Raw genomic sequence first — 115,343 nt, 5'->3', positions numbered from 1 at the left:
AACGGAACACATTGGGTAGCCCCCGAAGTGGATGTGTCCATTCGTCCAGGTTGGTATTATCATCCAAAAGAGGATAATCGAGTAAAAAGCCCCGACTCTCTAATGAAGATTTATGTGGCTTCTGTGGGTCGAAACGCCAATTTACTGCTCAATATTCCAGTAGATACGCGAGGTTTGATACATCCAAATGACTCCGCTTCTATGATGGGTTTTGCAGATTTGAGAAAGAAAAGCTTAATCAATCTATTGAATCCCAGTACATTTAAGATTCAAGTAAGTTCAATGTACAATTCAACTTACTCTGTCAAAAATTTATTGGATGTAAACCCAGCCAGCGCTTGGGCTGCAAACCTTCTTGATACACAGCCAAGCATTCAAATACAATTAGCTAAACCTGTACTCTCAAATACCTTGATGCTTCAAGAACCCATTGCCTTAGGGCAAAGAATCAAATCCTTTACTGTAGAAATAGAATCTGAGAATGGAGAAAAATGGCAAATTAAAGCCAAAACCATAGGAAATAAGCGGATGCTTACCTTCCCAGAAAGAAAGGTAAAGCAAATTCGCATTATTTTAGATGAGTATCGAGCACAACCCTTGATTTCAAATTTGGCTCTTTATCGAATTATTTCAACACGTAACGAATCGCTTTTCCGCTAAATGTATAGCCATTGGCATATTGGGTGCTATAAACTTGATATTTAACATCCATCAAGGCACTAGCGCCCATTTCTGTGGCTTTTTCTACCAATTGACTCAAGATTTCTTGTTTTTTGGTTTGATGATTTCCTCGGTTAAGCATTTTTCCATTGACAGTTTGATTGTTTTCCAAAGGAACTTCTCCTGATATGCTGATACTTTCAATGACTTCGTAGGATTGCTTCGGACTTTCATTGAAATAAAATACATCTATGGCATATTTTACAGGAATCTCAAATCCTAAACCATCATGCCTATCCACACCTCCATCCTTAAAATTGGGAGAATAATAGGTTGAAGGTTTCACGTTTTTAGAACATGAAGCCAACAATAACAAACATCCGAAACTTAGTACTTTAAATGCTTTCTGAGTCATAAATTAATACTCTGTCCCAATATTGGGCACAGTTTTTGATGAATTCTAAATGGATAGGAGCTGTTTGATAATAATCATGTCCAGCTTCATCTACAAAAGTGGTTAATAAACAATAATCGTATGAACGATCTATGACTGGTCGATCAGTATTAGCAGGTTTACCTACATGGAAATCTTTCACTGTTTCAACCTTTCCTAAGGATAATACTCCTGCTTCAAATTGTTGAATTTCTTCTTCGCTAAGGCCTTTTTTTAACCAAAAATTTACGATGTGAACAAACATGTTATTAATTAGATAAGTTTTCTTGTTGAATAATACGGTTCAATTTTACGCCCAATTCTTCGGATGCTTCGGCTAAAGGCATTCTAACCTGTGCTTGAATCATCCCTTTCAATGCTAAAATCTTTTTCACACCCACGGGGTTGCCTTCTTCATATAGATATGGATCAATAGCTAAGAAACTTCCCAATGATTTTCTAGCTTCAGCAAAATCACCAGCTAAAGCAGCATGAATCATTTGGGTGAATTGTTGAGGAAATGCATTGGCAATCACTGACATGACACCTACTCCACCCACAGAAATAATGGGTACAGCTTGAACATCATCTCCTGAAATCAACAGGAAATTGGCAGGTTTATGTGCGGCTATCTCCATACATTGTTCAATGACACAAGAAGCCTCTTTTACGCCAATGATATTAGGATGTTCCGCTAATGTCAAAATCGTTTCTGGAGACAAATTAATACCTGTTCTTCCCGGGATATTATACAAAATAACAGGAACTGGACTAGTATCTGCTACTGCACGGTAATGTTGGATAACCCCACGGGCACTAGGTTTATTATAATAGGGACAAACCGAAAGTATGGCATCAATACCATCAAAGGAGGTTTGCTTGATTTGGGCCATTAAATTTTCAGTATGGTTTCCACCTAAACCATAAACAATGGGTAAGTTTTTAGTATTAGCTTCCTGAACTGTGGCAATGATTTTCTTCTTTTCATCAGCACTTGTAGTTACAGATTCCCCCGTGGTTCCTTGTACCACTAAATAATCGACACCACCACTTGTTACGTACTGAATAAGGTTTCCTAAGGCCTTCCAATCTATCGTTCGATCAGAAAGCATGGGGGTAATTAGGGCTGGTGCTACCCCGTGAAATTTTGGTAATGTATGCATGAGCTAGTGTAGGAGAGCTAAAAACTCATCCTCTGTGATAATTTTTATAGATAATGAATTTGCCTTTTCTAATTTGGCAGGCCCCATATTTTCACCCGCTACTAAATAATCAAGTTTAGATGAAATACTGGATACAACCTTACCTCCATTGGCAATAATTTTGTCTTTTAATTCTTCTCTTTCGAAGTTTTTAAACACGCCCGAAATTACAAAACTTTTTCCGACCAAGGCTTCTCCCTCTAAAACTATTTCTTGAATTTCTTCGGATAACTGAACTCCGGCATGCTTTAAACGTTCAATTTGCTCAATATTATCTGGATCATCCAAATATTCTCTTAAACTATGTGCAATTCTCTCTCCAATTTCGGGTACAGCAATCAAAGCTTCCAAGGTGGCTAATTTTAGGTTTTCCATGGAATGAAATTGTAAGACCAATTTTTCTGCAATCGTGGCCCCCACATGGCGTATTCCTAATCCAAAGAGTACTTGCCTAAATGGTATAGTTTTTGATTTTTCGATGGAAGTTAAAATGTTGGAAATGGATTTGCTTTGAAATCCTTCCAATCCTTCAAAATGACAAGCTTGTAAATCATAAAGATCAGCTAGGTAGTGAATAATCCCTTTTTCCACCAACAAGTCGATGGTCTCTACTCCTAAGTTTTCAATATTAAGCGCCTTTCTCTGAATAAAATGCTCTATTTTTCCCTTAATCTGTGGAGGGCAATGTTTATCATTCAAACAATAGTGGTTGGCTTCCCCCTCCTGGCGGACCAAAATAGTCCCACAGGCTGGGCATTCGTTTGGGAAAAGAAATTTAGGTGAATCTCCTTTTCGTTTAGCCAAATTTACGGAAGTGATTTTGGGAATGATTTCACCTCCTTTTTCAATAAATACCGTGTCATTTTCTCTCAGGTCCAATCGCTCCATTTCATTTGCGTTGTGCACAGAGGCTCGTTTGATGACTGTTCCGGCTAAATAAACAGGTTTTAGATTTGCCACGGGTGTTACATTTCCCGTTCTTCCTACTTGATAACTGATACTTTCAATCTCTGTTTCAGCGATTTCTGATGGATATTTATACGCAATGGCCCATCGAGGTGATTTAGCAGTAAATCCTAGTCGTTCCTGTTGAGCATAATCATTGATTTTAATTACGATACCATCGGTATTTAATGGTAATTCATGTCGTTTATCTTGCCAATCATGGATGTAAGCCAACACATCCTCCATGGCTTGACATTTTTTCCAGGTTGGAGATACAGGGAATTTAGCTAAAGTTAAAGCTTCCAAACTTTCTTCGTGAGTTTGAAATGGGTTCTCATTGCCTACCATGGCATAGATATAGCATGCCATGTTTCTCCGAGCTACTTCAGCTGAATCTTGCATTTTGAAAGTACCTGAAGCCGCGTTTCTAGGATTGGCTAAGGGTGCTTCTCCCCGACTGATTTTTTGTTCATTGATTGCCTCAAAAGACGACAAGGGCATATAACCCTCTCCTCTTAGTTCAAATTCTCTTGGAAAGATGCTGGAATTTAGTCGAAGAGGTAAACCCTTAATCGTTTTTACGTTATTCGTGATGTCATCCCCTCTTGAACCATCGCCTCGGGTTACACCTTTGATCAGTTTACCATTTTCATACCAAAATGATAAGGCAACTCCATCAAATTTGAGTTCACAGATATATTCATAGTTTTCACCATCCAATGCTTTGGCAACTCGTTCATCAAAATCCCTTAAATCTTGTTCATTATACGTATTTCCCAAAGAAAGCATCGGGAAACGGTGGGTGACACTTTTGAATTGCTTCGTGATGGTTCCTCCAACCCGTTGGCTAGGACTATCAGCCATGGCAAAAAGCGGATTTTCGGCTTCTAATTTTTGTAGTTCAGCCAATAATGCATCAAATTCCTGATCAGAAATAAGGCTTTCATGTTGCTGATAGTAAGCTTCATTATATTGATTAATTTGATGGATTAATTCTTCCATCCGCATTTTCACATCCATGTATCAATTTTTAACATTTAAAGTTAATCGGAAAGCACTAAGAAATAAACCTTAGCCAATAATTTTCATACCTTTGCAAGATGGAAAGTTTAATCATTGCCCCTTCTATTCTAGCTGCTAATTTTGCAGAACTTGGTTCAGAAATCGACATGTTGAATGCCTCTCAGGCTGAATGGATTCATGTCGATGTAATGGATGGAATGTTTGTTCCCAATATATCATTTGGTTTTCCCGTATTAGAGGCCGTCAATAAAAGAGCGACCAAAGTATTGGATGTGCATTTGATGATTGAAAAGCCAGAAAGATATTTGGAGGCTTTTGCTAAAGCTGGAGCACAGGTATTGACAGTACATTATGAAACTTGTCCGCATTTGCATCGTACAGTTCAACAAATCAAAGATTTAGGTTGTTTAGCTGGTGTGGCATTAAATCCTTCTACTCCTGTTCATTTGTTGGAAGATATTATTTCAGATCTTGATTTGGTTTTAATCATGTCAGTAAATCCTGGTTTTGGAGGACAAAAATTTATACCCAATGCCATCAAAAAGACAAAGGAATTAGCTGAATTAGCCGCTTCTAAAGGTTTGACAAAGCTTAAAATAGAAATAGATGGTGGCGTATCCATTTCCAATGCAGGGGATTTAATTCATGCAGGTGCAAATGTATTAGTAGCTGGTAATTTCGTATTTTCTTCCCCCAATCCCATTGATACCATAGCCAATTTGGTGAAATTAGGTAACTAACATTCATGAATTTGAAAATCCGTTTAATTTTTGGAATTTTCTGTTGTCTGCTTGTTTTTAACTTGCCTGCACAGCGTGTTCGCTGGGCAAATAAAGTCATTTCTGTTTCAAGTGAGTATTCTGATCCATTATTAGGTTTGGAATTTAGGTCCTTACATATCTTAGGAAAACCAAGTAAATACCCAACATTTAGTAATAGTCCAAGTGCCTGGCAATCCCTAACTCCTGATAACCCAGCTGGAGAATATATAATCGTTTCATTTGATAGTTTATCTTCTGTCAAGCAAGTGGCTATTTTTGAAAACTATGGTGCAGGATCCATTGTGCGGGTAGATGGATTAGATGAAAACAATAAATTAATCTTGTTAAAGGAGTTTAGCCCGGGTTATGCCCTAAAATCAGCTCAAATTACAAGTATCAAATTACCTACAGCCACGGTTCCTTTACGCGCCATTAAAATATCTATGAATTCCGAACGGATCAAAGGATATTCTCAAATTGATGCGATCGGAATTTCGGATTCAGATGTTCCCGTCGAAGAAAGTTTGAAATTGAACAAGGATGCCAATGCCTATTCTTTTAAGGAGAATTTAGGCAAGGAAATCAATTCGCTTTACAATGAAATTTGTCCTGTGATTAGTCCTGACGGTAAAAAACTCTATTTTACTCGATGGAAGCATCCTTCCAATATGGGGAAGAATAAAAATCAAGATATCTGGGTTTCCAATTGGCAAGCGGATACCAAATCGTGGTCAAAAGCAGAATTATTTCCTGAACCTATTAACAATGATGAAAATAATGCGGTTTGTGGAATCTCGCCCAATGGTAAAACCATGCTATTGAACAACGTGTATCGAAATGACGGACAAATGGAAAAAGGTGTTTCTATGTCCTTTTTGTTGCGAACCGGTGATTGGAGTTTTCCCAAAGCATTGAAAATATTGAATTTTAAAAATAAATCAGAATTCTCAGAGTATTCCTTGGCTCCCAATGGTAAAATTTTAGTTATGACTACGGAGATGAAAGATTCTTTTGGGGGCAAGGATATTTATGTGTCTTTTTGGAAAAATGATGATAGCTGGACGGAACCAAGGAACATTGGTCAGGTTGTCAATACGGGAGAATCTGAATCTACTCCCTTTATAGCTCCTGATGGTGTTACAATGTATTTTTCATCCAGTGGCCATGTAGGATATGGAAATAATGACATCTTTTTAACCCGTCGCTTAGACGATACTTGGTTGAATTGGTCTGAGCCAGAAAACTTAGGTCCTATCGTGAATACAGTTCAATGGGATGGATATTTTTCAGTAGCTGCACAAGGAGATTATGCTTATTTTAGTTCAGTGGAGAACTCATTGGGAGCTGAAGATATTTATCGAATTAAAATACCAGAAAAAGCAAAGCCTTTGACATTGATTCAAATGGCCGGTCAGGTTTTGAATCAAGATTCTCAAGAAACTGTGGCGGCTAGAATTTTGGTTAAATCAGTAGCAGGTACTGACTCCCTTTGGATAGATTATGATCCTTATTTGGGCGATTATAGTTTCATGTGGCCAGCCAAAAAGGCTTTTACCATGCAAGTCGTGAAAGATGGCTACATCTGTCGAGTAGAGAAATTTGATTATAGCTCTGAAAGGAACTTTAAAAGCATTTTAAGGAACCTATTGATAATTCCTATTCAGTTGAATAAGCAATTTCAAATTCCTAACATTAACTTTGATCAAAGTAAAGCGGAATTAATCTCAAGTTCTTATGAAGAACTGGATAAAATTGTTAAAATTCTAAAGGATAATACTAGTTTTAAAATACTGTTAGAAGGACATACCGACAACCAAGGAGACTGGAATGAAAACATGAAACTCTCTCTTGAACGGGTTGAAAATGTTAAAGCATATATCGTTTCCAAGGGGATTAGTGCGAATCGAGTGCGGGTTAAAGGCTGGGGAGGAACAAAACCGATGGCGAGTAATATGAGCGAAGAAAGAAGAAAATTAAACCGAAGAGTGGAGTTTACCCTTCAAGGAGATTAATGAGCGATAAACACGCAGTATATTTCACGCAATTAAATGGTATTCGCTTTTTAGCGGTATTTTTGGTTTTATTGGACCATTGGTTGGTACCAACTATCCCCTTTCCACTGGGACATTTAGGAGTAGTCATATTTTTTGTGCTAAGCGGATTTTTGATCACGCGAATATTATTTCAAAGTGCTGATGACGTAGCCGAAAGAGGCCATTCTCCTTGGAAAAAAATCAAAATATTTATCTTGCGTAGATCCTTACGCATTTTCCCTATTTACTTTCTTATTTTATTGATTGGCGGCTATTTACGCATAGAACCTTTTTCCCAAGTTTGGAAATGGTTAGTATTTTATATGCCTGATTTTTACATCATGTTACATCGGCAGTGGATTGGTGTATGGGATCATCTTTGGTCATTGGCAGTAGAAGAACAATACTATTTAGTATTTCCATATTTTATCTTGTTTTTACCTAGAAAGTACTTTGGTCAATTATTCCCTTGGATGATAGCCTTAGGTTTTTGTTCCCGTTTGTTTTTTTATTTATTGGCCAGTCACGATTTTAAAGAATCGGCATGGATGTGGTCTTATGTTAATCCTTTCAGTGCTATCGATAGTTTTGGTTTAGGTGGCTTATTGGCTTATTTCTATCATTATCATCGTGCTACATTCCAGCAAATAAGTAAAATCAAGTATATATTACCACTTACACTTGCTTCTTTTTTTCTTGTTCTTTGGTTTTCCCACTTAGCGGAATACACCTACGATAATGTCTGGTTTATTGTTGTTGAGCGTAGTGTCGCCGCAATTTTCTCCTTTTTTTTAATTGCTGAAGCTGTAGCTGAAAGGCAACATCTTTTTGGTCGGTTTTTGTCCCTTACTTGGGTAGATTACATGGGTAAGATTTCTTACGGTTTATATTTGTATCATAATTTTATTTATAATTATTATCATCAAGAAGGAAATACTTTATGGTGGGCTATTTCTAAATATATACCCCTATTTCAAACAAATTTCCTTAATTTTATAGTATCAAAATTTTTCGTCAACCTGATTTTATTACTATTTGTTGCAAGCATCTCTTGGTTTGTTATAGAGAAACCAATAAATAGTTTCAAGGATAAATTAAAATAATATGAGTTTGGAATTAGTGGTAGTTATACCTGCTTACAATGAGGAGGAATGTATTCAGCAAGTAGTGGCACATTGGATCAATGGAATTTCTACTTATGTGAATCCAGATAAATTCAAATTACTCATCATTAATGATGGTTCGAGAGATCGGACTGGAGCTATATTAGATGAGATATCTGGGATTTATCCTAATTTGATTGCTAAGCATCAATTAAACGGTGGGCATGGTAATGCAGTGGTTAATGGATACAAAATGGCTGTGGAAATGAACCCAACCTATGTTTTTCAAACCGATTCTGATGATCAGTTCGATGTGAAGGATTTTGGTAATTTTTGGGAAAAAAGAAATCAATCCGAATTCATTTTAGGCTTCCGAAAAGTAAGGCACGATGATCCATTTCGTTTGGTGATTACTCGAATTTTAAAATTCTCCTTATTGTTTATTTATGGCACCTATATTGACGATGCCAATATTCCTTTTCGTTTATTCAAAACAAGTTTCTTAAAGAAGTTGTTACATGCTTTACCAGCACATACTCCTTTTGCTCCCAATATATTTTTAGCTGTTTTGGCGAAAAAATCAGGGCAAAATTTATTTAATATTCCAGTTACTCACCGTGAAAGAGAAACAGGAGAAGTGTCTATTCGTCATTTAAAATTGCTTCAAGTTTGTTGGCAAAGTTTCAAAGAATTAGTAGCCTTTAGAGTTCATTTAAACAGTTTAGTTAAAGAAATTATCCAAGGAAAATGAAATATAAATATGTCATCCTAGGTGGAGGACCCACTGGTCTAGGTGCAGCTTATCGATTAAAAGAGTTAGGAATCACTGATTTTATTGTTCTTGAAAAGGAAAACTTTGTAGGAGGTTTAGCAACAAGTTTTGTGGATGATCAAGGTTTTACTTGGGATGTAGGTGGTCACGTTCAATTTTCTCATTATCAGTATTTTGATGATTTAATGAAATTGGCTTTAGGTGAAGAAGGCTGGTATACACATCAAAGAGAGTCTTGGGTTTGGATTAGAGATCGTTTTGTTCCATACCCTTTCCAAAATAATTTAGGCTACTTACCTAAAGAAGAGCAATGGCAATGTTTGCAAGGTCTTATTGAATTATATAAAAAAGGCCCTTCTCCTAAATTAGCTAATTTTAAAGATTGGATTTTAAATACTTGTGGACAAGGAATTGCCGACGTATTTATGTTTCCATATAATTTCAAAGTGTGGGCCTACCCTCCTGAAATGATGAATGCCAATTGGGTGGGTGAACGCGTGGCAGTAAGTGATTTAGGAAGAATTGTGGAGAATATCATATTTGAAAAGGATGATCTTTCTTGGGGACCCAATAATCTATTCCAATTTCCTAAATCAGGGGGTACTGGATCTATTTGGAAAGCGGTAGGTCAATTGATTGGTGAACCATATTTTCGATTAAATTCTACTGTAAAATCAGTTAAATTAAAGCAACACCAAATTACCTTAGAAGACGGTACTCAGATAGAATACGAACAAGTAATGAGTACGATTCCATTGGATATATTCACACAAAAATGTAAGGATTTACCTTTGGAAGTGACTCAAACTGCTCAAGGTCTGAAACACAGTAGCACCCACGTGATTGGTATTGGATTGAAAGGTAAACCAGTAGAACAATTGGCCAAGAAGTGTTGGATGTATTTCCCTGAGGATAATAGTCCGTATTACCGTGTCACTGTATTTTCTAATTACAGTCCTGATAACGTACCTGATCCTGCCAATCAATGGTCATTAATGGCAGAGGTCAGTGAATCAGATATGAAGCCGGTGAATCGTGCCACTTTGGTAGAAGATACAATCAAAGCAATGTTAGAAGATGGTTTGATTGAATCAGAGGAGCAGGTGATTTCCAAATTTTATTTTTCCACGGCCTATGGATACCCTACTCCATCCATTGAACGCGATGGAATTTTAAAACAAGTATTACCTGTGTTAGAAAAAGATGATGTGTATAGTCGCGGAAGATTTGGTGCTTGGAAATATGAAGTGTCTAATCAGGATCACTCCATGATGCAAGGGGTAGAATGGGCCAATCGCATGGTACATCAAGTACCTGAATTGACCCTTCCATTCCCGAACACGGCTAATGCGATGTGGGGTAAATAATTTTACCCTACAATAAAACGATTAAGCTTTTGAAAATCGCAGTTAAGCGAATGGCATCCATGATGCGGGCTTCTGTGGCACCGTGATTAATAACAGATTGTTCATGCGATTTAACACACATTTCACATCCATTGATGGCAGAAACGGTTAAACTCGCTAATTCAAAGAATTCTTTTCCTAATACAGGGTTTATCATGATGGACATTCTGATTCCTGCTGGAGCAGTATTGTAAAAATCTTTGCCTACAAAATGCTTAAAACGATAAAATACGTTATTGGCATTCAGTAAAGAAGTTAAAGCATGAATCTCGTTGATTTCCGCTTCAGTCGCTCCTTTAGATTTGGCTAATTCAGTCAATGAATTAATAGTAATTTCATGCTTTTGGTTGACAGAAACAGCTAGTGCCAATAATAAGGCTTCCTTTTCTGTCAAAGTAGCATACTTTAATGCATTGGAAACGTTGATCTTTAAATCTTTGATATAACGATTATCTGTGGCATCCAATTGATCCAATAATGGGAATTGACTAGTGGCAGGTAAATTAATTTCGGCTAAAAGATTATCTCTAGTTTCACTCATGATCTTGTTGTTAAAAAGCCCCAAATGAATGGGGCTTTAGTTGATATTATAAGGTTGCTTCTCCAGCTTTCCAGTTACATGGGCAAAGCTCATCTGTTTGTAAAGCATCTAAGACACGTAATACCTCATCTACGTTACGTCCTACTGATAAATCATTGGCAGAAACCCAACGAATGATACCATCTTGATCTGCGATGTAAGTAACACGGTAAGCTACTTTTTCATCTTCTGTTAAAATACCCAATTCTTCGGCTAAACTTTTTGAAGTATCAGCTAACATAGGGAACTTTAATCCACGTAAATCATCATGATCTCTTCTCCAAGCCGCGTGAACGAATTCTGAATCAGTAGATGCACCAATTAAAACTGCGTCACGGTCAGAAAAATCACCAGCACGACGATTGAATTCTGCAATCTCCGTTGGACACACAAAAGTGAAATCTTTTGGCCACCAGAACATCACCATCCATTTACCGTCTTTTTTATGATCTTCTGCAGTTATCGTTGCAAACTCTTTATCTTTTTCTAATGACACTACTGCTTTTTTCTCAAATGCTGGAAATTTACTTCCCAATCCTAACATGTGTGTAGACATAATATATATTGTTTCGTTTAAATGTTGCACAAATTTCGACAAGTTAATTCTATCAAGCAAATCTATATTTGCTATATTTGTATAGTTTTAAACTATACAATATGACAATCACTCAGTTAGAATATATTGTGGCATTAGATGATCTAAAAAGTTTTTCAAAAGCAGCAGATTTTTGTTGTGTTACCCAACCCAGTCTCAGTATGCAAATTCAAAAGCTAGAATCTGAGTTAAATATTGTTTTATTTAATCGAAAAGATAAACCATTAAAAGCTACTTTACAGGGAGAGGAGATTATCCGACAAGCTAGAGTAATTTTAAAAGAAACAGCTACTCTAAAGGAGCTATCCAAAGGTTGGAGTAATCAAGTTTCAGGGAATGTGCGTATTGGTGTTATTCCTACTATTGCCCCTTATTTAATGCCACGATTTTTATCCGGATTTCAACTAAAATTCCCTGAATTGCATATCAATATATCGGAAACCACTACTTCGAATATTGTAAAGGAAATCAAAGAAGGTAAATTGGATATTGGAATTTTAGTAACTCCATTGGGAGATCAATTGATTGAAAAGCATTTGTATTACGAAGAACTTTATCTCTATTCTAATCTTCGCTTAGCTAGTGGTAAAATTTGTAAAATGGTGGAGCCAGAGAATTTATGGTTGTTGGAAGAAGGGCATTGTTTGAGTAGTCAAATTAATTCCATTTGTAATTTAAAATCGGGACAAACCTTAAGCTCGAGAATTACTTATCAAACAGGAAGTTTAGAAACCATTGTACGTATTGCAGAAGATGCTGGTGGTCAAACGATTATACCCGAAATGTTATATGATTTTCTTGATTCAAATAAACAGGATCACGTATTTGCATTGCCATTTCCCAAACCTGTACGAGAGGTTTCTTTGGTCTATTCTCCTAGTTATGCTAGAAAAGGAATCATTCAAGCTTTACATGAAGAAATATTATCGGTCATTCCTGAATCTTGGCGTGAATTAAATAAACGGAATATTATTCCGATCTAAGTACTTCTGGATTGATTTTATGTAGTTTGGCCATGAAGATCAAACTAAGTATGAATACTAATGCCAAAACTAAAATGCCAAAACGCATATTGCCAGTCAATTGAATCAATAAACCAAAAATAAAGGTTCCAACTACGGTAGATGCTCGATCACAGACATCAAAAAAACTGAAGTAGGAAGCGGTATCATGTTCATTTTCAGGACATAACTTAGCGTAGGTCGCTCTGGAGTTTGATTGAATCCCACCCATAACAAAGCCTATAGCGGTGGCTAATAAATAGAAATGAAAGGTTTCATGCACGAAATAGGCGGAACAACAAACCAAAATCCAAAAAATGATGATGATACGAATGGCATTCACATTACCAATTTTTTTAGATAAATGAGCACATACATAGGCACCTGGAATAGCTACTAATTGTATCAGTAATATGGTAATGATGAGTGATTCTGAGGGTAAATGTAACTCTTGGCTTCCAAAGAGCGCTCCTAAAAGCATCACTGTTTGAGAACCCATATTGTACAGGAAGAACCCCAATAAAAAGTTCTTGATGGCAGGAATATGAGTGATTTCATGGAACACTTTTTTAATTTCTTTGAATCCACCTAGCCACCATCTGGGATGTTTTTTTTCTTTTTGAATAGATTTGGGCAGAAAATATAAGGGTATTTGGGCAAAAATAAACCACCAAACTCCCACCGTTAAAAAGGATATTCTAGATGCCATTTCCACGGAAATTCCACCATATAAATCGGGCATTAGGATCATGCTTAAATTCTGTAACAATAGGATAACACTACCTATATAACCCAATGAAAACCCCTTGGCACTTAATTGATCATAGCGATCTGGACTGGCAATTTCCGGTAAAAAGGAATTGTAGAATACTAAACTTCCCCCCCAGCCTATAATGGAAAACAAAAATCCCAAAGAACCAATGATGTATTGTCCTTTGGTGAATAAATACAAAAGCATGCAACTAAATGCGCCTAAATAACAAAAGAAACGCATGAAGTTTTTTTTGCTTCCTGTGTAATCTGCTATTCCTGACAAAAAGGGCATGAATATGGCCAGCACCAAGTAGGCAAAAGAAATGATATAGGAATAAACCACCGTGTTTTGCATAGAAAATCCTGCAATTTCAATCAATTCGGGGTGTTTACTGCCCATCATAATGGCAGCCACTGGAAAATAAATGGGAAATATAGCTGATACAATGGTTAATGAATGTACCGAATTAGCCCAATCATAAAAGGCCCAGGCATTCATAGTTTTTTTATTATTCAGCGATTGTTCCATAGTTAAAATAGGCCTAATTGTTCTCCTGTTCCTAAGTCTTTATGATCAGGTGGCAAATTCTTGATTTCAAAGGGAATATCCTCAACATCATCGGAGGAATTTTCAGATGCAGCATCCATGGCATTTTCCTCTTGATTTGAATCAGTTGATTCAAAACCACCATCTAGGTTTTTAATGATGAATTCTGGCTCATCATCTCCATCCACAATTGGACTTTCATCTTCTGGTTGGATAGGTGCTTTTTCTTCCGTATCAATGAATTGTAAATCCGTTAATTTAGGATAATTCAATTTATTGCCAATGGCTTTCCAACCACGAACATCCACTAATTCGGTGATGGGTACTAATTCTATTTGATTCGTCTTCCCATCGGATTTATGCTTAATCTGCACATTGGGAGCATAATTATCACTGGCCGCAATCAATCTGGAAGCTTTATGGTCAGAAATAAACAAAAACTTCTTATCGATGGTCGTCGTTTCCAATTTGAACCGTTTAATAAAATGATTTTTACTTGCGCCATCTAGGTAGGCAGCAGAGATGACACTGTTTGCTTCATATTTTTTCAAATATAAAATCTCATCAGCTGTATATCGATTGGTTAATTCGAAATGAGTTAATTCATAATTACCTGATTTGTACAATACTAAAATACTGTCTTTAGGTTCAAAATTACCTATAAATTGACCATGTTCATCTCGGTTCAAGCGCCCTACTGTGGCATCATACCAAATATCTACTCCACCTAGCGTGGATACCCCAGCAGATTTTTGAACAATTTTTCTAACTGGATATTTGGTCAATACATTCCCTAAAGACTCACGTCCTTTAATCGCTAATTTGGCAAAATCATAATCAAATTGCTTGATTTTGGCGGTACAATTGGCCGTTAAATTGATTTGAATGATTTCAGCTTCACCGTTTTCATTGGCAGAAAAATAGGTAATTTTCGACTTAGCATTATCACTTACTAATTTATATTCTCGGTCACGAGTTACGGAGGTAACTTTAAATCGTTTGATATAAGAAATGCCATTTTTTCCATCAAAATAGACCAAATTATACACTTTTCGGTCATCATTTTTCTTGAATACCGAACAATACAAAATATCCTTACCTACGAATACTTTCTCTTGTACTTTGGTCACGACGCAGGTACCATTTTGTCGAAATACAATGATATCATCAATATCAGAGCAATCCATGACATATTCATCTTTCTTCAACCCATATCCAATGAAACCATCAGTCCTATTGACATACAATTTTTGATTTGCCGCAGCAACGACTGTGGCCGAAATGGTATTAAAGTTTTGAATTTCAGTCTTTCGTTCTCTACCCTTACCGTATTTTTGTAAGAGGTTTTTGAAATAGTTGATCGCATAAGTGATCAAATTAGCCAAATGATGTTCAACCTCTGTCAATTCTTCTTCTAAACGCTTCATGGCTTCATCCGCCTTGAATGCATCGAATTTTGAGATACGTTTGATACGAATTTCTAATAGGCGTAAGATATCCTCTTCAACTATTTCACGGTAAAAATCTTTTTTGAATGGATCCAAACCCTTATCGACCATTGAAATGACCGATTCGAAGGTCTCACATTCCTCAATATCTCGGTAAATTCTATTTTCAATGAATATTTTCTCCAAGGAACTGAATAGAATACGTTCCATGAGTTCCGCTCGCCTGATTTCTAATTCTTGTTTGAGTAAATCTACGGTTTGATTGGTGCTAACTTTTAAAATTTCTGATATCCCCACAAAATGTGGTTTTTCATCAATGATAACACAAGCATTAGGCGATATGGATATCTCACAATCAGTAAAGGCATACAAAGCATCAATGGTCACATCTGGCGAAATGCCTGGAGCCAATTGGATTTGAATTTCAACATCCTTCGCTGTATTGTCAATGACCTTTTTGATCTTAATCTTACCCGTGTCATTGGCCTTTATGATGGAATCAATCAAAGAAGTAGTGGTAGTGGAATAAGGTATGTCCTTGATTACCAAGGTTTTCTTATCTATCTCTTCAATCTTAGCTCGAATTCTAATTTTCCCTCCACGTAAGCCATCATTATAATTAGAAGCATCCAGCATTCCTCCTGTTAAGAAATCAGGCAATAATTCCACTTTTTTATTGTTCAATAAATCGATGGAAGCCTGTAAAATTTCGCAGAAATTATGAGGCATGATTTTGGTCGCTAAACCTACTGCAATACCTTCAACTCCTTGGGCTAATAATAATGGAAATTTAATGGGTAAAGTAATAGGTTCTTTTTTACGTCCGTCGTAAGACAATTGCCATTTCGTGGTTTGGTTATTAAAAACGACATCATTGGCAAATTTGGATAGTCTTACTTCGATATAACGAGCTGCTGCCGCGCTATCTCCCGTGCGCATATCTCCCCAGTTTCCTTGGCAATCAAATAGTAATTCCTTTTGACCTAGATTAACCATAGCATCCGTGATGGAAGCATCTCCGTGAGGGTGATATTGCATGGTTTGACCTACCACATTGGCTACTTTGTTAAAGCGACCATCATCCATTTCCCTCAAAGCATGAAGAATCCTTCTTTGTACAGGTTTTAATCCATCTGCTACGGCTGGAACAGCGCGTTCAAGAATTACGTAAGAGGCATATTCTAAAAACCAATTTTCGTACATTCCTGCCACGGCAATTTGATTTTGCAAGCTGCCATCCAATGATTCATCCATATAATCAAACTATAATGTTAACTCCCCTATTTTTAGGTGGAATAATTGGTATAAAAACAAGGCTGTAGCACCCCAAATAACTTCACCTTCAAATTCAAATTGAGGGGCCCAATAGGTCTCATTTTGAATCGTTAATTGATGCGCTTTTAATTGCGAATTATCTTGGAAATGTGACACAGGTATTTCAAAAATACGATTTATTTCTCGTTTATCTAAAACGTAATTTTGCTTTTCTTCTAAGACAACAAAATATGGCTGAACCCAATAATTGGAGACCATGACCCAAACGGGTTCCAATGCCGTTAAGGCTTCATAAGGAACATCAATCCCGATTTCTTCTTTTACTTCTCGTATAGCAGTAACTTTCAAATCCTGATCAGATAATTCCTGTTTACCTCCAGGAAAAGCCATTTGTCCTGAATGAGCTCCATCATATACATTTCGTTTTATCAATACAATGGTATTCTGATCCACATTTTTATGAATGATGGCAACCACCGCTGCATGTCGAGCATTATCTTTCACCGATTCCATTTGCATGAAACTTTGATGTAGATTAAAAATGGGCTCAAACATTTCTTTCATCTGCTCTTTCTATTTAGACATGGCTTCTGCGCATCGAATTCCATCCAATGCCGCAGACATAATTCCACCAGCATAACCAGCTCCTTCTCCACAAGGATATAATCCTTTAATTTCTGGGTGCTCTAGGCTCTCCTGATCTCTAGGTATTTTTACTGGGGAAGATGTTCTACTTTCTAAACCAATGATTTGACCAATATTGGTTGAAAAATTAGGTATTTTTTTGTTAAAGTCGCTCAATCCTAAGGCTAATGGCTCAGCTATAAAATCGGGTAAAAAATCCCGCATTTCCCCTGGTATTAAGCCTGGTACATAGGATGTTTCATGAGAAGATTTACTTGTCTTTTTTTGGATAAAATCTAAAGTTAATTGTGAAATGGCCTTTTGCGTTCCTCCAGATAATGCATGTGCTTTTTGCTCTAAAGATTCCTGTAAATACATGCCCGCTAATGCTCCTTCGGATTTAAAGGCTGACCAATCATTTTCCAATAAACTAACAACTATGCCTGAATTAGCATAATGAGAATCTCGTCGAGAAGGCGACATACCATTCACCACCACCTGATTTTGGCTAGTAGCAGAGGGAACAATAAAACCACCAGGACACATGCAAAATGAGAAAACGCCTCTTTGCAAACCTTGATACTTTGTTTGACTCACTAAACTAAAACTGGCAGGTGGTAAATAGTCTGGTCGTTGTTTCGATTTATATTGGCATGTATCAATTAAGGCTTGTCGATGTTCAATTCGTACCCCAATAGCAAAACCTTTAGACTCAATCAGTATGTTTTTTTGTCTTAATAGTTCAAAAATATCACGCGCTGAATGACCTGTAGCTAAAAGAAGCTTTTCTGCCCTGAACTCTTGATTTTGAGCGGTAATTACTCCTTTGATTTGCTTGTTTTGAATGATAAAATCGCTAACTCGTTGATGAAAATGCACCTCACCTCCAGCTTGAATGATAGCATCTCTCATGGAGGCAATGATGGCAGGTAATTTATTGGTTCCTATATGTGGATGTGCTTCAAATAATATATTTTGATCTGCACCATGAGCCACAAAAGTCTCTAATACAGATTTTATATCCCCTCTTTTGGTACTTCTAGTATATAATTTTCCATCAGAATAGGTTCCCGCTCCACCTTCCCCAAAACAATAGTTACTATCCGAATCAACGATATTAAATCGATTGATGGCAGCCAAATCTCTTCTTCTTTCCCTAACATCTTTACCTCTTTCTAATACGATAGGTTTAATTCCCAATTGAATGAGTCGAATCGCGGCAAATAATCCAGCTGGACCACTTCCAACAATAATTACCTGCTGGGCATTAGAATTAAGCTGCTTTAGTTTGGATAGTTGTTGTAAAGAAAAATCGTGGTTCTTATCGTAAAAGCCAATACGTAAATTGACCTTTATTTGTCGACTTCTCGCATCAATCGATTTTTTCTCGATTCGATATTGGCAGCTATTTAATAGATTTGTGCCAAATTCAGAAATAAGAAAGGCTCGAAGCAATTCAGGAGAATGAGCGATTTCTGGACTGACTACAAAATCTTTTAGTTCTAACATCGTGTAAATTTGTACAAATTTACAAAAATCCTATCTTTTAATGAACAAGCTTCAGCATCAAGTTAGCCCCTATTTATTACAACATCAGCATAATCCAGTTCATTGGCAACCCTGGGGTTCTGAAGCGCTTCAACAAGCCAAAGATGAGGATAAGTTAATTTTGGTTAGTATTGGATATGCGGCTTGCCATTGGTGCCATGTGATGGAAAAAGAATGTTTTGAAAATCAGGAAGTAGCGGATTTGATGAACAAACATTTTATCAATATTAAAGTAGACCGAGAAGAAAGGCCCGATGTGGACATGATTTACATGGATGCCATTCAACAAATGGGATTATCAGGAGGATGGCCATTGAATGTTTTTTTAATGCCTTCACAAAAACCATTTTATGGGGGAACCTATTTCCCAAAAGCAAAATGGATGAATATCTTAAGTTCAGTACAAAATGCCTTCTTAGAACATCGTGCCGAATTGGAGGCATCTGCAGAAGGATTTGCGAATGCCATTTCTGACCAATCATCCTTATTCCAAATAATCGATTTAGGTACAAATCCAAGTTTCATTCCTGCTAGTCTACAAATCATTGTAGGAAATATGGATCCAGTATTTGGAGGCATGAACAAAGCACCCAAATTCCCATTACCATCATTATTAAAATATTTAGAATCTATTCCCCCTAAATTAGCCCAACAAGCCCATGTGTTCCAGGCCTCTGAGGTGCAATTAAGTCGTATGGCGCAAGGAGGTATTTTTGATCAATTAGCGGGTGGTTTTTCCCGTTATTCAGTTGATTCAGAATGGTTTGCTCCACATTTTGAAAAAATGCTATACGATAATGGGCAATTGTTGGAAGCCTATGCGGCTGCGTACAGTCGGACTAAAAATCCTCTCTATTCGGAAGTTCTCATGCAAACTATTCAATTTTTAAATTCGGAATTAAGAGCTGAAAATGGCCTATATTATGCTTCTTTAGATGCTGATAGTGAAGGGGTTGAAGGTTTGTTTTATACCTGGCCCTATGAGAAAGTAAATGCAATATTACCTTCTTTAGAAAACCCTGATTTTTATAGAACTTATGGTATTTTACCTAATGGAAATTGGGAAGATGCTCGAAATATCCTATTCAAAAAAGAGGCTAAACTCAACTATGCTTTTAAGGATGAATTAAGCTTATTGTTAGCAGAAAGAAATACTCGAATTAGACCAGAAACAGATACCAAGCAGATTTTGGCATGGAATGCTTACCTACTTGCTGGATTAGTAGCTGCTTATCAGTCACTATATTCTGCTGAAATAAAACAAGATGCATTGAATTTAGCAGATGCCATTGAAAGACACTTATTGAAGTTTGATGGGTCTTGCTTACATCAGGCCTCCTATTCGGGAAATCCTATTGAAGGTTTTTTAGACGATTATGCGGCTACTGCCCTAGCGTTTATTCAATTGTATTTCGTATCATTTGACAAAAAATATATGGATATAGCCAATAAGCTTGTTGAAAAAGCTACCGAATTGTTTGAATCCAAAGAAGCAAATTTTGCCTTATATCAGTATGCTCAAAATATGAATAATGAATTAATTGCAGATAAAGTAGAATTCACCGATTCGGTTTGCCCATCTTCAAATTCAATACTTTGTGAAGCTTTACTTTGGTTAGGACTCATTCAATCGCAAGTCAATTGTACATTGCGGGCTCAACAAATGATGGAGACAGTTATGTCGAAGGCCCAATCAAATCCAGCCTATTTTTCCAATTGGTTACGGATTTATTCCCAGTGGTTTGAAAATCCTCAAGCGATGATCAAGTTTGATCTTAAATATGTGATGGATCAGGGATTAATGGATGCTATGCGCGACCTCAATCGGACCTTGATTCCTGTGGAGAACTTGCCTGAGAACAAACATTTTTTAGTTTGCGTCGGAAACCATTGTTTAGCGCCAGTTTGTACTTGGGACGAATTACAAGCTCAGTGGAAAGAGCTTATTTAATTCTTTCTGGGTTTTCTGAAACAAAGGCTCCCCATCCTTTTTTAGTACCTTTTACCGAAGATGAAATGTTATTTTGGTGAAAATGATGGCAAATCGCTATGCCTAAAGCATCCGTTGCATCAAATAATTTAGCATCCAATTTAATGCCTGCGATTACTTCCACCATTTTGGCTACTTGCTCTTTGGATGCATTGCCGTTTCCTGTGACAGACTGCTTGATTTTTTTGGGTTCATACTCCACAATGGGAATGCCTTTGGAAAAAGCCAGTGACATGACCATGCCTTGAACACGTCCCAATTTCAACATGGATTGAATATTTTTACCGAAAAAAGGAGATTCAATGGCTATTTCATCGGGTAAGAATTCTTCAATAATACCCAATACTCGTTCATGTATCTTGAGAAATTTGGCACCTTGAGTGGTGTATTTTGTCAGGTTTAAAACACCGTATTGCAAGACAGTAACTTTAGCTTTGTCTATTTTCAATAGGCCATAACCTAAAATGCGAGTACCGGGGTCAATACCTAAAATTATTTTTTCTGCACCTGAACTCGTAATTTGCATGAATATCGGATCTGAATTCTATGTTCATTCATCGTTTACCTTCATTTGTACCCAGTATTTTTCCCAGTTTGATTTGGGATAAAAAAGCAGATGCAAAGGAAAATCAAGTGTATTTCACTTTCGATGATGGACCTAGTCCTGAAATTACCAATTTTGTTTTAGAAGAGTTAGATAAATTTCAGGCAAAAGCCACTTTTTTTTGCATAGGTAAAAATATGCGCTTATTCCCTGATCTTGCCCAAACAGTTTATTTGGCAGGCCATAGTCTAGGAAATCATACGATGAATCATGTCAATGCTTGGAAAGTAACACATGAAGCATATCTAGCTAATAAAATAGCTTGTGATGAAATTTTTTCCGAATTAAATATTTCTAGTATAGGTTTTAGACCACCTTATGGTCGGGTTAATCGTGCAATAATGAAAAAAGCTACGGATCTTGGACCAATTTACATGTGGACTTTGTTAACGGGTGATTATAATTCAAGTTTGTCTCATGTATCTATTACAACAAATTGCCTGAAAAATATTCAAGCTGGTTCTATCATTGTTTTTCATGATAGTCAAAAAGCCTATCCTCATTTAAAAGTAATTTTACCTGAATTTTTAGCTTATTGTCGCGACAATGGCTTCCAATTATCCGCCTTATGATTGATACTCACGCTCATTTATATGATGAATATTTTACCCAGCAATGGGATGCTGCTTATGTTGAAATGAAACTAGCTGGCATTGAAGAGGTTTGGTTACCTAATTGTGATCAAGTATCCTGGTCTTCCCTATGGAATTTATATCAATCAAATACTTCATTTTGTAAGCCCATGATAGGCTTACATCCTACCTATGTAAAAGAAGATTATGAGCAACAATTGGCTTTTTTAAATAAAGAGTTACAAAGCAAAAAAGTATTGGCTATTGGTGAAATAGGACTCGATTATTATTGGGATGTAAGTTTTAGAGATCAACAAATTACAGCTTTTGAAACTCAATGTCATTGGGCATTAGAACATCATTTGTGGATTGATGTACATTGTAGAAAAGCCTATGGGGATTTGTTAGCCATTCTTAAAAAGAAGGAATTTAAAGACTTAACAGGAATTATTCACTGTTTCTCTGGCGATGCTCGAGAGGCAAATACCTTAGTAGATTTGGGTTATACATTGGGTATTGGAGGTGTTTTAACCTATAAAAATGCCAATCTACATCAGGATATTCAACATGTCCCTTTGAAAAATTTAGTATTAGAAACAGATGCTCCATATTTAAGCCCTGTACCCTATCGAGGTAAACCCAATAGTCCAGCTTATTTGAGTATAATAGCTCAAAAATTAGCGGATTATCGTGAGATTAGTTTAGTTGAATTAATTGAAATTACCAATCAAAATGCTCAAGCTTTGAAAGCTTACTCAAGCTTTGAATAACGCATCAATTTTTTCTTTCCAACTCATCATGGCATGTTGCAATTTTACCACATGCTTGTTTTTTGATTTTTTGAAATGATTCCAATCTCCTTTGAAAATTAATTTCCCTTGGTGTAAAATGCCCACTTGCTGACTTAAACTTAATATATCCACCAAATCATGGCTAATTAGCAGGCAAGGTATCTTCTCTTCCTCCACTACTTGCTTAAATATTTCTGAAAATTCCAATTTCTGTTCGGTATCCAACTGACTAAATGGTTCATCCAATACCAATATTTCAATTGGTTTACTAATAGCTTCTAATAAGGCTAATTTTTGTCGTTCCCCTCCAGAAAGATGCTGTATTTTGGTGTTTTTAACTGATTTCAATCTAAAACGAATCAAATTTCTCCGTATGAATTTTTCTAAGTCTTTGGCAGTCATTTTTTGACCTAACCGACGAAGGTATTCCTCGACTGTATGGTGAGGCATCAGGTGCAGGTTTTGTGGAACATAGCCTACTTCTTTAAAAACCTTAATCAATCGATCCATTTGAGTGTTTAATTCTTTGCCATTAACTAAGATAGAAGCTTCGGGTTGAACTGTTTGTCCAACAACAATATTGGCTAAGGTACTCTTACCGGAGCCACTTTTTCCGATGAGAGCAAATATTTCACCTGCTTTTACTTGGAAATGTATATGGTTTAAAGCAAAATGACTTGTAACTTGGTGGTGATTAATTTGAATCTCTAACATTTAAATGACTTTTTATGCTACTGTGTGGAATTGATGTAGGCACATCATCGATTAAAGTTAGTATTGTTGATGCTGCTAAGCAAACAGTTCTTTTTTCTTGCTCCTTCCCGGAGACGGAAAATGAAATTTCTTCACCTCAACCAGGCTTTGCTGAGCAAGATCCTGCACATTGGTGGTATTGTACCCAACAAGCCATTTTGAAGGGAAATGCTTCAGGGGCTTACAATCCTTTGGACATTCATGCTATCGGTATTTCTTATCAAATGCATGGTTTGGTCGTGATGGATGAAAATTTAAAAGTACTTAGACCGTCCATTATTTGGTGTGATTCTCGTGCAGGAAGTTTAGGAGAAAAAGCTTCTTTAGCACTTGGAGAGGCCTATTGTCAATCGCATTTATTGAATTCACCAGGTAATTTCACTGCGGCTAAATTAGCTTGGGTGAAAGAAAATCAAGCAGATATTTTTGAAAAAATAAGACACGTTGTCTTACCTGGGGACTATATTGGTGCACAATTAACGGGCCATTTAACTTGTACCCCATCTTCATTATCAGAAGGCATTTTTTGGGATTTTAAGCAAAATCAAATTTCAACGGAATTACTGGCATATTTTGGTTTTTCTCGGGATTTATTTCCTACCATTCAACCCGTATTTTCTGATCATGGTCAAATTTTGCCAGAAATGGCTGAAAGCCTAGGCTTCAATGAATATGTAAAAGTTACCTATAAAGCAGGTGATCAGCCCAATAATGCTTTATCTCTAGGGGTTTTAGAACCAGGTGAAATTGCTACTACTGCTGGAACTTCGGGTGTGGTCTATGGTGTGAGTGATGAGTTGAAATTTGACCAAGGCAATCGAGTAAATTCATTTGCCCATGTAAATTACCAAGATTCTTTACGCCGAATAGGAGTTTTGATGTGCATTAATGGAACCGGAATAATGAACCGCTGGTTGAAGCAAAATTTCTTTCCAAACAGTTCATATCAACAAATGAATGAATTAGCCTCTCAAGCTGAAATAGGCTCTAAAGGCTTAATTGTAATGCCTTTTGGGAATGGCGCTGAAAGAATATTCCAAAATCGTGTTATTGGGGCTAGTTTCCAGCAATTGGATTTAAATCGTCATCAATCCGCAGAGATTTGTCGATCCGTTCAGGAAGGTATTGCCTTTTCATTAGTTTATGGAATTGAATTGTTGGATAAAGTGGGAATTACCCCTCAACGACTAAAGGCAGGTTTGGCAAATATGTATTTGAGTCCTGTTTTTAGTCAAAGTATTGTCAACGCAGCTCAAATTGCAGTGGATTTGGTGGAATCTGATGGTGCTATGGGGGCAGCTTTAGGTGCAGGTATTGGTATTGGTTATTTCAATTCTCCGAAAGAGGCGGTTGCTAAACTAAAAATTAAAAGAACGATTGAACCTGATTTGAAATATGCGGATGAAACCGCTCAGGCCTATTCCAATTGGAAAAATTTCTTACCTGCTTAAAAAAGTAAAAGCCTCCTGAATTTCAGGAGGCCTGTACCCAGAGCCGGAGTCGAACCGGCACGGGCTTGCACCCACGGGTGTTTGAGACCAGCGCGTCTACCAATTCCGCCATCTGGGCAATTCTTAATTGCGACACAAAAGTACTTCAAATCCTTCGATTAATCAAGTACCTATTTAATATTTTCTTTATTATTCGTAGCGTAGAGCATCTACAGGGTCTAATTTAGAAGCTTTAAATGCAGGGTAAATTCCTGAAAATAAGCCAACTAAAATACAAACAATGATACCGGTAATCATCCAAACCCAAGGGATAATAAAGCTGGCACTACCTGAACTTATTCCCTGAGCAATTAAATTTCCGATAGGAATCGCTAAAACTATCCCTCCTATTCCCCCGAGTAAACAAATTACAATGGCTTCGATCAGAAATTGTTGTAATATTCTAAATGGAGTTGCTCCTAATGATTTACGAATACCAATTTCTCTGGTCCTTTCTGTTACCGATACCATCATGATATTCATAAGAGCAATAGCGGCACCTAGCAAAGTGATAAATCCAATCACAAATCCTCCGATTCTTAAGGAAGAGGTGATGTTTTCAAAGCTTTTAGCGATAGAATCTGAACGATCGATGGAAAAGGAATCTTCTGAACCAATTGGATCCATTCTTACTCTTCGCATGGCTCCTCTGGCTTCTTCCATAAAATCATCTAAATTTTTCACTTTGGTGGAAGATGTTGTAATATCAAATGTTAAACTTCTTCCAACAGCCATTTTTCTACCCGTTTCTAAAGGTACCATGATCACGCGGTCATCACCTCCACCCATCATACTACCTTTTTTCTCTAGAATGCCTACTACTTTTAATTTTTGACCTGATACTACTATTTCAGAATTAACAGGATTTTCCTTTTCATAAAGTTGATCAATAACATCAACTCCCAATAGACAAACATTAGTAGCATGTTGAAATTCTTGATTGGAGAAATTTCTACCCATACCCACTTTATAGCCCTTTAACTCCATGAAATTATCATCTATACCCACTAAACGCGTATTTGGATTGGTCTTTTTAGAGCCATGCTTGGCAATAGCATTAAAATTAACATTGGTTTTCAAAGACACTTTTCCTTTTGAACTAAATAGTATTTTGTATTTAGTAGCTTGGCGGTAATCAATATTTTTAAATCTTTTTTCGCGCTGTCCATCTCTTCTTATTTGCATGGCCGGACGGTTTCGAATGTCAAATGAATTGGCGCCCAATCCAGAAAAGGAATTATCTACAGAGCTTTGAATGCCGTCTATGGCAGTTAAAATTCCAACTAAAGAAGTAATTCCAAGTGAAATGATTAAGGCTGTTAATATCGTTCTAAGTAAATTTCCTTTGATCGATCTTAATCCTTCAAATACGTTTTCCTTAAGATTCATGTTGTTCTCCTACCGTTTAAATTTTACCTTGCAATTTATTAGATAAATTACGTCTTAAGAAACCAATGAAAGGGCTTATTCTTCCATTAATCATTTTTTGTTCATCATTCAGCTCATTACTAGCAAATAAGCTATTGATTCCTATGGATGAGAGTCAAACAAACCACTTAAAAGCCTATGGCTTTACCTATAAAGTTTTACAAGGTGAAGATGCCAAAGTCTCGTGGCTTCTAAACTATAAAGGTGGTTCTTTTCTTATGGAATATAGCCCAATTTTTTCCAAAGATCTTTTAAGCAAAGGAATTTCATACCAACTAATATCTGATCAATCTGCCTCACAAATTTTGGCCGAGGTTAATTCGGAAAGTTCTAATATGGAACAGGCCACTTTGCAGAAAGTTCCTAAAATTGCTCTTTATTCTCCTAAATCAGCTTCTCCATGGGATGATGCTGTTTCATTAGCCCTCAGTTATGCTGAAATCCCCTTTGAAACGATTTATGATCAAGATGTGCTAGACGGTAATTTGGCCAAATACGATTGGGTACACTTACACCATGAAGATTTTACAGGTCAAATGGGTAAAATGTATACTCAAAAAGATCAAGTTTGGTATCAATTGCAATTACAGGAAGATCAACAAATGGCCAAGAAAAATGGGTTTAGCAAAGTGTCTCAAATGAAAGGTAAAGTGGCAGCCATGATCAAAGATTATATGCTGGGTGGTGGCTATTTATTTGCTATGTGTACCGCTACCGATACTTTTGATATTGCCTTATCCACGCTTAGTATGGATGCTGTGCCCGCATTTTATGATGGTGATGCTACATCTAGTAATATCAGCGCTGATAATCTTAATTTCAATAATACCGTTGCCTTCAAAGATTTTTCCTTAATTCTTAATTATCGAGTTAATGAATTCTCAACCATTGATTCTGCACCTAATTATACACAAAGGCCTATAAGTGAAGAAAATGATTTTTTTGAATTGAATGAATTTTCTGCAAAATCCGATATGATACCATGTATGTTGACTCAAAATCATCAACAAGTGATACATGGTTTTATGGGTCAAACTACCGGATTTGCAAGTTCCACAGTCAAGTCGGAAGTGACTATTTTAGCCGAAAACGAAAGTTTAAAAGAAGTAAAATATCTATATGGGCAAGTTGGAAAGGGATTTTTCGCCTTTTTAGGAGGTCATGATCCAGAAGATTACCAGCATTTCGTGAATGAAGAACACACGGATTTAAGCCTTCATAAAAATTCCCCAGGATACCGATTAATCTTAAACAACATTTTGTTTCCTTCTGCCAAAAAGAAAAAACAAAAGACCTAGTGGAGCTTTCTTAAATAGTAATCCTCTCCGCGCACCAACACTCCTTCTACTCGGTTCGTATCTGTCCCCAGTCGTATATCTCCTGCTTGTGGCTCAAATACATTTTTACTAAAGAAAAGATAATCTGCTTGAGCTGGAATGGCTAGAACTCCTTGATCAAATGGATTTAAAGGAATTAGTTTTCTTGTAAATTTTGATCCCCATAAAGGATATTCAAAGTCATCATTAATAGTTCCTAAAGCCACAACAGCATTTTTAGGTACTAATTTCTCGAAATTTTGATAAGCTGGTGTAATATCTGGACGGTTGATGGTCAAAGCAGCAACTCGGTCAAGTTCTAAAATAGACTTTTTGCCATAAGCATTAAATGGTAATGCACGAATGTTTAGTCCCAATGTAAATAAAGCGGAAAGACTGATAATGAGAACAACAGTGCCCAAAATTATATTAATCAACCACGGATGTTTCCTTTCAAATATATAGCTAGCAATATAGGCCAAAAGCGGAAATAGATAGATGGCCGAGCTAATCATATAGCGACCTTTCCAGGGGTCATAAGCTGCTGTAAATGCCAGTGTAGCAAAGTGAATAGTAAAGGCCAGTAGAAACAAGCCTTGCATCCAATTCGGCCTTCTAATAAACATCAACAAACTGGGTAGAATGATGAATATAAAAATACATCCATAGATAGGACTTCCATTATAATATTCAAAGCGTTTATCAAAAGTAAAGGGAATGATGGTGAATTCAGTGACTCTTTCTAATCCTAATTGTAGGCCTTGGTCAATAGCCTTGAAGGGGGCCTTCATGGCATGATTCAACTTTTCAACTACCATGATATTTCTTAATCCATCCAAATTGAATAAATCAAAACCATACCGAACAACATTTCTGCTTCCTTGAACAAATAAATTGCCTAAGCTTCCGGCTCTCTCTACTGATTGATGTTGTGTGGCAGTAGGTGGCCCGATCGGATGACCATAATGAATGAAATTGGAAATATATCCAGTGGCAGCTACAAACAGAACGATTCCAAGTACATGGGCAATGATTAGATGCTTGAAAACAAAAAATGCTTTTTTCTTGATGACAGGCACAAAACAATATGCATATAATATAAGCAAGGGAATAAATGAGAAAGCAAAAGTAATTTTATGGCTAAGGGCTAAACCGAATGTTAATCCTGCTAAATACAAGTAAATGGTTTTCTCTTGTTTTCTATAAGCCACCAAATAATAAACGATGGAGCAAAGATAAGCTGCTAATACGATATCTGTTTCTGTTGTAATGGATTGCATCAATACATTAGGCAAAAACAAAAAAAGCATACTTAAAAATAAGCGTGTTTTGAATTTAATGCCTAGATTTTTTAAGATTCCATATATTCCAAAAGAGAGTATCCAATAAGAACCTATGTTGGGAAGTTTAAATAAATATTCATTGTATCCACTCATTAAAAAGGGATAAACTTGAAGGGAACAAAAACTTCTAGGATAAGTATCTATATTCCAATTTGTTCCTATAAAATGCGACATAGATCCACGCTGAAGGAAATACAAAATTCGATTTAAATGTCCTGTCATACTATCCCATTCATTAGGAGGACTATTAAATACAAGGGTAATTTGAAGCGCACAAATAGCTAAAAATGACCAAAATAAACAAGCAAATATAAAGCGCTCAATACCTGTTAATTTAACATAGGTTTGGTGTGTGGTTTGAATAGCAGAACCTATCACTTTGAAGGCAGATATATGTTCCATTTCAAAGGCAAATACAGGCCTTTGAAAAAAATAATAGGTAAGCGATGTAATAAAAAATGGCACAATAGCCCATAATAAACGACTATTCCATAGATCAAAGGCCGACAATCCATAGCCTGTAAGAATGATACTACTGGTATATATCGTAAAACCAATGATTAATATTTCTTCTAAGTTTTTATTCGAAATTTTAGACGCTACCTTGTAGTTCATCAAAATAAATGAAATGAATGCGATCCAATACATGTTCTTTTTAATTAAAGGATTGATTCACTAAATCTGAAATCAGTCTTATTTCGTCTTCTTTGATTTCTGCACTTAATGGCAAGCACAAGACTCTTAAAGCAATATCTTCAGAAACTGGACAAGTTTGTTTATCTACAAAACTCAATGTATTCAAAGAAGGATAAAAATACCTTCGTGGATTAATTTGTACGGCATGTAGTTTGGACACAGCCTTTAATAAAGAAGCTTCAGTGGGAAACATCACAGGATAATAACTGTAATTTCGTTCAATAGCAGGATTGAATTGAATTGCTTCGTCTGGTACTTGTAATAGTTGATCATACAATTCACAAGCCCACTTTCTATAGTTTCTGATATCCTCAAAATGACCTAAATTTACCAATCCCATGGCGGCATGGAATTCGGAATTCTTCCCATTGATTCCAGCTGAAAAATAGTCATCATTCTTGTGACCAAAACTACGTAATTCAATGATTTTAGCTGCTAATTTCGGATCGTTGGTCATGACTGCCCCTCCTTCAACACTATGGAATACCTTAGTTGCGTGAAAACTGCATGTACTTAGGGTACCATAGTTAAATATGGATTTCCCTTTATAGGTGACGCCAAAAGCATGGGCACCATCATAAATCAGTGGAATATGGTTTTCTGCAGCTAAAGCTTCTTGCTTTTCTAAATCTCCCGCATTACCATATACGTGTGTGGTTAATATAGCTTTCGTCCGGGAGCTAATTTTAGATTGTATTTGTGCTGATTCCACCGTTAAGCTAATAGGGTCTATATCCGCAAAAATAGGTATTGATCCTTCCCACAGAATGGAATTAGAAGTTGCACAATATGAAAATGGGGTAGTAATGACTTCTCCTTTAACCTGAAGTGCTTTTAAGGCTAATTGAAGGGCAATGGTTCCATTCGTGACAAAAATGACATGTTCTACTTGCAAATAGTCACGAAGTTTCTGTTCTAGTTCTCTAAGTAATGGACCATCATTCGTCAAATGATTACTTTCCCAAATACGTTCTAAATAGCTGACATATTCTTTTAAATCAGGTAAGAACGATTTGGTAACATGTAACATAATTAGATAGAATCAGATAGTTGACGAATAGGAAAAGGAAATACAGGTCTTACATAACCTGGCCATTTACCATACCAAGTGGTATCTTCTCTAAAATCAGCGATTTCAAAGTTAAATACTTCTTCGAAGTTATATAAGACGATGGACTTATCCTTCACAACCATGAAAGAAATATGGTAGGTACCATCATTTAAAAAATATCCTGGTATCTCTAAATGAGCTTGGACTAATCCTACACCGAAATTACCTGGAGGTGTACCTACATTGAAAATACACTCACCTGTACTAGCAAACAAATGTAAACTAACGTTTAATTGCTGATTAGCTTCTGTATTCCAAAATTCAATACTAATATTGATTTTGTTTCTAATATCTAAATAAGTTTGTCCCTCTAATAATTCAGGAATTAATGTGGCACTTTTTAATCGTATTTGTTGCGATCCAGGAGCAGCATCAAAAGTAGCATAGCTTTGCTCCAATCGATTGGTTTGAAGGGCTGCCATGTAATTTGATAACACCTCTCCCGTTTCTCCAAATTGTTTAATCCTACCCTTTTCTAAATGCAAGGTTTTATTACACAAATTGGCAACCGCCGTTAAATTATGACTAACAAATAATATAGTTTTGTCATTGGCAGCAACTTCGCGCATTTTACCCAAAGATTTCTTTTGAAAATCAGCATCACCTACAGCTAATACTTCATCGACAATCAGTATTTCAGGATTTAAATGAGCTGATATAGCAAATCCTAAGCGAACATACATACCAGATGAATATCGCTTAACAGGTGTATCTAGGAAACGAGAGATTTGCTCTCCAGCAAAATCAACTATTTCGTCGAATTGAGATTTAATTTCCTGCTTGGACATACCAAGTATAGCCCCATTTAAAAAGATATTTTCTCTTCCTGTTAATTCTGGGTGAAAACCTGTACCCACTTCTAATAAGCTTGCTACTTTACCTCTGACATGAATTTCTCCACTTGTAGGTTTTGTGATCTTACTTAAGATCTTTAATAAAGTAGATTTACCTGCACCATTACTGCCTACAATACCTAATTTATCACCCTGATTCAAAGCAAAGGAAACATCCTTTACAGCCCAGAAAATTTCCTTTTCTTCCTTCGTCAATAAGTTTTTAATACCATTTTTAAGGCTCACAGCTCCTTTGTTGGCTGAAAGTTCATATTTTTTGGAAACGGAATCAACTTCAATGATGTGCATAAATCTTATAAATAGTCCACGAAGGAATCTTCTCTTTTGTCAAAAATGATAATACCTAAAATAAATACAACAACACTGGCTATAATACTAATACTAACATTCTGTGCGGTGAGTAAATCATATTGGCTGATCAGACAGGCCCTAAACATTTCAACTAAACCGGCCAAAGGATTTAAGATATTGTAGTATAGAAACCAAGATTTTTCAGATAATTGCTTTGATGTATAAACAATGGGCGTAGCAAAAAAACCATATTGAACAATCAAGGGAATAATTTGCTGTACATCGCGGTATTTGACAGAAAATGAAGCAAAAATTAAACCAAAACCCAAAGCGAATAAGCTAGTAATAAATAATGCTAGAGGTAATAAGAAAATATAGGCAGAGATACTTTGATGCAAGCTTAAGGCTAATATGATATAAACTGCCAATCCAACCAAAAAATCAACTAAAGAAACTGCAATGGATGAAAAACAGATAATTAATCGAGGAAAATACACCTTCGAAATTAGATTACTATTGACTAAAATAGAATTACTAATGGCTTGAAGTGAATTAGCAAAATAATTCCAAAATAGAATTCCAGAAAAAATAACCAACTGAATGGGAAAGCCAGAAAAATCTTGAATTTTAGCGACTTGCTTGTAGGCAAACAAAAACACCAACATCGTAGCTATAGGCTTTACAATTGCCCAGCTCAAGCCTAAAATGGTTTGTTTGTATCTAACGGAAATATCTCTTTTAGCTAAAATGAGCAATAATTCCCAATCGCTACCTATCTCCTTGAGTTTCTGTTGTATAAGATTCATGTAAATTAGGCCATTAATTCTTTGTAAACACTACGGATATAAATCAACAAAGAGGTGATTATCATACCTATTATGATGGCAACTAATGTTATTGGACCCCAGAAATAGACTTCAATTTTGGTGGGCAATTCTGAATCAGAAATGATGGTAAATAAGGGAGATTCTTTGATTAAAGAGAACTTTAGATTATCAAAATTTCGAACAGCTTCAAAATACATACTCTGCAGCTGCGAAGAATTCATTTGCAATCTTTCTGCCGTAATTCTAGCACGCTGGTAAATGATCTGTTGATTTTGATCATTGTAATTGGCTAGTTTTCCTTGGGTATAATACAAAGCGGATCTTAATGAATCTACTCGTTTATCCATGATGACCAATAACTCCTTGGATTTTTTGGTCTTGGTTTGAATGTAGAATTCAGTTACCGTTTTTAAATATAATTTAGACCAAGTATAGCTTAATGTATCATTTCTTGTTTCCACTGTCATCGTTAAAAAAGAAGACTTTGGGTTCTCATTACTGATAACTGTGTTCCCTTTTAAATATTCATAAATGGCATTCATGATATTTCTATCTTGCTCATTCGCTTTACTTGGATCCGTGATCTTAAAACGGTAATTGAAAAAATCATCTGGTAAATTACTCCATTCGTGCTTTTTTAAATCAGCCTTTTGCAAAAAGAAATTGGCGAATAAATCTTCTTTATCTCCAAATTTCACTTTGGTTAACATGGCTTTTCTAAATAAAGCTTTCGTTTTTAAAAGTTCTTTGAAATTTTCCCCACTGAATAATGAATTACTGGCGGTAAATCCTCCCAACCCTAAACTACTAGCAATATCAGCCAACCCTCCCCCAGATGATCCTTCAGAATCCATAACAAAGACAATTTGCGCCTTGTAGATCTTATTTTCGCTTCGAATGATTTCTACACCTATTCCAAGGACTAATCCAACAAGCGCTCCAAATACTAGTTTTTTACGATGCTGCTTGAAAAACGGAATCAATAAAAAGCACTTAAATAGTAAGCGCTTAAATGAAAATTGATCAGATCTTAACTCTGCCATGTGATTAGTTTGATGTAGCTTTAATCAAGGTAATAATACCAATTAAACTAGTAAGTGTTCCTGTGAAAATAGATACCACCGATACAATTTGTTGTCCGGTTGCCACCTTTGATTTTTTAGGAACAATGATTTCTGCACCTTGTTCAATCTTAGGATGAAAACGGAAGAATAAGAAAGATTTAGTTCTTTTTACCGATCCATTTGAATAAAGCACATAGGTTCTTTTTCTAGCTGAACTAGAAGTAAAACCTCCAGCCTCTGATATAAAATCATAGAAAGATTTTCCTTCTAAATATTTGACACTGTTTGGATAAAGAACTTCCCCTGATACTTTCACAGTTTGTGGCTCTTTAGGTATATCGATGATATCTCCTTCTAATACATATAAATCATCTTCTCCTCCTGGATTTTTTAAGGCTTTCACCAAATCAATACCAATCGTTTCCTTTGTTTTAGACACAATAGCAGGATCTCTTTGCGTAGTAATACCCGTGAAATTATCTTGAATTTCATTTAACTGCTCGGTCTTTCTATTCTTTTCGAATTCAGTTAATTGAATTTTACGAATCAATTTGGCGCCTTTAGGATAAGCTTGTCTATTTAAACCTCCAGCACGTGTAATAATTTCACTTAATCGTTCATCCTTCTTTTCTAAACCATATACACCGGGATAAATGACTTGTCCTTGAATGGTTATGAATTGTTGTAATTCGTAGTTTGGAGAAGAACGAATGAATACCTCATCATAGGGTTGTAATTCAAAAGTAGATGCTGTTTCATCTAATTGTAATTTCTTGCTGATCGAAAAGCGAATGATTTCAGCTATTTGAGAATTGATCGGTGTATTGTCTGCCAAATTCTTTTTTCTCCTAACAATTTCTACCACCCCTGTCGCTGCCGACTCTCTTAATCCGCCTGCTTGCAAAATTAAATCTTCCACCGTCATTTTTTCCACAAAAGGAAGCGTTAATTTCAATTGACGGTTAATCAATTGATTCGCAGTTTCGTTCGACTTTAGTTCTTCTGAAATTTCACTTTCAATCTGAACCAAGTCCGTGTCTGTATTGGCCTTATCACTAAGATTTTTACGATCATTTTCTTGAGAACTTGTTACCCTTCCAGCATTGTTTTCTGATTTTTTGTTTCCATCAGATGTCAATTCAGAATCACTTTCATTTCTCTTTTCTCTTTTTAAATTAATCTCTCCGTGTATTGTAACTGTATAACCCTCTTTCAAATCTAAAATTGAAAAAATTGAAATATTATCTTCTCTCCTTAAAGCAATGTCTTTGGATTTATTAGTTAAAATATCCTTTAAATTAACGGATAAATTTGTTTTGGATAAATCTGGATTAATACGTTGGATTAATACACGGTCTAAAAATGCATTCTCCTTTAAGCCTCCAGCTCTTTCAATTAATTTCAATAAACTGGAACTTCCTTCTAAAGCAAATTGACCAGGTCTGAAAACCTCACCAATAATCGAAATTTTGTTTTCAAAACGGTCTTGATTGACTGATTCTACTTGAATGACATCACCCGTTTGTGGACTAAACGAGTTCATTAATGCCGAATTTAGGTCAATTAATTTCCTTTCTCGGTTGGTATATCGTGTGATTTTCACTAATTCTCTAAAGGCATCTTCTGTAAAACCACCTGAAAATTCTTGGATTACTTTAGCCAAATTTTCATTTGGCATTATTTCGAATAATGCAGGTCGCTTCACTTTTCCTTTTACTTCAATTCGATTCTTATACACCCCTACTTTAATGATGTCTTGATCGTGAATATTGACATCATTTTTTTGTATTCCTGCTGTTAGGTAATCATATAAATCGATGGTTGCAATGACTTTTTTATTACGAATTAATTGGATTTCACGGTAAGTACCATTTTGATTAGGTCCACCTGCCAAATAGAGCACATTCATTACCCTAGCTAAAGAAGGTACGGAATATGTACCTGGAAATAAAACCTCTCCTTGAACTGAAACATTCACTGTACGAATATTTCCCAATGAAATGGAGGCATATAAATTGGTGCTGCTTGGCCCACTACCTTCTCGACGAAGCCCTACAAAGATTTGGGAAAGCTTTGAGATAATTCGACTTTTTGCTTCTTCAATAGTTAAACCTGCCACATAAACATTACCAATTCGATTGATTTTGACAAAACCGTCTGGACTTACTGTTAAATTATAGTGATCTTCGGAATAGCCATTGATATCAACGATTAACTCATCATCTGGCCCTAATACATACGATTTTGGAGTAGCTATTTTTAAATTCGGTTCAAATGTCCCCGTTTTGTTGTTAAAAATCGAATATCCAAAAATCCGCTTTCTTAAATTAAAAACTGCTGTATCCTCATCGGCTATTTCACCTGCATTTTGCTTGCGATCAGCCATTAAACTATCATAATTTTGCTTTTGTTTGGGAGTGCTTGTAATAGTTCTACGACCAACATTAGCTTGATTTTGAGGCTGAGTTCTGTTTTGATTATTAGAAGGATTGTTGTTCATTCGGTCCAAAAGCTGGCCTTGTACTCCGAATGGAATCGTCTGACTCATCATTTTTGTACTTAACAACAAGAATGCCATTAAGACAAAAGAAAACTTTTTGTTCATAAAGTCTTTTATTTCTAATTTGACTGCAAATTAAAGAAAAAACATGATTTAATGCTAACTTTAAAGCTAATTGCAGATAGGAGCTTAACATATTAGCATATTAATTTTTACAAAAATTATCTAGTGGAAGAAATTAACAGTACCCCCCCGATTTATAATGATGATAGTATCCGTTCCTTAGATTGGAAAGAGCATATCCGATTAAGACCAGGTATGTATATCGGAAAATTAGGAGACGGCTCTTCAGTTGACGATGGGATTTATGTGTTGGTCAAAGAAATCATGGATAATTCCATCGATGAGCACATGATGGGAAATGGTAAAGTTATTGAAGTTAAAATTTCAGATCACAAAGTAGAAGTTCGTGATTTCGGTCGAGGAATTCCTTTAGGAAAAGTCATCGATTGCGTTTCTAAAATTAATACAGGAGGAAAATATGATTCTGGTGCTTTTCAGAAGTCGGTAGGTTTAAATGGTGTCGGTACTAAGGCAACAAACGCCCTTTCCCAATATTTCAAAGTTCAATCGTACCGAGATGGACAAACCAAATGGGCAGAATTTTGTAAAGGCGAATTAACAGCTGAATCAGATGGATTTGAAGTCTCAAATGGCAAAAGTGGTACGCATGTTTGCTTTGAACCCGATAATTCTATTTTTAAAAATTACCATTTCATTCCTCAATACCTCGATTCATTATTTTGGAATTATGCTTATTTAAATGCAGGATTAACCATCAATTTTAATGGTGAGAAATATTTTTCTCAAAATGGTTTATTGGATTTATTATCAAAAAAGACCAATGCTGAAGAGAACAGATACCCGATCATTCATTTAAAAGGAAACGATATTGAATTAGCGATTACTCACAATAATCAATATGGCGAAGAATATTACTCGTTTGTTAATGGTCAAAACACAACACAAGGGGGTACACACTTAGCCTCTTTTAGAGAGGCTCTTGTTCGAACAGTAAGAGAGTTTTATAAAAAGGATTTTGATCCTTCAGATGTACGAGCGAGTATTGTTGGTGCTATTGCCATACGTGTTCAAGAACCCGTATTTGAATCACAAACTAAGACAAAATTAGGTTCGACTACTATATCTCCGGATTCAAGTTCAACATCCATTAGGTCATTTATTGGCGATTTTGTCAAAACAGAATTAGATAATTTTCTTCATAAGAATCCGAGTACTGCTGATGCCATTTTAAAAAGAATTCTACAGTCAGAAAGAGAAAGAAAAGATATCGCAGGAATTAAAAAATTAGCCAATGAAAGAGCTAAAAAGGCGAACCTGCATAATAAGAAGTTAAGGGATTGTCGTGTCCATTTGCCTGATGAAAAATCAGATTCTCGACATGATACGATTCTATTTATTACCGAAGGAGATTCAGCCAGTGGCTCTATTACAAAATCAAGGGATGTACAAACGCAAGCAGTCTTTAGTTTACGAGGTAAACCATTGAATTGCTTTGGTTTAACCAAGAAAATTGTATACGAGAATGAAGAGTTTAACTTGCTTCAACATGCGCTCGATATTGAAGATAGTTTGGATAATCTTCGTTATAATAAAATTGTAATTGCTACCGATGCCGACGTTGACGGCATGCACATTCGTTTACTGATTTTAACTTTCTTCCTTCAGTTTTTCCCTGATTTAGTACGTAATGGTCATTTATATATTTTAGAAACGCCTCTTTTCAGGGTTAGAAACAAGAAAGAGACGATTTATTGCTATTCCGACGAAGAAAGAAGGAATGCTATTGAAAAATTAAGTCCGAAACCTGAAATAACTCGATTCAAAGGTTTGGGAGAAATCTCACCGGAGGAATTCGGTACTTTTATAGGTGAAAATATAAAGTTGGAACCTGTTATTTTAGAAAAGGAATTTACAATTCCTCAGTTGTTGACCTATTACATGGGTAAAAATACTCCAGAGAGACAAAAATTCATTATCGAAAACTTGATCATTGAAAAAGATCTGGAAGAAGTTTTACTTAATTAAAAGTTTAACTCCCACATTTGTTTCAATTCATGCAGTGCCTTTGTTTGCCCTACTCCTTCAGCTCTTATAATTCCGAGTTCGATAATTTGTTTTGCTTTAATGTCATCTTCAATCTCCAAAAGAAAATCGGCAAAGCTATAATACGTTGGTATATAGGATGGAAAGCGTTCAATCAATTGATTGAACAAGTCTAATGAGCCGCTTAGATCCCCTTCTTTTTTTAATTCCAAGGCTAATAAATAGTAATTGAAAGGATTTTCTGGCTCCTCTTTTATTTCGTCTTTTATAAATTCTTTCCGTTCCATTTTTGTAATTTTAAAAACAAATTAGTATGCTTGCATACATTTTTATTTAATCGCCTATGAAAATCTTAGTTTGCATATCGGTTGTACCCGATACGACATCCAAAATTACATTAGATTCATCAAATACCCGTATTAATTCAGAGGGACTAACTTTTATTGTAGGTCCCTACGATGATTATGCTTTATCTAGGGCTATTGAAATTAAAGAACAAACTCAAGCTGAATTAGTCGTATTGCATGTTGGCACAGCTGATTCAGAAGCTTTAATTAGAAAATGCTTAGCCCTCGGTGCAGATAGTGCTGTCAGAATCGATTCAGCTGCGATAGATTCATATCAAGTTGCCCAAGAAATTATTCAATATGCCCAAGAGAAATCCTTTGATTTAATCATGATGGGAAAAGAAGCTATTGATTATAATAGCGGTATTGTTCATGCTTTAGTTGCACACGGTTTAGGGTTTAATCATTTTTCGCCTGTGATGCACTTGGATTTTGATGCTGGTAAATTGACATTAGAAATAGAAACGGATCTAGGTAAGTCGAAAGTCAGCTCTAACCTACCTGCTGTTTTAGGTTGTCAAGAGCCTATCGCAGAATGGAAAATCCCCTCTATGCGTGGAATTATGACAGCTAGAACCAAAGAAATAACCGTTATTGCTCCAACCAAAGCCAATTTTGAAAGTCAAATTTCAGCGCGAGTGGTAGAAACTGAGCGCTTACAAAAGATGATTCCTGTTGAAAATGCCGAATCATTAATTGATATATTGAAAAGTGAAAACCTTATCTAAGATGAAAAATATAGCAGTATTTATAGATAGTAAAAGTGGTCAAATTACAGAAAGCTCCAAGCGCTTATTGGATTTTACGAGCAATTGGGCCATTCAACATGGGGCTATTACACATGTATATGGTTTCGAACCGTTTTCTTCTGAATTATTTAGTGCTTATGCCTCTATAAAACAATATACACACATTAAGGCCCCTGAACTTGTCAATCATAATCAAGTAATAGCTCCTTTATTTGATGAAATTCAATCAAAAGAGATTGGGCAATTCTTTTATGTGAAAACTCTTTTAATGGATACAATGGCTTCAAGCATAGCCAATTCATTACATATTCCCCTTATTTCCAATGTATTGAACGTGGAAAAAGTAGCAGTAGGATTTCAATTGACAAAATCTGTATTTTCGGGAAAGGCGACGATAACTACCGAAATTAAAGGTGAGTCTTTTATGATTGCATTCAGTAAGTCATTTTCGATCGATTTACCAAGCCATGCAGGGAATTCGGTTGTTGGTTTATCTGAAATAACTTTAGGAATTGACCAACAAAATAAATTATTGGAGAATCATCCATTAACGGGCTCCATTCCTTTACCAGATGCAGCCATCGTGCTTGGTGCTGGTCGAGGATTTAAAGATCCTTCTAACTGGTGGATAGTGGAGGATTTAGCCAAAGAACTTGGAGCAGCTACTGCTTGTTCCAAGCCAGTATCCGATTTAAATTGGCGACCTCACCATGAACACGTGGGACAAACTGGTGTAAAAATTGCACCTAAATTATACATTGCATGCGGTATCTCGGGTGCTATTCAGCATTTGGCAGGAGTAAATGGATCCAGAAAAATTGTGGTAATAAACAATGATCCAGAGGCCCCATTTTTTAAGCATGCAGATTATGGTATCGTTGGGGATGTTTTTGATGTGCTTCCTAGATTGTTAAATAAGCTTAAAAGCCATTAATTTTAGGCCATTTTTTGATACATTTGTTTTTTAAAATGTAGCCTTGAACGATTATTTAAAATTAAGTATAGTTTCTGTATCTCCTAGTTCAGTTGGAGCAAGTTCTTTTATACTCTTGCTCCAATCTGAAGATTATCCAAATTTGCGATTTCCCATCGTAATTGGGAATCAAGAAGCTCAAGCTATTTCTGTCTACTTAGAACAAATTCAAACGAGTAGACCTTTAACACACGATTTATTTATTCAAATGATCGAGAAGTCCAATTTGGATTTAAATCGCGTGTTAATTACAGATTTTAAGGAAGGTATTTTTTACGCTAAAATCGAATTTTTTCAGGATGGGGCATTAATCGAAATGGATGCTAGACCAAGTGATTCTATCGCTTTAGCTCTTAGAGCTCAAAAAAGCATTTATATTAAAGAGAGTTTGTTGAAGTCGATTTGTATTCCCGATGAGGAAGAGGATGAAGCGGAAGATGATTTATCCTTTTCAGTGGACATTCCAGTATATCAACCAAGTACTATTACCTTAGCTGAATTAGAAGATTTGCTTCAAAAAGCGCTATTGGAAGAGAATTACGAAGAAGCTGCCAGATTAAGAGATCAAATAGAAGTATTAAATAATCAAAAATGAAATATTCAAAAGCTAAGCCGAGTTCAACAAACCTGTTGTTGATTTTCTCCATTTCTAGTTTGGCCTTTATCATTTGTGTATTTTTTCAGCTATTTGTTGGAATTAAATCCTGGGGTGATGATATTAAATCACAAATGAAAATGTACGTTTATATGGAGGATTCCTTGACAAGTCAACAGCTCGTGGAATCATTTAAACTACTTTCCCAAAAGCCTTACATTCAAATCATTGGAGCAAAAAAGGACATTAGTTTCGTATCCAAGGATAAAATTGCAACAGATTTTTTAAAGTCTAGTCACGAGAATTATCAAGACTTATTAGGCGAAGATAATCCGTTTAAAAACCTATTTGTTTTAAGCATAAGTGATGAACATAAATCAGGAAAATCTTTTGAAAAAATTGCCGAAGAACTTAAGGCATTTCCAGGTGTGTATGAGATTACTTATCCCAATGCATTTTTAGATTCTTTTTTATCAAAAATAAAGCATGTAGGTTGGATCATTTTGATCTTTATTGTGTTGCTAAGCGGATTTATCTACTTACAATTATCCAATTACATTCGTTTAAATATTCATAGTAATCGTGTATTAATTAAAACAATGCAGTTGCTAGGTTCAACGAACGGGTTTATACGTAAACCTTATTTATTAAATTCCCTTGTTTTAGGTTTAGTAGGTGGAGGTCTGGGTTATCTATTATCCAATGGTGTATTTTACTATTTTATTCAAAGTCTTCCTGAAACGAGTTTCTTGTTTTTTGATGTAAGTAATCAATTTAAATTATTCCTATTGGCTGTACTTAGTTCTTCTCTTTTTAGTGTAATCTCAACTTATTTTTCATTGAATCGATATTTAAAGATTCAACACACTAACTTATTTTAATATGGCAAATTCAACAAACTCCAATTTTCCATTGAACAGAAAAGATATCATGATTTTAATTGCAGGATTATGCATCATGATTATTGGTTTTTTTGTGATGACTTTGGATAAAGAACCATTTGGTTTCGGATTTTTGGGAATCACTTTAGGGCCCATTTTGGTGCTTATTGGTATTATTCTTCCCATTTTTTCCTTATTTAAAATAAAGAAATAATGAATCAATTTTTTGAAGCCATTGTGCTGGGAATTGTTGAAGGATTAAGTGAATTTTTACCTATCTCTTCTACGGCCCACATCATTGTAAGCGAAAAATTATTAGGAATTGGATCATCTAAGTACCTTAATTTTTTCACTGTTTTTATTCAATTAGGGGCAATTGCCGCTGTACCATTTTTGTATTTTAAACGATTATTTCAGTCGATAAAAGTGTATAAATACATTATTGCATCCTTTATTCCAGCAGCTATTTTAGGCATATTACTTGATGATCTATTGGAATCATTATTTCAAGGATATTGGTTCATTGCGGCTTCTTGGTTTGTTGGAGGTTTATTATTAATCAAAATTGATGACTGGGTTAAGGATAAGGATCACCAACATGACAATATTGATGATATGTCAGTTCCTCAGTCCATCAAAATTGGATTTTACCAATGCCTTGCCATGATTCCAGGAGTTTCTCGTTCAGGTGCATCCATCATTGGTGGACGCTTAGTTGGATTAAATCACCGAGCTGCGGTAGAATTTTCTTTTTTATTGGGAATTCCCACTATTCTGGGAGCATGTGCTAAAAAACTATTGGATTACAGATATGATTTAGACATCATTTTGAACCCTAATAATAGTTTGGCATTACTTTTAGGGGCTTTTGTAAGCTTTATCATTGCCTTATTAACCATTCGTTGGATGGTTGATTTAGTGAATAAATTTGGCTTTAAATTCTTTGGATATTATCGAATTTTAGCGGGCATCTTTTTAGCATTATACTTGTGGTTGAATTAACACCTATAGAAGATAAGTTCTATTTGATCGATAAACCCAAAACCTGGACTTCTTTTGACGCGGTTCGAAAGATTCGAAATATGGGTAGATTCAAAAAAATTGGTCATGCAGGCACTTTAGATCCCTTGGCAACGGGCTTATTGATTATTTGTGTTGGGAAATACACCAAAAAAATCGAATATTTTCAGTCCTTACCAAAGACTTATACGGGCAGTTTTGTTTTGGGTAAAACAACTCCTTCTATTGATTTAGAAACCGATTTCGACCAAGAGTTTCCCATTGATCATATTACTCCAAGTTTACTTGAAGATGCAAGGCTTTCATTAGTTGGAGATATTGAACAAGTCCCTCCTATTTATTCAGCTATTAAGCAAAATGGACAGCGTTTATATGTCCAAGCTAGAAAAGGTTTAACTGAAAAGGATATTGAAATTAAAATTAGACAAGCTACTGTCTACGAGTTTGATATGGACATATCTTCTTTTCCGGAAATTAAGTTTATAATTTCTTGTTCAAAAGGGACATACATACGCAGTATGGTGAGAGATTTTGGCTTTTTCCTAAACTCTGGAGCGTATTTAAAGGAGTTAGTACGGAGTCAAATTGGTGATTATACGCTTGAAAAAGCACAATCTATTGAGAAATTTAGTGCGGAGCAATATGAAATTCTTTTATAATTTTCCTGAAGTACCATTTATTGATCAATCAGTAATAACTATTGGAATGTTCGATGGAGTACATTTAGGTCATGCTAAAGTATTAACAGAATGTGTTAAAATTGCCCAAAAAAAAGGTATTTCTTCCATTGTCATATCATTTAGTAACCATCCTTCCTCCTATTTTAATCCCAACCTAGAATCAAAAAATAGTCTTTTAAGTCCAGATAAAGAAAAAATCCAATGGATTGAGTCTTTAGGTATAGATTTCTTGTTTATGATTCCTTTTGATCATTACATCGCTCATTTACCAGCTAAGAATTTTATAGAAGACATTCTGTTGGCTAAATTTGGAATAAGTGATTTAGTGTTAGGCTATGACAATCGTTTTGGTTTTCAAAGAAAAGGTTCGGTTGATTTTGTAAATGAACATTATTCCGATCTAATACATGCCTATTCTATTGACGTTGCCAAATTGGAAGAAGAAATTATTAGTTCTTCTGTCATCAAGGAATACCTTGTTCTAGGGAATTTGACAAAAACCACTTCGATGTTAGGAAGGAATTATTCCTTACATGGTAAGGTAGTACACGGAAATCATCAAGGTAGAGAATTAGGTTTTCCAACAGCCAATATTGAATTAGAAAATTCCGATAAATTGATTCCTGGATTAGGCGTTTACCTTAGTTACTTGAAAGTAGATGGAAATACCGTTTGTGGCGTAACTAATATCGGTAATAGACCGACCATAACAAAAGATAAATACATTTCTATTGAAACACATCTGTTTGATTTTCAAGAAGACATTTACGATAAAGAAGTAGAATTGTTTTTGCTTGAGAAAATCCGGGACGAGAAAAAATTCAATTCTCTTCCCGAATTAATCGCTCAAATTTCAGCTGATGTTCAATACGCTAAATCTCAGTTAACAAAGATTCATATAGCTTCCTAAAAAGATTATTTCGTCTTTTCTTTTATCAAGAATCTGCTGAACATTTTCATCTAGTTTGTTCCCTTCGATGTCAATGAAAAACCAGAATTTAAACTCATGCGTATCTTTTTGAGGTCTGGATTCAATTTTCAATAGATTAATTTGAACATCTTCAAAGTCTTTTAAAAGTGATAATAAAGCACCAGGCTTATTATCATGTTTTAATTTAATGGCTAAGCTCGTTTTATCCTTATCTGTTTTCTTTAAATTCTCTACTTTAGAAATGATGAAGAAACGTGTTTGATTTGATTCACTATCTTGAATATTATCAAATAGAATAGGTAAAGAATAAATTTTTGCAGCTATATGTGAACATAAGGCAGCCGCTTTCGTATCTTCAACGGCAAGTTTAGCTGCTTTCGATGTAGAATCCACTTGAACAAAGAAATCCTCAGGTTTATGATTAAAATAGTCTTGCAAAAAGCCTTTACATTGTTGAAATGCAATATCCTTTGAATAAATTTTTTGAATTTGGTGAATGGAATTTTCTTTAGATGCCAAACAAAAATTAACAGGGATTATAATTTCTGAAATGATGAATAAATTTCGTTCATTTAATAAGTCCATTGTCTCCTTAACCATCCCCTCTTGGTTATTTTCAATAGGAACAACACCGTATTTGGCTCTACCTGTTTCTACTGAATCGAAAACAGACCTGATAGAAGGTAAAGAAATATAGTCTGCCACTGCTCCAAACCTACTTTCTGCTGCTTGATGTGTAAAACTGCCTTCTGGACCTAAAAAGGAGATGATTTCAGGTAATTCCAGATTTCTAGAAACGCCAAATATTTCTAGAAAAATGGCTTCAATGGCTGCTTTGCTTAATTTCCCAGTATATTTAGATGCCAAGCGATCGATGATTTCTTTTTCTCTATCAGGATGGTAAATAACGGTGTTATTTTCTCTTTTTAATCGACCAATTTCTTCAACGAACTCCATGCGCTCTACGAGCAGCTTTAATAAAGAATCGTCAATGGTATCAATGCTTTCTCTTAATTGTTGTATGCTTTTCATTCGGGATAATTTTCAATGCAGCCCAAAATTACTAATTTTGATCAGTAGTCGAAGTTTTTCTTCTTATTAGCTCATTTTAATTTTGTTTAATGTCAAAAAAGAAAATATTATTCTTCTCTAGTAACTTACAACGTACAGGTGCAGAGATTGTATTATTTGATATTTTACATCATTTAGATGCAAATAAGTTTGAAATTGGATTGGTACTTTTAGAACGAGATGGTGCCTTAGTCAATCAATTAGCACCCCATATTCAAGTATTTTATCTGGAAACCCATTTTTCAATTTGGGATAAGGTAAAATTCCATGCTGGTCAAAATGTAATATATCAGCGAATACAAACTATTCAAAAGCAGTTTGGCGCTTCAATTTGGTACATTAATACCATTCAAAATGCATTTCTATTACAGTATAAAGTATATTTTAAGATACAAACCTTTTTACATGTTCATGAGTATTTATACAATTTTGAGCAATTAGAAATTAAAGATTCACAACGATTATTTGATCAGGTTGATTATTTAGTAAGTTGTTCTGAATTAGTTTATCGGTTTTTTGCTCCCATTTTTCCTAAAGTTTGTTTTGTATTACAATCGGGTATCAACAAAGCATGGATTGATGATTGTTTATCTGATTTTAAAATAGAAAAAAATAATAAAAAGAAAATCATTTCTTCTGGGACCATTTGTTACCGAAAAGGGGTTGATCTTTTCCTGGAAACAAGTCAATATTTTCAAGATTCAGCATATGAATTTATATGGCTTGGGAAATGGGCAAATAATGGATATGCAGAAGTCATCCGTCGACAGATAAAAAGTGGACTTTATCCAGCTGTGCAATTTTTGGATAATATAAGTCCTGAAGAATATTATCAACAAATAGCAAGTGCAGATGCTTTTATCACATGCTCTAGAGAGGAGAGTATGGGATTGGTTGCCATGGAGGCTATCTATTGCGGAGTTCCGGTCTTAGCGACTAATTCTGGGGGTTCTAGCCTGATAGTTAATGAGTCTAATGGGGTATTAAGTCAAGATTTTAGACCTGTAAGTTTAGCCAAGGAATTAAACTCCTTATTTTTAAAAGAGTTTAATATTTCTTTAATGCGGGAAAGCTTATCCAATTTCGATATTCAATTGGAATGTCAAAAGTTAGAATCCTATCTTTTACAAGAACCTATTCTGTAAAAGGGGGCTGGTTACTGGACAGATTCGTATTTTTCTTTTCTTCTACTAATTGTAGTCGTTTAACTTTATCAATTTTAGTATACTTCACACGATCCACTGTATTAGTGTCTATATTCTTAGACAATACATAGGAAATATAACAATAGATTAAAAATATGATTAGTAATCCAAACAAAACTTCGTGATTCGAATATTCATGTCGAATAGTGGAATATAGTGCCAATACCATCAGATTAAAAGCTATCAAAATTAAGGTTGCCCAAAAGTGACTAAATCCATTATCGATTAAAACATGATGCAAGTGCTTTCGGTCTCCTTTGAATGGAGATACGCCTGTTGAAATTCGAATAACAAACATGCGTAAGGTATCAAACAGAGGAAGTAAGAGAATGATAATAGTTAAGATGGGGGCATCTTTAACAAGCCTAGGGTCATAAATATAGGAACTATTAAATACAATATACTTTACAGCAAAAAAGGCTAATAAGAAACCCAGAATCATGGAACCAGTGTCTCCCATGAATATTTTGTTCTTAGTGGACCAATTAAAGCGTAAAAAACCTACTAAAGATCCAGCTAATGATAGCGCCAAAGTCGCTAATGCAAATAAACCTAAACTATAAAATAAGTATGCAAAAATAGCTGAGGAGACAAAACCAACGGTACCGGCTAAACCATCTATCCCATCCAATAAGTTAATGGCATTAATAATCGCAATGATGATAAACAAGGTAAATGCAATACTGATGATATATGGGATATGGTCAATTCCTAAGAGTCCATAAAAGGTAGAAATGCGTAAATCTCCAAAAGTAATTAACAATAATGCCGCAGCAATTTGAATGAACAATTTCTTTTTTGGAGATAAAATCAAGATATCATCTTTGATACCTAAAAAGAATAAGATGATGAGCGATGCAACAGCTAAATGTATTTCATGTCCTTCATTGGGATTATCCCAAATAAAATAACTAATCAATGTGGCCGCAAATATAGCTACTCCACCTAAGGTAGGAGTTAACTCTTCATGCGAGCTTCTCAACTCTATTTCTGCCATTAAATCTTTCAATTTCGAGATATTAATAATCACAGGAATGGCTGTAACTGTAATCACAATAGATATAATAAAGGAAACAATGATTTGAAACTCTTTATTACTTAATAATTGCAAATATTCATTCATTGTACTTAGTTGATTTCTCTTTGTTTAACTACTTGTGCTGGATTCCCTTGATTAATGGTAAAGGGTGCTAAATCTTTACTTGTAAATGATCCCACAGTTAAAACACTATGAGATTTTAATATCACACCACCACTAACAATGGATTTGGCCCCTATCCAAACTCCATCTTCTACTTTTATTCCTTGGGTCATCAAGTCAAATGAAGATTTTTTATAATCATGATTACCAGTTAAAAGCAAAGCTCCTTGTGAGATGCATACATGATTCCCAATAATTATTTCCGATATATTATCGATCCAAGCCTCTTCACCCAACCATACATAATCGCCCAATGTCAATTTCCAAGGAAATTTAATTTTTACCCAAGGTTTTATTACCACATGTTGACCAACCTTAGCTCCAAAATATCTTAAAATACTTACTTTTAAAACATTTGGATAAGGAATATTAGTCAAGAAAAACACATTTGAAAAAAGAAGCCATATAAAATATTTTACTTTGGCAATAAAGCCAGGCGATCCTTCTCCAGTAAATGTGCTTAAATCTGTTTTCAAATGATCTCTTTTAAAGCTTCTCTAATTTTATTTTTATCAAACCCATGGGAGTATTCAAACTCATAAACCTTGGCATCTACCAGAAAACGATACCAAAACACTTGTAGTATATTCCAGATAAGTCCACGCAATCCATCCAAAATCCCTAATCGAATAAAATAAGAATAATGAAACAAAAGTATAGACCTTACAAAAATAGGGCTTTTGTTGTAAAATGATTTTAAAAAATGAATAAGTCTATCTTTGAAAGGTAGATTATCTTTAATTTCGGCTGCATGTAAATACCGATGTTTTAAAACTTCAATGGATTCTCGGCTTGCATACAAATTGTGCTTTTGTGTCCACCAAGTAAGATTATTTAAATTATGATCAATAATCAAATGTGTTAAATTATGAGTGGAAGGCTGCTTTAGCACTATTTTTTCATCCATCCATTTATCATCGCATTTCCCTTCCCCCCTTTTCCAAATACGTAGTAACCACATAGGATTTGTCATTCCATGTTGAATTAGGCCACCCATGAAATATACTTTTCGTTTTATATAAAAGCCATTTATAGCATCAAAGGCATCGCTATTTAAACAAGCTAGTATTTCTTTAATTAAATCATCGCTTAAAAGTTCATCACAATCTACTCGAATGATGTAATCCGTTTCATATGGAAATACTTCTAATGCTTTATTTATTTGATTAGCATGGTGAATGAATTGATTCTGATGGACTGGTATCCCATACTGCGATGCTATTGCTAAAGTTTTATCAGTAGAAAATGAATCTATGATAAATAGTTGATTACTTAATTTTTGAACATTTTGAATACATCGCTCTAAATGAATTTCTTCATTATAGGTAAGCAACATTACACTGATAGTCTTTTTCAACTGTTAGCCAATTCTAAAATTTATACTATTACGATTTCCTTATAAAGGATGCCACTATCACGCAATTTAAGATATATAATTGAAATATGTCAATTATGATAAACTAGAAATGAGTAGATAAACCTTTCCACTATATTATTACCGTGGGTTTCATTGCCATATTTAAAAAAGGGATTAGTTTTGTCCTTGAAATTCAACTTATGAGAATTCTTATTTTTCACAATTTATTATGGTCGCAATACAAGTCAGTTGTATTTGAAAAAGTAGCTGAAATTTGTGTCGAAAACAATGATGAATTATTAGTTATAGAAACTACGATTACGGAAGCTGGAAGGGAAGATTTAGTCGATTTCGATTTGTCTACTTATCCATATAAATTCCCGGTTAAACTTTTGAGTACAAAACCGTTGCAACACATTTCTCCATGGCAATTGGGTATTGAATGGATCAAAGTAATTCTCCAATTTAAGCCAAATGTTATCAATTTTACAGGCTATGCAGAACCAGCAGCATTGCCGGTTTTATTGCTATGTAAATTGTTAGGAATTAAAACTGTTATGACGATTGAATCGGTAAAAAGTCAATCCGAAAATCAAAATGGTTTGACTCATTTGTTTAAATCCATTGTAAAATCAGCTATTTTCAAAGTAACTGATGGTTATTTTAGTTATGGCTTAAATTCCAATCAGTTTTTGTTTCGTGCAGGAATTGCAAAAAAGAAAATATTCACATTTCTTAATTCATTTGATAAAGTAAAATTTAGACAACAAATTACTGAAAACAGTTCAAATATGTTGGATCAAATAGTTGAACCTTATTTACTTTATGTTGGTAGGTTATCCGAAGAGAAAAATTTATTCGAATTAATTGATTTAATGAAAGAATTGCCATATACCTTAAAGATGGCTGGAAATGGTCCTTTGTTGACAGATATTAATAAGAAAATTCAACAAGAAAAAATCACGAATATACATGTTTTAGGTACTGTAGCTTGGACCGAGTTAGCTAATTTGTATCATCAGGCTACTTGTTTAGTCTTAGTATCTACTGCTGAAACTTGGGGTATGGTAGCCAATGAGGCACAAGAATTAGGTAAGCCTGTTATTTGCACAGAAGCATGTGGTTGTGCGAATGATCTGATAGTGGATGGATATAATGGACTTGTAATCAAACAATTGTCTGATTTAGATGAACGAAATCGAATCAAACAATTTTTGAAGGAATTACCTGAAAAATCTGAATATTACACTGATCATTCAAAAAGAAATTCTCAAATTTTTGGTGTCGAAAAATTAGCTAATGAAATGTATCAAGGTTTTCAACAATTAAATTGAATTAATTCGGTTAATTTAATTTCAACGGCCTGGTATGAGTAGTTTTGTTTAGCATATTCCCTACCCTTTCGACCCATAATTAACCTGAGATTTGAATCGTTTAGTAATTCAATAATAGCATCTTTCATTGATCTATCCATTAACTGTATCACTTTAGCGCAGCCAACATTTTTTAAATCTAATGCAATACCCACATGTTCTGAAATAACCACTGGAATTTCACATAGCATAGCTTCTACAACAGACATCCCAAAATTTTCGGATAGAGAAGGTAATATAAAAATATCGGAATCTGTTAATAATTCGATCCCCTCTTGGGGAGACATCAAGCCAGTAAAAATTACGTGTTTCTCTAGCTGTTTTTCTTGAATAACAGTCCTAAGTTCATCTATGTAGTGATTTTCTTCTATGCCAGCAATGACATATAGGACATTGGGGTAATTTTGAATGACTTCAGGCAAAATATTCAATACAAAATTGATTCCTTTTTTTATCGTAACGCGACCATAATGGGTTAAAATAAGTTGATCCTTTGAAATAGAAAATTTATCCCGAAATGTACCCTTTAGTGGTAGATTATTAAATTTTTCCACATCGACAATATTGGGCACGACAGAAGATTTTAAAGGAATAGATAAGAATTTCTTCACTTTCAAAGCTTCATCTTGGGTGGAAAATAAGATTCGATGAGCGTTCATCAACATTTTTTTAACATATAAGCTAAAAAAGAACCTTTTGAATTTTGAAGATTTTAGATGAAAAGTCTCATCATATAAACTACCATGAGGAATAATCACATAGGGTATATTATTCCATTTACAAGCTAGGTATGCAGCCATGATGGGGAAATTCCATACAGCTTGTAATACCACTAGGTCAAATCGATGAACATGCTTAAATAACCAAAAAAATATTCCTGGTGAGAAGGTGAAATTAGGATATCCATAGCATGGAAAACGCCAAATAGGATATGAAAATTCAGTGCTAGATTTTTCTCCTATTGGTATTAGTTCTAATTGAGTTTTCGTTAGACCTTGAGTCGTAGTTACGACTTCAATTTGACAATTTATATCTTCAAGGGCTTTAGAGAAAGTTAAATTGGTAAATATGGGTCCTCCTATAGAAATAGCAGGATAATAAGCGGGAGAAACTTGTAAAACCCTTTTCTGAGTTGACATAGAAATAAATAAAGATGTAATCTTTTGATCACATTAGACTAATTTTTCAATTTCGTTTTTATCTTCTACCATTTCCACATTCATGAATCGAATGAATATCAAGAATGATACCCAATAGGCAAAATCCATTGGTCTTCCTGAAGTAAACATCCCAACAAAAGTATTTAAATAGAATAGACCAATAAAGTTTTGAAAAATGGTATTTGATTTAAAGCAACGGTACGCAAAATATAAAAAGGTTATATGAAAACCAGCAAATAAAATAAATCCAAAAATTCCAAAATTTACCAATGATTCCAACATGGGTATATCAATGTAACGATAACGATAACCATGCCCGAAAGCAAAATCAATTTTACTAGTATTCCATAATTGCTTGATGTAATTAATGTTATTTACACGCCCCATAGCTGATTCATCCACCTCAGAACTCTTTCCCAAGGTTACCCCTGTGCTCATGGCTCTTATAAAAAGGTTGAAAAATGAGTTATAGTAGGAATCAATTAATTCGATTATTCTAAGTTTGGTAGCGAAGTAATATAAATTACCAATCATTAATGCATAAAAGATATAGGATTGCCTCTTGATGTTTGTAAATACACTTTTCACAGGTACCATGAAAAATAGAATACAAGGTAAGGCCAATAGTAAAGTTAAAATGGTGGCCCTTGTTTGAGTTAAAATAATGACAATCAGACTGAACCATACGTTGATATGCGCTAATAGTCTAGTTAAATATACATGTGGGACTTTGATCGAGTCCCAGCTTCTATTGATGATTAAAAAGGAAATTAAAAAGCCAGCTAAACCATTTCTACTGTAGATATAGGGGTTTCCTGTAAAGTTTTCTGTAGTCTTGCTGGTATACTGCACAGTAGCTCTTGTCCCAAATACGTAATTTGGATTCGTTGCGACTGAATAAATCAAAGCACAACTGGTTAAAAAGGTAATGATTAAGATGAGTACTGGTAAGTATTTTTGAACTTGATTATCTACCCGTAATAAGGAAAAGAAAAAACCAAATATTAAAGCAAAGTTGATCAAGTCCGTATTAAACATGGTCATTTCTTTATTCATCAAAAAGAAATAGATCATGGCAACACTGAAAAATGTACCGCCTAATAATAAAAGAAATGTATTGGGTTTGTGTCCTACTTTAGCATGAAAATGATTGAGCATCAATATCAAACCTGAAACGTAAACAATTCCAGTAAAAACGGAACCACCGCCGAAGCCTAGCTTTTCCTTGAAGAAATAAATTAATGGAGGAGCAATCCAGAATATCAATATTCCTATCGCATTTTTAACCAAGGTGATTTGCTTAATGGTCAACGCTTTGTAGGAAGGCTAGAAATGATTGATACGATATGAAAGTCTAAGACTCTTAGTGATTCCGTTTGGATTCGAACCAAAGACCTACTGCTTAGAAGGCAGTTGCTCTATCCAACTGAGCTACGGAACCTAAAAATAAATAGTCAATTTATTCTTGGTGCAAGCACGGTTAAATAAATTGACTATGTTGTCGGGGTGGCAGGATTCGAACCTACGACCTCTTGGTCCCAAACCAAGCGCGATACCGGGCTACGCTACACCCCGAAAAAAACACTGCGGAGAGAGAGGGATTCGAACCCTCGGTACCGTTGCCAGTACGACAGTTTAGCAAACTGTTCCTTTCGGCCTCTCAGGCATCTCTCCTAGCATTTAAGAGAGCACAAATGTAGTAATTTTTTTTGAATATCGAAATTCAAAAATGAAAATTTATTTAAAAATATCGAAACTAGAAACACTTTTTCCTTCTAAACTAGTTTTGCCCATTAAAAACTGATCAATATTTCTAGCCGCCTCTCTTCCTTCGGAAATTGCCCATACTACCAAGGACTGGCCACGTCTAGCATCTCCTGCTACAAATATTTTCTCTTGAGCAGATTGATAGTTTCCATTAGCCACAATGTTTCCTCTTTCATCAGCTGAAATTCCAGCTTCTGTTAATTCCTCGAATAAATTTCCATGGTCAGTATGCAAAAATCCAGCAGCAATCAACGCTAAATCACATGGAATTTCACGGATATTCTCTACTTTCTGTTCCATCTTACCGTTGGACATATCGTAAGTTATATCTCCAATTTTTAAAGCAATAAGTTCATTCTTATCATTGGTGATAAACTCTTGTAAAGAAATAGACCATAAACGATTCGCACCTTCTTCATGCGATGTAGAGGTACGCAACATATTAGGCCAATTAGGCCAAGGAGTATTTTCTGCGCGATCTACTGGTGGCTTCGGCATGACCTCTATTTGAGTGATGGAAGCAGCCTTATGACGGTTGGAGGTTCCAACACAATCTGAACCTGTATCTCCTCCCCCAATCACGACCACATGCTTAGCTGTAGCTAGAATATTCTTATTCGTATAAACTTCCCCTTTATGATTGACTTCTAAACCAATATTGGCATTACGTTTATTTTGTTGGGACAAAAATTCCATGGCAGGATATATACCTGTTGCATCACTACCTTTTGTGGAAATCAAACGTGGAGTTGTTGAACCTGTTGCGATTAATATAGCATCATATTCAGAAGTCAATTTAGAAACTTTAAAATTCACACCAATATTAACATTGGTTTTAAATTCAATACCTTCTTTTTCCATGACAGCCACGCGGCGATCAACAACTGATTTATCTAATTTGAAATCTGGGATACCATAGCGCAATAATCCACCAATTCGATCGGCTCTTTCAAATACAGTTACCGAATGCCCCACTTTGTTTAGTTGAGCTGCAGCTGCTAATCCAGCTGGACCTGATCCAACAACAGCTATTTTTTTTCCAGTTCTTTTAACCGGAACAAATGGTACTACCCATCCTTCTGAGTATGCTTTTTCGATGATAGACTTTTCAATCAATTCAATGGTAACGGGTGGTTTATTGATACCCAATACGCAAGCTGATTCACATGGAGCTGGACAAATTCTTCCCGTAAATTCTGGGAAATTATTAGTTGAACTCAATATCTCATAGGCATATTTCCAATTTTGCTCATAAACGGCATCATTGAATTCTGGTATAATGTTACCTAAAGGACATCCGCTATGACAGAAAGGTGTACCACAGTCCATGCAACGGCTAGCCTGCTTTTCTGTTTCTTCGGATGAATTTATTAACTCAATTTCTTGATAGTCATTGATACGTTCAGATATATCCCTCTTTGCAGAGGTTTTTCGATCAACTTCTAAAAAACCTGTTGGCTTCCCCATTTTCAATAATTAGTTTAATGCTACTTTAATATTTTGATATACTTTGTCTTTGTCATTTAAAACATCTGTGATGCTCAAATGTCTACTTGCCAATGCATTTCTATAATCGATTGGTAATACTTTTTTGAATAGACTTGTCATAGACTTAAAGTTATCCAACACATATTTACCTTTCACAGATCCTGTTAATTCTATATGTTTCGTTAAATACATCGAAACAATTTGAATATCTTCTTGATTTAAATCAGAAATCTCCACCATTTCACGGTTAACCTTGGCTTCAAAATCATTCTTTTCATCTAAAATATATGCGACACCACCTGACATCCCTGCACCAAAATTCCTTCCGGTGGCACCTATAATAAGTACCAATCCTCCTGTCATGTATTCGCAACCGTGATCACCTATTCCTTCGACCACTACTTTTGCTCCTGAATTCCTTACACAGAATCGCTCACCTGCCATTCCAGCTAAATAGGCCTCACCCGAAGTAGCACCATAGAAAGATACATTACCAACGATTGAATTTTCAGCAGCTATAAATTTGGCAGCCGGTGAAGGGTATGCAATCAAGGTAGCGCCACATAGTCCTTTCCCGATGTAATCATTCGCATCTCCTTCAATTTCAAATTTCAACCCTTTGACAGAAAATGCTCCAAATGATTGTCCGGCAGTTCCTTTGAATTTAATGTGAATTAAACCGTCTGGAAGTGCTTTTTCTCCATATTTCTTGGTGATTTCGTTGGATAAAATAGTGCCAACAGAACGATTCACGTTAATGATCTTAAACTCTCCATTTACCTGCTTTTTAGTATCAATAGCAGCTTGAGCAATTTTCAAAATCTCCCAATCCAATTGTTCGGCTAAACCGTGATCTTGTTCTTCCGACTTAAATACTGCCACACCCTCACCAGGATTCGATGGTTTTAGGATTGGCGATAAATCAATATGTTTAAATTTCCAATGTGATGAAACATCAGCCATGCTTAAATAATCCACTCGACCAATCATTTCTTCAATTTTACGGAAACCTAATTCAGCCATGATTTCACGTAACTCTTGAGCTAAGAAATGGAATAAATTAACCACATGCTCAGGTTTACCTGTATACAAGGCTCTTAATTCAGGATTTTGTGTAGCCACTCCCACTGGACAAGTATTTAAATGACACTTTCGCATCATAATACACCCAGCTGTAACTAATGCAGCTGTTGCCACTCCAAATTCTTCAGCTCCTAATAAGGCGGCAATAGCGATATCGCGACCTGTCTTAATTTGTCCATCTGTTTGAATTGTTACTCGGCCTCTTAACTTATTCTTAACTAAAGTTTGATGCGTTTCTGCTAGTCCAAGTTCCCAAGGTAAACCTGCATGACGAATGGAAGATAAGGGTGAAGCCCCTGTTCCACCATCATAACCTGCAATCAAAATATGATCTGCATGTGCTTTTGCTACACCAGCAGCAATAGTACCTACCCCTGCTTCTGAAACAAGTTTTACAGAAATTCGGGCAGCTCTATTCGCATTTTTCAAATCGAAGATTAATTGAGCTAAATCTTCTATGGAATAAATATCATGATGAGGTGGAGGTGAAATTAAACCTACTCCAGGCGTGGAATGACGCGTTTTACCGATCCAATCATCTACTTTATGTCCTGGTAATTGTCCTCCTTCTCCTGGTTTAGCACCTTGAGCCATTTTAATTTGAAGCTCTACAGCATTTGTTAAATAATTTGCAGTTACTCCAAATCTACCTGATGCAACTTGTTTAATGGCAGAATTCATCGAATCACCATTCTTCATTTTTTCAAAGCGAATTGGATCTTCTCCACCTTCTCCCGTATTTGATTTTCCTCCAATACGGTTCATCGCAATGGCTAAAGTCGTATGTGCTTCATAAGAGATTGAACCAAATGACATGGCACCGGTAGCAAAACGCTTCAAAATACTTTCGACCGACTCTACTTCATCAATGGAAATAGAATTGGCATTTTTGAAACGTAATAAACCACGCAATGTAATTGACTTCTTACTTTGGTCATCAATTAATTTGGAATACTTTTTATAAGTTGCATAATCATTTACCTTAGTCGATTGTTGCAATAAGTGAATCGTCTGAGGATTAAATAAATGTTCTTCACCACGTTGCTTCCATTGATAAATACCTCCTACTTCTAACTTAGGATGGTCTGACTTCAAAAGTCCAAATCCAGATTGATGTTTAATCAAGGCTTCTTTGGCAATCGTATCAAGATCTACTCCATTGATTCGGGAAATAGAACCGCTGAAATAATGATCAACCACATCTTTACCTAAACCCAAAATTTCAAAAATCTGGGCTCCTTGGTATGATTGAAGCGTGGAAATACCCATTTTAGAGAATATCTTCAATAATTCTCCATTAACCGCTTTAATGTAATTGTATTCTAATTTTTCATAGGATAAACTCTGATCAACCCAATGATTATCCTTCATAGCTTTGATGGTTTCAAAAGCCATATATGGGTTAATGGCTGAAGCTCCGTAACCAATTAAAGTAGCAAAATGGTGGGTTTCCCAAACATCTCCTGCTTCAATGATGATACCTACTTTAGCCCGTTTCTTAGTACGAATCAAATGGTTATGAACCGCTCCTAATGCCAAAAGAGAGGGAATAGGTGCGTGAGAGGAATCAATTCCTCTATCAGTTAATAAAATGATCGAATAGCCATCATCCACAGCATCTTCAGCATATTGACAAATACGATTTAAAGCTTTCTTTAAAACTCCTGACTCTTCCGATGAGCGGAATGTCATGTGAATGGATTTGGTTTGAAAATTAGCATGATCAATCCAACGAATCTTTTCTACTTCTTTATTACGAAGTACAGGCTGTTGAATTTCAATTTGTCTACAATGACTTGGCGTCTCATCCAATAAATTAGAAAGACCTCCAATATCTGTTAATAAAGACATGACCATTCGTTCACGAATTGGATCAATTGGTGGATTAGTTACTTGAGCAAACAACTGCTTGAAATAACTTGAGAGGTGTTGTGCCTTATCAGATAATACTGCCAAAGGAGTATCTATACCCATAGATCCCAAAGCTTCTTTACCTGTTTCAGCCATTTGAGCCAAAACAACTCGAATATCTTCTGTAGTAAATCCAAAAATTTGTTGGCGAGAAATTAATTCAACCGGCTTAGGTTGACGATATTCACTTCCTGCCTCAGGTAAATCTTCAACACGAATCTTATTTTCACGCAACCACTGTCCATAGGGCTGTTGCTGACAAATTTTCTCTTTTAATTCTTCATCAGGAATAATTCTACCCTGCTCCATGTCCACCACAAACATTTTACCTGGCTGTAAGCGACCTTTTGAAACAATGGTAGCAGGATCTAAATCCAAAACACCTGCTTCAGATGCCATAATTACATGGTCATCTTCCGTTACCCAATATCTTGAAGGACGTAATCCATTTCGATCAAGGGTAGCACCAATCATTTTACCATCTGTAAATGAAATCGAAGCAGGGCCATCCCAAGGTTCCATCATGGCAGCGTGGTATTCATAGAAATCCTTTTTATAGCTTTCCATCGACTCATTACCATCCCATGCCTCAGGAATTAACATCATCATGACATGTGGTAAGCTACGTCCACTTAAATATAAAATTTCAATAGCATTATCTAGAATAGCAGAATCTGATTGTCCCAAATTACAAACTGGTAAAATCATGTCCAGTTCTTCTTGCGTAAAATACTTACTAGAGAACAATGCCGACTGTGCCTGCATCCAAGATGAATTACCTTTTACCGTATTAATCTCACCGTTATGAGCGATATAACGGAATGGTTGTGCTAATCTCCACTCTGGAAACGTATTCGTAGAAAAACGAGAGTGTACAATAGCCAATGCCGAAGTAAAGTTTTCTTGGAACAAATCCTGGAAATAACCAGGTACTTGCATCGTTGTCAACATACCTTTATAAATAATGGTACGACAAGACAAGGAGGCAAAATAAAACTTACCATTTAACTGAATGATGGTTTCATTCAACAAGCGAGTTACATATTGACGGAAAACATATAATTTTCTTTCAAAATCAATTTCGCTTAAGCAAGATTCTGGTCTTTCAATGAATAATTGTTGAATTGAAGGCTCTTCATTTCCTGAATCAGCGCCTAAAATTTCAGAATTATCTACTGGCACATGCCTATAACCTAGAATACGAAGACTTAATTTCTTAGCTTTTCTTTCAATAATTTCTTTACACTCCTTAATTAAAGTTTCATCCTTTGGGAAGAAAACCATTCCCACACCATATTGACCTAAAGACGGTAGCGCAAATCCCAATTTGGCGGTTTCTTCAAAAAAGAATTCATGAGGTAATTGAACCAATACTCCAGCTCCATCACCTGAGTTTGGATCACAACCACAGGCACCACGGTGATCCATACGAATCAACATCTTTATTGAATCTTGTACAATTCGATGCGATTTAATGCCTTTCATACTGGCTACAAAACCAATACCACAAGCATCATGCTCAAATTCTTTCCGATACAATCCCTCTTCATTCATGACTTCCATAAGAAACTATTAATATTCTAATAATAAACAAAAAATTCTTAACAAAATTAAATACTAGTAATGGTTGACAATTTGATATTTATATAAGCAATATCAAATTTAATCAAAAATATATTTGGCAATTCATTGAATAAACAAAATATAATACGGTTATTAAAATATCACTAAACAAGTACAAAATATCTTGTTAGAATACAATTAATTAGTAATCTTCGCCGTATTCTGCTGATTCTCCACCGAATTCATTCTCCTCTTCTTCACCCCCATCGCCAAAATCATTTTCTAAATCATTTAGATAGATCGCATCAACACCCTCCCTAACGGTATTCATAATAGTTAAGTTTTCTATTTTGGCTTGATCTAATCGATCCACAACTGATTCTTCTTTACTAACTACCACAAATAAACCGGATTCATTGGAACAGATTTTAGTCCCTTTACGAATGGCAGATACACCATATCCATCCAATTCAGTGACTTTGGAGATATTTAAAATCATGTTGGTGTATTCATTCTTAAAAAGCAATCGAACGACATTTTCTAATTCTTCACAATTGCTTTGAACTAAGTTTTCGCCTTTCCAATCAATTAAAGCATAACTTTCGTTTTGATCAAGTTGAAATAAAGCATTAGTTGACATTTTCTAAGTATTGGTTTACGTGATTAAATATACGTTGTTCTAAATTGTCTTGAGGTTCTTTCTTGAAACTTTGACCCGTAATCTCTTCGTATAATAATATATAACGATTTGAAATTTCGGCTACAAATTCATCAGTAATAGTAGGAACGACCTGACCTTCTTTACCTTGAAATCCATTAGCGATAAGCCATTCTCTCACAAACTCTTTGGATAATTGTTTTTGAGGCAATCCTTTATCTAATAGTTCTTGGTAAGTATTGGCATAGAAATAACGCGATGAATCAGGGGTATGAATTTCGTCCATCAACATAACTTGTCCATCTAATAAGCCAAATTCATATTTAGTATCTACTAAGATGAGGCCTTTTTCTTTAGCCATTTGAGTACCTCTTTCAAACAATGCCAAAGCTTTCTGGCATAACTGATTCATGATATTGGGAGTTACAATACCTAATTCAAGAATTTTAACCACTGAAATGTCCTCATCATGTCCTTCACTGGCTTTGGTCGTAGGTGTTATGATTGGCTTAGGTAAGCGGTCATTTTCTTTCAAACCATCTGGTAAAGGAACGCCACAAACTTCTCTTTTTCCTGATTTATATTCGCGCCATAGGTGACCGGCTACATACCCTCTTACAACCATTTCAATGGGAATAGGCGTACATTTATATCCATATGCCGCATTCTGATCTGGAGTATCAATCAACCAATTGGGTATGATATCGCGGGTTTTATTTAAAAAATATGTAGCAATTTGATTTAAAACTTGACCTTTAAAGGGAATGGTTCTTGGAAGAATCACATCAAAAGCAGAAATACGATCAGAAGTGACCATTAATAGTCGATCATTTCCAATGCTATATACATCCCTTACCTTACCTCGATAAAAGGCTGTTTGATTCTTGAAGTTGAAATGTCCTTGAACCTTATTTTCCATAATTAGTATATTAAAATTCTTTCTTTCTTTTTCATCAAATCCAATAAACCCAATGCTTCTTTGGTATTTATTGGATTCATTTTTTGTTGCTCTTGTAGCAATTGATTTTGCTTAGCCATTTTCAAAATAGGGATTAATTTCCTCCATTTATAGGCATAAATTTCATATTGTTTTATTAGTGTATCTGAAACGGGGTTCTCTTTAATTCCCTTTTCAATCAAAGAAATAGCTTGGTCTATATTCCCCTGCTTCTCTAACATAGCTGCCTGAATGAGCAATTCATTGGAATCTGTACTTGAAAAATGACTACTATTTTCCACCAATTGATTCAAACGAATGTTTAATAAGGCCTGCGTTTTCTCTAATTCTTTGTTGATGAAAATATCTTTACCCTTCGCTTTCTTTATCCAATACAATGCTTCGGCATTACGCTTTTGCTTAATTAGGTAGTTAACCTGCTGAATATCTTTATTATATACACTGGCCCTATTCGAAAATAGGCCTTGGTAAATCAACAAGAAAATGTACAAGTAAGATGTAAACAACCTATATCTTAATTATATGCAGAATAAAGAGTAAATCTGATGTGATTAATATCAATAACAAAATTAATAAATATACCTTCATATCGACTAATTCAGTCCAATTATTCGAGCTAAGAAAAGTAAAATAGGAAGTTTCTTGATTGCTTAGGGTGAATTCTTGATAACTATTTCCCTTTTTTACCATTTTGACAATGGGGCTAAATGATTGAATCCTTTCATTTTCAAAGGATCTCCTACTATTTGTTGAATGCTTTAAATTCAAAACTTCAGGATTCTCCATCAAACTTAAAAAGGACTGAATGGGAGTATTGGGAATAATTGTTTCCTTCATACTTTTTTTAGGGTGTGCTATTTCCAGGGAAACATAAACAGGTTGTGTTCGTTTTACATCTTCAGCAATGATTGTTTGAGCTTCTTGCCAACGTTCCTTCGTATAGGTATCTTGTAGCGGTAGTCGATACGTAACTTGAACAGGATCTGTTAATTTTTTAGAATTAGTAGCAGGGTCTAAATAGGAGATGAAAAGCCAGAAAAAAAGTAAAAATATGCCTAGTCGAGCTAAAATTTTAAATATAAAAATGCCTGAAATTCGGAATATTCCCTTGGAGCTACGCCAATATCGCCATAGTATAAGCAGATAAATGCTTGAAAATAAACTCAATAGAATAATAAGAAGCTGCGTGAAATTCATTGAGTGTGCTTAAAAACAAATCAAAAGTAAATTACTATTTTTACAATTCTTATTTTTTTTCAATGGATATATTAAAAAGTAGCAGGTTAGAGCATTTGAAGTATGAAATTCGGGGACCTGTTTATGATAAAGCATTGGCTCTTCAGAACCAAGGCTATAAAATCACTTCGTTAAATATCGGCAATCCTGCTGCATTTGGTTTTGAGACTCCAGATGAAATCGTTCATGATATCATCGTTAATATTCGGAATGCCCAAGGCTACACGGATTCCCGAGGTTTATTTGCTGCCAGAAAGGCTGTCATGCAGTATTATCAAAATAAGGGGGTAAAAAATATTGTAATTGAAGATATCTATATTGGAAATGGTGTCAGTGAGTTAATATCTCTCGTAATGATGGCTCTTTTGAACCCTGAAGATGAAGTATTGATTCCATCTCCTGATTATCCTTTATGGACAACAGTAGTGGGTCTTGCCGGAGGTAATTCCGTACATTATGTATGTGATGAGTCAAGCGATTGGCAACCAGATTTAGAAGATATGGAAGCCAAAATCACAGACAAATGCCGTGCAATTGTCATGATAAACCCCAATAATCCTACTGGAGCCGTATATTCTAAAGAAACAGTGGGAAAATTAGTCCAATTGGCTGCCAAACATAAGTTGATCTTATTTTCAGATGAAATATATGATAAGATTCTATTTGATCAACATGAGCATTTTTCTGCCGCTGGATTATGTGATGATATCTTGATTGTTACCATGGGCGGTTTATCTAAAAACTACCGTGCTGCTGGTTTCAGAGGTGGTTGGATGATTTTGACTGGAGCCAAACATAAAGCCAAATCATATATTGAAGGCTTGAATTTTTTGTTTAGTACACGTTTATGTGCCAATGTTATCACCCAATTTGGTATTCAAACAGCATTAGGAGGATATCAATCCATCAATGATTTAGTAGCGCCTGGTGGTAGGTTATACAAACAAATGAATTTAGCTTATGAAAAGTTAAATGCTATTGATGGAGTGAGTTGTGTCAAACCCAAAGGAGCATTATACCTATTTCCAAAAATCGACTTAGGGAAATTCACTTTTGAAGATGATGAACACTTTGTCATGTCCTTATTAGAGGAACAGAAAATTCTTGTTGTGGCTGGTCGTGGGTTCAATTTCAAACAAAGAGATCACTTTAGAATTGTTTTTTTACCGCATGTAGAGCAATTATCTTTGGCTTTAGATAAAATTGCTTTGCATTTTGATAATTATAGACGATGATATTTAACCAATTTTCTCGCAAGCAAAAGTTATTCATTTTCCTCTTTGGAATCTTTTTGACGAATGCCATTATAGCAGAGATCATTGGAGTAAAAATTGTGAGTATAGAAAAATCCTTAGGCTTCTCCCCTTTGGGATTAATTACTCCTTGGGGAGAAATATGGGATTTTAATCAAACCGCGGGTGCGCTAAATTGGCCTATTGTATTCATCACCTCCGATATTATCAATGATTATTTTGGAAAAAAAGGAGTTCGCTTTATTTCCTATACCACGGCTATTTTCATTGCCTATTCTTTTTTGATTATCTATTTGGCCACCTTACTTGTTCCTGCTGATTTCTGGCTACAAGTAAATAATACAGGTAGTTTTGATATCAATAATGCCTTTTCGCGAATTTTCAGACAAGGTCTAGGAATCATTACGGGTTCATTAACCGCTTTCCTAGTAAGTCAAATGTTGGATGCTATGGTTTTTGAGAAAATAAAATCAAAGACCGGCCAAAAACATATTTGGTTAAGAGCAACAGGTTCTACGTTGATTTCTCAATTAATTGATAGTGTTTTAGTCATTGGTATTGCCTTTTATTTCTTTGGTAATTGGAGTTTGGGTCAATGGATGAATGTTTCTTTCAACAATTACTTGTACAAGTTTATTATCGCTATTCTATTTACTCCTTTGCTTTACTTAGCTCATTACTTAATTGAGCTTTACTTAAGCCCTGAGAAAGATTAATTTCTTCTCACATGGTCTAATATAATTCCTGTTGAAATAGCTACATTCAATGATTCCGCTGCCCCAAATCTAGGAATGGTGATTCTTTGTTGTATCATAGCATTTACATTAGGCCTAATCCCGTGAGATTCACTCCCCATGACAATGAACACCTTGGTTGGAAAAGTAAATTGATGTAGATTTTCACCTGATAAATCAGCTCCAAGAACAGTATGTTCAGGATTAGCTCGAAAGAACGCCGTCAAGTCGGTATAAAAACAATCGACACGTTTAAATGATCCCATCGTGGCAGATATCACTTTGGGATTATAGAATTCTGTACAGTCATTGGAAAGCATGATTTGCTTAATACCGTACCAATCACATATGCGAATAATGGTTCCTAAATTCCCTGGATCTCTGACACCATCCAATACCAGCACTACATCATCTAAATGATTAAAAGAATTGGAAATTTTACAATGAACAACAGCTAAACCATATTGATTCATAGTCAATGTACTGAGTTTCGTAATATCTTCCTTAGAAACAAAATAGGTTGGAATGGATATGCCAGAAAATAGTTCTTGAAAATCCGCGTTAATGACTAAAAACTCAACTTCAAAATCTGAATCAATTACTTCTTGAATACCCTTCTCCCCTTCTACCAAAAATAGTTCGTTCTCTGATCGTCCTTTTTTAGAATGTAGAGAATTAATTAACTTTATTTGTTTATTCGTTAGCATCATTTGAAATCTAGAAATATACTTGTTGGTTTAGTAATAGCTCAGGCTTTGTTTTTTTCCTGCACGGGATATCGTCAATTTAAATTTACTGAGTATAAAGTAAACCGTATCGATATTCAAGGGAATAAATTGATATCGAAGGAAGACCTAAGAACAAATATACCTGGTTTAAAGGAATCCTATGCTAGAATATTTTCCCCAAGGGTTTACGGTTTTTTTGAAGCAAAAAGAAAGGTAAAAGATTCTTTAGGTAAATCACCGGCATTCATTCAATTGTTTAGTACACCCAACCCTAGCTTAAATAAGCCTTATTTAGATGTAACCAAAGAGGCGATCTTCAAGTATTATCGAAACAATGGATTTTTGAAAAATAAGGTATCCCTTCAGATTGATACGATTAATACATCAAGTAAACTTGTTAATATTAGCTTCAACATTGAAGAAAACTCAGTAAGCACGTTTTCTAAAAAGGATTCATTTCTTGTTGACAATCCATTACTTGGGAAAAAAATTGAGACCTATTATTCCAAAGAGAGTATCATTTCCAACAACGACAGATTGAATTTAGATTTGTTGAAAAAGGAAAAGGACAACATTAGTCATTACTTGAAAAATCAAGGCTATTTCTATTTTTCAAATGATGCTATTGGGTTAAAGCTTAATGATCTGCAAGATTCCAGTTTATTGCGAGTAGGTATAATCTACAAAATACCCGATTTTAAAGAAACTAATTCCAACCGCTTGTATGATCGTTTATTTCGATTTGGACGAGCTAGCTTTGTCAATAATCAATATACGGACTCCAGTAATATTGGTGTACTAAATACCAATGCTCTTTCCAAATTAGTCACCTTTAAAGAAGGTGATTTATATTCTGTTGATCAGTTAAATCAAAGTTTACAAAATATTTATGCCTCTGATCAATTTAAATCCGTTTCCATTAAATTTGACACATCCTCTACCCGAGTATTTCCAAAAGTAGAATTAGTCCCCAATGAAAAATTTAATTTCTCTTCGGAATTAGGAGGAAGTGTTTTTAGAGGTATCCCTGGGCCATTTTTGACTAATTCGTTTAAAGTTCGTCGTGTTTTTTCAAGTTTAGATTATTTGGATTTTTCTGCAAGAATTGGTTTTGAGGCCCAAGCGGGATTTATTAATACGGATCAGGCTAGAAAAAACTTGGAAGTCAATTTAAGTACGACACTCAATTTTCCTAAACTTTTTTTGCCAGCCAATATCAAACAGCAGTTAGGTGCATTATATGCCTCACAAACACAAATTGGATTTGGTTATGACTACATCAATCGACCTGAATATTTACGGACAAATTTTAAGATATTTCAACGATATCAATGGAGGAAATCTCCCTTAAAAACATTTCAATTTTCTTTGGTTGATTTAAATATTTTAAACACCAATTACCCTGAGACATCCACCGCAACAGCATTTAAAAGCTATTTAGAAGAATTACGTTTACAAGGCAATAACCTATACCGAAGTTTTAACCCAAGTTTTGTTTCGAGCATTCATTTTACCTATGCTTATCGAAGTTTTTTGCCCAGTAATGAATTACAAGCTGGTGAAACATTTCAAATAGGCTTAGAGTCTGGGGGGAGTACTTTAAACCTAATTGGATCTAAGAAAATTGCTTTTATTGAAAATATGTTAGGTAGTAATCAAAATATTCAGTTTTATCGCTTCCTGCGATTCAATTTTGATTATAGAAAATTCAAAATGTTGGGTCTAAAAAGGAAATCCCAGTTAGCTTTTAAATTCATTGGAGGCTTAGCTTACGCATATGGTGAAGAAAATGATTTTCAGTTGCCCTATGAGAAGAATTTCTTCATAGGTGGGCCAAGTAGCTTACGAGCATGGAAACCACGTCGTTTAGGTCCTGGAGCATACAATTCCATTAGTAATTTGATCGAACAACCCGGAAGCATTTTATTAGAGTCTTCTGTAGAATATCGTTTTCGAATGTTTCAATTATTTGGAACTATGCATGGAGCCTTTTTCATTGATGCAGGAAATATCTGGACTTTCGCGAATTCCAAAGGTGAAAAGGATGGTTATTTTACCTTTGATAATTTCTACAATCAAATAGCTGTCGGTACGGGATTTGGTTTACGATGGGACTTTTCTTTTTTCTTGTTGCGTTTAGATTTAGCAACCAAAGTCATAAATCCATCCAAACCGATGAATGAAAAATGGGTTCTCTCCAAAACTTCATTTAGTGATGGGGAAAACCCAATTGAATTTAATATAGGAATTGGTTATCCTTTTTAATTTATTTTCTAGCGATAGCTTTCAATGATTTCTCAACAATAGCTGCGGCATTTAAACCGTATTTTTCCATCAAGTCGGCAGGCTTTCCTGATTCACCGAATGAATCGTTTACACCTACAAATTCTTGAATAGTCGGACGATTTTGTGATAAAAACTGAGCCACAGAATCCCCTAAACCTCCATTTAATTGATGTTCTTCGGCGGTAACAACACACCTCGTCTTAGATATAGAAGCTAAAATTGCAGCTGTATCTAATGGTTTAATGGTGTGAATATTTAATACATCTGCTTTGATTCCTTTCTCTTCTAGAATTTCAGCAGCTTGAATTGCTTCCCATACCAAATGTCCTGTGGCTAAAATGGTTACATCCGATCCTTCAATAAGATGAATGGCTTTACCAATTTCAAATTTTTGATTTTCTGGGGTAAATACTGGAACTACTGGACGACCGAATCGTAAATAAACAGGACCTTCATAGTCAGCAATGGCAATAGTAGCTGCTTTGGTTTGGTTGTAATCACAAGGATTAATTACTACCATGCCGGGAAGCATTTTCATTAAACCGATATCCTCCAAAATTTGGTGAGTTGCACCATCTTCTCCTAAGGTTAATCCAGCATGTGAACAGCAAATTTTCACATTTTTGCCAGAATAAGCTACCGACTGACGTATTTGGTCATATACACGACCTGTACCAAAATTAGCAAAAGTAGTTGCAAAAGGAATATAACCCCCAATGGCTAATCCAGCAGAAATACCGATCATGTTGGCTTCAGCAATACCTGTCTGGAAAAATCGCTCAGGACTGTTTTTAATAAAAGCTTCTAATTTTAAGGAGCCAATTAAATCAGCACATAAGGCCACAACCTTAGGATTGTTTTGACTCAAATATTCCATTCCTGCACCAAAGCCTGAACGAGTATCTTTTTTTGTTTCGTAAGTAAACTTCATTGTAAATTATTAATAGTCGCCTAAAGTTTCGTTTAATTGTGCTAATGCATCAGCTAATTGCTGGTCGTTAGGTGCCACGCCGTGCCACTTATGACTTCCCATCATGAAATCTACTCCTGCTCCCATTTCAGATTTCATGATGATCATGATAGGCGAACCTTTGCCCAATAATGATTTAGCATGGCCTAAAGTAGTCACAACCTCTTCCATGTTATTTCCATCCATGCGCAATACGTTCCATCCAAAAGCCTTGTACTTAGCTTCTAAATCACGATTACTCATTACCTTCTCCGTAGGACCATCGATTTGTTGACCATTTTCATCAATAAAGGCTATTAAATTATCCACTTGATGATGCGGAGCATACATTGCTGCCTCCCAAACCTGACCTTCATTTTGTTCTCCATCTCCCATTAAACAATAAACGGTAGAAGGGTCATTCGATAATTTCTTTGCTTGAGCGGTACCAATCGACACGCTCAAACCCTGTCCTAATGAACCTGAAGCGATACGAATACCTTCTAAATGCTCATGGGGTGTCGGGTGACCTTGTAAGCGAGAATTCAATTGTCTAAAAGTAGCCAATTCCTGAACTGGAAAATAACCTCTTCGAGCTAATATGCTATACAAAAGCGGAGAAATATGTCCATTTGATAAATAGAAAACATCCTCATTGGCTCCAGACATATTGAAAATGACCTTACCCTCAGCATCTTGGGCTAATTTCATGGAATTAAAATACAATCCCACTAATAAGTCAGTACAACCTAAAGATCCTCCAGGGTGTCCTGATTGACAAGCATGAACCTGACGAAGAATATCTCTTCGTACCTGGCTAGCTACATTTTTTAATTCTTGTGTTTGCATAAAAATAAATTAGTGGATCTGAGAACTATGATTTTTAGTATCCACTTTAGCTATAATATCTGTTATAATTCCGTTTTCGTCAATTAAAAATGTCGTACGAGCGGTTCCCATGTAAGATTTTCCGTACATGGATTTCTCTACCCAAACACCATATTTATGGACTAATTCATGTTCAGTATCCGCTAAAAGAGAAAAATTTAATTGATACTTTTTCTTGAACTTGGTATGAGCAGCATTTGAATCTACACTAACACCTACTACACGGTATCCTTTTGCAGTCAAATAATCTAAATTTTCATTCAGGTTACAAGCTTGTGCAGTACAACCAGGCGTATCATCTTTCGGATAAAAGTACAATACTACTTTTGTTCCTTTTAGCGAGGCTAAATCAACCAAATTACCATCTGAATCTGACATGCTAAAAGCAGGAGCTGATTCACCAATTTGTAAACTCATATTAAGAGATGTTTAAATCAAACAATTTTTCTTCATACAGAAAACCACTCAATTTGTCGCCAATTTTGACCGGTCCTACCCCAGCGGGTGTTCCTGTGAAAATATAATCACCTGTTTTCAAGGTAAAATATTGTGAAATATCGGCGATCAACTCACTGATATTCCAAATCATCAGATTACTCTCACCTGATTGTACCTTTTTTCCGTTAATTTCAAGATAAAAAGGTATGGATTGTTCTAATTCACCTTCTTTTAATGGCCGTATGTTTGATACAAATGCTGAACCATTGAAAGCTTTCGATTTTTCCCAAGGTAGCCCTTTCTCTTTCAGCTTAGCTTGTAAATCACGAGCGGTGAAGTCAATACCTAAACCTATTCCATCAATGTATTTATGGGCAAATTTAGATTCAATATGCTTACCCACTTTTGAAATACGGAATACTAATTCGATTTCATGGTGGACATCTTGAGAAAAACTCGGATAGTAAAAATCCGAGTTTTGATCTAACAATGCCGTGTCTGGCTTTAAAAAAATTACTGGATCCTTAGGTTTCTCATTAGACAACTCCTTGATATGATCTACATAATTTCTTCCTACACAGATAATTTTCATGAGATATTATTTCAATACTTCTGAAACCAATTTAGCTGCATCTTTTAACAAGACAGCAGAGAATACTTTTAAACCAGAATTATTAATAATGGCTGCTCCTTCTTCTGCATTGGTACCCTGTAAACGTACAATAATTGGCACCTTAATCTCACCAATGTTTTTGTAAGCTTCTACAACTCCATTAGCAACTCGGTCACAACGAACAATACCACCAAAGATGTTGATCAAAATAGCCTTTACGTTTGGATCTTGTAAAATGATACGGAAACCAGCTTCTACTGTTTTGGCATTTGCTCCACCCCCTACGTCAAGGAAGTTAGCGGGTTCACCACCTGATAATTTAATAATATCCATGGTTGCCATCGCTAAACCAGCTCCATTAACCATACAACCCACATTACCATCTAATTTAACGTAGTTCAAATCATTTTCTGATGCTTCTACTTCTAAAGGATCTTCTTCGGAAATATCACGTAAAACAGCTAAGTCTTTGTGACGGTATAAAGCGTTATCATCTAAATTTACTTTAGCATCAACTGCTAAAATTTTATCATCTGAAGTCTTTAATACCGGGTTGATTTCAAACATGGAAGAATCCGTTTCCACATAAGCTTTATATAAAGATTGAATAAACTTGACCATCTCTTTCAAAGCTTGACCACTTAGGCCTAACATGAAAGCAATTTTACGTGCTTGGAAATCTTGCAATCCAACACGTGGATCAATCCACTCTTTAATAATCTTTTCAGGGCTATGCTCGGCTACTTCTTCAATATCCATTCCACCTTCCGTAGATGCCATGATGACATTGCAAGCACGACCGCGATCTAATAATATCGATAAATAGTATTCTTTCGGTTCTGAATCGCCAGGATAATAAACATCCTCACTAATTAAAACTTTATTTACTTTTTTACCTTCTGGACCAGTCTGATGCGTAATTAATTGCATTCCCAATATTTGAGAAACGCGCTCATTTAGCTCATCCATGTTCTTGGCAAGTTTTACACCTCCCCCTTTTCCACGTCCACCTGCATGAATCTGAGCTTTCACCACGAACCAACCTGTGCCAGTTTGTGCCTTTAAAGCTTCAGCTGCCGAAGTAGCGTCTTCTAACTTGTCAACAACAATACCCTCCTGAATCCTTACCCCGTAACTTTTTAAAATTTCTTTTGCTTGGTATTCGTGAATATTCATTTATCAAAATTTTTATTTCGTGAAATTACTATTTATTTGCCAAACTTTTAAAATCTTATTGTATCAATCGTATTTTCTAAAAAAAAGACAAAAAAATGTTAGAATTAAAAAATATTTCCAAATCCTATGGGACTCAATTAATTCTGGACAACATATCATTTAGTATTAAAAACAATGAGTTGATCTCCATTTTGGGACCTTCTGGTTCAGGAAAAAGTACCCTATTGCAAATCATCGGTTTATTAACAAACTACAATTCGGGTGAAATCTACTTGGATGGAATCGCTTATTCTAGTTTGAATGAACAAGAACAGAGTTTTTTTAGAAATAGTAAAATGGGTTTCGTATTCCAATTTCATCATCTTTTGGGTGAATTTACTTGTGAAGAGAATATCAAATTTCCTCTGTATATACGTGGTGCTAAGCTAAATTTAGATGATGATGCGTTTTTTGATAAAATAGTAAACAAACTTGGCATAAAAGATATCCTCAAAAAATACCCGGGTCAAATTTCTGGCGGCGAACAACAGCGGGTGGCTGTAGCACGCGCTCTGATTAATCGTCCAAGTATTCTTTTGGCTGATGAACCTACAGGCAATTTAGATAAAAATAATGCTGAAAATTTATATAACTTATTCTTGGAACTTAAGCAAGATTGGAATCAAAGAATCATTATGGTTACCCACAATGAAGCACTTACTCATCAATCTGATCAAGTAATTATTTTAAATTCTGGTAAGATTCAATAGTCATTGTCTGACAAAATGTCATAAATTTGTGCATTAATTCAATTTTTAATTCATGCAAGATTTAAAAGTACTCTCACCAGAGGAGATAAAAGGATTGGATGAACCAAGAATTTCACCCAGCCAAAATCAAACAGATTATTCGAAAAAGATTTATTTAGAGAGCTATGGCTGTCAAATGAATTTTGCTGATTCGGAAGTGGTGACTTCCATTTTAATGGAACAAGGTTATTCTACCACATCCAATATTCAAGAAGCTGATACCATTTTATTAAATACTTGTGCTATTCGTGAAAACGCTGAACAAAAAATTCGCCACCGTTTGCAGAGTTTCAAGCCCCTTAAAGCTAAAAATCCTCACATTACGATAGGTATTTTAGGTTGTATGGCTGAGCGCTTAAAGAATCAATTATTAGAAGAGGAAAAAATAGTGGATTTGGTAGCTGGACCAGATGCTTATCGTGATTTACCCCGTTTATTGGAAGAAGTTGAAGATGGAAACAAGGCTGTTAATGTCTTTCTGTCACGCGAGGAAACCTATGGCAATATTGAACCGGTGCGTATGCATACTAATGGTGTTACAGCACTTGTCAGTATCATGCGTGGCTGTAATAATATGTGTTCTTTTTGTGTGGTACCTTATACTCGAGGAAGAGAAAGATCCAGAGATCTTGATTCGATTTTAAAAGAATGTACCTATCTATTTGAATCTGGATATCGTGAAGTAACTCTATTGGGTCAAAATGTAGACTCCTATCATTGGCAAAATCCAGAAACGAAACAATCGGTCAATTTTGCTCAATTATTAGAAAGTGTAGCTCAATTGAATGCAGAACTTCGTGTCAGGTTCTCAACATCACATCCCAAGGATATTACCAACGAAGTACTGCATACCATGGCAGCCTATGGTAATATTTGTAAGAATATACATTTACCTGCTCAAAGTGGTAATGACCGTATTTTGGATTTAATGAATCGGACTTATACCCGTGAATGGTATTTGGAGCGAATTCAATCGATTCGAAATATATTAGGCGAATCATGTGGTATATCTCATGATTTAATTGCTGGATTTTGTTCAGAAACGGAAGAGGAACATCAGGATTCATTGAGTCTATTAGAAGAGGTTAAGTATGATTTTGGTTACATGTTTTCCTATTCAGAAAGACCAGGTACACCTGCGGAAAAGAAATTAAGCGATGATATTCCGGAAGAAGTTAAGAAAAGAAGACTTCAAGAAATCATCGATTTACAAAGAATTCATTCTGCCTACCGAAATCAACTTATGATAGGTAGCGTTCAATGCGTATTGGTAGAAGGAGATTCTAAGAAATCTTCTGCCCATCATTTTGGGAGAACAGATAACAATAAGGTGGTCGTTTTTCCTAAAAAAGAGGAAATGAAAGGGGAATTTGTGGATGTGAAAATTACTCATTGTACTTCAGGAACTTTATTAGGTGAATTAATCAATTAATATGGAATCAAGTCATCTAAATGCCATCAAAGCTCGCTTTGGAATTATAGGAAACTCTTCTGCCTTATTGCGTGCCATTTCAGTTGCGGAGCAAGTTGCCCCAACGGATATGACTGTGCTAATTACAGGAGAAAGTGGATCTGGGAAAGAATCTTTTTCTAAAATTATTCACTCTTTATCCAAAAGAAAACATGGTCAATTCATTGCTGTGAACTGTGGTGCTATTCCTGAGGGAACCATTGATTCCGAACTATTCGGTCATGAAAAAGGCTCATTTACAGGGGCAATAGAAGCACGTAAGGGGTATTTTGAAGTTACAGACGGCGGTACAATCTTTTTAGATGAAATAGCTGAAATGCCACTAGGAACTCAAGCCAGGCTTTTACGTGTATTAGAGAATGGGGAGTTCTATCGAGTAGGCTCTTCCAAAGTACAAAGGACGAATACACGTGTCGTTGCAGCAACTAATGTTAATCTCCAAGATGCCATATCCTCTGGAAAATTTAGAGAAGATTTGTACTACCGACTTTGTACGGTACCTATATATGTGCCACCTCTGAGAGAACGTGGTGATGATATTGAACTGCTTTTCAGAAAATTCACTACTGATTTTTCTGAATTACATCGGGTAAAACCCATTATGTTGACCCGTGAGGCTAAAGACTTGTTACAGAAACAACGATTTCCGGGAAATATTCGACAATTAAAAAATTTAGCCGAGCAAATTTCTGTGTTGGAAGTAGGAGATCGCATTGTTGATGACGTCAAGCTTCAATACTATTTGGAATTCAATGAACCTAAGATTAATTCATCTGTCATTAAGGGTGACTTTTTCACAAGTCCTGAGGGACTAAATGAGAGAGAAATTTTGTATAAAATCTTGTTTGATTTAAAGCGAGATGTGACAGAGTTAAAGAAAATATTATTGAAAGTCATTGAGTCAGGGAATACCAATGCCTATGATATTATTTCAAACAACATGTCGATTTTCGAAGACATTAAGCCTGAATTCTCTGATTTACAGAAGAATTTAACACTTCCCTCTACCCCTAGTGCCGTGGAAGTTAGTCCTAATCCTATTGAAATTCATCCGATTTCTAATTCCAATATGGAAGAAGATGTCAATTTTGAAGATGTGAGTGCTCAAGTGCAGGATGTCACTTTGTCACTTGAAAAACAAGAAAAAGAAATTATCATCCGAGCATTAAAGAAGAACAGAAATAAGCGTAAATACGCTGCGAAAGATTTAGGAATATCAGAAAGAACTTTATATCGAAAAATTAAACAATATGATTTGGAAGATATTGCCTAGGCTGGCTGTACTTATTGGTATATTGACACTTTTCAGTGGATGTTATAGTTTCAAAGGAGCTAGTTTATCACCTGAGCTAAAAACGATTCAAATCAGCAACATCCGTATGGAAACAGCTGGCGGACCTGCTAATCTAAGTTTGGATGTAAATGAGCGATTAAAAGAATATTTTCAAAGAAATACTTCTTTGAAATTGACTACCCAAGCACCTGATTTACTGCTAGAAGGGACGATTGTTGGTTATGAACTAAGCCCACAAGCTCCTACTTCAGATGATAAGGCAGGTCTGAATCGATTGACTTTGCGAATTCAATTTAGATTAACAAATCGACTCGATGAGAATAAGAATTTCGATCAAGAATTTTCTTTTTATCAAGATTTTCCTCAAAATCAAACATTGAATCAAGTAGAGAAAACATTGATTCCTAAATTAGTTGATCAAATAATCTTAGATTTATTTAATAAAATTGCTGGAGATTGGTAGTTCATGGAAAATAAGGCACAAGATTTATGGTTTCTTTTACATAAAATAGATCGAAGTAATTTGAGTCTTCAACATTCCTTTGATGGAGATAAAGAAGTATATCCTTATTTTTATTTGTTGTTTTGGAATGAGAAGTTCAATCCCAATCTCCAAAAGAGGATTGCTTTAATGTCCTCTTCAAGAAAACATTATTTTGAATCAATTTGTGACATAGAAAACGTTTCCATGCCATTTATAGATACTGAGAGTATAAAAACAGCGATTCCAGATGTCAAAGAGCAATTGCAAGTGATTGACGATTTTTTACAAAACTTACCTAGTATTGCTCGTCCTAAAAAACATGTTGTAGAAGAAGACTTAGATGTTATAGACTTAGCCGAACTAAGAAATGCAAGTCCCATTTCTGAAACTTTCGCTAAAATACTTGAGAGACAAGAGAAATATGAAAGAGCAATCGAGATGTATGAAAAATTAAGTTTGATTAAACCTGAAAAAAGCATTTACTTTGCAACTCGAATTTCCGAATTGAAACATAAATTAATTTAAATAAACGATGTTCACCGTATTAATTTCCCTTATAGTTCTTTTTTCTGCTCTTTTAATCATCTTGATTTTGGTACAAAATCCTAAAGGTGGTGGTATTAGTGGAGAGTTTTCTTCAGCAGGTGCTACTCAAATGTTTGGAGTACAAAAAACAGGTGACTTAGTAGAACAACTAACTTGGGGTTTTTCCATTTGTATTTTGGTATTAGTCTTATTAACTAATTTCACACTTTCTTCTGGAACAACAGATGCTGCACAATCTGTGAATGTAGAGAGAGCCGCAGGTAAAACATTGCCCGCAGCCCCTGCTCCTAGCCCAGCTGCACCAGCTAAATAGTCAAACTGACAAGAGTTGTCAAATTACTGACAATTTTGCAGCATAATTTTTTTGGCACACATCATGCTGATAAATGGAAAGTCCTTAGTTGATAAGGACTTTTTATATGTTAATAACTTAAAATCTATATTATTATGTCAAAATTAAGTATCAAGCCCTTAGCAGATCGGGTTGTTGTTGAGCCTGCTCAAGCTGAAGAAAAAACTGCTTTTGGTATCATTATTCCTGATACTGCCAAAGAGAAACCTCAAAAAGGCACCATTGTTGCCGTAGGAAATGGCAAAAAAGATGAGCCTATCACTGTTAATGTAGGTGACTCGGTATTGTATGGTAAATATTCTGGAACAGAGATTACGATCGACGGTAAGGATTATTTAATCATGCGTGAGTCTGACATTTTTGCAGTTTTATAGTTTTCATACTTTAAAATATTTCAACCAGTAAAATTTATTTAACAAAATGGCAAAAGAACTATATTTTGACACCGAGGCGAGAGAAAAAATGAAAAGAGGGGTTGATACCCTTGCGAACGCCGTAAAAGTAACATTAGGACCTAAGGGACGTAATGTAATCATTGATAAAAAATTTGGATCTCCTTCTATTACAAAAGACGGTGTTTCTGTAGCAAAAGAAATTGAATTAGAGGATCCTGTGGAAAATATGGGTGCTCAATTAGTGAAAGAAGTAGCTTCCAAAACAGCTGATCAAGCTGGTGATGGTACTACTACTGCTACTGTATTGGCTCAATCTATTTACACGATCGGTTCTAAGAACGTGGCCGCAGGTGCTAATCCAATGGATTTGAAACGTGGTATCGAGAAAGCTGTTGAAGCTATTGTAGGTAACTTGAGAACTCAATCTCGTCCTATTACTACCTCTACTGAAATTGCACAAGTTGCTACTATCTCAGCTAACAATGATGTGGAAATCGGTAAAATGATTTCTTCAGCCATGGAAAAAGTGGGTCGTGAAGGTGTAATCACGGTTGAAGAAGCTCGTGGAACTGAGACAGAAGTTAAAACGGTAGAAGGTATGCAATTTGATCGTGGATATTTATCTGCGTATTTTGTGACTAATACAGACAAAATGGAAGTGGAATTAGAAAAACCATTCATTTTGATTTCTGAGAAGAAGGTTTCTTCTATGAAAGAATTACTTCCTGTATTAGAAGCTGTAGCTCAAACTGGCCGTCCATTGTTGATTATCTCTGAAGATGTTGATGGTGAGGCTTTAGCTACTTTAGTAGTGAACAAAATCCGTGGTGCTCTGAAAGTAGCTGCTGTTAAAGCTCCTGGTTTCGGTGATCGTAGAAAAGCGATGTTAGAAGACATTGCTATCTTAACAGGTGGTACAGTTATCGCAGAAGAAAGAGGATTCAAATTAGAAAATGCTACTTTGGAATACCTTGGACAAGCTGAGAAAGTGATCATTGATAAAGACAACACAACTATTGTTAATGGAAATGGTTCTAAAGGCGATATCGAGAATCGTGTTAACCAAATCAAAGCGCAAATTGAAAACACGACTTCTGATTATGATCGTGAGAAATTACAAGAGCGTTTAGCGAAACTTTCAGGTGGTGTGGCTATCCTTTATATTGGAGCTGCTACTGAAATAGAAATGAAAGAAAAGAAAGACCGTGTGGATGATGCTTTACATGCTACTAGAGCGGCTGTTGAAGAAGGAATCGTTGCAGGTGGTGGTGTTGCTTTAATTCGCGCAATCAGTGCTTTAGATACCTTGACAGGCGAGAACGAAGACCAAAATACAGGTATCAACATCATCCGTCAGGCTGTTGAATCTCCTTTACGTACAATCGTTTCTAATGCAGGTGGCGAAGGATCCGTAGTTATCAATGCCGTTAAAGCAGGAAAAGATGATTTCGGATACAATGCACGTGAAGACAAATACGAGAATATGATTGCCGCGGGTATAATTGACCCAACTAAAGTAACTCGTTTGGCTTTAGAAAATGCTGCTTCCATTGCAGGATTATTATTAACTACAGAATGTGTCATAGCTGACAAACCAGCTTCTGAACCTGCTCATGGTCATGGACAAGGCGGTGGCGGAATGGGCGGCATGATGTAATTAAATTAGATTTTTAAGTGAAAACTCCCCATCTTTGGGGAGTTTTTTTTTACAATACTCTCAATGAAAAGAATTGCCATTGATATGGATGATGTCTTAGCTGATACGTCCATTAAAATAATCAATCAAATAAACCATCGCTTAAATAAATCGTATCAACATGCTGATTTAGTGCAAAGTGATGCGTTGAAATTAGCCTTTTACGAAGATTATCAAGCCAACAATCAATTTTTGTGGGAACCTGGTTTTTTCCTGGACATTGATGTAAAAGAAGATGCCATTGATGTGGTTAAAAAATTGCAAGAAAAATACGAAGTTTTCATTGTATCTGCCGCTACAGAATTTCCAGAATCGATGAAAGAAAAGTTGATTTGGTTAGAGCAGCATTTCCCCTTTATAGGATGGAAACACACCGTATTTTGTGGTCATAAATATATGATTCAAGCAGACTACCTGATTGATGATCATGAGAAAAATCTTGCCTCATTTACGGGTAAACCCATTCTTTATTCTGCACTACATAACCTTCATATACACGACTACGAACGTGTTAGTACTTGGAAAGAAGTAGGTCATTTATTTTTATAGTTATTGATTTCTATGCTTCAAGCTAGACTTGCTATTAGTGTATTATTCTTGATATGTGGATTGAATTTTGCTTCTTGGGCAACTAGAATTCCTGATTTCAAAGATTTTTTATCATTATCAGATGCTGAATTAGGTAGTATACTGATGGGACTACCTATTGGTTCCATGGTCTCCCTCCCCTTAGCTGGATGGTTAATTGCTCGCTATAATTCGAAAATCATCTGTCTGCTGTCCGTCGTTTTATACATTGTCATATTGCCGGCATTAACGTATATTTCTAGTTCCTTATTTCTATTTATTGGTTTGTTTTCATTTGGAATGGCGGGAGACTTATTAAATATTTCCATGAATACCCAAGTGGTCACTTTAGAAAAATTGACTAAAAAGAAAATCATGTCTTCATTTCATGCCATATTTTCTATTGGTTTGATGATAGGTTCATTGCTTGGCGGTTATTTAGTGAAAAAGAACATTACATTAGAACATCACTTTTATCTCATAGCTATATGTAATTTGGTTTCAATTATAGGTGTTTATAAGGCCCTATTAGCTGATACAAAAAATGCAGAGCAAGAAAATGAAGTTGTCCAAGCCAAGTTTAAAATAAATAACTATTTACTGATTCTTTCATTTATTGCTTTTTGCGGAATGCTTTGTGAAGGTGCTATGGCAGATTGGATTAGTCTATATTTTAAATTGTTACCTGATTTAAATGGATATCCATTTACCATTGGTTTTTCATCATTTGCATTTTCCATGGTTATCGGACGTTTCTTAGGAGATTGGGCAGCCAAACATATTTCCATTAGAAATATTCTGATGTTCAATGGAATTTTAATTGCTTTAGGTATGAGCATTACAGTACTTTTTACGAATGTCAATGTGTTAATTTTGGGATGCTTTATTACTGGTTTAGGCATTTCAACCATCGTCCCAATGATCTATTCACAAGCTGGAAATACCCGTGATACTTCACCTGCCATGGCTATTGCTGCAGTTTCTACCATCGCATATATTGGATTTATGTTAGGTCCCGTGGTGATTGGATTTCTTTCTGAATACTTGGGATTACAACGAGCCTTAGTACTGCTTATCATTCTAGGAGTTTTAGCAAGTGGTATTAGCAAGTTTGCATTAAGTAAAGAATAATTAAAATCAATTGAATTTTTCGGATATTTAATTATCTTTATTCAATATACAATTTCAATTACTATTGGTATGAATAAACATGTCATTTTTTGGTCTATAACCGTTGGTCTAGGTGGAATGTTATTTGGTTTAGATGTCGCTGTTATTTCAGGTGCGGAATTAGCGATTCAAAAATTATGGCATTTAGATAGTTGGACTCATGGTTTAGCCGTTGCTACCGCATTGTATGGTACCGTTGTCGGTGCAGCTTTGGGTGGTATTCCCGCTGATAAATTTGGAAGAAAACAAACTTTGCTTTGGATAGGCATTAGTTTTTTTGTTTCATCTATAGGAGCGGCTTTGGCCACTGATGTCAATTTATTTATGATATTTCGATTCCTAGGCGGATTAGGAATTGGTGCATCTTCGGTCGTGGCTCCTATTTATATTTCCGAAATAGCCCCACCACAGCATCGTGGTAAACTGGTTATTTCCTTTCAATTGAATGTAGTTTTGGGAATTTTATTAGCTTATATTTCTAATTATTTGCTGCAAGGTGGCGAAGATGATTGGCGCTATATGTTAGGTATGGTGGCCATTCCGAGCTTATTATTTTCATTCTTAATTTTATTTACCCCAGAAACGCCACAGTTTTTATTGTTGAAAAGAAATGATCAAGCAGGAGCCTTAAAAGTCTTGACCTTGGCTGATCCAGATCCTGAAGGCACTTTAAAGCGAATCTTAGACAATGCGAAAGCGCAAATCAAAAAAGAACGTCTATTTTCAAAAAAGTTCTTCACTCCCTTACTCCTCGCCTTCTTATTTGCCTTTTTTAATCAGATGTCTGGAATCAACGCCATTATTTATTATGCTCCTCGGATATATGAGCTAACGGGTTTAGGTAAAGAAAGTGCATTGTTATCCACGGCAGGAATTGGAGTGGCCAACTTATTATTCACCTTATTGGGTTGGTATTTTATTGATAAAATTGGTAGAAGAATACTGATGTACATAGGTTCCGTGGGATATATAATTTCCTTAGGACTCATCGCATTCTCTTTTTATCAAGAATCATATGCTTTTGTACCTATTTATATATTTTTATTTATTGCTTCTCATGCTATAGGCCAAGGATCTGTCATTTGGGTATTTATATCAGAAATTTTTCCAAATTCTGTTAGGGCTTCTGGGATGGCTTGGGGATCATTAACTCATTGGCTATTAGCCGCATTAGTAGCTAATTTTTTTCCAATATTGACTGAAAACTTTGGTGGGACAATCATTTTTAGCCTATTTGGTGTGATGATGGTTGGCCAATTCTTTTACGTCATGTTTCTAATGCCAGAAACAAAAGGGGCCTCATTAGAGGATATCGAAAAACAGATCATTATTCACTAAATTAAATGTGCATCGGAAATTATATATCCAGATGCACATTTAACCAGCCTTTGTCAAATTTGACACTGTATTTACTGTAAAATTGAATAGCTGATTCATTCCAATCAAGTACTTGCCACATCATACCTGTACAATGTGTACGTTTAGCTTCTTTGACAGCTTCATCTAACAGCAGTTTACCCAAACCTAGGGAACGATATTCTTCTTTGATGAATAGATCTTCCAAATAAAATCGTTTTCCTTTCCAGGTGGAAAAACGAAAATACCAGAGTGAAAAACCGGCCAAATTTCCTTGATAATAAATGAGGTTAGCTGAAAAAATGGGGTTTTCTCCAAACCCATGTTGAATGAAATCTTCCAAACTCGAACTTACTTCATTGGGTGCCTTTTCAAATAAAGCTAATTCTTTTACTAAGCCAAAAATGGATGGAACATCCTCTATTCCCGCTTTTCTAATTTCTATTTGCTCCATGATTAGTAACTTCTCTTAATCGATATAAAACTTCCCGCATGTCTTCAGGAAAATCCTGTTCAAAATAAATACGTTCGTTGGCTTTAGGATGATCAAAACCTAAGGAAAAAGCATGTAATGCCTGCCTTGGACATAATTTCATGATATTGGCCGCAAAGGTTTTAAAATTGGCAATAGAACTCATATAACGAATTTTATCTCCACCATATGCCGCATCAGATAATAGTGGGTGTCCAATAGATGCCGCATGAGCTCTAATTTGATGCGTCCTTCCCGTTTCTAAATTGAATCGAACCAAAGAACAAAAAACAAAAGATTCCATCACTTCATAATGCGTAATGGCTAATTTCCCATGCTCAGCTTCTTCTGGAAACATCATCATGACTTTCCTGTCGCGAGGGCTACGATCTATTTTCCCACGAAGTGTGGCTTTACTTACTTTGGGTACCCCCCAACAAATCGCATAGTAAGTTCGATCAATGGTATGATCAAAAAACTGCCTAGCTAGGTGATTTAATGAAAATTCTGATTTAGCGACGACTAATATACCTGAAGTATCTTTATCTATTCGATGAACTAAACCTGGACGAATATCTCCCTTTCCTGGCAAATGCTGACAATGGTAGAGTAAGGCATTTACTAAAGTACCTTCCCAATTACCATGAGCAGGATGCACCACCATACCCGATGGTTTATTCACCAATATAAGCTCTTGGTCTTCGTAAATAATATCCAAAGGGATATTTTCAGCAACTATATCTTTGTCGCGTGGAGGATGAGAAAAAGATACTACAATCTCGTCTGAGGGTTTAACCTTATAATTCGACTTAATAGTAAGACCATTTACTTTAACTGAACCAGCCTCTATTCCTGATTGAATTTTTGAACGAGTGGCATTCGAAATTTTTAGAAGTAGGTATTTATCTATTCTAAGTAATTGTTGACCTTTGTCCACCGTGAAATTGAAATGTTCGAACAAATCATCTTCACTCTCAATGGAATCTATTTCATTATCTATGGACATATCTGCTTTTGAAAAAAACTATTTACAAATACCCTCACCGGTCGTTGAATTGTTTGATCCTCTTTGGAATGAACAAGACATACGATTATTTTTCAAGCGAGATGATTTGATTCATCCCACGGTTTCTGGCAATAAGTGGCGCAAATTAAAGGAATATATCCGTATCGCCCAAGATAATCCCAAAAAGGGAATTATAAGTTTTGGCGGTGCTTATTCCAATCATTTATATGCCTTGGCTTTTGTGGGTCAAATGTTACAAATTCCTTGTATAGGAATCGTAAGAGGAGAAGAATTATCATCTAAGAGTAACCCATATTTGAGTCAAATTGAAGCCATGGGTATGGAATTATACTTTGTCGACCGAGATTATTACCGCAAAAAAGAAGTACCCAATCAACTTAAGTCAGAAGATTATTGGATAATACCAGAAGGAGGTTATTCTTCACTTGGAATAGATGGTATGAAAGCCTTGGTAGACGAAATACAGCATGTCATTCAACCCGATTTTCTAATAAGTGCGGTTGGAACAGGAACTACCATATTAGGCTTAGCGAAATATTCCAAGGTCAATACAATGGGTATACTTTGTTTGAACAATGAAATGGAAATTAAAGAACATGTCCATGAGTTCCAATTTGAGCTTCCTAAGCTCCAACTAGTAAAGGATTACTTATTGGGAAAGTATGCATCTAGACCGCCTGAACTTGTGGCCTTTTGTGACTTATTTGAAAAACATCATCATATTGCGATTGAACCTACCTATACAGGTAAAATGATGTACGGAGTCTATGATTTACTCAAAAAAAAGTACTTCCCAGCAGGAAGTACTTTGGTATGTATACACACAGGAGGAATTAAATAGTTTAACCTACGGATCCTTCAAGTGATATTGCCAATAATTTCTGAGCTTCAACAGCAAACTCCATCGGGAGCTGATTTAATACCTCTTTGGCATAACCGTTGACAATTAACGCAATCGCGGTTTCAGTAGATAAACCTCTTTGGTTACAATAAAAGATTTGATCTTCACCTATTTTAGATGTCGTAGCTTCATGTTCTACCGATGCAGTATTATTCTTAACTTCTAAGTAAGGAAACGTATGAGCACCACAACGATCACCTAAAAGCAGTGAATCGCATTGAGAATAATTCTTAGCAGATTCTGCTCTTTTGGCTACTTGTACTAATCCACGATAAGAATTTTGTGAAACACCCGCAGAAATACCTTTGGATACAATTCTAGATTTTGAATGTTTTCCTAAATGAATCATCTTAGTACCCGTATCCGCTTGTTGATGATTATTGGTTACCGCCACTGAATAAAACTCACCAATAGAATAATCCCCTTTTAAAATAACAGAAGGATATTTCCAAGTAACAGCAGAACCCGTTTCTACTTGAGTCCAGGACAATTTGGAATGCGCTCCATCACAAATACCGCGCTTGGTTACAAAATTATAAATACCACCTTTGCCCTCTTTATCACCTGGATACCAGTTTTGGACCGTTGAATATTTCACTTCTGCACCAGCGTGAACAAAAATTTCTACCACCGCCGCATGCAATTGATTTTCATCACGCATGGGTGCCGTACAACCTTCTAAATAACTTACATAGGAGTCTTCATCAGCTATAATTAACGTACGCTCAAACTGACCTGTTCCTGAGGCATTAATACGGAAATAAGTAGAAAGTTCCATTGGGCAACGAACTCCCTTGGGAATATAACAGAATGAACCATCTGAAAATACAGCTGCATTTAAGGCAGCAAAATAATTGTCTTTAACAGGTACTACGCTACCTAAGTATTTTTTAATTAATTCAGGATGTTCTCTTACAGCTTCCGAAATAGAACAAAAAATAATGCCCTTTTCGGCTAAGGTTTCTTTAAAAGTAGTGGCTACTGAAACTGAATCAATGACAGCATCAACGGCTACATTGGATAATCGTTTTTGTTCATCTAATGAAATTCCTAACTTTTCAAAAGTTCTACGAAGTTCAGGATCGATTTCATCCAAGGAATTCAATTGCTTTTTAGGCTTTGGAGCCGAATAATATTTTAACGATTGGTAGTCTGTAGGTTTATATGATACATTAGCCCAAGTGGGCTCTTGCAAAGTTTTCCAATAGCGAAATGCAGCTAATCGCCATTCAAACATCCATTCGGGTTCATTCTTTTTGTCTGATATAAAACGAATGGTGGACTCATCCAAACCGATTGGAGCCTCATCCGTATCAAAATGAGATTCAAAACCGTATTTATAATCGGAAGTAGTAACTTCCTGTAATATATCATCTACCTTTTCTGCCATAACCTTTGTTTCTAAAGAAACACAAAATTACAAAGCAAAATTTAGTTTTGTAAGCATTTAATTAGAACTATTCTAAATAAACTAAAATAAAGGTGTATTTCTAATTAAACTTTCTTCCAAAGAGATAAAAGTTTCCGTACGTTGAATACCCGTTACCCTTTGAATTTTATCATGAAGAACTTCACGTAAGTGTTGGGTATCTCGACAGATAATTTTGGCAAAAATGGAATAAATACCTGTTGTATAATGAATGTTGACCACTTCAGGTATCTTTTCTAATTGTTTAGCCACATCTTCATATAGCGAGCTTTTATCTAGGTAAATTCCTAGAAAAGCGGTGATGTCCCACCCTATTTTGGAATAATCAATTAAAAGCTGAGCTCCTTTCACAATGCCCAATGCTTCCATTTTTTTCATCCTTACATGTACAGTTCCACCGGAAACATCTAAACGTTGACCGATTTCCGTGTAAGGTAGATTGGAATCGCTCACTAAAATTTCTAAAATTTTATAGTCTAGTGGGTCTAGATCAAATTTTTTATCCATAATATTTTCAACAAATTGATAATATTTTTAAAAATTACTCAAAAAAATCAGATTTTCTTTAAATTATTTTGAAAATTTAAAAATGATTTATAATTTTGAGACATAATAATTACAAAGGTAAATATTATTTCATTGTAGGGTGATGAAATTGGCAGACGTGCCCTCCTGTCTCGGGGGTGGTGAGTTCGGGATAAACGTAGCGTAATGGGTTGACCACTAAATCAGTTCTGCGATATGGCTAACCGCATCTTGGAGGTTCGAATCCTTCTCCTACAGCATTTTTATTATTTGGTTTTTAGTTTGTTGATGAAGTGTAATGTTAAAAGCAATTCTATTTTAGGATTGCTTTTTTATTTGATAATTAGTCTATAAATTCGGTAGATAATTCACTTTAAACACCTATCATCATGTCATTAAGATTAGGAGATATAGCGCCCGATTTCAGCGCTGAAACAACCCAAGGACCTATTAATTTTCACGAATGGATTGGAAATTCATGGGTATTATTTTTTAGTCACCCCGCAGACTTTACTCCCGTTTGTACAACTGAACTAGGAAAAACAGCTTTATTAAATGGAGAGTTTAGCAAAAGAGGCGTTAAAGCCATTGCTATTTCGGTCGATAGTTTGGAGTCTCACAATAAATGGGTACCCGATATAGAAGAAGTAAACAACGTACAAGTAAATTTCCCCATTATCGCTGATCCCGAGAAAAAAGTGGCCTTATTGTATGATATGATTCATCCCAATGCCTCAGAAAAAGCGACAGTTCGTTCCGTATTTATTATTGGACCTGATAAAAAAATCAAGCTTACACTAACTTATCCAGCATCAACCGGACGTAATTTCACTGAAATTTTACGTGTTATCGATTCTTTGCAGTTAACGGCAAACTATCAAGTAGCTACTCCTGCTGATTGGGTAAATGGAGAAGATGTCATTATCACACCTGCGGTTTCCAATGAAGATGCTATGACCAAGTTTCCTAAAGGATTTACAACGGTGAAGCCATATTTGAGAAAAACACCTCAACCAAATCTATAAGATTTTGTAAATTTGGTTATTCCAGCCAAAAAATTGAAGAAAAAAAGAATTCAGCTTATTGTTAGTTTCCTTGCAGTTCTTAGCTTTTGCTGGATTCTTTTTTCTTATATAAGCTCACTAACTGATGCTGAAGGGCATCAGTTTTCTTACAGTGATGCCATTCAAATTGAAGTACCACAAAAGCACGCGATTCACGGTATTGATGTATCCCATCATAATGGTATTGTCCCCTGGAATCACCTGAGTGAATTAGAAATTTTTGATACGGTTTCTTTAAAATTTGTATTTATTAAGGCAACCGAAGGTCGAAGCTTGCAAGATCCCAATTTTCAAGTTAATTGGCGTAAAGCCAAACAAAAAGGATTAATAGCTGGAGCCTATCATTTTTATATCCCAACTAGAGACCCCATTGAACAAGCTAAAAATTTTTGTAAAATGGTGAAACTTCAAGAGGGGGACCTCCCTCCTGTTTGTGATATTGAAGTCACGAACAGGGTTAGTCACAAAAAAATCAGAAAAGATATCAAGGCTTTTTTAGATTATTTAACTGAGTACTATCATATCAAACCTATCCTATATACCAACACACGGATGTACGCTGATTTATTTAATAATGAGGAGTTTACTGATTTTCCTTTGTGGTTAGCTAGCTACGAAACCAATACCATTGTAAATGCTGATAATCTGCGTTTTTGGCAGTATAGCAAGCAAGGCAAGCTTCAAGGAAATTCCAAATCTTGGGATTATAATGTATTTTTGGGTGATCATTCAGAATTTGCTTCCATGCTAATCAAATAAATATTATGCTATCCACGATTAATTTTACCCAAACCACTGCCTACCAAAAGCTATTATCTGACAAAAAGCGTTTAGAATCTAGTTCTATTACAGCCTTATTTCAAGCTGATAGCGAAAGACAAAAAATGTTTAGTATTTTCTTTCAAGATATATTTATTGATTATTCTAAAAATATCCTAGATGCAGAAACATTCACACATTTAATTGATTTAGCCAAAGAGTGCCAATTAGAATCGGCCATTCAAGCTCAACTACAAGGTGAGGCAATTAACCAAACAGAAGGCAGAGCCGTTTTACATACGGCTTTAAGAAAACCTAAGGGACAATCCCAAATGTTACATGGTGTTGATATCAATGCAGATATACATCAAGTGAGAGCTCACATGAAAGAATTTACGGAACAAGTGATTTCCGGGGCTTGGAAAGGATATACTAATAAAAGCATTACTGATATTGTCAACATTGGAATTGGTGGTTCAGACCTAGGTCCCGTGATGGTGACCGAAGCTTTGAAACCTTACAAGACGCATTTGAATATACATTTTGTGAGTAATGTGGACGGTACTCATATTGCTGAAACATTGAAAAAAGTAAATCCGGAAACTACTTTATTTTTAATAGCTTCTAAAACATTTACGACACAAGAAACCATGGCCAACGCCTTTACAGCTCGCGATTGGTTCTTACAAACGGCCCAAGAAGAGTCGGCGGTTTCAAAACATTTTGTCGCTTTATCTACGAATAAAACTCAAGTAGAAAAATTTGGTATCGATTCGGCCAACATGTTTGCATTTTGGGATTGGGTTGGAGGAAGATATTCTCTTTGGTCTGCCATTGGATTGTCTATTTGTTTATCCATTGGATATGATAACTTTGAATCCCTTCTATCAGGAGCACATGAAATGGACTTGCACTTAAGCAATAGTCCTTTAGAAGCTAATGCACCCGTAATTTTAGCACTTTTAGGAATCTGGTATGTGAATTTTTGGGATGCTCCTACACATGCTATATTACCTTATGACCAGTATATGCACCGATTTGCGGCCTATTTCCAACAAGGAGATATGGAATCCAATGGTAAAACAGTGGATAGAACAGGAAAGCGAGTTAATTATGCGACAGGGCCTGTTATTTGGGGAGAACCAGGGACCAACGGTCAACATGCCTTTTATCAATTGATTCACCAGGGCACGCAAATGATTCCTGCTGATTTTATTGCACCTGCTAAAACGCATAATCCAATTGGTAATCACCACGCACTTTTGATGTCGAATTTCTTTGCTCAAACGGAAGCATTGATGAATGGGAAATCTTTAGAAGTGGTAAAATCAGAATTAAATAAAGCTGGACTAGATGAATCAGCTAAAGACAAGCTTGCTCCATTTAAAGTTTTTGAAGGTAATAAACCCACCAATTCCATCTTAGCGAAAGAAATTAACCCTGCTACATTAGGAGCATTAATTGCCATGTATGAACACAAAATCTTTGTTCAAGGAGTAATTTGGAATATTTTCAGTTATGATCAATGGGGAGTAGAACTAGGTAAGCAATTGGCTAATTCCATTTTACCTGAATTAGAAAATGAAGATCATGTTCAAAGTCACGATAGTTCCACCAATGGATTGATCAATCAATTTAAGGCTTGGAGATAAAAACGGAAGTACATCAAAATTAAATGGCTAGTCTTTCAACTAGCCATTTTTTATTTTATTTTCTCCATTAACTCATGCAGACTGAGTAATTCCTGCTCGCCACTCTCCATATTTTTAAGATTCATTTTATTTTGAGCCATTTCTTGCGCTCCAAGAACGGCTACAAAAGGAATCCGTTTTTTGTCGGCAAACTCAAAAGGTTTCTTGATTTTGGCTACTTCCGGGTAAATTTCAGAAGGAATTCCTTGTTTACGCAATTCATTCACATATTGAAAAGCCTGCGTTTGTCCAGCCTCATCAAAATAGGCAAACAAAATTTTAGATCCGCTAAATGGAATTTCAGGGAAAAGATTCAAGGCATCCATGACATCAATCATACGTTCGATTCCAAAGGACAAACCTACTCCTGACATATTAGGTAATCCAAAATCGGTAGTTAAGTTATCATACCTTCCTCCTCCTGCAATAGAACCAAAAGGAATATCAATAGCTTTTCCTTCAAATATTAAACCGGTATAATAACTTAATCCTCGGGCAAGTCTATAATCGAAAATGATGTTCGTATTTACAAATCCATTTTGTTGAATGAATCGTAACACATCTTCTATTTCCTTTAGACCCGCTAAACCTTGAGAATTGCCATTAAAAAATGAAGTCAACTTATCTATTTTAGCTAGGTTATTACCCTCAAATAAAATCAATTCAGATAAAACAGCACAATGATCCTCTGTAAATTCTTTTTCTATTAATTCTTTGGCCACGGAATCCCAACCAATTTTATCTAATTTATCGATGGCTACAGCGAAATCGACAAAATGTTCATTCATACCTAAAACATCCACAACGCCTGCTAAAACCTTTCTTGAATTAATAACTAGGTTAGCTTTCAAGTTTAAGGAATTGAAAATAGCTTGGAATAAAGTGATCAGATCGGCTTCATTCAAGAGAGAATTGGATCCTATGATATCAGCGTCACATTGATAAAATTCTCGATAACGACCTTTCTGAGGCCGATCTGCTCTCCAAACGGGTTGGATTTGATAACGCCTAAAAGGAAATGCCAAATCATTGCGATTCATGGACACAAAGCGAGCAAAAGGAACTGTTAGATCGTAGCGTAAACCTTTTTCACTTACTTTATATGTAAACTTTTTACTACCTTCTTGAAGGTCTTGTTCTGTTAATTTGGAAAGATAATCTCCTGAATTAAGAATTTTGAACAATAATTGATCTCCCTCATCTCCATATTTTCCTGTCAAAGTAGATAAATTTTCTATAGCTGGCGTTTCAATGGCTTGAAAACCAAATTGCTCAAAATGCTTTCGAATGATGTTGAAAACATAATTTCTCTTGGCCATTTCTTTGGGGCCAAAATCTCTTGTACCTCTTGCGTTACTGGGCTTTTGCATAATTTCAAAAAACAAATTTAATTAATCGGGGCTTATTATTTGATTAATAAACGATATTTCGTATTTTTGCACACCAAATTTATCAAGACATGGCCGTAACTAGACTAAAACGTAAAGACAGAAGAAATCACGCAGTAGCGAATAATAAAGTATCTGCTATCAGAATTTTAAAGCAGAGACCAATTATCAAATTGGTGGATGTAGAAGAAATCAAAGCAAGTTTCGCTAAATAAGCATTATTTCAGTAAAGAGAAACCGGTATTCACCGGTTTTTTTTTATCCAAAAATTGCTGTAATTTGATTTTCTAAATCCATTATACATGAAAAAAATTACTTTCATTTGCACCGCTATCTTAGCAGCTGGTGTATTTAGCTTACAAGCACAAGACCACCGATTCGTTGAAGAGAATCCAACAAAACCTGACAAAACTGAATTTTGGGATCCTGAGATCCGCGTCGTAAGTTCAGATAAAACCCCATCCGATGCCATTATTTTATTTGATGGTAAAAGTTTAGACAATTGGGAAACTGTCAAAGATGGCAGTCCAGCTAAATGGAAAGTAGAAGATGGTGCTATGACCGTTGTAAAGGGAGCTGGCAATATTTCTACCAAACAAAAATTTACTAATTATCAATTACATATTGAATGGCGTTCCCCGATGGAGCCTGAGACATTAAAGAGTCAAGGTAAAGGGAACAGCGGCATTTTTATGCAAGGAATGTATGAGGTACAAGTGTTAAACTCATACCAAAATAGAAGTTATCGCAATGGTCAGGCAGGAAGTATTTATAAACAATCTGCTCCATTAGTGAATGCTACTTCACCAATGGGAGAATGGAATACGTATGATATCATTTATACGGCACCGAAATTTACCATTAATGGTGGTATTGATACTCCAGCTTATGTAACGGTGATTCACAACGGAATTGTCGTTCAAAACCACACTAAAATACAAGGAACAACAGAATACATTGGACAGCCTAAAAACCCTGTTCATGGTCCTGGACCTATTAGCTTGCAAGATCATGGTAATCCAGTTAGTTTTCGTAACATTTGGATTCGTGAAATGTAATATTTAATTCATTAATTTTGGGGAAGGTTTTTTCTTAGAAAACACCTTCCCTTTTTTTATCCTATGAAATACCTTATTAGTTGGATTTTACGCAATATCCCTAGAAAATATATTCAATTGGTGGCGCATCAATTGTTGAAAGTTTACCGTATTTTTTTACATGGAAATAAAGTCCACTGCCCTATTTGTCAAGAAAATTTTTCTAAGTTTTTACCATATGGCCGATTACATCCAAGAGAAAATGCCTTATGTCCTTCTTGTTTAAGCTTAGAAAGACATCGTTTGATGTATCTATTCTTACAGAAGGAAACTAGCTTTTTCCAAAGTAAGCCTAGGCTACTACATATTGCTCCAGAATATTGTTTCATAGATCGTTTTGAGAAGCTATTAGGGGATCATTATATAACGGCAGATATTGAATCCCCATTGGCTAAAGTAAAAATGGATTTACATGATATTCCGTTTGAGGACAATAGTTTTGATGTGGTGTTTTGTAATCACGTATTAGAACACGTTCGGGATGATGTTCGTTGTATGCAAGAGATTCGTCGAGTTTTAAAACCTGATGGATTTGCTTTATGCCAAAGTCCACAAAGATTGGATTTAGCTACCACTTACGAGGATGCCAGTATAACAGACCCGAAAGAAAGGGAAATTCATTTTTTACAAGATGATCATTTACGTATTTATGGCCGTGATTATGGAACTCAATTAAAAAACTCCGGTTTTCAAGTGAGTCAAATTAATATGATTGAAAAAATTGGTTTAGAGGAAAGTAAAAAAATGTCTTTACCCTTAGGTGAAATTATATATTTATGCCACAAATAAAAGCATGAGATACGAAGCACTTCCAGCACAGCTGTACATCAACAACCGTCGAAAATTAGTCCAACAATTAGCACCCAAATCCATCGTGTTAATTTGCTCCAATGATATCATGCCAACCAATGCTGATGGTAGCATGGGATTTAAGCAAAACTCAGATTTACTTTATTTATCTGGCTTAGATCAGGAAGAAACAATACTTCTTTTGTATCCAGATGCGCCAGAAGAGCATCTAAAAGAAATTGCTTTTGTCAGAGAAACATCAGAATTGATTTCTATTTGGGAAGGCCACAAATTTTCCAAAGAAGAAGCTCAAGGCATTTCTGGGATTAAAAACATCCAATGGAAACAGCAATTTGAAGCCATTTTACAAACTTTAATATATACGGCTGAAAACATCTATTTGGTAGACAATGAACATATTCGAAATAGCTCAACAGTAGAGACACATAATGCAAGATTTACAAAATCGTTGCAAGACAAATATCCTACGCATAATTACAAGCGCTTGGCTCCTATTACGAACATCCTTCGTATGAAAAAGGAACAGGACGAAATTCTGGCCATGCAGAAGGCCATTGATATTACTGAGTCTGCTTTTAGAAGAGTATTGAAATTTACAAAACCGGGAGTAACAGAGTACGAAATTGAAGCTGAATTTATACACGAATTTATTCGACTAAAAGGAGATGGTTTCGCCTATACTCCTATTATTGCTTCAGGGGCTAATGCCTGTATTTTGCACTACATTGAGAATAAAGAGGTTTGTCAGGATGGTGATGTTATTTTGTTGGACGTAGGTGCAGCATATGGTAATTATAATGCCGATATGACCAGAACGATACCGGTGAATGGTAAGTTTAGCCCAAGACAAAAGCAGGTTTATTTGGCAGTACATGACGTTTTGAATTTTGCAAGTCAATTAATGCGTCCGTCCATTTATTGGGTAGATTATCAAAAAGAAGTGGAGCGGTATATGGAGGGGAAACTGATCGACTTAGGTCTATTTTCTCGTACTGATGTGGAAAAGCAAGATAAAAATGCCCCTTTATTTAAAAAATATTTCATGCACGGAGTGGCTCATCATTTAGGATTAGATGTACATGATGTTTGGGACAAATATAAACCTTTTGAAGCAGGGATGGTTTTGACATGTGAACCAGGTATTTATATACGTGAAGAAGGTTTAGGTATACGATTAGAGAACAACTTATTAATCACGGAAAACGGGACAGATAATTTGATGAAACATATACCCATTGAATGGGAAGAGATCGAATCCATCATGCAATCGAAGTAGTAATATAACTAATGAAATTTATTCGATTTGAAACGCTAATAAATAGTGTTGCATGTGGTTTGCCACCTTCCTCTTAGCTATATTTGTAAGATGGAAATATGCTTTCCTTAAATTGATTTTAAAAATGGATGATCCTTGTAAAGGCGAATTCCTATTGCCCTGAATAAGAATTTAACATATCAATTCCGTTTCTAGGTAAAACATATATTAACATAAATGAAGAACCTTCGTAATTTTTGCATCATCGCCCATATTGATCACGGAAAAAGTACCTTGGCCGATCGATTAATTGAATTCACGAATACGGTCCAAAAGCGAGATATGATGAATCAGCTATTGGATGATATGGATTTGGAAAGAGAGCGTGGAATTACCATTAAATCTCATGCGATTCAGATGCAATATCCTAAGGATGGTGAGATTTATACATTTAATTTAATAGATACTCCCGGACACGTCGATTTCTCTTATGAAGTTTCACGTTCTATTGCAGCTTGTGAAGGAGCATTATTAATTGTAGATGCTTCCCAAGGTATAGAAGCTCAGACCATTTCCAATTTATACTTGGCTATTAATCATGATTTGGAAATCATTCCAGTTTTGAATAAAATCGACTTACCTGGTGCTATGCCAGATGAAGTTTCGGATCAAATCATTGATTTAATTGGTTGCAAAAAAGAAGATATCATTCACGCATCTGGAAAAGAAGGTATAGGAATTCAAGATATATTAGATGCTGTAGTTGCGCGTATACCTGCACCTAAAGGTAATCCTGAAGAGCCACTACAGGCGCTAATTTTTGATTCAACCTTTAACTCTTACCGAGGAATTGAAGTTATATTTCGTGTTTATAATGGGGAGATTCGTAAAGGAGATCGCGTTAAATTCATGAATACAGGAAAGGAGTATTTTGCTGATGAAATTGGTACACTAGGTTTGGAACAGGAACCTAAATCCATTATCAAAACAGGAGATGTCGGTTACCTCATTTCGGGTATCAAAGAAGCAAAAGAAGTTAAAGTGGGTGATACCATAACCCATGTTGCTAACGCATGTAAATCTGCCATACAAGGATTTGAAGAAGTGAAACCCATGGTATTTGCGGGTATTTATCCTGTTGAAACTTCTGAATTTGAGGATTTGAGAGATGCCATGGAGAAGTTACAATTAAATGATGCCTCATTAGTTTGGGAACCTGAAACTTCCATGGCTTTGGGTTTTGGGTTTCGTTGTGGTTTCTTAGGTATGTTGCACATGGAGATTGTTCAAGAACGCTTAGAGCGGGAATTCGACATGACGGTGATTACCACGGTACCTTCAGTAAAGTTTAAGGTACTAACTACCGCCGATGAGGAATTATGGGTGTCGGCACCGAGTGATTTGCCAGAACCCAATTTGATTAACATCATTGAAGAACCTTACATTAAAGCTCAGATTATCACCAAATCAGAATATACAGGAGTCATCATGAGTCTTTGTATGGATAAACGAGGTATCTTAACAAATCAGATTTATTTAACCACAGACCGAGTAGAACTGACTTTCGATATGCCTTTATCGGAGGTAGTATTCGACTTTTTTGATCGTTTAAAAACCATTTCCAGAGGTTATGCCTCTTTGGATTATGAATATAAAGGATATGAGCCTGGTTATTTGGTAAAATTAGATATCATGTTGAACGGGGAAAAAGTAGACGCTTTGTCAGCTATCGTACACCGAGATAAGGCATATGATTGGGGAAAGCGTTTATGTGAGAAATTGCGTGAATTGCTACCTAGACAACAATTTGAAATAGCTATTCAAGCAGCGATTGGTCAAAAAATCATCGCTCGTGAAACGGTTAAAGCATTAAGAAAAGACGTTTTAGCCAAGTGTTATGGTGGTGATATTTCTCGAAAAAGAAAGTTATTAGAAAAGCAGAAGAAAGGTAAAAAGCGCATGCGTCAAGTGGGTAACGTAGAAATCCCACAAGAGGCATTCATGGCAGTTTTAAAATTAGATTAATCAAATATTTTTACATAATAGTTTTCGAAACAGGCTTCTAAAGCTTAATTTTGAATTTTTAAAAATAAGATAATGGCTGAAGTAATTAGAATGCCCAAGATGAGCGATACCATGGTTGAAGGTGTAATCGCTAATTGGCTAAAGAAAGAGGGTGATGTAATCAAGTCTGGTGATATCATAGCTGAGGTGGAAACCGACAAAGCAACGATGGAGTTAGAGAATTACGAGGATGGAACATTATTGTATATTGGAGTTAAAGTTGGCGAAGCAGTTCCTGTTGATGGAATTATCGCCATTGTTGGAACTCCAGGAGAAGATTATTCTAGTTTATTAGCTGATGCACCGGCAGCGGCAGTAGCTGCTGTGGAAGCAAGTCCAGCACCGGCAGTTGCTACAACTCCTGCTGCACCAACAGTAGATTTAAGTTCCATTCCTGCTAAGGCCGTAAGAATGCCTAAGATGAGTGATACCATGGTTGAAGGTGTCATAGCCAAATGGTTGAAGCAAGTAGGTGATGTAGTTAAATCAGGTGATATCATTGCCGAGGTTGAAACTGATAAAGCTACCATGGAATTAGAAAACTATGAAGATGGTACTATATTATACATTGGGGCCAAAGAAGGTGAAGGTGTTATCGTAGATGGCATCATCATGGTTGTGGGTGAACCAGGAACAGATTTTCAACCTTTATTACAACAAGTTGCTGCTCCAGTTGCTTCAGTACCTGCTGCACCAGTAGCAGTAGCTACATCAGCTCCAGTGAAAGAAGCACCCAAAGTGGCTGAATCAAAAGCTGCATCTTCTGGAATTCAAGCGGATGCTAAAGGAGGAATTATCAAAGCTTCTCCCCTAGCTAAAGCTTTAGCGAAAGAAAAGAATATTAATTTAAACTGGTTACAAGGAACAGGTGATGGTGGTAGAATTACTAAATCTGACGTGGAAAACTATCAACCGAATGCTGGAGGATCCACGGGCAACTTCATTTCTGGAGAAGAGAGTTTCGAAGATATTCCAAACAGTCAAATGCGTAAGACAATCGCACGTCGTTTGTCTGAGTCTAAATTCAGTGCACCTGAGTTTTATTTAACCATGGAAATCAACATGGATAAAGCGATGGAAGCACGTGTCAGCATGAATGAAGTATTGCCCGTCAAAATTTCATTTAATGACATGGTGATTAAAGCGGTAGCATTGTCCCTAGTAAAACATCCTAAAGTTAATTCGTATTGGATGGAAGATCGAATTCGTGTTAATAAACATGTACACATCGGTATGGCAGTAGCTGTAGAAGATGGCTTATTAGTCCCTGTTATTCGTTTTGCTAGTGAGAAATCAATTGCACAGATTTCTGCTGAAGCGAAAGAATTAGGTGGGAAAGCAAAAAACAAACAATTACAACCAAAGGACTGGGAGGGTAATACATTTACCGTCAGCAATTTGGGTATGTTTGGAATCGATCAATTCACTTCCATCATCAATTCACCCGAATCATGTATTTTGGCAGTGGGTGGTATTAAAGAGACTGTTGGAGTAAAGAATGGTCAATTCTATGCAACTAATATCATGAAGTTAACCTTGACTTGCGACCATCGCGTGGTAGATGGTGCAACAGGTGCTGCGTTTTTACTAACATTAAAACAGTATCTAGAGGATCCCATTAAGATGTTTATCTAAACAAAAATAATGGCAAGCCTCGAAAATTTCGGGGCTTGTCTATTTTAGGAAAATTACGAATATGAGCAATATCAACATTAGAATCGCAGTACAGAAATCTGGAAGATTAAGTGACGATTCATTGAAATTATTTAAAGAATGTGGAATTAAGTTTGAATCAGGCGGATCTAAATTACGTTCGATATCAAGCAATTTTCCGATTGAATTTTTGTTCTTGCGAGACGATGATATTCCAGGATATGTAGAGGATGGCGTTGCGGATTTGGGAGTTATTGGTCTCAATGTATTAGAAGAAAATCGCAAAGAGGTAGAAATTGTAAAGGAATTAGGGTTTTCCAAGTGTAGACTTTCATTGGCTATTCCTAGAAATGAAGTTTATACTGATTTAAGTTATTTTGAAGGGAAAAATATAGCTACTTCCTACCCTAACTTGACCAATAATTTTCTGAAATCCAAAGGGGTTTCTGCACATACACATGAGATTTCTGGTTCTGTAGAAATAGCTCCAAGTATTGGACTTGCTGAAGGAATTTGTGATATCGTATCTACCGGAGGAACGCTTCTTAGTAATGGCTTAAAAGAAGTAGCAGAAGTTTTTAAAAGTCAGGCCGTATTGATTTCCAACAAATCATTAACAGCAGAAAAGAAAAATATCTTAGATAAACTCACATTCCGCATAGATTCAGTTCAAAGAGGTCAAAATGCAAAGTATGTGGTTTTAAATGCAGAAGAAAAAAATTTAGAGAAAATTATCGCCTTATTACCAGGCATGAAATCGCCTTCGCGTGTACCATTAGCTGAAAAAGGATGGTATTCCTTGCATTCTGTTATTTCTGAAAATGATTTCTGGGAAATCATTGAGTCTTTGCGCGAAGCAGGTGCTCAAGGAATTTTAGTGTTACCTATTGAGAAAATGATTCTTTAAGTATGATTCCTTTTATTAAATATCCTTCTGTAGACACCTTTGCGCAAATTTGTCAAAGACCCAGCTTAGATGCCCAATCTTTGGATGAAATCATTGAAGGGATATTCACGCAAGTTGAAACCCGACAAGATCAGGCTTTACGTGATTTAACGTTGAAGTTTGAAAAAAGAGAGATACAGGAAATTCTTTATACTGAACAAGAAATTAACGAACTTGCTAATCAGGTTCCTGAATCGCTAAAAAAGGCTATTCAACAAGCTTATGCCAATATTCATACTTTTCATGAATCTCAGCAGTTTGTATCTCAAAAAATAGAAACAAGTCCTGGTGTAATTTGTTGGCAGAAGGCAAGTCCGATCGAAAAGGTGGGTATTTATATTCCAGGAGGTACAGCTCCATTATTTTCTACTATTTTAATGTTGGCCATTCCTGCACAAATAGCAGGTTGTAAGGAGATTGTTTTATGTACTCCAGCAGCGCATCCAGCTATTTTCTATACAGCTCAATTGTGTGGCGTTACAAAAATGGCTAAGGTCGGTGGAGCGCAAGCTGTAGCAGCGATGGCTTTAGGAACAGAATCTATTCCAAAAGTTTATAAGATTTTTGGGCCTGGTAATCAATATGTGACTGCAGCCAAGATGTTTGCGAACCACAAAGGAATAGCGATCGACATGCCCGCTGGACCTTCTGAGGTGGCTGTATATGCAGATTCACATGCTAATCCAGCCTATGTAGCGGCAGATTTATTGTCACAAGCTGAGCATGGAATTGATTCTCAAGTATTTTTAGTGGCTTTGGAAGAATCCTTCATTGAAAAGACTCAGGTGGAACTAGGAAAACAAGTTGAACTTTTGGATAGGAAGGATTTAGCTTTACAAGCTCTAATAAATTCAAAAGCAATTTTGGTGAAAGATCGAGGAGAAGCAATTCAACTTTTGAATGAATATGCCGCTGAGCACTTGATATTAGCCTGTGATCAACCTGAAGAATTTGCTGATCACATTGTGAATGCTGGATCAATCTTTTTAGGTAATTTCACCCCAGAAGCTGCAGGAGATTACGCATCCGGAACAAACCATACTTTACCTACCAATGGATTTGCGAAAGCTTATTCTGGAGTAAATTTGGCTAGTTTTCAGAAAAAAATTACACTTCAACGTATCAGTCAAGCTGGCTTAGAAGTATTGGGTCAAAGTATCATGGACATGGCAGAGGCAGAGTCATTACAAGCCCATGCCAATGCTGTGGCGATTCGATTAAATACACGTTTATGAATTATCAATCCATCATATTACCACATATTTGGAATTTGAAACCTTACTCGTCGGCTAGAGATGAATTTAAAGGCAAGGAAGGTGTATTTTTGGATGCCAATGAAAATCCATTAGGTTCTCCCCTATCAGAAAATTGGAATCGTTATCCTGATCCCATGCAATGGGAAATCAAGGAAGAGTTGTCGGCTATTAAACAGATTCCTGTCAATCAAATATTTATAGGAAATGGATCTGATGAAGCTATTGACTTGATCATCCGAATGACCTGCGAAGGACCTGCGAATTCGATTATTTTATGCCCTCCTACTTATGGAATGTATGAAGTAAGTGCATCGATTAATCATGTTACGATCATTGATGTCCCTTTAACCCAGGAATATCAATTAAACGTGGACCACGTTTTATCTTCTGTACAAGAAAACACGCGTATCATATTTATTTGTTCACCGAATAACCCGACAGGAAATAAAATTAATCGAAACGACATTTATCAAATTATTGAGAAATTTCAGCAAGGTTTTGTTATTATAGACGAAGCCTATATTGATTTCTCTGATGAGCCTAGTTTCATTACAGAATTGAATAAATTTCCAAACGTAATTGTTATGCAAACGCTATCCAAGGCATATGGATTGGCATCTTTGCGCTTAGGAATGGCATTTGCTCATCCACAAATTATTCAAATTTTAAATAAAATTAAACCTCCATATAACATAGGTGGAGCGACACAGGCATTGGTTTTAGAGGCATTAAAGAATAGAGATTTTTTATTTAATTCGATTCAACAAATAAATCATGCAAAAAATACGTTAATTTCAGAGTTGGAAGCTATGCCTCAAGTGATTCGTATATTTCCCTCTCAAGCTAATTTTATCTTGGTGAAAATGGAAAAGGCGCAAGAATTATTTGATTATTTAATATCGCAACAAGTCATTACTAGAAATCGTTCTAATGTGGCTTTATGTGAAAATTCCATTCGAATTACCATTGGTTTACCAGAGGAAAATCAAGTATTAGTTCAAAAAATACAAGAATTTTATTTTTAACTATATGTTTAAAAAGAGCCTATTCATTCTGTTATTTACTTGTCTTTCCTCTGTAGCTTTTGGTCAAATTCAAGAATGGGCCTCAGGTTTCAGGATTGGTGAACCAGGCGGATTTATGGCACGTAAATATTTGAGTAATGGCATCAATGCGGTCGAAGTAAATATAGGAGCATATGGTGGCTTGTGGGGAACCGATAGAAATTATAAAGATGGCACGTTCAAGAATATTGGTTTTACGATGAATGCTTTGTATTTGTGGCATCATCCCACGTTAATTAATTCTGATATTCATACTTATTACGGATTTGGTCCTCAGTATACATCAAGGGATTTATATGCCAAAGGAAGTACGACACCAACAAGCAATGGGGGATTTGGTGCAGCGGCCGTTGGAGGAATTGAGTTTTATCCGGTTGATGCCCCTAATTTATCCTTTTTTGGTGAAGTAGGTTTTTACAATGAGATTGCACCTAACCCTTTCTTTTTTCACGTCCAAGGTGGAATTGGGGTTCGGGTAAATTTCTAATTGATATTGCAATTTCACTGAAAAATCATGACATTTGCAATCCATAAATGGGGATGTAGCTCAGTTGGCTAGAGCGCTTGCATGGCATGCAAGAGGTCGTCGGTTCGAGCCCGATCTTCTCCACCATTGAAATGTAGCATGAAGAATTTAGAATGAAAATTCGGTTCTTGGTGCTACATTTTTTTTCAGTGGGTGATTTATCATGGAAATTTGTTAGGAGATTTGTCTGTCGAGGAGATTTGTCAAATTTTAAAAATTTGACAAATCTAAGTGGAAATGAACACATATAAGCTCGTTTAAAATCACAAATACTGATAATTTACAGACGATCTTTAAACGACTCATATCCAAAACTTTTGAACAGCACGAAGTTCTGATTTGTATCTAATTTACCAATACTAGGCAAATTAACTCCGTTGAAAGTCGTTGTTTTAACCATCGTATAATGAATCATATCTTCCAAAATGATCTCATCCCCTATTTGTAAAGGTTCATCAAAAGAATAGTCTCCATAATAATCTCCAGCTAGACAAGTCATGCCTCCAAAGCGATATGTCGGTTTTCCTGCCACAGGTTCTGAATCCGCGAAACGAATTCTCGGTTTATAAGGCATTTCTAAGGTATCAGGCATGTGTGCGGCAAAAGATACATCCAAAATGGCTACATCAATTCCTGCCGAATGAACAATATCTAGCACGGTAGATTTTAAAAATCCTGTATGCCAACCCACTGCTGACCCCGGTTCTAAAATAATGGATAAATTAGGGTATTTAGCTTTAAAACGAGTTAGAACTGATATCAAGTGATCTACTTGATAATCTGCCCGAGTTATCAAATGCCCACCTCCAAGATTTAACCATTTAATTTTTGGCAATAAATCACCAAATTTCACATCAATGACAGCCAACGTTCTTTCCAAAACAAAAGAATCATTTTCACATAAAGTATGAGAATGTAACCCTTCTATTCCTTCAGGTAATGTTTCTCCGATATCAGACCGACGAATTCCCAATCTTGAACCAGGCACGCAAGGATTATACATGTCAGTTTCTACTTCAGCATATTCAGGATTAATACGAATACCACAAGAAATACCCTGCTGAGCCGCTCTCTGATAAAACTGCTGATATTGATTCAGCGAGTTAAAAGAAAGGTGGCTTGTATAAGAAGCTAACTCCTCAAATTCGTTTTCTAAATAAGCTGGTGAATAGACGTGACATTTAACCTGCATCTCTTCATAAGCCAAACGCGCTTCATGCAAAGAACTAGCCGTAGCTCCAGCTAAATACTGTCGAACCAATGGGAATTCATGATAAAATGAAAAACCTTTCAAGGCACAAATAATCTCAATACCTGCTTCTTGTTGGACCCGTTGAAGTATTCTAAGATTATTCAATAATAGATTTTCTTCCAAGACAAAACAAGGCGAAGGTATAGCAAGATAAACCTCTGTAGGTCTAATATTCATGTGGAAGGGTTATATTGTGCAATTCGTGCCAAGGTAAGCCGTGAATATTTAACTTCTCCATAAATGGATCCGGATTAAATTCTTCTACATTATACACTCCTGCTTTCATCCAATCTCCTTGAATCATTAAACTTGCTCCTATCATGGCAGGGACACCTGTAGTATAACTAACTCCTTGCGCCTGAACCTCTTTATAGCATTCGGCATGGTGACAGTTGTTATACACATAATACGTGGCTTCTTGACCATCTTTGATACCTTTAATCTGACAACCAATGGAAGTCTGACCAGAATAGTTCTCTCCCAATGTGCCAGGTTCTGGAAGTACAGCTTTTAAAAATTCCAAGGGTACGATATCCATACCATTGAATTTAATTGGCTGAATAGAAGTCATACCCACATTTTGCAATACCTCTAAATGTGTTAAATATGCCTGACCAAAAGTCATCCAGAAACGAGCGCGTTTCAATGTTGGAAAGTTTTTAGTCAAAGACTCTAATTCCTCATGAAATAATAAATAGGATTCTTTAGGTCCAATATTGGGATACTCAATAGGCTTATGAATGGACATCGCTTCAATCTCCACCCATTGACCATTTTCCCAATATTTACCCTTTTGAGTAATCTCACGAATATTAATTTCTGGATTAAAATTAGTCGCAAATGCCTTGCCATGATCACCAGCATTACAATCAATGATATCCAAGTAATGCATCTCATCGAAATAATGCTTATTGGCATAAGCAGTATAAACACCTGTTACACCAGGATCAAATCCACAACCCAATAAAGCCATTAATCCAGCTTCTTTAAATCTTTCTTGATAAGCCCATTGCCATGAATATTCAAATTTAGCTTCTTCTTTAGGCTCATAATTGGCTGTATCCAAATAATGAACACCCGTAGCCAAACAAGCATCCATAATTGTTAAATCTTGATATGGTAAAGCCACATTAATCACCATGAAAGGCTTTTCATCTGTGAATAATTTTACTAATTCGGGAACAGAGTCGGCATCTACTTGACGCGTTTTAATCTCAATAGGAAGTCCAATATTTTGTGCCTCTCTCGCGATAGCATCACATTTGGATAATGTTCTAGAAGCTAACACCACCTCTGAAAAAACCTGGGGATTCATAGCGCATTTCTTAGCCACCACATTACCAACACCACCGGCACCGATTATAATTACCTTTTTCGACATAGTTTTATTTAAAAAGAATGCAAAAATACATCAAGAGAAGCTTTTATCCTTCAAGCTTTCATTAATTTTTAAAAGGACGTATCAATTTCACAAAACTTCCTAACCAATATTTGGTATATAAATTATCTTCACGAACACCTTTTGAAGTACTTGAATGAAGAAAATAGACTTCATTGGCGGATTTAATCCGTGAAATAATACCTGAATGATTGATCAATTTAGTTTGACTCGTGGCAAAAAATATCCAATCACCAACTTGAACTTCCTGAATTGAAATAGGTAAACCAAATTGTGCTTGATCCTTTGAAAGTCTTGGAATTTGAAATTGTTGATCTGCATACATTCTAAATAACAATCCAGAGCAATCCATCCCCTTTCGATCAATTCCTCCAGTTCGGTAAGGCACACCTTGGTATGACAATCCTGATTGAATCAGTTGATCTACCTCACGTAGTGTATAATTAGCCTCTATTTGAGGTTTCGATAAACCGAGAAATCGAATTGTCTTTTTCCAAACTGAACAGGAAGAAACAAGAACAAACAATACCCATAATAGAGCAATTCTCCTATACATATTCCACTGCTTTCTCCATCGTATAAATAATTGCTCCTTTTACCTCTGGGTAGCCCATTTGTCTAAGTGCTTCGCAATATGAATGAACTTGGCTTTGATGTTTATCTTCCTTTTTACCTGTTTTATAATCAACAACAATCAAGGTTTGATTTTGCTTAATAACACGATCGGGACGAATCATATTTCCGTCAGGCAATAAAATATCCTCTTCAGAAATAAATAATTCACCAGGTTTAAAAAACAGTTTAACTTCATCCATTTCAAGCAGTTCCAATATTTCAGGCAATACATCGTCTTGATTTATGTCCTCATAAGATTTCAAATTCTCTAATTGCTTATGAATAACTTCACCACGTTCCCGTTTTTCTTTAGCAAGCGTATAAAGATCTGTTTGTGCGGATTTTACTCGTAATAAGGGTTTTGTGGACGTAGCAGCGTTTAATTCCAAAGAGATGTGAATTTCTGAATCTAAAGATCTTACTTTTTGAATAAATGAATTTGATTTACGAATCAAATAATACTTAGAAATATCCTTGAATTCTAAATCCATGAAGGAAGGCAGCTCGTCTGGTTCAGCCTTACATGTTTGTAAATACTCAAGCAATAATTTGCCAATGGATTGTTCAAAAGTTGATTTTGTCTTAAAATGTGACTCAGGATTAGGTTCCGAAAACAAGATATGTAAATGTTGTTTCGCTCGTGTACTTGCCACATACAGCATATTCAATGCATCTAAAAATATAGCATCTTTTTCTTGTTGTTTTTGGCTTGCTAGTTGATCAAATTGATCTAAGTCATTGGCATTTGCCCTAGCATAAAAATAAGGCAAAGCCCCCTTTTCTTCTAACACAAATTCTTCCTCCTGCATATCCAATTTAAACCAAATTTTATCCCGATCACTGGTTTGATGCGTCCAAGAAGCAAAAGGCAAAATGACCACTGGGTATTCCAAACCTTTTGATTTATGAATACTGGTAATGGTAATTGCATCCATATTTTCAGGACAAGAAATACTGAAACTATGCTTGTTAAGATCAAAATAGGCTAAAAAATCCGAAATTGAACTAGCATTTTTTAACGTGAAATCTTGAATAATATCAAGCAATTTCAATACATATTCTGAACCTTCTGTTCGACTAAATAAATCGAATAACGCAATGGTATGATAAACGGAATCCAACAAGCTTTCATCATCCCAAAGAGAATCCATTTGAATGCTATAAAACTCCTGAACATATTGATTCAATACCAATGACTGATTTGAGTTAAATTTACTCTCTTTTTGTAAGAAATTTAAAGCATCCAAAGGAATCGCTTGACCATGAATATCAGCCAAAGCATATGCGGCTTCAAATAACAGTATGGGCTTTTTAGGATCGACTTTCATTTTTAAAAGTGCCAAAATGAAAGCAACTAAAGAAGAATAATAGACTAAAAGTGAATCAGCAGAAATAATAGGATAACCAGCTTCTTTCAATTGTAAAGCCAAAAATTTAGCATCCTTATTTTTCCTAGTCAGTAAAGCAATATCACCCAAACGAAAACCTGCTGTCACATTATATTCAATCAACTGAATGACATTTTGTAACATCCACTTGGCTTCTAAATCTTTGTTTTCTGTTGTCGCTACAGGTTTTTGGAATATCAATATATCCACTTGGCCAGATAATGCACTCGAAGGTACTTGGGGAATTTGGGTCATCCGATGCCCATATACGGGTTCTAAAAGCGCACAAAATCCTTGATAAGTTGGTTGATTGGAAATCCAAGAGAAAAAAGCATTATTAAATTCGACTATTTCAGGTGCACTTCGGTAATTACTTTCTAATTGATGTAATTGAATCTGATTCATTAAATAGTCAAGTCGAACTTGATCAAATTCCGATTGATTGAATTTGTCACCTAACAACTGCTGATTTTGTGCTGTCAGGGAGGCTATCAAGCCCACTTCACCACCTCTAAACTTGTAGATGGATTGTTTGGCATCCCCTACCAATAAATTACGTTTACCTAATGAAACTGTATTTTCAAGTAAAGGCATGAAATTTTTCCACTGCAATATAGATGTGTCTTGGAATTCATCTATAAGGATATGAAAATAACGATCGCCTAATTTCTCATAAATAAAAGGCACGGGATCTTGAGAAATAATTTCATTGATTCTCCTAGCAAATTCAGCTATTGAAATACTCGCTTGCTCATGTTGAAAAACTTGATATTCCTCATTAATAGATGAAATCAGGGCTATTTTTTTTAAATCTTTTACGATCAGTTTAAACAATAAATACTTAGATATTTCTTCCTCATACAGTTGAATGAATTCAGTGGCCAAATCAGTTAATTGATTCGATATACCATCTATTTGAAATTTCGTAATTGGATCTACTTTTGAAGCATGCCATTTGTTCTGCTCGATCGCATTTCTAATACTAGAATACTTATCTATTTTAAGGCTTTGTCCATTGGCAAATTTCCTAAATGCATTAATAGGCCCCTTTACTCCATTGGCAAAATACGATTCTTCAATGTGTAAGGAATCAGCGAGATCGACAATTTGTTGGGATATTTCGACGATCTGGTTCTCAATTGAATGAATTTTAGTATTTATTTGATGCTCTATTTGTAAAAAATCAGACATGGAAAATACTTCCATTTCTTTTTTAATACCGAAATAATTTTCGTCAAACGAAATCTTCAAGAAATCAATTAAACTTTGTCGAATACGATTCCAATTTCTACCATCTATGACTTCCTGTCGAGCGAAGGAAAGAATTAAATCAGTTAAAACGGGATCTCCTGATTGATTCACCTTGTCTAAAAGCTGGTCCATCAAATCATTCATCAAAGAATTTATATCCAAGATAACCTCAAATTGACTTGGTAAATGGAGTTCTTCTACAAAAGAACTGCTCAACCTTTGAACAAATGCATCAATGGTCATAACAGAAAAAAGACCATAATCTTGAAGAATTTGTTGTAAGGTAATGTAGGCACGCGTAGCCAATTCGTCTAAGGTCAATTCAATACCCTCCTTCGCTAGATCCTCTTGAATTCGATGTAATAATTGATTTGAATCTGAAATCTCTTTTTCTGCTACACCCGCAAAATCTGGATACGCCGATATACCTGATAATGCTTTGATGATTCTTGTTCGCATTTCTTCGGCAGCTTTAATGGTAAAGGTTACTGCTAAAATACGGCGAAAATAACCCCTTGGCTCCACTTGATGTAAGGACAACTTGATGTACTCCAGTGTTAATGTATAGGTTTTACCAGACCCAGCAGAAGCAGAAAAAAGTTGTAAAGGGGAGGCTAACATGAAAAAACTATTTAGAATGCAAGATAAAATAAAAATAGGATTAATTCGGTGTGCCTTTTATTGCTATCTTTGTTTCCCGTAACCAAACAAACAAATTCCCAATGTCAGGTAAAGGGACCACAAAGAAATCAAAGTACATTTTCGTTACGGGTGGAGTAACTTCTTCATTAGGTAAAGGCATCATAGCATCCTCCTTAGCCAAGCTTTTACAGGCTAGAGGATTAAGCTGTACCATTCAAAAATTTGATCCATATATTAATATTGATCCAGGAACATTAAATCCCTACGAACATGGGGAATGTTATGTTACCAATGATGGTGCCGAAACCGATTTAGATTTAGGCCATTACGAACGATTCTTAAATACGCCCACAAGTCAGGCTAATAACATTACTACAGGTAGAATTTACCATAATGTAATTACCAAGGAAAGAAGAGGCGATTATTTAGGCAAGACCGTTCAGGTAGTTCCCCACATTACTGACGAAATCAAAAGAAATATTTTGCTTTTAGGCGAAACAGGTAAATTTGATATCGTTATTACTGAAATTGGTGGATGTGTTGGCGATATAGAATCCTTACCATTTATTGAGGCTGCTCGACAATTGAAGTGGGATTTAGGTGAGAAAAATACCTTATTCATCCATTTAACTCTTATACCCTATTTGAGTTCAGCCGGTGAATTAAAAACTAAACCTACCCAGCACTCGGTAAAAACGTTATCAGAATCAGGTATTCAACCTGATATTTTGGTTTGTCGCACCGAACATCCATTACCACAAGAAATGAAGCGCAAGATTGGCTTATTCTGTAACGTAACAGAACAAGATGTCATTGAAGCAATGGATGCTGGAACTATTTATGATGTTCCTTTATTAATGAAAGAAGAGCGTTTAGATAGTCGAGTTTTATATAAATTAGATATTTACAACGACAAGGATTCTAACTTAGTTAATTGGAAAAGCTTTTTGTCTAAGCTTAAAAATCCCAAATTCGAAATTTCCATTGGTCTAATAGGCAAGTACGTTGAGTTAAAAGATTCGTACAAATCCATCGCTGAATCCTTTATTCATGCGGGAGTGGCCAATGAAATTAAAGTCAATGTGAAATGGATTTCATCTGAAACGATGGATGATGAAAATACCCAAGAAACCTTAACGGGTCTTGATGGAATTTTAGTAGCTCCAGGATTTGGAGAAAGAGGAATTCAAGGAAAAATCAATGCAGTGAAATTTGCTCGTGAAAACAAGATACCATTCCTTGGTATTTGTTTAGGAATGCAATGTGCGGTCATTGAGTTTGCTCGAAATGTGATCGGTTTAGAAGATGCTCACTCTTTTGAAATGAACCCAGAAACACCTTATCCTGTGATTGATATTATGGAAGATCAAAAGAAAATTTCTGAGAAAGGTGGGACCATGCGTTTAGGATCATATCCATGTAAAATTGAAAAAGGAACTCTGGCGTATAAAATTTATGGGAAATCATCCATTCAAGAACGTCATAGACACCGCTACGAGTTTAACAATACATATTTAGATCAGTATCATCAAGCAGGTATGGTTACCTCAGGAGTTAATCCCGACAGCAATTTGGTGGAGATTGTGGAATTACCCAATCATCCATTTTTTGTAGGAGTACAATTTCACCCAGAATATAAATCTACTGTGGAAGCCCCTTCTCCCCTGTTTGTTCATTTTGTTAAAGCAGCCTACCAACATGCTGTGCCATTTATTAAAAATTCAAAATAGTATTTAGACATATCTTATGGATAGGAATTCAGTTACCGGTATTGTATTGATATTAGCCATGTTATTGGGTTATCAATACTTCTTTGCTCCCAAAGAACCGATTAAGAGTGAAACCAGTGTAAAAGCAGCCTCAAGCACTAAAAAAATTGATACGTTAGTTTCAAAAGCTAGCCCGGCACAAGTAATAAAAGATACAGCCATTGCTAGCATCAAAGAAGAGACCTTTGTATTAGAAAATAAGGATATTCAGGTTCAATTAAGCAATTACGGAGGAAAAATAGTTTCCGTGACACTGAAGAATTATGAATCGTATAAGAATTACAATCAAGGACTTAAAGCTGGTTTGAAATTATTTGATGCTAAAAAGGACCAATTCGACGTAGAGCTTCCTATTTCTGGTAAAAAAGTAAAATTGAACGATTTAACGTATCAAGCTAAAGCGTCTGCGCAACGTGTAGAATTTGTAAGCACCTTGCCTACTGGAAAAGTAATCAAACAAACCTATAGCCTTGCTAAAGAAGGATTTGAGCTTAATTATGGCATTGATGCCAAATCATTAGGAGCAGATTTGGGTGCTGAATACCAAATCCATTGGAAAGAAAACATCCATCAAACAGAGAAAGATATCGCTGAAGAAAGAAAAGCAACGATCAATTATTTGTTACATGAAGATGAAGAGTTTGATTATTTGTCTGAAAACCCCTCAGCGAACGAGTCAGATAATATTACATCTAAATTGGATTGGATCACTTTTAAAAAGAAGTATTTCATAACAGGTTTGGTTCCTCAAGGATTTCAATTTCAAAAAGCAGCATTAAGTAGTACTCCAAATTTGAATGATTCATTGAATATCAAAACGTTGGACGCCAATATGGTAGCTTCTTCCCAAGATTTACTTCAAGGAAAATCAAATTTTAAATTTTACTTTGGACCTAATGATTATTCCATCATCAAGCATGTGGCTCCGTCATTTGGAAAGAATGTTAAGTTAAGTTACGACTTCTTATTACCTATTACGCGATATATATTCGTTCCCTTGTTCGATTTCTTAGAAAGCATTGTTTCTAATTACGGATTACTAATTATTTTATTGGTTCTAATCATCAAAACAGCCTTATTGCCATTGACTTATAAGTCGTATGTATCTATGGCTAAAACGAGGATATTGGCCCCAGAAATTGCAGCTATAAAAGAGAAAATCGGAGATGATGCAGCAAAAGTTCAGCAAGAAACCATGAAATTGTATGGTGAAGTGGGTGTCAATCCACTGAGTGGTTGTATCCCTGTATTAGCCACCATGCCTGTTTTAATGGCGGTATTTATGTTATTTCCTAACTTAATCAACCTTAGACAGGAATCCTTTTGGTGGGCCAATGATTTATCTACTTTTGACTCTGTCTTTGATTTACCCTTTGCTATTCCATTTTATGGATCTCATGTCAGTATGTTTTGTTTACTAATGACTTTGTCCCAATTGGCATACGGTTATTATAACAACCAAATTACACCTGATCAACCAGGACAGCCGATTAATATGAAAATGATGGCCTATGTAACGCCAGTCATCTTTATGTTTGTGATGAACTCATTCCCAGCAGGATTAAGTTTCTATTATTTCGTATCCAACTTAGTGACCATCGGACAGCAATTAGCCATTCGTAAATTTGTGGATGAGGATAAAATCAAGCGTCTGTTGGATGAAAATCGCAAGAAAATAGCAGCGGGTGGTGGTGCCAAAAAGTCTCGTTTCTCTCAATACCTTCAAACTCAAATGAAAGCGGTTGAAGAACAACAAAAAGAACAAAAGAACTCCAATACTAAGAAGAAGAAATAGTTATGGGATCATTAAGTGCTTCCTATTTTGAACGCGCACAAGAAGTTATACCAGGAGGAGTTAATTCGCCTGTTCGAGCATTTAAATCAGTAGGTGGTTCGCCCCTATTTATTCAATCTGCAAAGGGTGCATACCTGAAAGATGTAGATGGTAAAGAATACATAGACCTAATTGGATCTTGGGGACCTATGCTTTTTGGACAAGCGCATCCGACTATTGAAAACGCGGTTCGTGAGGCTTTGTCTAACGGCTTTTCATTTGGAGCTCCGTCTTATAATGAGGTTTTAATCGCAGAGAAAATCGTTTCCATGATTCCATCCATCGAGAAGGTTCGATTGGTTAATTCAGGAACCGAAGCCACCATGGCAGCTATTCGATTGGCAAGAGCTTATACAAAAAGAGACAAAATAATCAAATTTGAAGGATGCTATCATGGTCATGGTGATTCCTTTTTAATTGCAGCGGGCTCTGGTGTGGCCACCCTAGGAACTCCCGATAGTCCTGGTGTAACCGTTTCCACAGCAAAAGATACTCTAACTGCTGTATATAATGATTTAGATAAATTAGAAAATTTATTTAAAGCAAATCCCCATAGTGTATCAGCTGTCATTTTAGAACCCGTAGTTGGTAATATGGGATTAGTTATCCCCGAACCCGGTTTCCTTGAAGGAATTCAACAATTGTGTAAGAAGCACGGTAGTTTATTGATATTTGATGAGGTGATGACTGGTTTTAGACTTTCTTCTTCTGGATATCAAGGACTAACCCAAGTTCAACCCGATTTAACCACATTAGGCAAAATCATCGGTGGAGGTTTGCCAGTGGGTGCCTATGGCGGTAAAGCCGAAATCATGAACATGATAGCACCATCTGGACCTGTGTATCAAGCAGGTACACTTTCTGGAAACCCACTCGCTACTACAGCTGGTTTAGCCATGTTGAATTTAATTACGGATAATCCAGAGGTATACCAAGGTCTAAATCAAAAAGGAGAGTATTTGGCAACAGGTATACGTCAGCAATTATTGGAGTTACAGATTGACGGCTTTGTGAATCAGATAGGTTCTATGTTCACTTTATTTTTCACTAATATTGCCGTGAAAAATTTCAGTGACGCCAAAACTTCGGATACGGCAAAATTTGGCATATACTTTAGAGAAATGTTGAATCAAGGTGTGTATTTACCTCCTTCTCAATTTGAATCTTGGTTTTTATCAGCTGCGCTAGATCAATCACATCTAGACCATATTTTAAAAGCAAGTAGAATAGCTTTAGAAAAAACACTAGAGGCTTAATATTTGCTTGAAGAGCTCATCGCTTTATGAAAGAAGAATCCACTTTCTTCAGTGTTATTATTCCAGTCTACAATCGTCCTCAAGAATTGGACGAGCTTTTAAACTGTTTGACTCTTCAGCGCTATCAGCATTTTGAAGTAATCATTATTGAGGATGGTTCCCAAATATCTTCACATGAAATTGTAAGAAAATATAGCAATCCACTTGATATTCAGTATTTCTACAAAGAAAACGGAGGACAAGGATTTGCGAGAAACTATGCCTTTGAACGAGCAAAAGGAGATTTTTTTGTCATTTTGGATTCCGATGCTTTGGTAGAATCTACCTATTTAGAAGAAGTAGAAAAGGGAATTCGCGAGAAAAATATCGATTTATTTGGCGGACCTGATAAAGATCATCCTAGCTTCTCGCCTATCCAAAAAGCTATCAGTTTTAGTATGACAAGCCTATTTACTACCGGGGGTATTCGGGGCAAGGAAAAGAATGTAGGTGGACAATTTCACCCTAGGAGCTTTAATATGGGCATTTCTAGAAAAGTATGGGAAGCTACAAAAGGATTCAAAATTACTCGTATGGGTGAAGATATCGAATTTAGTATTCGTTGTTTGTCCTTAGGTTTCCATTCGGCTTTACTTCCTAAAGCATTCATTTATCATAAAAGACGTACCGACTTTACTCAATTTTATAAGCAATTGCACTTCTTCGGTCGGGCTAGAATCAATATTTCAAGATTCTTTCCTAAAGAATTAAAATGGGTACATTTTTTCCCTGCTTGTTACTTGATCGGAATGATTCTTGTTGGAATAAGCCTTATTCTATTTCCTGAATTGGGTAAATACTTGGCTGGATTTGTTGTATTGTATTGGTTGGGAATAATTATAGATGCAATTGTTCAAACAAAAAGCCTTAAAATAGCAATCCTTGGCCTTATCGCAGCTAACATTCAGTTAATCGCTTATGGCCAAGGATTTCTAGAAGAGGCATGGAAGAAAATTACCAATAAGCCTTCTTAAGCAAATAATTCTGAACGTAATCTTTCACTCCTTCTTCCAATGTATGGAAAGGTTGTGTAAAACCAATTTGACGTAACTTCGACATATTGGCTTCAGTAAAGTATTGGTACTTATCACGAATATCAATGGGCGTATCGATGTAATTAATGACTGCTTCTTTGCCCATCGCTGCAAAAGTCGATTTACCTAAATCGTTAAACGAACGAGCAATGCCAGTTCCTAAATTGTAGATACCTGAGTTCTTGCGGTGTTCCATGAAGAATATACATACATCGATTAAATCTTTGACATAGATAAAATCCCTCATTTGCTCACCATCACCATAATCTGAACGGTGCGATCGGAATAAGTTAAGACTCCCCCTTTCATTGATTTGCCGGAAGGCATGCCAAATAACAGAGGCCATGCGACCTTTATGGTATTCATTTGGACCATACACATTAAAAAATTTCAATCCAGCCCAGAAAAACGGCTTTTTCTCTTGTTGCAATGCCCAAATATCAAAGTCGTTTTTTGAATCTCCATAGGGATTTAATGGCTTTAATCCTGGAATTTTACTTTCATCATCATCGTATCCCAATTCCCCCAAACCATAAGTTGCAGCAGATGAGGCATACACCAATGGAATTTGATATTCGACACAACGATTCCAAATTTCCTTAGAATAATTCACATTCAAATCATCAAAGATCGATTTATCAAACTCCGTTGTATCCGTACGAGCACCAATGTGAAAGATGAACTCTACTTCTCTGAAATTGGAATCTAACCAAGTGAAAAATTGGGTTCTCTCCACCTTTTCCTTAATTTTTTTACCAACCAAATTTTTGTTTTTTTCCTCGAAAGAAAAATCATCTACTGCGATAATGTAGTTAAAATTCAATTCGTTTAATTTTTGAATTAAACAACTACCAATGAATCCAGCAGCTCCTGTAACAATGATCATAATTAAATAGATTATATAGATTTAGCCTTCAAATTTACGTAGAATCCCAATAGCATTCCATACCTTTGCAGAATTAATGGTGATTCTGCTATTGTTTTCCCAGGTCACCCTCACTTTAAACAACTGAAAACAATGGTTTACGTCATCCGCAAGGAACATTTTAATGCCGCACACCGGCTATATAATCCCAATTG

At 35.7% G+C, this 115,343-nt stretch carries 104 protein-coding genes and 5 tRNA genes (2 of these 109 cut by a window edge); 57 read left to right on the top strand and 52 right to left on the bottom strand.

Annotation, left to right across the window (positions count from 1 at the left end; genetic code table 11):
• A protein-coding gene (locus U0R11_RS05190) for an alpha-L-fucosidase (RefSeq protein WP_406750295.1) crosses the window boundary here: on the top strand, window positions 1-660 show its end. It extends 795 nt beyond the left edge of the window; only the last 660 of its 1,455 coding nucleotides appear in the window; its start codon lies beyond the left edge, outside the window; it ends in the stop codon at window positions 658-660.
• Here the strand turns inward: U0R11_RS05190 and U0R11_RS05185 are convergent.
• From U0R11_RS05185 to ligA, 4 genes are read right to left on the bottom strand one after another with little or no spacing between them, the layout of a single operon-like run.
• Entirely contained in the window at window positions 626-1,075 is a 450-nt protein-coding gene (locus U0R11_RS05185) for a hypothetical protein (protein WP_166374035.1), read from the bottom strand. The two genes, U0R11_RS05190 and U0R11_RS05185, sit on opposite strands and share 35 nt — an antisense overlap.
• Complete coding sequence (locus U0R11_RS05180) at window positions 1,056-1,358, bottom strand: Dabb family protein (RefSeq protein ID WP_406750293.1); 303 nt, start codon at window positions 1,356-1,358, stop codon at window positions 1,056-1,058. Before U0R11_RS05180 ends, U0R11_RS05185 begins: the two co-directional genes overlap by 20 nt.
• Window positions 1,359-1,362: 4 nt before the next feature.
• Window positions 1,363-2,256, bottom strand: coding sequence for a 4-hydroxy-tetrahydrodipicolinate synthase (gene dapA / locus U0R11_RS05175; protein WP_406750292.1), 894 nt, complete (start codon window positions 2,254-2,256; stop codon window positions 1,363-1,365).
• A 3-nt stretch (window positions 2,257-2,259) separates the two neighbouring features.
• Entirely contained in the window at window positions 2,260-4,260 is a 2,001-nt protein-coding gene (ligA, locus tag U0R11_RS05170; protein WP_406750290.1) for an NAD-dependent DNA ligase LigA, read from the bottom strand.
• Between the two features lie 80 nt (window positions 4,261-4,340).
• Here ligA and rpe point away from each other — a divergent pair, with 80 nt between their 5' ends.
• Genes rpe through U0R11_RS05145 form a run of 5 tightly spaced genes read left to right on the top strand, consistent with a single transcriptional unit; the run spans window position 4,341 to window position 10,299 of the window.
• Window positions 4,341-5,003, top strand: a complete 663-nt coding sequence (rpe, locus tag U0R11_RS05165) for a ribulose-phosphate 3-epimerase (protein ID WP_406750288.1) — start codon at window positions 4,341-4,343, stop codon at window positions 5,001-5,003.
• A gap of 5 nt (window positions 5,004-5,008) precedes the next feature.
• Window positions 5,009-7,036, top strand: a complete 2,028-nt coding sequence (locus tag U0R11_RS05160) for an OmpA family protein (RefSeq protein ID WP_406750286.1) — start codon at window positions 5,009-5,011, stop codon at window positions 7,034-7,036.
• Window positions 7,036-8,160, top strand: coding sequence for an acyltransferase family protein (locus tag U0R11_RS05155; RefSeq protein ID WP_406750284.1), 1,125 nt, complete (start codon window positions 7,036-7,038; stop codon window positions 8,158-8,160). The genes U0R11_RS05160 and U0R11_RS05155 overlap by 1 nt, the downstream gene beginning before the upstream one ends.
• A 1-nt stretch (window position 8,161) precedes the next feature.
• The gene (locus tag U0R11_RS05150; protein WP_406750282.1) at window positions 8,162-8,911 is read left to right on the top strand and encodes a glycosyltransferase family 2 protein; all 750 of its coding nucleotides are present in this window, start codon (window positions 8,162-8,164) and stop codon (window positions 8,909-8,911) included.
• The gene (locus U0R11_RS05145) at window positions 8,908-10,299 is read left to right on the top strand and encodes a protoporphyrinogen/coproporphyrinogen oxidase (protein WP_406750280.1); all 1,392 of its coding nucleotides are present in this window, start codon (window positions 8,908-8,910) and stop codon (window positions 10,297-10,299) included. The genes U0R11_RS05150 and U0R11_RS05145 overlap by 4 nt, the downstream gene beginning before the upstream one ends.
• Before the next feature lie 7 nt (window positions 10,300-10,306).
• Here U0R11_RS05145 and U0R11_RS05140 read toward each other — a convergent pair whose 3' ends face one another.
• Together U0R11_RS05140 and U0R11_RS05135 are read right to left on the bottom strand one after the other, a co-directional pair.
• Window positions 10,307-10,879 (bottom strand): carboxymuconolactone decarboxylase family protein, encoded by a 573-nt coding sequence (locus U0R11_RS05140; protein ID WP_406750279.1) that lies wholly within the window; start codon window positions 10,877-10,879, stop codon window positions 10,307-10,309.
• Between the two features lie 46 nt (window positions 10,880-10,925).
• Window positions 10,926-11,474 (bottom strand): peroxiredoxin, encoded by a 549-nt coding sequence (locus U0R11_RS05135; protein WP_166374045.1) that lies wholly within the window; start codon window positions 11,472-11,474, stop codon window positions 10,926-10,928.
• A 101-nt stretch (window positions 11,475-11,575) separates the two neighbouring features.
• On the opposite strand from U0R11_RS05135, the gene U0R11_RS05130 reads away from it, so the two are divergent.
• Window positions 11,576-12,496, top strand: a complete 921-nt coding sequence (locus U0R11_RS05130; RefSeq protein ID WP_406750278.1) for a LysR substrate-binding domain-containing protein — start codon at window positions 11,576-11,578, stop codon at window positions 12,494-12,496.
• On the opposite strand, the gene U0R11_RS05125 is transcribed toward U0R11_RS05130, so the two are convergent.
• From U0R11_RS05125 to U0R11_RS05110, 4 genes are read right to left on the bottom strand one after another with little or no spacing between them, the layout of a single operon-like run.
• Window positions 12,483-13,796, bottom strand: a complete 1,314-nt coding sequence (locus tag U0R11_RS05125; RefSeq protein WP_406750276.1) for an MFS transporter — start codon at window positions 13,794-13,796, stop codon at window positions 12,483-12,485. The two genes, U0R11_RS05130 and U0R11_RS05125, sit on opposite strands and share 14 nt — an antisense overlap.
• 2 nt (window positions 13,797-13,798) lie before the next feature.
• Window positions 13,799-16,516 (bottom strand): DNA gyrase/topoisomerase IV subunit A, encoded by a 2,718-nt coding sequence (locus U0R11_RS05120; RefSeq protein ID WP_406750274.1) that lies wholly within the window; start codon window positions 16,514-16,516, stop codon window positions 13,799-13,801.
• Window positions 16,517-16,525: 9 nt separating this feature from the next.
• Complete coding sequence (locus U0R11_RS05115; protein ID WP_406750272.1) at window positions 16,526-17,101, bottom strand: NUDIX hydrolase; 576 nt, start codon at window positions 17,099-17,101, stop codon at window positions 16,526-16,528.
• Window positions 17,102-17,110: 9 nt separating this feature from the next.
• Window positions 17,111-18,670 (bottom strand): NAD(P)/FAD-dependent oxidoreductase, encoded by a 1,560-nt coding sequence (locus tag U0R11_RS05110; protein ID WP_406750271.1) that lies wholly within the window; start codon window positions 18,668-18,670, stop codon window positions 17,111-17,113.
• 40 nt (window positions 18,671-18,710) lie between these two features.
• On the opposite strand from U0R11_RS05110, the gene U0R11_RS05105 reads away from it, so the two are divergent.
• Entirely contained in the window at window positions 18,711-20,660 is a 1,950-nt protein-coding gene (locus U0R11_RS05105) for a thioredoxin domain-containing protein (protein WP_406750269.1), read from the top strand.
• Here U0R11_RS05105 and ruvC read toward each other — a convergent pair.
• Window positions 20,653-21,225 carry a crossover junction endodeoxyribonuclease RuvC gene (ruvC, locus tag U0R11_RS05100; RefSeq protein WP_406750267.1) on the bottom strand — a complete coding sequence of 191 codons (573 nt, stop codon included), beginning with the start codon at window positions 21,223-21,225 and terminating at the stop codon, window positions 20,653-20,655. The two genes, U0R11_RS05105 and ruvC, sit on opposite strands and share 8 nt — an antisense overlap.
• Before the next feature lie 20 nt (window positions 21,226-21,245).
• Here ruvC and U0R11_RS05095 point away from each other — a divergent pair, with 20 nt between their 5' ends.
• A complete protein-coding gene (locus U0R11_RS05095; RefSeq protein WP_406750265.1) occupies window positions 21,246-21,875 on the top strand; it encodes a polysaccharide deacetylase family protein in 630 nt (209 codons plus the stop codon).
• Window positions 21,872-22,645 (top strand): TatD family hydrolase, encoded by a 774-nt coding sequence (locus U0R11_RS05090; protein ID WP_406750264.1) that lies wholly within the window; start codon window positions 21,872-21,874, stop codon window positions 22,643-22,645. Before U0R11_RS05095 ends, U0R11_RS05090 begins: the two co-directional genes overlap by 4 nt.
• On the opposite strand, the gene U0R11_RS05085 is transcribed toward U0R11_RS05090, so the two are convergent.
• Window positions 22,631-23,380, bottom strand: a complete 750-nt coding sequence (locus tag U0R11_RS05085; protein ID WP_406750262.1) for an ATP-binding cassette domain-containing protein — start codon at window positions 23,378-23,380, stop codon at window positions 22,631-22,633. The two genes, U0R11_RS05090 and U0R11_RS05085, sit on opposite strands and share 15 nt — an antisense overlap.
• 14 nt (window positions 23,381-23,394) lie before the next feature.
• Between U0R11_RS05085 and U0R11_RS05080 the strand changes: the two genes are divergently transcribed.
• Window positions 23,395-24,870, top strand: coding sequence for a xylulokinase (locus U0R11_RS05080; protein ID WP_406750260.1), 1,476 nt, complete (start codon window positions 23,395-23,397; stop codon window positions 24,868-24,870).
• Between the two features lie 34 nt (window positions 24,871-24,904).
• Here U0R11_RS05080 and U0R11_RS05075 read toward each other — a convergent pair.
• Window positions 24,905-24,988: transfer RNA gene (locus tag U0R11_RS05075), tRNA-Leu, on the bottom strand.
• A 71-nt stretch (window positions 24,989-25,059) separates the two neighbouring features.
• Window positions 25,060-26,298 carry an ABC transporter permease gene (locus tag U0R11_RS05070; protein ID WP_406750258.1) on the bottom strand — a complete coding sequence of 413 codons (1,239 nt, stop codon included), beginning with the start codon at window positions 26,296-26,298 and terminating at the stop codon, window positions 25,060-25,062.
• Window positions 26,299-26,363: 65 nt separating this feature from the next.
• Between U0R11_RS05070 and U0R11_RS05065 the strand changes: the two genes are divergently transcribed.
• Window positions 26,364-27,635, top strand: a complete 1,272-nt coding sequence (locus U0R11_RS05065; RefSeq protein WP_406750256.1) for an asparagine synthetase B — start codon at window positions 26,364-26,366, stop codon at window positions 27,633-27,635.
• On the opposite strand, the gene U0R11_RS05060 is transcribed toward U0R11_RS05065, so the two are convergent.
• From U0R11_RS05060 to U0R11_RS05035, 6 genes are read right to left on the bottom strand one after another with little or no spacing between them, the layout of a single operon-like run.
• Window positions 27,632-29,644 (bottom strand): glycosyltransferase family 39 protein, encoded by a 2,013-nt coding sequence (locus U0R11_RS05060; protein ID WP_406750254.1) that lies wholly within the window; start codon window positions 29,642-29,644, stop codon window positions 27,632-27,634. The genes U0R11_RS05065 and U0R11_RS05060 overlap by 4 nt on opposite strands.
• Window positions 29,645-29,651: 7 nt before the next feature.
• Entirely contained in the window at window positions 29,652-30,722 is a 1,071-nt protein-coding gene (locus tag U0R11_RS05055; protein WP_406750252.1) for a DegT/DnrJ/EryC1/StrS family aminotransferase, read from the bottom strand.
• Window positions 30,723-30,724: 2 nt separating this feature from the next.
• Window positions 30,725-31,945, bottom strand: coding sequence for an ABC transporter ATP-binding protein (locus tag U0R11_RS05050; protein ID WP_406750250.1), 1,221 nt, complete (start codon window positions 31,943-31,945; stop codon window positions 30,725-30,727).
• A 5-nt stretch (window positions 31,946-31,950) separates the two neighbouring features.
• Complete coding sequence (locus tag U0R11_RS05045; protein ID WP_406750249.1) at window positions 31,951-32,754, bottom strand: ABC transporter permease; 804 nt, start codon at window positions 32,752-32,754, stop codon at window positions 31,951-31,953.
• Window positions 32,755-32,759: 5 nt separating this feature from the next.
• Window positions 32,760-33,818 carry a hypothetical protein gene (locus tag U0R11_RS05040; RefSeq protein WP_406750247.1) on the bottom strand — a complete coding sequence of 353 codons (1,059 nt, stop codon included), beginning with the start codon at window positions 33,816-33,818 and terminating at the stop codon, window positions 32,760-32,762.
• Between the two features lie 4 nt (window positions 33,819-33,822).
• The gene (locus U0R11_RS05035) at window positions 33,823-36,444 is read right to left on the bottom strand and encodes an SLBB domain-containing protein (protein WP_406750245.1); all 2,622 of its coding nucleotides are present in this window, start codon (window positions 36,442-36,444) and stop codon (window positions 33,823-33,825) included.
• Window positions 36,445-36,567: 123 nt separating this feature from the next.
• Here U0R11_RS05035 and U0R11_RS05030 point away from each other — a divergent pair, with 123 nt between their 5' ends.
• Window positions 36,568-38,448, top strand: coding sequence for a DNA topoisomerase IV subunit B (locus U0R11_RS05030; RefSeq protein WP_406750243.1), 1,881 nt, complete (start codon window positions 36,568-36,570; stop codon window positions 38,446-38,448).
• Here U0R11_RS05030 and U0R11_RS05025 read toward each other — a convergent pair.
• Window positions 38,445-38,753: a tetratricopeptide repeat protein gene (locus U0R11_RS05025; protein WP_406750241.1), complete on the bottom strand. Its 309-nt coding sequence runs from the start codon at window positions 38,751-38,753 to the stop codon at window positions 38,445-38,447. The genes U0R11_RS05030 and U0R11_RS05025 overlap by 4 nt on opposite strands.
• 56 nt (window positions 38,754-38,809) lie before the next feature.
• Here U0R11_RS05025 and U0R11_RS05020 point away from each other — a divergent pair, with 56 nt between their 5' ends.
• Genes U0R11_RS05020 through U0R11_RS04985 form a run of 8 tightly spaced genes read left to right on the top strand, consistent with a single transcriptional unit; the run spans window position 38,810 to window position 44,621 of the window.
• Window positions 38,810-39,541 carry an electron transfer flavoprotein subunit beta/FixA family protein gene (locus U0R11_RS05020; RefSeq protein WP_406750239.1) on the top strand — a complete coding sequence of 244 codons (732 nt, stop codon included), beginning with the start codon at window positions 38,810-38,812 and terminating at the stop codon, window positions 39,539-39,541.
• Between the two features lies 1 nt (window position 39,542).
• Window positions 39,543-40,496, top strand: coding sequence for an electron transfer flavoprotein subunit alpha/FixB family protein (locus tag U0R11_RS05015; protein ID WP_406750237.1), 954 nt, complete (start codon window positions 39,543-39,545; stop codon window positions 40,494-40,496).
• Between the two features lie 43 nt (window positions 40,497-40,539).
• A complete protein-coding gene (locus U0R11_RS05010; protein WP_406750236.1) occupies window positions 40,540-41,130 on the top strand; it encodes a bifunctional nuclease family protein in 591 nt (196 codons plus the stop codon).
• A complete protein-coding gene (locus U0R11_RS05005) occupies window positions 41,127-42,011 on the top strand; it encodes a cell division protein FtsX (protein WP_406750234.1) in 885 nt (294 codons plus the stop codon). The genes U0R11_RS05010 and U0R11_RS05005 overlap by 4 nt, the downstream gene beginning before the upstream one ends.
• A gap of 1 nt (window position 42,012) precedes the next feature.
• Complete coding sequence (locus tag U0R11_RS05000; RefSeq protein ID WP_406750232.1) at window positions 42,013-42,225, top strand: DUF3098 domain-containing protein; 213 nt, start codon at window positions 42,013-42,015, stop codon at window positions 42,223-42,225.
• Window positions 42,225-43,013, top strand: coding sequence for an undecaprenyl-diphosphate phosphatase (locus U0R11_RS04995; RefSeq protein WP_406750230.1), 789 nt, complete (start codon window positions 42,225-42,227; stop codon window positions 43,011-43,013). Before U0R11_RS05000 ends, U0R11_RS04995 begins: the two co-directional genes overlap by 1 nt.
• Window positions 43,001-43,690 carry a tRNA pseudouridine(55) synthase TruB gene (gene truB, locus U0R11_RS04990; RefSeq protein ID WP_406750228.1) on the top strand — a complete coding sequence of 230 codons (690 nt, stop codon included), beginning with the start codon at window positions 43,001-43,003 and terminating at the stop codon, window positions 43,688-43,690. Before U0R11_RS04995 ends, truB begins: the two co-directional genes overlap by 13 nt.
• Complete coding sequence (locus U0R11_RS04985; protein ID WP_406750226.1) at window positions 43,674-44,621, top strand: bifunctional riboflavin kinase/FAD synthetase; 948 nt, start codon at window positions 43,674-43,676, stop codon at window positions 44,619-44,621. The genes truB and U0R11_RS04985 overlap by 17 nt, the downstream gene beginning before the upstream one ends.
• Here the strand turns inward: U0R11_RS04985 and pheA are convergent.
• Window positions 44,595-45,674 carry a prephenate dehydratase gene (gene pheA / locus U0R11_RS04980; protein WP_406750225.1) on the bottom strand — a complete coding sequence of 360 codons (1,080 nt, stop codon included), beginning with the start codon at window positions 45,672-45,674 and terminating at the stop codon, window positions 44,595-44,597. The two genes, U0R11_RS04985 and pheA, sit on opposite strands and share 27 nt — an antisense overlap.
• An 89-nt stretch (window positions 45,675-45,763) precedes the next feature.
• Here pheA and U0R11_RS04975 point away from each other — a divergent pair, with 89 nt between their 5' ends.
• Entirely contained in the window at window positions 45,764-46,858 is a 1,095-nt protein-coding gene (locus tag U0R11_RS04975; protein ID WP_406750223.1) for a glycosyltransferase family 4 protein, read from the top strand.
• Here U0R11_RS04975 and U0R11_RS04970 read toward each other — a convergent pair.
• The 3 genes from U0R11_RS04970 to U0R11_RS04960 are packed head-to-tail and all read right to left on the bottom strand — an operon-like array spanning window position 46,848 to window position 49,476.
• On the bottom strand, window positions 46,848-48,041 hold the full coding sequence (locus U0R11_RS04970; protein ID WP_406750221.1) for an MraY family glycosyltransferase: 1,194 nt from the start codon (window positions 48,039-48,041) through the stop codon (window positions 46,848-46,850). The two genes, U0R11_RS04975 and U0R11_RS04970, sit on opposite strands and share 11 nt — an antisense overlap.
• Before the next feature lie 5 nt (window positions 48,042-48,046).
• Entirely contained in the window at window positions 48,047-48,595 is a 549-nt protein-coding gene (locus U0R11_RS04965) for a WcaF family extracellular polysaccharide biosynthesis acetyltransferase (RefSeq protein WP_406750219.1), read from the bottom strand.
• The gene (locus tag U0R11_RS04960) at window positions 48,592-49,476 is read right to left on the bottom strand and encodes a glycosyltransferase family 2 protein (protein ID WP_406750217.1); all 885 of its coding nucleotides are present in this window, start codon (window positions 49,474-49,476) and stop codon (window positions 48,592-48,594) included. Before U0R11_RS04960 ends, U0R11_RS04965 begins: the two co-directional genes overlap by 4 nt.
• A gap of 200 nt (window positions 49,477-49,676) precedes the next feature.
• Here U0R11_RS04960 and U0R11_RS04955 point away from each other — a divergent pair, with 200 nt between their 5' ends.
• Window positions 49,677-50,810, top strand: coding sequence for a glycosyltransferase (locus U0R11_RS04955; protein WP_406750215.1), 1,134 nt, complete (start codon window positions 49,677-49,679; stop codon window positions 50,808-50,810).
• On the opposite strand, the gene U0R11_RS04950 is transcribed toward U0R11_RS04955, so the two are convergent.
• From U0R11_RS04950 to U0R11_RS04900, 11 genes are all read right to left on the bottom strand, one after another.
• Complete coding sequence (locus tag U0R11_RS04950) at window positions 50,795-51,988, bottom strand: glycosyltransferase (RefSeq protein ID WP_406750213.1); 1,194 nt, start codon at window positions 51,986-51,988, stop codon at window positions 50,795-50,797. The genes U0R11_RS04955 and U0R11_RS04950 overlap by 16 nt on opposite strands.
• 33 nt (window positions 51,989-52,021) lie before the next feature.
• On the bottom strand, window positions 52,022-53,320 hold the full coding sequence (locus tag U0R11_RS04945) for a hypothetical protein (RefSeq protein ID WP_406750211.1): 1,299 nt from the start codon (window positions 53,318-53,320) through the stop codon (window positions 52,022-52,024).
• Window positions 53,321-53,376: 56 nt separating this feature from the next.
• Window positions 53,377-53,450 (bottom strand) — tRNA-Arg (locus U0R11_RS04940).
• Between the two features lie 60 nt (window positions 53,451-53,510).
• A tRNA-Pro gene (locus U0R11_RS04935) sits at window positions 53,511-53,584 on the bottom strand.
• 12 nt (window positions 53,585-53,596) lie between these two features.
• Window positions 53,597-53,683, bottom strand: a tRNA-Ser gene (locus U0R11_RS04930).
• Window positions 53,684-53,746: 63 nt separating this feature from the next.
• Window positions 53,747-55,243 carry a glutamate synthase subunit beta gene (locus U0R11_RS04925; RefSeq protein WP_406750209.1) on the bottom strand — a complete coding sequence of 499 codons (1,497 nt, stop codon included), beginning with the start codon at window positions 55,241-55,243 and terminating at the stop codon, window positions 53,747-53,749.
• A 9-nt stretch (window positions 55,244-55,252) separates the two neighbouring features.
• Window positions 55,253-59,812, bottom strand: a complete 4,560-nt coding sequence (gltB, locus tag U0R11_RS04920; protein WP_406750208.1) for a glutamate synthase large subunit — start codon at window positions 59,810-59,812, stop codon at window positions 55,253-55,255.
• A 211-nt stretch (window positions 59,813-60,023) separates the two neighbouring features.
• Window positions 60,024-60,461: an STAS domain-containing protein gene (locus U0R11_RS04915; protein ID WP_406750207.1), complete on the bottom strand. Its 438-nt coding sequence runs from the start codon at window positions 60,459-60,461 to the stop codon at window positions 60,024-60,026.
• The gene (locus U0R11_RS04910) at window positions 60,451-61,398 is read right to left on the bottom strand and encodes a phosphoribosylaminoimidazolesuccinocarboxamide synthase (protein WP_406750205.1); all 948 of its coding nucleotides are present in this window, start codon (window positions 61,396-61,398) and stop codon (window positions 60,451-60,453) included. Before U0R11_RS04910 ends, U0R11_RS04915 begins: the two co-directional genes overlap by 11 nt.
• 2 nt (window positions 61,399-61,400) lie before the next feature.
• Entirely contained in the window at window positions 61,401-61,943 is a 543-nt protein-coding gene (locus tag U0R11_RS04905) for a hypothetical protein (RefSeq protein ID WP_406750203.1), read from the bottom strand.
• A 1-nt stretch (window position 61,944) separates the two neighbouring features.
• Window positions 61,945-62,634, bottom strand: a complete 690-nt coding sequence (locus tag U0R11_RS04900; RefSeq protein ID WP_406750201.1) for a hypothetical protein — start codon at window positions 62,632-62,634, stop codon at window positions 61,945-61,947.
• 62 nt (window positions 62,635-62,696) lie between these two features.
• Between U0R11_RS04900 and U0R11_RS04895 the strand changes: the two genes are divergently transcribed.
• Both U0R11_RS04895 and U0R11_RS04890 read left to right on the top strand, forming a co-directional pair.
• Window positions 62,697-63,908, top strand: a complete 1,212-nt coding sequence (locus tag U0R11_RS04895; protein ID WP_406750199.1) for a pyridoxal phosphate-dependent aminotransferase — start codon at window positions 62,697-62,699, stop codon at window positions 63,906-63,908.
• Window positions 63,905-64,642 carry a queuosine precursor transporter gene (locus U0R11_RS04890; RefSeq protein ID WP_406750197.1) on the top strand — a complete coding sequence of 246 codons (738 nt, stop codon included), beginning with the start codon at window positions 63,905-63,907 and terminating at the stop codon, window positions 64,640-64,642. The genes U0R11_RS04895 and U0R11_RS04890 overlap by 4 nt, the downstream gene beginning before the upstream one ends.
• Here the strand turns inward: U0R11_RS04890 and U0R11_RS04885 are convergent.
• Window positions 64,639-65,367, bottom strand: a complete 729-nt coding sequence (locus U0R11_RS04885) for a TrmH family RNA methyltransferase (RefSeq protein WP_406750195.1) — start codon at window positions 65,365-65,367, stop codon at window positions 64,639-64,641. The two genes, U0R11_RS04890 and U0R11_RS04885, sit on opposite strands and share 4 nt — an antisense overlap.
• A 3-nt stretch (window positions 65,368-65,370) precedes the next feature.
• On the opposite strand from U0R11_RS04885, the gene tamL reads away from it, so the two are divergent.
• The gene (tamL, locus tag U0R11_RS04880) at window positions 65,371-67,653 is read left to right on the top strand and encodes a translocation and assembly module lipoprotein TamL (RefSeq protein ID WP_406750194.1); all 2,283 of its coding nucleotides are present in this window, start codon (window positions 65,371-65,373) and stop codon (window positions 67,651-67,653) included.
• 1 nt (window position 67,654) lies between these two features.
• Here tamL and U0R11_RS04875 read toward each other — a convergent pair whose 3' ends face one another.
• Genes U0R11_RS04875 through sucC form a run of 5 tightly spaced genes read right to left on the bottom strand, consistent with a single transcriptional unit; the run spans window position 67,655 to window position 71,738 of the window.
• Window positions 67,655-68,605: a transketolase family protein gene (locus tag U0R11_RS04875; RefSeq protein WP_406750192.1), complete on the bottom strand. Its 951-nt coding sequence runs from the start codon at window positions 68,603-68,605 to the stop codon at window positions 67,655-67,657.
• A 9-nt stretch (window positions 68,606-68,614) separates the two neighbouring features.
• On the bottom strand, window positions 68,615-69,472 hold the full coding sequence (locus U0R11_RS04870; RefSeq protein WP_406750190.1) for a transketolase: 858 nt from the start codon (window positions 69,470-69,472) through the stop codon (window positions 68,615-68,617).
• 9 nt (window positions 69,473-69,481) lie between these two features.
• Window positions 69,482-69,928 carry a thioredoxin-dependent thiol peroxidase gene (gene bcp / locus U0R11_RS04865; protein WP_406750189.1) on the bottom strand — a complete coding sequence of 149 codons (447 nt, stop codon included), beginning with the start codon at window positions 69,926-69,928 and terminating at the stop codon, window positions 69,482-69,484.
• A 1-nt stretch (window position 69,929) separates the two neighbouring features.
• Window positions 69,930-70,541 (bottom strand): fumarylacetoacetate hydrolase family protein, encoded by a 612-nt coding sequence (locus tag U0R11_RS04860; protein WP_406750187.1) that lies wholly within the window; start codon window positions 70,539-70,541, stop codon window positions 69,930-69,932.
• 6 nt (window positions 70,542-70,547) lie between these two features.
• Window positions 70,548-71,738, bottom strand: coding sequence for an ADP-forming succinate--CoA ligase subunit beta (gene sucC, locus U0R11_RS04855; RefSeq protein ID WP_406750185.1), 1,191 nt, complete (start codon window positions 71,736-71,738; stop codon window positions 70,548-70,550).
• Between the two features lie 95 nt (window positions 71,739-71,833).
• On the opposite strand from sucC, the gene U0R11_RS04850 reads away from it, so the two are divergent.
• From U0R11_RS04850 to U0R11_RS04800, 11 genes are all read left to right on the top strand, one after another.
• Entirely contained in the window at window positions 71,834-72,487 is a 654-nt protein-coding gene (locus tag U0R11_RS04850; protein WP_406750183.1) for an ABC transporter ATP-binding protein, read from the top strand.
• A 52-nt stretch (window positions 72,488-72,539) separates the two neighbouring features.
• Entirely contained in the window at window positions 72,540-73,958 is a 1,419-nt protein-coding gene (miaB, locus tag U0R11_RS04845) for a tRNA (N6-isopentenyl adenosine(37)-C2)-methylthiotransferase MiaB (RefSeq protein ID WP_406750181.1), read from the top strand.
• A gap of 1 nt (window position 73,959) precedes the next feature.
• Window positions 73,960-75,270, top strand: coding sequence for a sigma-54 interaction domain-containing protein (locus U0R11_RS04840; protein WP_406750179.1), 1,311 nt, complete (start codon window positions 73,960-73,962; stop codon window positions 75,268-75,270).
• Window positions 75,248-75,754 carry an LptE family protein gene (locus U0R11_RS04835; protein ID WP_406750177.1) on the top strand — a complete coding sequence of 169 codons (507 nt, stop codon included), beginning with the start codon at window positions 75,248-75,250 and terminating at the stop codon, window positions 75,752-75,754. Before U0R11_RS04840 ends, U0R11_RS04835 begins: the two co-directional genes overlap by 23 nt.
• A gap of 3 nt (window positions 75,755-75,757) precedes the next feature.
• On the top strand, window positions 75,758-76,300 hold the full coding sequence (locus U0R11_RS04830; protein ID WP_406750175.1) for a hypothetical protein: 543 nt from the start codon (window positions 75,758-75,760) through the stop codon (window positions 76,298-76,300).
• Between the two features lie 7 nt (window positions 76,301-76,307).
• The gene (gene secG / locus U0R11_RS04825) at window positions 76,308-76,634 is read left to right on the top strand and encodes a preprotein translocase subunit SecG (protein WP_406750173.1); all 327 of its coding nucleotides are present in this window, start codon (window positions 76,308-76,310) and stop codon (window positions 76,632-76,634) included.
• 134 nt (window positions 76,635-76,768) lie between these two features.
• Window positions 76,769-77,047 carry a co-chaperone GroES gene (locus U0R11_RS04820; RefSeq protein WP_109322939.1) on the top strand — a complete coding sequence of 93 codons (279 nt, stop codon included), beginning with the start codon at window positions 76,769-76,771 and terminating at the stop codon, window positions 77,045-77,047.
• A 46-nt stretch (window positions 77,048-77,093) separates the two neighbouring features.
• Complete coding sequence (gene groL, locus U0R11_RS04815) at window positions 77,094-78,725, top strand: chaperonin GroEL (RefSeq protein WP_406750170.1); 1,632 nt, start codon at window positions 77,094-77,096, stop codon at window positions 78,723-78,725.
• 63 nt (window positions 78,726-78,788) lie between these two features.
• Window positions 78,789-79,313, top strand: a complete 525-nt coding sequence (locus U0R11_RS04810) for a 5' nucleotidase, NT5C type (RefSeq protein ID WP_406750168.1) — start codon at window positions 78,789-78,791, stop codon at window positions 79,311-79,313.
• A gap of 12 nt (window positions 79,314-79,325) precedes the next feature.
• Window positions 79,326-80,462: an MFS transporter gene (locus U0R11_RS04805; protein WP_406750167.1), complete on the top strand. Its 1,137-nt coding sequence runs from the start codon at window positions 79,326-79,328 to the stop codon at window positions 80,460-80,462.
• A gap of 63 nt (window positions 80,463-80,525) precedes the next feature.
• A complete protein-coding gene (locus U0R11_RS04800; RefSeq protein WP_406750580.1) occupies window positions 80,526-81,839 on the top strand; it encodes a sugar porter family MFS transporter in 1,314 nt (437 codons plus the stop codon).
• 19 nt (window positions 81,840-81,858) lie between these two features.
• Here the strand turns inward: U0R11_RS04800 and U0R11_RS04795 are convergent, their stop codons facing one another.
• Window positions 81,859-82,311, bottom strand: a complete 453-nt coding sequence (locus U0R11_RS04795; RefSeq protein WP_406750165.1) for a GNAT family N-acetyltransferase — start codon at window positions 82,309-82,311, stop codon at window positions 81,859-81,861.
• Window positions 82,292-83,335: an RluA family pseudouridine synthase gene (locus U0R11_RS04790; RefSeq protein WP_406750163.1), complete on the bottom strand. Its 1,044-nt coding sequence runs from the start codon at window positions 83,333-83,335 to the stop codon at window positions 82,292-82,294. Before U0R11_RS04790 ends, U0R11_RS04795 begins: the two co-directional genes overlap by 20 nt.
• On the opposite strand from U0R11_RS04790, the gene U0R11_RS04785 reads away from it, so the two are divergent.
• On the top strand, window positions 83,328-84,197 hold the full coding sequence (locus tag U0R11_RS04785; protein WP_406750162.1) for a 1-aminocyclopropane-1-carboxylate deaminase/D-cysteine desulfhydrase: 870 nt from the start codon (window positions 83,328-83,330) through the stop codon (window positions 84,195-84,197). The two genes, U0R11_RS04790 and U0R11_RS04785, sit on opposite strands and share 8 nt — an antisense overlap.
• 1 nt (window position 84,198) lies before the next feature.
• On the opposite strand, the gene sufB is transcribed toward U0R11_RS04785, so the two are convergent.
• Together sufB and U0R11_RS04775 are read right to left on the bottom strand one after the other, a co-directional pair.
• On the bottom strand, window positions 84,199-85,647 hold the full coding sequence (gene sufB / locus U0R11_RS04780; RefSeq protein WP_406750161.1) for a Fe-S cluster assembly protein SufB: 1,449 nt from the start codon (window positions 85,645-85,647) through the stop codon (window positions 84,199-84,201).
• Between the two features lie 81 nt (window positions 85,648-85,728).
• Window positions 85,729-86,193, bottom strand: coding sequence for an Lrp/AsnC ligand binding domain-containing protein (locus tag U0R11_RS04775; protein ID WP_109322930.1), 465 nt, complete (start codon window positions 86,191-86,193; stop codon window positions 85,729-85,731).
• A gap of 407 nt (window positions 86,194-86,600) precedes the next feature.
• Here U0R11_RS04775 and U0R11_RS04770 point away from each other — a divergent pair, with 407 nt between their 5' ends.
• Genes U0R11_RS04770 through pgi form a run of 3 tightly spaced genes read left to right on the top strand, consistent with a single transcriptional unit; the run spans window position 86,601 to window position 89,686 of the window.
• Entirely contained in the window at window positions 86,601-87,236 is a 636-nt protein-coding gene (locus tag U0R11_RS04770; protein WP_406750159.1) for a peroxiredoxin, read from the top strand.
• Between the two features lie 33 nt (window positions 87,237-87,269).
• Window positions 87,270-88,034, top strand: a complete 765-nt coding sequence (locus U0R11_RS04765; protein ID WP_406750157.1) for a glycoside hydrolase family 25 protein — start codon at window positions 87,270-87,272, stop codon at window positions 88,032-88,034.
• Window positions 88,035-88,039: 5 nt separating this feature from the next.
• The gene (gene pgi / locus U0R11_RS04760) at window positions 88,040-89,686 is read left to right on the top strand and encodes a glucose-6-phosphate isomerase (RefSeq protein ID WP_406750156.1); all 1,647 of its coding nucleotides are present in this window, start codon (window positions 88,040-88,042) and stop codon (window positions 89,684-89,686) included.
• A 50-nt stretch (window positions 89,687-89,736) separates the two neighbouring features.
• Here the strand turns inward: pgi and hisS are convergent, their stop codons facing one another.
• A complete protein-coding gene (gene hisS, locus U0R11_RS04755; RefSeq protein WP_406750154.1) occupies window positions 89,737-91,095 on the bottom strand; it encodes a histidine--tRNA ligase in 1,359 nt (452 codons plus the stop codon).
• A gap of 89 nt (window positions 91,096-91,184) precedes the next feature.
• Here hisS and U0R11_RS04750 point away from each other — a divergent pair, with 89 nt between their 5' ends.
• From U0R11_RS04750 to U0R11_RS04700, 11 genes are all read left to right on the top strand, one after another.
• Window positions 91,185-91,328 carry a hypothetical protein gene (locus tag U0R11_RS04750; RefSeq protein WP_166228046.1) on the top strand — a complete coding sequence of 48 codons (144 nt, stop codon included), beginning with the start codon at window positions 91,185-91,187 and terminating at the stop codon, window positions 91,326-91,328.
• 87 nt (window positions 91,329-91,415) lie between these two features.
• On the top strand, window positions 91,416-92,171 hold the full coding sequence (locus U0R11_RS04745) for a 3-keto-disaccharide hydrolase (RefSeq protein ID WP_406750151.1): 756 nt from the start codon (window positions 91,416-91,418) through the stop codon (window positions 92,169-92,171).
• A gap of 63 nt (window positions 92,172-92,234) precedes the next feature.
• Complete coding sequence (locus U0R11_RS04740) at window positions 92,235-92,999, top strand: class I SAM-dependent methyltransferase (protein ID WP_406750150.1); 765 nt, start codon at window positions 92,235-92,237, stop codon at window positions 92,997-92,999.
• Window positions 93,000-93,003: 4 nt separating this feature from the next.
• The gene (locus tag U0R11_RS04735; RefSeq protein ID WP_406750148.1) at window positions 93,004-94,296 is read left to right on the top strand and encodes an aminopeptidase P family protein; all 1,293 of its coding nucleotides are present in this window, start codon (window positions 93,004-93,006) and stop codon (window positions 94,294-94,296) included.
• A 216-nt stretch (window positions 94,297-94,512) separates the two neighbouring features.
• Window positions 94,513-96,300 (top strand): translation elongation factor 4, encoded by a 1,788-nt coding sequence (gene lepA, locus U0R11_RS04730; RefSeq protein WP_406750146.1) that lies wholly within the window; start codon window positions 94,513-94,515, stop codon window positions 96,298-96,300.
• Window positions 96,301-96,372: 72 nt separating this feature from the next.
• Window positions 96,373-97,974 (top strand): 2-oxo acid dehydrogenase subunit E2, encoded by a 1,602-nt coding sequence (locus U0R11_RS04725; RefSeq protein WP_406750144.1) that lies wholly within the window; start codon window positions 96,373-96,375, stop codon window positions 97,972-97,974.
• Between the two features lie 61 nt (window positions 97,975-98,035).
• Window positions 98,036-98,899, top strand: a complete 864-nt coding sequence (gene hisG, locus U0R11_RS04720) for an ATP phosphoribosyltransferase (protein ID WP_406750142.1) — start codon at window positions 98,036-98,038, stop codon at window positions 98,897-98,899.
• A 5-nt stretch (window positions 98,900-98,904) separates the two neighbouring features.
• Entirely contained in the window at window positions 98,905-100,173 is a 1,269-nt protein-coding gene (gene hisD / locus U0R11_RS04715; RefSeq protein WP_406750578.1) for a histidinol dehydrogenase, read from the top strand.
• The gene (hisC, locus tag U0R11_RS04710) at window positions 100,170-101,219 is read left to right on the top strand and encodes a histidinol-phosphate transaminase (RefSeq protein WP_406750140.1); all 1,050 of its coding nucleotides are present in this window, start codon (window positions 100,170-100,172) and stop codon (window positions 101,217-101,219) included. The genes hisD and hisC overlap by 4 nt, the downstream gene beginning before the upstream one ends.
• A 4-nt stretch (window positions 101,220-101,223) precedes the next feature.
• Window positions 101,224-101,745, top strand: coding sequence for a hypothetical protein (locus U0R11_RS04705; protein WP_269003074.1), 522 nt, complete (start codon window positions 101,224-101,226; stop codon window positions 101,743-101,745).
• A 49-nt stretch (window positions 101,746-101,794) separates the two neighbouring features.
• A tRNA-Ala gene (locus U0R11_RS04700) sits at window positions 101,795-101,871 on the top strand.
• A gap of 193 nt (window positions 101,872-102,064) precedes the next feature.
• On the opposite strand, the gene nspC is transcribed toward U0R11_RS04700, so the two are convergent.
• From nspC to U0R11_RS04680, 4 genes are all read right to left on the bottom strand, one after another.
• On the bottom strand, window positions 102,065-103,213 hold the full coding sequence (gene nspC / locus U0R11_RS04695; protein ID WP_406750138.1) for a carboxynorspermidine decarboxylase: 1,149 nt from the start codon (window positions 103,211-103,213) through the stop codon (window positions 102,065-102,067).
• Window positions 103,203-104,417: a saccharopine dehydrogenase family protein gene (locus U0R11_RS04690; protein ID WP_406750136.1), complete on the bottom strand. Its 1,215-nt coding sequence runs from the start codon at window positions 104,415-104,417 to the stop codon at window positions 103,203-103,205. The genes nspC and U0R11_RS04690 overlap by 11 nt, the downstream gene beginning before the upstream one ends.
• Window positions 104,418-104,478: 61 nt before the next feature.
• Window positions 104,479-104,991 carry a C40 family peptidase gene (locus U0R11_RS04685; RefSeq protein WP_406750134.1) on the bottom strand — a complete coding sequence of 171 codons (513 nt, stop codon included), beginning with the start codon at window positions 104,989-104,991 and terminating at the stop codon, window positions 104,479-104,481.
• A complete protein-coding gene (locus U0R11_RS04680; protein WP_406750132.1) occupies window positions 104,984-108,310 on the bottom strand; it encodes a UvrD-helicase domain-containing protein in 3,327 nt (1,108 codons plus the stop codon). Before U0R11_RS04680 ends, U0R11_RS04685 begins: the two co-directional genes overlap by 8 nt.
• Before the next feature lie 101 nt (window positions 108,311-108,411).
• Here U0R11_RS04680 and U0R11_RS04675 point away from each other — a divergent pair, with 101 nt between their 5' ends.
• From U0R11_RS04675 to U0R11_RS04660, 4 genes are read left to right on the top strand one after another with little or no spacing between them, the layout of a single operon-like run.
• Window positions 108,412-110,061 carry a CTP synthase gene (locus tag U0R11_RS04675; RefSeq protein ID WP_406750130.1) on the top strand — a complete coding sequence of 550 codons (1,650 nt, stop codon included), beginning with the start codon at window positions 108,412-108,414 and terminating at the stop codon, window positions 110,059-110,061.
• A gap of 16 nt (window positions 110,062-110,077) precedes the next feature.
• Window positions 110,078-111,895, top strand: a complete 1,818-nt coding sequence (yidC, locus tag U0R11_RS04670; protein WP_406750129.1) for a membrane protein insertase YidC — start codon at window positions 110,078-110,080, stop codon at window positions 111,893-111,895.
• A 2-nt stretch (window positions 111,896-111,897) separates the two neighbouring features.
• Window positions 111,898-113,190, top strand: coding sequence for a glutamate-1-semialdehyde 2,1-aminomutase (gene hemL / locus U0R11_RS04665; RefSeq protein WP_406750127.1), 1,293 nt, complete (start codon window positions 111,898-111,900; stop codon window positions 113,188-113,190).
• Between the two features lie 26 nt (window positions 113,191-113,216).
• On the top strand, window positions 113,217-114,203 hold the full coding sequence (locus U0R11_RS04660; RefSeq protein ID WP_406750125.1) for a glycosyltransferase: 987 nt from the start codon (window positions 113,217-113,219) through the stop codon (window positions 114,201-114,203).
• On the opposite strand, the gene rfaD is transcribed toward U0R11_RS04660, so the two are convergent.
• Window positions 114,184-115,149, bottom strand: coding sequence for an ADP-glyceromanno-heptose 6-epimerase (gene rfaD, locus U0R11_RS04655; protein WP_406750123.1), 966 nt, complete (start codon window positions 115,147-115,149; stop codon window positions 114,184-114,186). The two genes, U0R11_RS04660 and rfaD, sit on opposite strands and share 20 nt — an antisense overlap.
• Window positions 115,150-115,281: 132 nt before the next feature.
• On the opposite strand from rfaD, the gene U0R11_RS04650 reads away from it, so the two are divergent.
• On the top strand, window positions 115,282-115,343 hold the 5' end (the start) of the coding sequence (locus U0R11_RS04650; RefSeq protein ID WP_166374127.1) for a 6-pyruvoyl trahydropterin synthase family protein. It continues 361 nt past the right edge of the window; the window shows 62 of its 423 coding nt (coding positions 1-62); the start codon lies at window positions 115,282-115,284; its stop codon lies beyond the right edge, outside the window.

Origin of the sequence: Aquirufa salirivi, assembly GCF_045310485.1 — a bacterium.
Classification (GTDB): Bacteria; Bacteroidota; Bacteroidia; order Cytophagales; family Spirosomataceae; genus Aquirufa; species Aquirufa salirivi.
The sequence above is the reverse complement of the archived record's forward strand: the minus strand, read 5'-3'. Positions and strand labels throughout refer to the sequence as shown.

What these genes read in the sequence shown, in the direction of transcription:
- U0R11_RS05185 (WP_166374035.1), bottom strand. Translation starts at nt 1,075, where the DNA reads ATGACTCAGAAAGCATTTAAAGTACTAAGTTTCGGATGTTTGTTATTG.
- U0R11_RS05180 (WP_406750293.1), bottom strand. Translation starts at nt 1,358, where the DNA reads ATGTTTGTTCACATCGTAAATTTTTGGTTAAAAAAAGGCCTTAGCGAA.
- dapA (WP_406750292.1), bottom strand. Translation starts at nt 2,256, where the DNA reads ATGCATACATTACCAAAATTTCACGGGGTAGCACCAGCCCTAATTACC.
- ligA (WP_406750290.1), bottom strand. Translation starts at nt 4,260, where the DNA reads ATGGATGTGAAAATGCGGATGGAAGAATTAATCCATCAAATTAATCAA.
- rpe (WP_406750288.1), top strand. Translation starts at nt 4,341, where the DNA reads ATGGAAAGTTTAATCATTGCCCCTTCTATTCTAGCTGCTAATTTTGCA.
- U0R11_RS05160 (WP_406750286.1), top strand. Translation starts at nt 5,009, where the DNA reads ATGAATTTGAAAATCCGTTTAATTTTTGGAATTTTCTGTTGTCTGCTT.
- U0R11_RS05155 (WP_406750284.1), top strand. Translation starts at nt 7,036, where the DNA reads ATGAGCGATAAACACGCAGTATATTTCACGCAATTAAATGGTATTCGC.
- U0R11_RS05150 (WP_406750282.1), top strand. Translation starts at nt 8,162, where the DNA reads ATGAGTTTGGAATTAGTGGTAGTTATACCTGCTTACAATGAGGAGGAA.
- U0R11_RS05145 (WP_406750280.1), top strand. Translation starts at nt 8,908, where the DNA reads ATGAAATATAAATATGTCATCCTAGGTGGAGGACCCACTGGTCTAGGT.
- U0R11_RS05140 (WP_406750279.1), bottom strand. Translation starts at nt 10,879, where the DNA reads ATGAGTGAAACTAGAGATAATCTTTTAGCCGAAATTAATTTACCTGCC.
- U0R11_RS05135 (WP_166374045.1), bottom strand. Translation starts at nt 11,474, where the DNA reads ATGTCTACACACATGTTAGGATTGGGAAGTAAATTTCCAGCATTTGAG.
- U0R11_RS05130 (WP_406750278.1), top strand. Translation starts at nt 11,576, where the DNA reads ATGACAATCACTCAGTTAGAATATATTGTGGCATTAGATGATCTAAAA.
- U0R11_RS05125 (WP_406750276.1), bottom strand. Translation starts at nt 13,796, where the DNA reads ATGGAACAATCGCTGAATAATAAAAAAACTATGAATGCCTGGGCCTTT.
- U0R11_RS05120 (WP_406750274.1), bottom strand. Translation starts at nt 16,516, where the DNA reads ATGGATGAATCATTGGATGGCAGCTTGCAAAATCAAATTGCCGTGGCA.
- U0R11_RS05115 (WP_406750272.1), bottom strand. Translation starts at nt 17,101, where the DNA reads ATGAAAGAAATGTTTGAGCCCATTTTTAATCTACATCAAAGTTTCATG.
- U0R11_RS05110 (WP_406750271.1), bottom strand. Translation starts at nt 18,670, where the DNA reads ATGTTAGAACTAAAAGATTTTGTAGTCAGTCCAGAAATCGCTCATTCT.
- U0R11_RS05105 (WP_406750269.1), top strand. Translation starts at nt 18,711, where the DNA reads ATGAACAAGCTTCAGCATCAAGTTAGCCCCTATTTATTACAACATCAG.
- ruvC (WP_406750267.1), bottom strand. Translation starts at nt 21,225, where the DNA reads ATGCAAATTACGAGTTCAGGTGCAGAAAAAATAATTTTAGGTATTGAC.
- U0R11_RS05095 (WP_406750265.1), top strand. Translation starts at nt 21,246, where the DNA reads ATGTTCATTCATCGTTTACCTTCATTTGTACCCAGTATTTTTCCCAGT.
- U0R11_RS05090 (WP_406750264.1), top strand. Translation starts at nt 21,872, where the DNA reads ATGATTGATACTCACGCTCATTTATATGATGAATATTTTACCCAGCAA.
- U0R11_RS05085 (WP_406750262.1), bottom strand. Translation starts at nt 23,380, where the DNA reads ATGTTAGAGATTCAAATTAATCACCACCAAGTTACAAGTCATTTTGCT.
- U0R11_RS05080 (WP_406750260.1), top strand. Translation starts at nt 23,395, where the DNA reads ATGCTACTGTGTGGAATTGATGTAGGCACATCATCGATTAAAGTTAGT.
- U0R11_RS05070 (WP_406750258.1), bottom strand. Translation starts at nt 26,298, where the DNA reads ATGAATCTTAAGGAAAACGTATTTGAAGGATTAAGATCGATCAAAGGA.
- U0R11_RS05065 (WP_406750256.1), top strand. Translation starts at nt 26,364, where the DNA reads ATGAAAGGGCTTATTCTTCCATTAATCATTTTTTGTTCATCATTCAGC.
- U0R11_RS05060 (WP_406750254.1), bottom strand. Translation starts at nt 29,644, where the DNA reads ATGTATTGGATCGCATTCATTTCATTTATTTTGATGAACTACAAGGTA.
- U0R11_RS05055 (WP_406750252.1), bottom strand. Translation starts at nt 30,722, where the DNA reads ATGTTACATGTTACCAAATCGTTCTTACCTGATTTAAAAGAATATGTC.
- U0R11_RS05050 (WP_406750250.1), bottom strand. Translation starts at nt 31,945, where the DNA reads ATGCACATCATTGAAGTTGATTCCGTTTCCAAAAAATATGAACTTTCA.
- U0R11_RS05045 (WP_406750249.1), bottom strand. Translation starts at nt 32,754, where the DNA reads ATGAATCTTATACAACAGAAACTCAAGGAGATAGGTAGCGATTGGGAA.
- U0R11_RS05040 (WP_406750247.1), bottom strand. Translation starts at nt 33,818, where the DNA reads ATGGCAGAGTTAAGATCTGATCAATTTTCATTTAAGCGCTTACTATTT.
- U0R11_RS05035 (WP_406750245.1), bottom strand. Translation starts at nt 36,444, where the DNA reads ATGAACAAAAAGTTTTCTTTTGTCTTAATGGCATTCTTGTTGTTAAGT.
- U0R11_RS05025 (WP_406750241.1), bottom strand. Translation starts at nt 38,753, where the DNA reads ATGGAACGGAAAGAATTTATAAAAGACGAAATAAAAGAGGAGCCAGAA.
- U0R11_RS05020 (WP_406750239.1), top strand. Translation starts at nt 38,810, where the DNA reads ATGAAAATCTTAGTTTGCATATCGGTTGTACCCGATACGACATCCAAA.
- U0R11_RS05015 (WP_406750237.1), top strand. Translation starts at nt 39,543, where the DNA reads ATGAAAAATATAGCAGTATTTATAGATAGTAAAAGTGGTCAAATTACA.
- U0R11_RS05005 (WP_406750234.1), top strand. Translation starts at nt 41,127, where the DNA reads ATGAAATATTCAAAAGCTAAGCCGAGTTCAACAAACCTGTTGTTGATT.
- U0R11_RS05000 (WP_406750232.1), top strand. Translation starts at nt 42,013, where the DNA reads ATGGCAAATTCAACAAACTCCAATTTTCCATTGAACAGAAAAGATATC.
- U0R11_RS04995 (WP_406750230.1), top strand. Translation starts at nt 42,225, where the DNA reads ATGAATCAATTTTTTGAAGCCATTGTGCTGGGAATTGTTGAAGGATTA.
- U0R11_RS04985 (WP_406750226.1), top strand. Translation starts at nt 43,674, where the DNA reads ATGAAATTCTTTTATAATTTTCCTGAAGTACCATTTATTGATCAATCA.
- pheA (WP_406750225.1), bottom strand. Translation starts at nt 45,674, where the DNA reads ATGAAAAGCATACAACAATTAAGAGAAAGCATTGATACCATTGACGAT.
- U0R11_RS04975 (WP_406750223.1), top strand. Translation starts at nt 45,764, where the DNA reads ATGTCAAAAAAGAAAATATTATTCTTCTCTAGTAACTTACAACGTACA.
- U0R11_RS04970 (WP_406750221.1), bottom strand. Translation starts at nt 48,041, where the DNA reads ATGAATGAATATTTGCAATTATTAAGTAATAAAGAGTTTCAAATCATT.
- U0R11_RS04955 (WP_406750215.1), top strand. Translation starts at nt 49,677, where the DNA reads ATGAGAATTCTTATTTTTCACAATTTATTATGGTCGCAATACAAGTCA.
- U0R11_RS04950 (WP_406750213.1), bottom strand. Translation starts at nt 51,988, where the DNA reads ATGTCAACTCAGAAAAGGGTTTTACAAGTTTCTCCCGCTTATTATCCT.
- U0R11_RS04925 (WP_406750209.1), bottom strand. Translation starts at nt 55,243, where the DNA reads ATGGGGAAGCCAACAGGTTTTTTAGAAGTTGATCGAAAAACCTCTGCA.
- gltB (WP_406750208.1), bottom strand. Translation starts at nt 59,812, where the DNA reads ATGAATGAAGAGGGATTGTATCGGAAAGAATTTGAGCATGATGCTTGT.
- U0R11_RS04915 (WP_406750207.1), bottom strand. Translation starts at nt 60,461, where the DNA reads ATGTCAACTAATGCTTTATTTCAACTTGATCAAAACGAAAGTTATGCT.
- U0R11_RS04910 (WP_406750205.1), bottom strand. Translation starts at nt 61,398, where the DNA reads ATGGAAAATAAGGTTCAAGGACATTTCAACTTCAAGAATCAAACAGCC.
- U0R11_RS04900 (WP_406750201.1), bottom strand. Translation starts at nt 62,634, where the DNA reads ATGAATTTCACGCAGCTTCTTATTATTCTATTGAGTTTATTTTCAAGC.
- U0R11_RS04895 (WP_406750199.1), top strand. Translation starts at nt 62,697, where the DNA reads ATGGATATATTAAAAAGTAGCAGGTTAGAGCATTTGAAGTATGAAATT.
- U0R11_RS04890 (WP_406750197.1), top strand. Translation starts at nt 63,905, where the DNA reads ATGATATTTAACCAATTTTCTCGCAAGCAAAAGTTATTCATTTTCCTC.
- U0R11_RS04885 (WP_406750195.1), bottom strand. Translation starts at nt 65,367, where the DNA reads ATGCTAACGAATAAACAAATAAAGTTAATTAATTCTCTACATTCTAAA.
- U0R11_RS04875 (WP_406750192.1), bottom strand. Translation starts at nt 68,605, where the DNA reads ATGAAGTTTACTTACGAAACAAAAAAAGATACTCGTTCAGGCTTTGGT.
- U0R11_RS04870 (WP_406750190.1), bottom strand. Translation starts at nt 69,472, where the DNA reads ATGCAAACACAAGAATTAAAAAATGTAGCTAGCCAGGTACGAAGAGAT.
- bcp (WP_406750189.1), bottom strand. Translation starts at nt 69,928, where the DNA reads ATGAGTTTACAAATTGGTGAATCAGCTCCTGCTTTTAGCATGTCAGAT.
- U0R11_RS04860 (WP_406750187.1), bottom strand. Translation starts at nt 70,541, where the DNA reads ATGAAAATTATCTGTGTAGGAAGAAATTATGTAGATCATATCAAGGAG.
- sucC (WP_406750185.1), bottom strand. Translation starts at nt 71,738, where the DNA reads ATGAATATTCACGAATACCAAGCAAAAGAAATTTTAAAAAGTTACGGG.
- U0R11_RS04850 (WP_406750183.1), top strand. Translation starts at nt 71,834, where the DNA reads ATGTTAGAATTAAAAAATATTTCCAAATCCTATGGGACTCAATTAATT.
- miaB (WP_406750181.1), top strand. Translation starts at nt 72,540, where the DNA reads ATGCAAGATTTAAAAGTACTCTCACCAGAGGAGATAAAAGGATTGGAT.
- U0R11_RS04840 (WP_406750179.1), top strand. Translation starts at nt 73,960, where the DNA reads ATGGAATCAAGTCATCTAAATGCCATCAAAGCTCGCTTTGGAATTATA.
- U0R11_RS04835 (WP_406750177.1), top strand. Translation starts at nt 75,248, where the DNA reads ATGATTTGGAAGATATTGCCTAGGCTGGCTGTACTTATTGGTATATTG.
- U0R11_RS04830 (WP_406750175.1), top strand. Translation starts at nt 75,758, where the DNA reads ATGGAAAATAAGGCACAAGATTTATGGTTTCTTTTACATAAAATAGAT.
- secG (WP_406750173.1), top strand. Translation starts at nt 76,308, where the DNA reads ATGTTCACCGTATTAATTTCCCTTATAGTTCTTTTTTCTGCTCTTTTA.
- U0R11_RS04820 (WP_109322939.1), top strand. Translation starts at nt 76,769, where the DNA reads ATGTCAAAATTAAGTATCAAGCCCTTAGCAGATCGGGTTGTTGTTGAG.
- groL (WP_406750170.1), top strand. Translation starts at nt 77,094, where the DNA reads ATGGCAAAAGAACTATATTTTGACACCGAGGCGAGAGAAAAAATGAAA.
- U0R11_RS04810 (WP_406750168.1), top strand. Translation starts at nt 78,789, where the DNA reads ATGAAAAGAATTGCCATTGATATGGATGATGTCTTAGCTGATACGTCC.
- U0R11_RS04805 (WP_406750167.1), top strand. Translation starts at nt 79,326, where the DNA reads ATGCTTCAAGCTAGACTTGCTATTAGTGTATTATTCTTGATATGTGGA.
- U0R11_RS04795 (WP_406750165.1), bottom strand. Translation starts at nt 82,311, where the DNA reads ATGGAGCAAATAGAAATTAGAAAAGCGGGAATAGAGGATGTTCCATCC.
- U0R11_RS04785 (WP_406750162.1), top strand. Translation starts at nt 83,328, where the DNA reads ATGGACATATCTGCTTTTGAAAAAAACTATTTACAAATACCCTCACCG.
- U0R11_RS04790 (WP_406750163.1), bottom strand. Translation starts at nt 83,335, where the DNA reads ATGTCCATAGATAATGAAATAGATTCCATTGAGAGTGAAGATGATTTG.
- sufB (WP_406750161.1), bottom strand. Translation starts at nt 85,647, where the DNA reads ATGGCAGAAAAGGTAGATGATATATTACAGGAAGTTACTACTTCCGAT.
- U0R11_RS04775 (WP_109322930.1), bottom strand. Translation starts at nt 86,193, where the DNA reads ATGGATAAAAAATTTGATCTAGACCCACTAGACTATAAAATTTTAGAA.
- U0R11_RS04770 (WP_406750159.1), top strand. Translation starts at nt 86,601, where the DNA reads ATGTCATTAAGATTAGGAGATATAGCGCCCGATTTCAGCGCTGAAACA.
- pgi (WP_406750156.1), top strand. Translation starts at nt 88,040, where the DNA reads ATGCTATCCACGATTAATTTTACCCAAACCACTGCCTACCAAAAGCTA.
- hisS (WP_406750154.1), bottom strand. Translation starts at nt 91,095, where the DNA reads ATGCAAAAGCCCAGTAACGCAAGAGGTACAAGAGATTTTGGCCCCAAA.
- U0R11_RS04750 (WP_166228046.1), top strand. Translation starts at nt 91,185, where the DNA reads ATGGCCGTAACTAGACTAAAACGTAAAGACAGAAGAAATCACGCAGTA.
- U0R11_RS04745 (WP_406750151.1), top strand. Translation starts at nt 91,416, where the DNA reads ATGAAAAAAATTACTTTCATTTGCACCGCTATCTTAGCAGCTGGTGTA.
- U0R11_RS04740 (WP_406750150.1), top strand. Translation starts at nt 92,235, where the DNA reads ATGAAATACCTTATTAGTTGGATTTTACGCAATATCCCTAGAAAATAT.
- U0R11_RS04735 (WP_406750148.1), top strand. Translation starts at nt 93,004, where the DNA reads ATGAGATACGAAGCACTTCCAGCACAGCTGTACATCAACAACCGTCGA.
- lepA (WP_406750146.1), top strand. Translation starts at nt 94,513, where the DNA reads ATGAAGAACCTTCGTAATTTTTGCATCATCGCCCATATTGATCACGGA.
- U0R11_RS04725 (WP_406750144.1), top strand. Translation starts at nt 96,373, where the DNA reads ATGGCTGAAGTAATTAGAATGCCCAAGATGAGCGATACCATGGTTGAA.
- hisG (WP_406750142.1), top strand. Translation starts at nt 98,036, where the DNA reads ATGAGCAATATCAACATTAGAATCGCAGTACAGAAATCTGGAAGATTA.
- hisC (WP_406750140.1), top strand. Translation starts at nt 100,170, where the DNA reads ATGAATTATCAATCCATCATATTACCACATATTTGGAATTTGAAACCT.
- U0R11_RS04705 (WP_269003074.1), top strand. Translation starts at nt 101,224, where the DNA reads ATGTTTAAAAAGAGCCTATTCATTCTGTTATTTACTTGTCTTTCCTCT.
- nspC (WP_406750138.1), bottom strand. Translation starts at nt 103,213, where the DNA reads ATGAATATTAGACCTACAGAGGTTTATCTTGCTATACCTTCGCCTTGT.
- U0R11_RS04690 (WP_406750136.1), bottom strand. Translation starts at nt 104,417, where the DNA reads ATGTCGAAAAAGGTAATTATAATCGGTGCCGGTGGTGTTGGTAATGTG.
- U0R11_RS04685 (WP_406750134.1), bottom strand. Translation starts at nt 104,991, where the DNA reads ATGTATAGGAGAATTGCTCTATTATGGGTATTGTTTGTTCTTGTTTCT.
- U0R11_RS04680 (WP_406750132.1), bottom strand. Translation starts at nt 108,310, where the DNA reads ATGTTAGCCTCCCCTTTACAACTTTTTTCTGCTTCTGCTGGGTCTGGT.
- U0R11_RS04675 (WP_406750130.1), top strand. Translation starts at nt 108,412, where the DNA reads ATGTCAGGTAAAGGGACCACAAAGAAATCAAAGTACATTTTCGTTACG.
- yidC (WP_406750129.1), top strand. Translation starts at nt 110,078, where the DNA reads ATGGATAGGAATTCAGTTACCGGTATTGTATTGATATTAGCCATGTTA.
- hemL (WP_406750127.1), top strand. Translation starts at nt 111,898, where the DNA reads ATGGGATCATTAAGTGCTTCCTATTTTGAACGCGCACAAGAAGTTATA.
- U0R11_RS04660 (WP_406750125.1), top strand. Translation starts at nt 113,217, where the DNA reads ATGAAAGAAGAATCCACTTTCTTCAGTGTTATTATTCCAGTCTACAAT.
- rfaD (WP_406750123.1), bottom strand. Translation starts at nt 115,149, where the DNA reads ATGATCATTGTTACAGGAGCTGCTGGATTCATTGGTAGTTGTTTAATT.